The 101,405-nt window shown below is 72.9% G+C and carries 88 protein-coding genes, 1 rRNA gene and 2 pseudogenes (1 of these 91 cut by a window edge); 57 read left to right on the top strand and 34 right to left on the bottom strand.

Annotated features, from left to right (window positions below):
• Positions 1 to 158: 158 nt before the first annotated feature.
• The 3 genes from rrf to AB0G74_RS01255 all read left to right on the top strand — a co-directional run bounded on the left by rrf (position 159) and on the right by AB0G74_RS01255 (position 2,485).
• Positions 159 to 275 (top strand): 5S ribosomal RNA (rrf, locus tag AB0G74_RS01265).
• 453 nt (positions 276 to 728) lie between these two features.
• Positions 729 to 1,778, top strand: a complete 1,050-nt coding sequence (locus AB0G74_RS01260) for a hypothetical protein (RefSeq protein ID WP_361138926.1) — start codon at positions 729 to 731, stop codon at positions 1,776 to 1,778.
• Positions 1,745 to 2,485 (top strand): hypothetical protein, encoded by a 741-nt coding sequence (locus AB0G74_RS01255; protein ID WP_361138923.1) that lies wholly within the window; start codon positions 1,745 to 1,747, stop codon positions 2,483 to 2,485. Before AB0G74_RS01260 ends, AB0G74_RS01255 begins: the two co-directional genes overlap by 34 nt.
• Before the next feature lie 72 nt (positions 2,486 to 2,557).
• On the opposite strand, the gene AB0G74_RS01250 is transcribed toward AB0G74_RS01255, so the two are convergent.
• Positions 2,558 to 3,844, bottom strand: coding sequence for a DUF1015 domain-containing protein (locus AB0G74_RS01250; RefSeq protein WP_361138920.1), 1,287 nt, complete (start codon positions 3,842 to 3,844; stop codon positions 2,558 to 2,560).
• Between the two features lie 72 nt (positions 3,845 to 3,916).
• Here AB0G74_RS01250 and AB0G74_RS01245 point away from each other — a divergent pair, with 72 nt between their 5' ends.
• Both AB0G74_RS01245 and AB0G74_RS01240 read left to right on the top strand, forming a co-directional pair.
• The gene (locus AB0G74_RS01245) at positions 3,917 to 5,008 is read left to right on the top strand and encodes an HAD hydrolase-like protein (protein WP_361138917.1); all 1,092 of its coding nucleotides are present in this window, start codon (positions 3,917 to 3,919) and stop codon (positions 5,006 to 5,008) included.
• A 150-nt stretch (positions 5,009 to 5,158) separates the two neighbouring features.
• The gene (locus AB0G74_RS01240) at positions 5,159 to 6,019 is read left to right on the top strand and encodes an ABC transporter ATP-binding protein (RefSeq protein WP_361138915.1); all 861 of its coding nucleotides are present in this window, start codon (positions 5,159 to 5,161) and stop codon (positions 6,017 to 6,019) included.
• A gap of 91 nt (positions 6,020 to 6,110) precedes the next feature.
• On the opposite strand, the gene AB0G74_RS01235 is transcribed toward AB0G74_RS01240, so the two are convergent.
• Positions 6,111 to 6,458: an SCP2 sterol-binding domain-containing protein gene (locus AB0G74_RS01235; protein WP_361138912.1), complete on the bottom strand. Its 348-nt coding sequence runs from the start codon at positions 6,456 to 6,458 to the stop codon at positions 6,111 to 6,113.
• A gap of 195 nt (positions 6,459 to 6,653) precedes the next feature.
• Between AB0G74_RS01235 and AB0G74_RS01230 the strand changes: the two genes are divergently transcribed.
• From AB0G74_RS01230 to AB0G74_RS01220, 3 genes are read left to right on the top strand one after another with little or no spacing between them, the layout of a single operon-like run.
• The gene (locus AB0G74_RS01230) at positions 6,654 to 6,863 is read left to right on the top strand and encodes a hypothetical protein (protein WP_361138992.1); all 210 of its coding nucleotides are present in this window, start codon (positions 6,654 to 6,656) and stop codon (positions 6,861 to 6,863) included.
• Positions 6,864 to 6,870: 7 nt separating this feature from the next.
• Positions 6,871 to 7,686 (top strand): TlyA family RNA methyltransferase, encoded by an 816-nt coding sequence (locus AB0G74_RS01225; protein ID WP_361138909.1) that lies wholly within the window; start codon positions 6,871 to 6,873, stop codon positions 7,684 to 7,686.
• Positions 7,683 to 8,603: an NAD kinase gene (locus AB0G74_RS01220; RefSeq protein ID WP_361138906.1), complete on the top strand. Its 921-nt coding sequence runs from the start codon at positions 7,683 to 7,685 to the stop codon at positions 8,601 to 8,603. Before AB0G74_RS01225 ends, AB0G74_RS01220 begins: the two co-directional genes overlap by 4 nt.
• Before the next feature lie 53 nt (positions 8,604 to 8,656).
• Here the strand turns inward: AB0G74_RS01220 and AB0G74_RS01215 are convergent, their stop codons facing one another.
• On the bottom strand, positions 8,657 to 9,550 hold the full coding sequence (locus AB0G74_RS01215) for a DUF3592 domain-containing protein (protein WP_361138904.1): 894 nt from the start codon (positions 9,548 to 9,550) through the stop codon (positions 8,657 to 8,659).
• Between the two features lie 95 nt (positions 9,551 to 9,645).
• On the opposite strand from AB0G74_RS01215, the gene recN reads away from it, so the two are divergent.
• Positions 9,646 to 11,388, top strand: a complete 1,743-nt coding sequence (gene recN / locus AB0G74_RS01210) for a DNA repair protein RecN (protein ID WP_361138901.1) — start codon at positions 9,646 to 9,648, stop codon at positions 11,386 to 11,388.
• Between the two features lie 179 nt (positions 11,389 to 11,567).
• Positions 11,568 to 12,671: a glycosyltransferase family 4 protein gene (locus AB0G74_RS01205; RefSeq protein ID WP_361138899.1), complete on the top strand. Its 1,104-nt coding sequence runs from the start codon at positions 11,568 to 11,570 to the stop codon at positions 12,669 to 12,671.
• 684 nt (positions 12,672 to 13,355) lie between these two features.
• Here AB0G74_RS01205 and AB0G74_RS01200 read toward each other — a convergent pair.
• A complete protein-coding gene (locus AB0G74_RS01200; RefSeq protein WP_361138896.1) occupies positions 13,356 to 14,990 on the bottom strand; it encodes a PucR family transcriptional regulator in 1,635 nt (544 codons plus the stop codon).
• A gap of 13 nt (positions 14,991 to 15,003) precedes the next feature.
• Positions 15,004 to 16,812 carry a glycoside hydrolase family 15 protein gene (locus AB0G74_RS01195; protein ID WP_361138989.1) on the bottom strand — a complete coding sequence of 603 codons (1,809 nt, stop codon included), beginning with the start codon at positions 16,810 to 16,812 and terminating at the stop codon, positions 15,004 to 15,006.
• Positions 16,813 to 17,432: 620 nt separating this feature from the next.
• Between AB0G74_RS01195 and AB0G74_RS01190 the strand changes: the two genes are divergently transcribed.
• From AB0G74_RS01190 to AB0G74_RS01125, 14 genes are all read left to right on the top strand, one after another.
• Complete coding sequence (locus AB0G74_RS01190; protein WP_361138986.1) at positions 17,433 to 19,082, top strand: CTP synthase; 1,650 nt, start codon at positions 17,433 to 17,435, stop codon at positions 19,080 to 19,082.
• Positions 19,083 to 19,174: 92 nt separating this feature from the next.
• Positions 19,175 to 19,837 carry an NUDIX hydrolase gene (locus AB0G74_RS01185; protein WP_361138893.1) on the top strand — a complete coding sequence of 221 codons (663 nt, stop codon included), beginning with the start codon at positions 19,175 to 19,177 and terminating at the stop codon, positions 19,835 to 19,837.
• Positions 19,838 to 20,321: 484 nt separating this feature from the next.
• Positions 20,322 to 22,529: a tetratricopeptide repeat protein gene (locus AB0G74_RS01180; protein WP_361138983.1), complete on the top strand. Its 2,208-nt coding sequence runs from the start codon at positions 20,322 to 20,324 to the stop codon at positions 22,527 to 22,529.
• Between the two features lie 203 nt (positions 22,530 to 22,732).
• On the top strand, positions 22,733 to 23,848 hold the full coding sequence (gene ald, locus AB0G74_RS01175) for an alanine dehydrogenase (protein WP_361138980.1): 1,116 nt from the start codon (positions 22,733 to 22,735) through the stop codon (positions 23,846 to 23,848).
• A gap of 469 nt (positions 23,849 to 24,317) precedes the next feature.
• Positions 24,318 to 25,361: a ParA family protein gene (locus tag AB0G74_RS01170; protein WP_358828515.1), complete on the top strand. Its 1,044-nt coding sequence runs from the start codon at positions 24,318 to 24,320 to the stop codon at positions 25,359 to 25,361.
• Positions 25,346 to 25,918 carry a hypothetical protein gene (locus tag AB0G74_RS01165; RefSeq protein WP_361138890.1) on the top strand — a complete coding sequence of 191 codons (573 nt, stop codon included), beginning with the start codon at positions 25,346 to 25,348 and terminating at the stop codon, positions 25,916 to 25,918. The genes AB0G74_RS01170 and AB0G74_RS01165 overlap by 16 nt, the downstream gene beginning before the upstream one ends.
• Before the next feature lie 47 nt (positions 25,919 to 25,965).
• Positions 25,966 to 27,168 (top strand): segregation/condensation protein A, encoded by a 1,203-nt coding sequence (locus AB0G74_RS01160; protein WP_361138887.1) that lies wholly within the window; start codon positions 25,966 to 25,968, stop codon positions 27,166 to 27,168.
• Positions 27,165 to 27,842 carry an SMC-Scp complex subunit ScpB gene (gene scpB, locus AB0G74_RS01155; RefSeq protein WP_361138884.1) on the top strand — a complete coding sequence of 226 codons (678 nt, stop codon included), beginning with the start codon at positions 27,165 to 27,167 and terminating at the stop codon, positions 27,840 to 27,842. The genes AB0G74_RS01160 and scpB overlap by 4 nt, the downstream gene beginning before the upstream one ends.
• Positions 27,842 to 28,948: a pseudouridine synthase gene (locus tag AB0G74_RS01150; RefSeq protein WP_361138881.1), complete on the top strand. Its 1,107-nt coding sequence runs from the start codon at positions 27,842 to 27,844 to the stop codon at positions 28,946 to 28,948. The genes scpB and AB0G74_RS01150 overlap by 1 nt, the downstream gene beginning before the upstream one ends.
• Positions 28,949 to 29,072: 124 nt before the next feature.
• The gene (gene pnuC, locus AB0G74_RS01145; protein ID WP_361138878.1) at positions 29,073 to 29,732 is read left to right on the top strand and encodes a nicotinamide riboside transporter PnuC; all 660 of its coding nucleotides are present in this window, start codon (positions 29,073 to 29,075) and stop codon (positions 29,730 to 29,732) included.
• Entirely contained in the window at positions 29,729 to 30,859 is a 1,131-nt protein-coding gene (locus AB0G74_RS01140; RefSeq protein ID WP_361138875.1) for an AAA family ATPase, read from the top strand. Before pnuC ends, AB0G74_RS01140 begins: the two co-directional genes overlap by 4 nt.
• The gene (locus AB0G74_RS01135) at positions 30,859 to 31,608 is read left to right on the top strand and encodes an NUDIX domain-containing protein (RefSeq protein WP_361138872.1); all 750 of its coding nucleotides are present in this window, start codon (positions 30,859 to 30,861) and stop codon (positions 31,606 to 31,608) included. The genes AB0G74_RS01140 and AB0G74_RS01135 overlap by 1 nt, the downstream gene beginning before the upstream one ends.
• Positions 31,605 to 32,663 (top strand): ADP-ribosylglycohydrolase family protein, encoded by a 1,059-nt coding sequence (locus AB0G74_RS01130; protein WP_361138869.1) that lies wholly within the window; start codon positions 31,605 to 31,607, stop codon positions 32,661 to 32,663. Before AB0G74_RS01135 ends, AB0G74_RS01130 begins: the two co-directional genes overlap by 4 nt.
• 48 nt (positions 32,664 to 32,711) lie before the next feature.
• The gene (locus tag AB0G74_RS01125; protein WP_361138866.1) at positions 32,712 to 33,521 is read left to right on the top strand and encodes a nucleotidyltransferase domain-containing protein; all 810 of its coding nucleotides are present in this window, start codon (positions 32,712 to 32,714) and stop codon (positions 33,519 to 33,521) included.
• On the opposite strand, the gene AB0G74_RS01120 is transcribed toward AB0G74_RS01125, so the two are convergent.
• Positions 33,468 to 34,211 (bottom strand): nucleotidyltransferase domain-containing protein, encoded by a 744-nt coding sequence (locus tag AB0G74_RS01120; RefSeq protein ID WP_361138863.1) that lies wholly within the window; start codon positions 34,209 to 34,211, stop codon positions 33,468 to 33,470. The two genes, AB0G74_RS01125 and AB0G74_RS01120, sit on opposite strands and share 54 nt — an antisense overlap.
• A gap of 225 nt (positions 34,212 to 34,436) precedes the next feature.
• Positions 34,437 to 34,913 carry a Rieske (2Fe-2S) protein gene (locus AB0G74_RS01115; protein ID WP_361138860.1) on the bottom strand — a complete coding sequence of 159 codons (477 nt, stop codon included), beginning with the start codon at positions 34,911 to 34,913 and terminating at the stop codon, positions 34,437 to 34,439.
• 478 nt (positions 34,914 to 35,391) lie between these two features.
• On the opposite strand from AB0G74_RS01115, the gene AB0G74_RS01110 reads away from it, so the two are divergent.
• The 4 genes from AB0G74_RS01110 to der all read left to right on the top strand — a co-directional run bounded on the left by AB0G74_RS01110 (position 35,392) and on the right by der (position 39,515).
• Positions 35,392 to 36,477: a prephenate dehydrogenase gene (locus tag AB0G74_RS01110; RefSeq protein ID WP_361138858.1), complete on the top strand. Its 1,086-nt coding sequence runs from the start codon at positions 35,392 to 35,394 to the stop codon at positions 36,475 to 36,477.
• Between the two features lie 186 nt (positions 36,478 to 36,663).
• On the top strand, positions 36,664 to 37,353 hold the full coding sequence (cmk, locus tag AB0G74_RS01105) for a (d)CMP kinase (protein WP_361138855.1): 690 nt from the start codon (positions 36,664 to 36,666) through the stop codon (positions 37,351 to 37,353).
• 53 nt (positions 37,354 to 37,406) lie between these two features.
• Positions 37,407 to 38,000 (top strand): lysophospholipid acyltransferase family protein, encoded by a 594-nt coding sequence (locus tag AB0G74_RS01100; protein ID WP_361138977.1) that lies wholly within the window; start codon positions 37,407 to 37,409, stop codon positions 37,998 to 38,000.
• Between the two features lie 66 nt (positions 38,001 to 38,066).
• On the top strand, positions 38,067 to 39,515 hold the full coding sequence (gene der / locus AB0G74_RS01095; protein WP_361138852.1) for a ribosome biogenesis GTPase Der: 1,449 nt from the start codon (positions 38,067 to 38,069) through the stop codon (positions 39,513 to 39,515).
• 80 nt (positions 39,516 to 39,595) lie between these two features.
• Here the strand turns inward: der and AB0G74_RS01090 are convergent, their stop codons facing one another.
• Together AB0G74_RS01090 and AB0G74_RS01085 are read right to left on the bottom strand one after the other, a co-directional pair.
• Positions 39,596 to 39,847, bottom strand: coding sequence for a hypothetical protein (locus AB0G74_RS01090; protein WP_361138850.1), 252 nt, complete (start codon positions 39,845 to 39,847; stop codon positions 39,596 to 39,598).
• 167 nt (positions 39,848 to 40,014) lie between these two features.
• Positions 40,015 to 40,803, bottom strand: coding sequence for a hypothetical protein (locus AB0G74_RS01085; RefSeq protein ID WP_361138974.1), 789 nt, complete (start codon positions 40,801 to 40,803; stop codon positions 40,015 to 40,017).
• 210 nt (positions 40,804 to 41,013) lie between these two features.
• Between AB0G74_RS01085 and AB0G74_RS01080 the strand changes: the two genes are divergently transcribed.
• The 3 genes from AB0G74_RS01080 to AB0G74_RS01070 all read left to right on the top strand — a co-directional run bounded on the left by AB0G74_RS01080 (position 41,014) and on the right by AB0G74_RS01070 (position 43,958).
• Positions 41,014 to 42,303 (top strand): glycosyltransferase, encoded by a 1,290-nt coding sequence (locus tag AB0G74_RS01080; protein ID WP_361138847.1) that lies wholly within the window; start codon positions 41,014 to 41,016, stop codon positions 42,301 to 42,303.
• Between the two features lie 89 nt (positions 42,304 to 42,392).
• Positions 42,393 to 43,358 (top strand): YafY family protein, encoded by a 966-nt coding sequence (locus AB0G74_RS01075; RefSeq protein ID WP_361138845.1) that lies wholly within the window; start codon positions 42,393 to 42,395, stop codon positions 43,356 to 43,358.
• A 363-nt stretch (positions 43,359 to 43,721) separates the two neighbouring features.
• Positions 43,722 to 43,958 carry an I78 family peptidase inhibitor gene (locus AB0G74_RS01070; RefSeq protein ID WP_361138843.1) on the top strand — a complete coding sequence of 79 codons (237 nt, stop codon included), beginning with the start codon at positions 43,722 to 43,724 and terminating at the stop codon, positions 43,956 to 43,958.
• 132 nt (positions 43,959 to 44,090) lie between these two features.
• Here AB0G74_RS01070 and AB0G74_RS01065 read toward each other — a convergent pair whose 3' ends face one another.
• On the bottom strand, positions 44,091 to 45,113 hold the full coding sequence (locus AB0G74_RS01065) for a phosphatase PAP2 family protein (RefSeq protein WP_361138840.1): 1,023 nt from the start codon (positions 45,111 to 45,113) through the stop codon (positions 44,091 to 44,093).
• Positions 45,114 to 45,585: 472 nt separating this feature from the next.
• Between AB0G74_RS01065 and AB0G74_RS01060 the strand changes: the two genes are divergently transcribed.
• Together AB0G74_RS01060 and AB0G74_RS01055 are read left to right on the top strand one after the other, a co-directional pair.
• Positions 45,586 to 47,232 (top strand): MFS transporter, encoded by a 1,647-nt coding sequence (locus AB0G74_RS01060; protein ID WP_361138837.1) that lies wholly within the window; start codon positions 45,586 to 45,588, stop codon positions 47,230 to 47,232.
• A 308-nt stretch (positions 47,233 to 47,540) separates the two neighbouring features.
• Complete coding sequence (locus AB0G74_RS01055) at positions 47,541 to 48,731, top strand: acyl-CoA dehydrogenase family protein (RefSeq protein ID WP_361138835.1); 1,191 nt, start codon at positions 47,541 to 47,543, stop codon at positions 48,729 to 48,731.
• Positions 48,732 to 48,810: 79 nt separating this feature from the next.
• Here AB0G74_RS01055 and sepF read toward each other — a convergent pair whose 3' ends face one another.
• Entirely contained in the window at positions 48,811 to 49,257 is a 447-nt protein-coding gene (gene sepF, locus AB0G74_RS01050; RefSeq protein WP_361138832.1) for a cell division protein SepF, read from the bottom strand.
• Between the two features lie 305 nt (positions 49,258 to 49,562).
• Here sepF and AB0G74_RS01045 point away from each other — a divergent pair, with 305 nt between their 5' ends.
• From AB0G74_RS01045 to AB0G74_RS01035, 3 genes are all read left to right on the top strand, one after another.
• A complete protein-coding gene (locus AB0G74_RS01045) occupies positions 49,563 to 50,768 on the top strand; it encodes a DUF5685 family protein (RefSeq protein WP_361138829.1) in 1,206 nt (401 codons plus the stop codon).
• Between the two features lie 537 nt (positions 50,769 to 51,305).
• Positions 51,306 to 52,106 carry a DUF1684 domain-containing protein gene (locus AB0G74_RS01040; RefSeq protein ID WP_361138826.1) on the top strand — a complete coding sequence of 267 codons (801 nt, stop codon included), beginning with the start codon at positions 51,306 to 51,308 and terminating at the stop codon, positions 52,104 to 52,106.
• Between the two features lie 163 nt (positions 52,107 to 52,269).
• Positions 52,270 to 52,746: a hypothetical protein gene (locus AB0G74_RS01035; protein WP_361138823.1), complete on the top strand. Its 477-nt coding sequence runs from the start codon at positions 52,270 to 52,272 to the stop codon at positions 52,744 to 52,746.
• A gap of 46 nt (positions 52,747 to 52,792) precedes the next feature.
• Here AB0G74_RS01035 and AB0G74_RS01030 read toward each other — a convergent pair whose 3' ends face one another.
• Positions 52,793 to 53,722, bottom strand: a complete 930-nt coding sequence (locus AB0G74_RS01030) for a DUF4231 domain-containing protein (protein WP_361138820.1) — start codon at positions 53,720 to 53,722, stop codon at positions 52,793 to 52,795.
• 246 nt (positions 53,723 to 53,968) lie between these two features.
• Between AB0G74_RS01030 and AB0G74_RS01025 the strand changes: the two genes are divergently transcribed.
• From AB0G74_RS01025 to fxsT, 5 genes are all read left to right on the top strand, one after another.
• A complete protein-coding gene (locus tag AB0G74_RS01025) occupies positions 53,969 to 54,109 on the top strand; it encodes a hypothetical protein (RefSeq protein ID WP_361138818.1) in 141 nt (46 codons plus the stop codon).
• A gap of 57 nt (positions 54,110 to 54,166) precedes the next feature.
• On the top strand, positions 54,167 to 56,533 hold the full coding sequence (gene fxsB, locus AB0G74_RS01020) for a radical SAM/SPASM protein FxsB, inactivated metallohydrolase extension form (RefSeq protein ID WP_361138815.1): 2,367 nt from the start codon (positions 54,167 to 54,169) through the stop codon (positions 56,531 to 56,533).
• Positions 56,526 to 57,290, top strand: a complete 765-nt coding sequence (locus tag AB0G74_RS01015; RefSeq protein ID WP_361138813.1) for an AAC(3) family N-acetyltransferase — start codon at positions 56,526 to 56,528, stop codon at positions 57,288 to 57,290. The genes fxsB and AB0G74_RS01015 overlap by 8 nt, the downstream gene beginning before the upstream one ends.
• A gap of 112 nt (positions 57,291 to 57,402) precedes the next feature.
• Entirely contained in the window at positions 57,403 to 58,740 is a 1,338-nt protein-coding gene (locus AB0G74_RS01010) for a TIR-like protein FxsC (RefSeq protein WP_358828446.1), read from the top strand.
• Positions 58,724 to 62,665: an FxSxx-COOH system tetratricopeptide repeat protein gene (fxsT, locus tag AB0G74_RS01005; RefSeq protein ID WP_361138809.1), complete on the top strand. Its 3,942-nt coding sequence runs from the start codon at positions 58,724 to 58,726 to the stop codon at positions 62,663 to 62,665. Before AB0G74_RS01010 ends, fxsT begins: the two co-directional genes overlap by 17 nt.
• A 94-nt stretch (positions 62,666 to 62,759) precedes the next feature.
• Here fxsT and AB0G74_RS01000 read toward each other — a convergent pair whose 3' ends face one another.
• The 3 genes from AB0G74_RS01000 to AB0G74_RS00990 all read right to left on the bottom strand — a co-directional run bounded on the left by AB0G74_RS01000 (position 62,760) and on the right by AB0G74_RS00990 (position 66,199).
• Positions 62,760 to 63,617 carry an alpha/beta hydrolase gene (locus AB0G74_RS01000; protein ID WP_361138806.1) on the bottom strand — a complete coding sequence of 286 codons (858 nt, stop codon included), beginning with the start codon at positions 63,615 to 63,617 and terminating at the stop codon, positions 62,760 to 62,762.
• Positions 63,618 to 63,845: 228 nt separating this feature from the next.
• Positions 63,846 to 64,964, bottom strand: a complete 1,119-nt coding sequence (locus AB0G74_RS00995) for a DUF3533 domain-containing protein (protein ID WP_361138803.1) — start codon at positions 64,962 to 64,964, stop codon at positions 63,846 to 63,848.
• 269 nt (positions 64,965 to 65,233) lie between these two features.
• Positions 65,234 to 66,199, bottom strand: coding sequence for a lytic polysaccharide monooxygenase (locus AB0G74_RS00990; RefSeq protein WP_361138800.1), 966 nt, complete (start codon positions 66,197 to 66,199; stop codon positions 65,234 to 65,236).
• Positions 66,200 to 66,478: 279 nt separating this feature from the next.
• Between AB0G74_RS00990 and AB0G74_RS00985 the strand changes: the two genes are divergently transcribed.
• Positions 66,479 to 66,919 (top strand): pyridoxamine 5'-phosphate oxidase family protein, encoded by a 441-nt coding sequence (locus tag AB0G74_RS00985; RefSeq protein ID WP_361138797.1) that lies wholly within the window; start codon positions 66,479 to 66,481, stop codon positions 66,917 to 66,919.
• A 260-nt stretch (positions 66,920 to 67,179) separates the two neighbouring features.
• Here the strand turns inward: AB0G74_RS00985 and AB0G74_RS00980 are convergent, their stop codons facing one another.
• A complete protein-coding gene (locus tag AB0G74_RS00980) occupies positions 67,180 to 67,869 on the bottom strand; it encodes a response regulator (RefSeq protein WP_361138970.1) in 690 nt (229 codons plus the stop codon).
• Between the two features lie 128 nt (positions 67,870 to 67,997).
• Here AB0G74_RS00980 and AB0G74_RS00975 point away from each other — a divergent pair, with 128 nt between their 5' ends.
• Genes AB0G74_RS00975 through AB0G74_RS00960 form a run of 4 tightly spaced genes read left to right on the top strand, consistent with a single transcriptional unit; the run spans position 67,998 to position 71,544 of the window.
• Positions 67,998 to 68,981, top strand: a complete 984-nt coding sequence (locus tag AB0G74_RS00975) for a tripartite tricarboxylate transporter substrate binding protein (RefSeq protein WP_361138794.1) — start codon at positions 67,998 to 68,000, stop codon at positions 68,979 to 68,981.
• On the top strand, positions 68,978 to 69,538 hold the full coding sequence (locus tag AB0G74_RS00970; RefSeq protein WP_361138791.1) for a tripartite tricarboxylate transporter TctB family protein: 561 nt from the start codon (positions 68,978 to 68,980) through the stop codon (positions 69,536 to 69,538). The genes AB0G74_RS00975 and AB0G74_RS00970 overlap by 4 nt, the downstream gene beginning before the upstream one ends.
• Before the next feature lie 4 nt (positions 69,539 to 69,542).
• Positions 69,543 to 71,042: a tripartite tricarboxylate transporter permease gene (locus tag AB0G74_RS00965; protein ID WP_361138789.1), complete on the top strand. Its 1,500-nt coding sequence runs from the start codon at positions 69,543 to 69,545 to the stop codon at positions 71,040 to 71,042.
• Positions 71,043 to 71,061: 19 nt separating this feature from the next.
• Complete coding sequence (locus AB0G74_RS00960) at positions 71,062 to 71,544, top strand: GNAT family N-acetyltransferase (protein ID WP_361138786.1); 483 nt, start codon at positions 71,062 to 71,064, stop codon at positions 71,542 to 71,544.
• 15 nt (positions 71,545 to 71,559) lie between these two features.
• On the opposite strand, the gene AB0G74_RS00955 is transcribed toward AB0G74_RS00960, so the two are convergent.
• On the bottom strand, positions 71,560 to 72,264 hold the full coding sequence (locus AB0G74_RS00955; protein ID WP_361138783.1) for an NAD(P)H-binding protein: 705 nt from the start codon (positions 72,262 to 72,264) through the stop codon (positions 71,560 to 71,562).
• A 94-nt stretch (positions 72,265 to 72,358) separates the two neighbouring features.
• Between AB0G74_RS00955 and AB0G74_RS00950 the strand changes: the two genes are divergently transcribed.
• Complete coding sequence (locus tag AB0G74_RS00950; RefSeq protein WP_361138781.1) at positions 72,359 to 73,036, top strand: TetR/AcrR family transcriptional regulator; 678 nt, start codon at positions 72,359 to 72,361, stop codon at positions 73,034 to 73,036.
• A gap of 145 nt (positions 73,037 to 73,181) precedes the next feature.
• Here the strand turns inward: AB0G74_RS00950 and AB0G74_RS00945 are convergent.
• A pseudogene (locus AB0G74_RS00945) lies at positions 73,182 to 73,292 on the bottom strand (transposase); the annotation flags it as partial.
• Between the two features lie 77 nt (positions 73,293 to 73,369).
• Here AB0G74_RS00945 and AB0G74_RS00940 point away from each other — a divergent pair.
• A complete protein-coding gene (locus tag AB0G74_RS00940; RefSeq protein WP_361138779.1) occupies positions 73,370 to 74,578 on the top strand; it encodes an RNA-guided endonuclease TnpB family protein in 1,209 nt (402 codons plus the stop codon).
• Positions 74,579 to 74,609: 31 nt separating this feature from the next.
• On the opposite strand, the gene AB0G74_RS00935 is transcribed toward AB0G74_RS00940, so the two are convergent.
• The gene (locus AB0G74_RS00935) at positions 74,610 to 75,098 is read right to left on the bottom strand and encodes a DUF402 domain-containing protein (RefSeq protein ID WP_361138776.1); all 489 of its coding nucleotides are present in this window, start codon (positions 75,096 to 75,098) and stop codon (positions 74,610 to 74,612) included.
• Between the two features lie 53 nt (positions 75,099 to 75,151).
• Here AB0G74_RS00935 and AB0G74_RS00930 point away from each other — a divergent pair, with 53 nt between their 5' ends.
• A complete protein-coding gene (locus tag AB0G74_RS00930) occupies positions 75,152 to 75,532 on the top strand; it encodes a GntR family transcriptional regulator (RefSeq protein ID WP_361138773.1) in 381 nt (126 codons plus the stop codon).
• Positions 75,533 to 75,611: 79 nt separating this feature from the next.
• Here the strand turns inward: AB0G74_RS00930 and AB0G74_RS00925 are convergent, their stop codons facing one another.
• From AB0G74_RS00925 to AB0G74_RS00905, 5 genes are all read right to left on the bottom strand, one after another.
• Complete coding sequence (locus AB0G74_RS00925; protein WP_361138771.1) at positions 75,612 to 76,784, bottom strand: DUF5925 domain-containing protein; 1,173 nt, start codon at positions 76,782 to 76,784, stop codon at positions 75,612 to 75,614.
• Positions 76,785 to 76,968: 184 nt separating this feature from the next.
• Positions 76,969 to 77,781 carry a polysaccharide deacetylase family protein gene (locus AB0G74_RS00920; RefSeq protein ID WP_361138768.1) on the bottom strand — a complete coding sequence of 271 codons (813 nt, stop codon included), beginning with the start codon at positions 77,779 to 77,781 and terminating at the stop codon, positions 76,969 to 76,971.
• On the bottom strand, positions 77,778 to 78,881 hold the full coding sequence (locus tag AB0G74_RS00915) for a glycosyltransferase family 2 protein (RefSeq protein ID WP_361138765.1): 1,104 nt from the start codon (positions 78,879 to 78,881) through the stop codon (positions 77,778 to 77,780). Before AB0G74_RS00915 ends, AB0G74_RS00920 begins: the two co-directional genes overlap by 4 nt.
• Entirely contained in the window at positions 78,878 to 79,777 is a 900-nt protein-coding gene (locus AB0G74_RS00910) for a glycosyltransferase family 2 protein (RefSeq protein WP_361138762.1), read from the bottom strand. The genes AB0G74_RS00915 and AB0G74_RS00910 overlap by 4 nt, the downstream gene beginning before the upstream one ends.
• 415 nt (positions 79,778 to 80,192) lie before the next feature.
• A complete protein-coding gene (locus AB0G74_RS00905; protein ID WP_361138760.1) occupies positions 80,193 to 80,591 on the bottom strand; it encodes a hypothetical protein in 399 nt (132 codons plus the stop codon).
• Between the two features lie 164 nt (positions 80,592 to 80,755).
• Here AB0G74_RS00905 and AB0G74_RS00900 point away from each other — a divergent pair, with 164 nt between their 5' ends.
• Positions 80,756 to 81,565 carry an SGNH/GDSL hydrolase family protein gene (locus AB0G74_RS00900; RefSeq protein WP_361138758.1) on the top strand — a complete coding sequence of 270 codons (810 nt, stop codon included), beginning with the start codon at positions 80,756 to 80,758 and terminating at the stop codon, positions 81,563 to 81,565.
• Positions 81,566 to 81,687: 122 nt separating this feature from the next.
• On the opposite strand, the gene AB0G74_RS00895 is transcribed toward AB0G74_RS00900, so the two are convergent.
• Positions 81,688 to 83,382 carry a protein kinase gene (locus AB0G74_RS00895; RefSeq protein ID WP_361138754.1) on the bottom strand — a complete coding sequence of 565 codons (1,695 nt, stop codon included), beginning with the start codon at positions 83,380 to 83,382 and terminating at the stop codon, positions 81,688 to 81,690.
• Between the two features lie 443 nt (positions 83,383 to 83,825).
• Between AB0G74_RS00895 and AB0G74_RS00890 the strand changes: the two genes are divergently transcribed.
• Positions 83,826 to 84,092 (top strand): hypothetical protein, encoded by a 267-nt coding sequence (locus tag AB0G74_RS00890; RefSeq protein ID WP_358825190.1) that lies wholly within the window; start codon positions 83,826 to 83,828, stop codon positions 84,090 to 84,092.
• Between the two features lie 381 nt (positions 84,093 to 84,473).
• Here the strand turns inward: AB0G74_RS00890 and AB0G74_RS00885 are convergent, their stop codons facing one another.
• From AB0G74_RS00885 to hmgA, 3 genes are all read right to left on the bottom strand, one after another.
• Entirely contained in the window at positions 84,474 to 85,682 is a 1,209-nt protein-coding gene (locus AB0G74_RS00885; protein ID WP_361138752.1) for a type ISP restriction/modification enzyme, read from the bottom strand.
• Between the two features lie 70 nt (positions 85,683 to 85,752).
• Positions 85,753 to 86,505 (bottom strand): GntR family transcriptional regulator, encoded by a 753-nt coding sequence (locus tag AB0G74_RS00880; protein ID WP_361138749.1) that lies wholly within the window; start codon positions 86,503 to 86,505, stop codon positions 85,753 to 85,755.
• Positions 86,506 to 86,553: 48 nt separating this feature from the next.
• Positions 86,554 to 87,912: a homogentisate 1,2-dioxygenase gene (gene hmgA, locus AB0G74_RS00875; protein ID WP_361138746.1), complete on the bottom strand. Its 1,359-nt coding sequence runs from the start codon at positions 87,910 to 87,912 to the stop codon at positions 86,554 to 86,556.
• A 169-nt stretch (positions 87,913 to 88,081) separates the two neighbouring features.
• On the opposite strand from hmgA, the gene AB0G74_RS00870 reads away from it, so the two are divergent.
• From AB0G74_RS00870 to AB0G74_RS00860, 3 genes are all read left to right on the top strand, one after another.
• The gene (locus AB0G74_RS00870; RefSeq protein ID WP_361138967.1) at positions 88,082 to 88,699 is read left to right on the top strand and encodes a TetR/AcrR family transcriptional regulator; all 618 of its coding nucleotides are present in this window, start codon (positions 88,082 to 88,084) and stop codon (positions 88,697 to 88,699) included.
• Between the two features lie 277 nt (positions 88,700 to 88,976).
• Complete coding sequence (locus tag AB0G74_RS00865; protein ID WP_361138743.1) at positions 88,977 to 90,497, top strand: citrate:proton symporter; 1,521 nt, start codon at positions 88,977 to 88,979, stop codon at positions 90,495 to 90,497.
• Between the two features lie 389 nt (positions 90,498 to 90,886).
• Positions 90,887 to 92,293 (top strand): ABC transporter ATP-binding protein, encoded by a 1,407-nt coding sequence (locus AB0G74_RS00860; RefSeq protein ID WP_361138741.1) that lies wholly within the window; start codon positions 90,887 to 90,889, stop codon positions 92,291 to 92,293.
• A gap of 44 nt (positions 92,294 to 92,337) precedes the next feature.
• Here the strand turns inward: AB0G74_RS00860 and AB0G74_RS00855 are convergent, their stop codons facing one another.
• Complete coding sequence (locus tag AB0G74_RS00855; RefSeq protein ID WP_361138739.1) at positions 92,338 to 92,982, bottom strand: TetR/AcrR family transcriptional regulator; 645 nt, start codon at positions 92,980 to 92,982, stop codon at positions 92,338 to 92,340.
• Positions 92,983 to 93,043: 61 nt separating this feature from the next.
• On the opposite strand from AB0G74_RS00855, the gene AB0G74_RS00850 reads away from it, so the two are divergent.
• A complete protein-coding gene (locus AB0G74_RS00850) occupies positions 93,044 to 94,195 on the top strand; it encodes an acyl-CoA dehydrogenase family protein (RefSeq protein WP_361138736.1) in 1,152 nt (383 codons plus the stop codon).
• 196 nt (positions 94,196 to 94,391) lie between these two features.
• Entirely contained in the window at positions 94,392 to 95,096 is a 705-nt protein-coding gene (locus AB0G74_RS00845) for a TetR/AcrR family transcriptional regulator (protein WP_361138733.1), read from the top strand.
• Positions 95,097 to 95,149: 53 nt separating this feature from the next.
• Here AB0G74_RS00845 and AB0G74_RS00840 read toward each other — a convergent pair whose 3' ends face one another.
• A complete protein-coding gene (locus tag AB0G74_RS00840) occupies positions 95,150 to 95,611 on the bottom strand; it encodes a MaoC family dehydratase (RefSeq protein WP_361138731.1) in 462 nt (153 codons plus the stop codon).
• A 124-nt stretch (positions 95,612 to 95,735) separates the two neighbouring features.
• Between AB0G74_RS00840 and soxR the strand changes: the two are divergent.
• Positions 95,736 to 96,182, top strand: a pseudogene (soxR, locus tag AB0G74_RS00835) (redox-sensitive transcriptional activator SoxR); the annotation flags it as partial.
• Between the two features lie 598 nt (positions 96,183 to 96,780).
• Here soxR and AB0G74_RS00830 read toward each other — a convergent pair.
• The 4 genes from AB0G74_RS00830 to AB0G74_RS00815 form a co-directional block, all read right to left on the bottom strand.
• On the bottom strand, positions 96,781 to 97,395 hold the full coding sequence (locus AB0G74_RS00830; RefSeq protein WP_361138964.1) for a hypothetical protein: 615 nt from the start codon (positions 97,393 to 97,395) through the stop codon (positions 96,781 to 96,783).
• Positions 97,396 to 97,701: 306 nt separating this feature from the next.
• On the bottom strand, positions 97,702 to 99,072 hold the full coding sequence (locus tag AB0G74_RS00825) for a serine-threonine protein kinase (protein ID WP_361138728.1): 1,371 nt from the start codon (positions 99,070 to 99,072) through the stop codon (positions 97,702 to 97,704).
• A gap of 99 nt (positions 99,073 to 99,171) precedes the next feature.
• A complete protein-coding gene (locus AB0G74_RS00820) occupies positions 99,172 to 100,572 on the bottom strand; it encodes an erythromycin esterase family protein (RefSeq protein WP_361138725.1) in 1,401 nt (466 codons plus the stop codon).
• 79 nt (positions 100,573 to 100,651) lie between these two features.
• Positions 100,652 to 101,405 carry the 3' portion of a DUF1343 domain-containing protein gene (locus AB0G74_RS00815; protein ID WP_361138722.1) on the bottom strand. Its footprint extends 530 nt past the window's final position, so only the last 754 of its 1,284 coding nucleotides appear in the window; the start codon falls outside the window, past its right edge; it ends in the stop codon at positions 100,652 to 100,654.

The following is a 101,405-nucleotide window of genomic DNA, read 5'->3' as shown; positions in this document are numbered from 1 at the left end:
GAAGCCAGGTAACTGGTGGAGGTGACCGGTACTAATAGGCCGAGGGCTTGTCCATTGATGCTCGCGTCCACTGTGTTAGTTCTGAGGCAACGACCGTTGCCGGTTTTGAGCAGAACATCAATTGAAGAGTGTGCTTGTTCGCTCGAAACCGTTAGGGTTTCGGTGGTCATAGCGTGAGGGAAACGCCCGGTTACATTCCGAACCCGGAAGCTAAGCCTTTCAGCGCCGATGGTACTGCAGGGGGGACCCTGTGGGAGAGTAGGACACCGCCGAACAATCTTTCAGGGCCCTGGGTCCAGCGTTCAACGCTGGGCCCAGGGCCTTTTTTATTTCCGTCGCAGCGCGCCCCATCGCCGGGTGCGCGAGAATGGCCGCAGTACCGAAGACAGGAGTCACGTCGATGTCCACCAACTCTCCCGACGACCGTCCGGAGCGCGAACCGCGCCGTCGAGACGGTGGTGACCGGGGCGGATTCCGTGGTGGTCGCGACGACCGTGGCCCGCGTCGTGACGGGGACCGCGGAGGTTACCGGGGTGCCCGTGACGACCGTGGTGGCCGCCCCTCGGGCGGAGGCTACGGGCGCCGCGACGACCGGCCGCCGTTCCGTCGCGACGACCGTGACCGTGACCGTGGTGGGTTCCGCGGCAACGACCGTGACCAGGACCGCGGGCCGCGCCGTGACGACCGCCGTGACGACCGTGGTGGTGACCGTCCCGGCGGTGGCTTCCGTGGCGGCGACCGTCCCGGTGGCGGGTTCCGTCGTGACGACCGTTCGCACGACCGTCGTGACGACCGGCCTTCCTTCCGCCGTGACGACCGCCGTGACGACCGTGGCGGCGAGCGCTCCGGCGGCTACGGGCGGCGTGACGACCACCGCCCCGGCGGTGGCTACCGAGGCCCGCGTGACGACCGCAGGGACGACCGGCCGGCCTTCCGCCGTGACGACGACCGGGACCGCGGCGACCGTGGTGGCTACCGTTCGCACGACCGCCGTGACGATCGCCGTGACGACCGCAGGGGCGGCGACCGTCCCGGTGGCGGGTTCCGTCGTGACGACCGTTCTCAGGGACGTCGGGACGACTGGCGGGACGACCGGGGTGGCGAGCGTTCCGGTGGCTTCCGCCGTGATGACCGTTCGCACGACCGTCGTGACGACCGTCCGTCGTTCCGTCGTGACGACCGTGACCGTGACCGTGGTGGGTTCCGCGGCAACGACCGCGGCAACGACCGGGACCGCGGGCCGCGCCGTGACGACCGTGGCAGTGACCGTCCCGGTGGTGGCTTCCGTCGCGACGACCGTTCGCACGACCGTCCCCACGAGCGCCGCGACGACCGGCCTTCCTTCCGCCGTGATGACCGTCGTGACGACCGCGGCGGCGAGCGCTCCGGCGGCTACGGGCGGCGTGACGACCGTTCGCACGACCGGCGCGACGACCGCAGGGACGACCGGCCGTCGTTCCGTCGTGACGACGACCGGGGCGGTTACCGGGGCGGTCGTCCCGGCGGACGGCCCGGCGGCGGGTACGACCGTGACCGTGGTGGCCGCCCCTCGGGCGGCGGCTACGGGCGCCGCGACGACCGTTCCGGCGGCGGTTTCCGCCGTGACGACCGGGACCGCGACCGCGACCGGCCGGAGCGCGAGCCCGTCAAGCGGCTGCCCATCCCGGACGACGTCACCGGCGAGGAGATCGACCAGGACGTCCGGCAGGAGCTGCAGAGCCTGCCGAAGGGCCTCGCCGACGACGTGTCGCGCAACCTCGTCATGGTCGCGCGGCTGATCGACGAGGAGCCCGAGGAGGCGTACGGCTACTCCCGCGTCGCGCTGCGGCTGGCCTCCAGGGTCGCCGCGGTCCGCGAGGCCGCCGGGTTCGCCGCGTACGCCACTCAGCGGTACTCCGAGGCGCTGGCCGAGTTCCGGGCCTCGCGGCGGATGACCGGCGGGGTCGAGCTGTGGCCCGTCATGGCGGACTGCGAGCGCGGCCTCGGACGGCCCGAGCGGGCGCTGGCGATGGCCGGTGAGCCCGAGACACAGAAGCTGGACAAGGCCGGGCAGGTCGAGATGCGGCTCGTCGCGGCCGGTGCCCGGCGGGACATGGGGCAGCTGGACGCCGCCATCGTGACCCTGCAGAGCCCCGAGCTGGCGTCCAGCTCCGTACAGCCGTGGACCGCGCGGCTGCGGTACGCGTACGCCGACGCCCTGCTGGCGGCCGGGCGTGAGGCCGAGGCCCGGGAGTGGTTCGGCAAGGCGCTGGAGGCCGACAAGGACGGGGCGACCGACGCCTCCGACCGGCTGGCGGAGATCGACGGCGTCGAGTTCGTGGACGCGATGGACGCCGAGGAGCCGGCGGACGCGACGGACACGACCGATGTGACGGACACGGACGGTGCCCCCGGCGACGCCGACGGCTCCGCCGCCGCGTCCGAGGGCGACGCCGGTAACGCCGCGGCGGCCGGCGAGGGCGACGCGGAGGACCGCGACGCCTGAGCGGTGACGGGCTGAGACGAGAGGAGGGGCGGTCCCGTTCGGGGCCGCCCCTCCTCTCGTTCGTACGCCCGGCTATTCCAGGGCGAGGCTGCGCAGGACGAGTCCGGTGGCCGGCTTCGGGCCGAAGGACGTCGACTTGCGGGGCATGGTGACACCCTGGCGGGCCAGGTCGCGGACGATCTCCTCCCGTACGGGATGGAGCAGTACGGCCGTACCGCCGTGCCGTTCGGCGTGTTCCACGGCCGCCACCGCGTCGTGGATGTAGCCGATCTCGTCCGGGCTGTCCGGGATCCGCCACAGCCGCTCCAGGACGGTCGCGTGCAGCACGGTCGCGTCCAGGGACCGCCATGCCTCGGGCCGGTCGGCGCGTACGGTCCGGGACAGCAGCTCCGGGTCGGGGCGGTCGGCGAGCCGGAAGGAGCCGTCCCCGGCGAGCAGGAAGGCGTTGCCTTCGGCGGCGGCCTCGGCGAGCGCGTCCAGCGCCCGGGGCAGCGGCCCGTCCACCCGGCGTACCCGGAACGCGTCCCCGGCGGTCAGGGCCGCCAGGGCGGCCGGGACGGGCAGCCGCCGGACCACCCGGTGGATCGCCCGCACTCGCAGCGGATAGCGGGCGGTGTCGACCAGCAGGACCAGGCCGTAGCTCCACGGGCCCGGATCCGGCCGCTCCGCGCGCAGCCGCAGATAGGTCGCCCAGCGGTGGTGGCCGTCGGCGATCAGCGCCTGGCGGCCGGCGAGGTCCTTGCCGACCGCGGCCAGCTCCAGCGGGTCGGTCAGGGCCCACAGCCGGTGGCTGAAGCCGTCCTCGGTGGTGGTGGCCAGCAGCGGGGGCCGCCGTACGGCGTCCTCGACGACGGCGGTCGCGCCGGTGGCGTCGCCGTCGCCGCGGTAGGTGAAGAGCAGCGGCTCCAGATTGGCGTCCGTGGTCCGCATCAGATCGGCCCGGTCGGCGACGATGTCGGGCATGACGTCCTCGTGCGGCAGGACGACGCCCTCGGCGGGCTCCGAGAGCGCGAGGGCGCCGATGAGCCCCCGCTGGAGCAGATCGCCGTGGCGCTGCTCGTAGACGTAGAGCGCCGGTTCCGGATCGGCGGCGAGCACGCCTTCGGCGAGCCAGCGGGTGAGGGTGTCGGCGGCCCGGCGGTGCCTGGCCTCGGCGGTCCCGGCCTGCGGCAGGATCAGCCGGACGATGTTGTGCGGATCCGCCGACTCCAGGTGGGCGAGCCCGTCGGGGCGGACGACGACGTCGTACGGGGGCGAGGTGACGGCGGCCAGGGAGCCGACGCGTTCGGGGACGTAGCGCAGTCCGCGGAAGGGGAGGAGGCGCAGGCCGTCGGTGGCCGCGGGACCTTCGCTGTTCATCCGAGCATCGTAAGCGCGCCCCGGGATGAGCGATGATCGGGGCAGTGACCGCGGTACGAGGAGTGTTGACGGATGAGTCGGCGGCAGATCAGGAACCGTCCGGACGGGAGCGCGGAGGCGCTGAGCACGGCGTACGACACCGCCCTGCTCGACCTCGACGGGGTGGTGTACGCGGGCGGGCACGCCATCGGGCACGCCGTGGAGTCGCTGCGGGCCGCCCGGGAGGCGGGGATGCGGCTGGCGTACGTCACCAACAACGCGCTGCGCCCGCCGGACGCGGTGGCGCGGCATCTGACCGAGCTGGGTGTGCCCGCCGAGGCGGACGAGGTGATCACCTCGGCGCAGGCGGTGGCCCGGCTGATCGCGGAACGGTTCCCGGCGGGAGCCCGGGTGCTGGTGATCGGCGGTGAGGGGCTGCGGGTCGCGCTGCGGGAACGCGGGCTCGTACCCGTCGATTCGGCGGACGACGATCCGGCGGCCGTCGTCCAGGGCTACGGCGGGCCCGAACTGCCCTGGGGGCGGTTCGCGGAGGCGAGTTACGCGATCAGGCGCGGTGTGCCGTGGTTCGCGTCCAACACGGATCTGACCATTCCGGGCGCCCGGGGGATCGCGCCGGGCAACGGCGCCGCCGTGGAGGTGGTCCGGATCGCCACCGGCGCCGAGCCGGAGGTGGCGGGGAAGCCGCTGCCGCCGATGCACCGCGAAACGATCCTGCGGACCGGGGCCCGGACGCCGCTGGTGGTGGGGGACCGGCTGGACACCGATATCGAGGGCGCGTTCCACGGGGACGTGGATTCCCTGCTGGTGCTGACCGGGGTGACCGACCCGGCGCGGCTGCTGGCGGCGGAGCCCCGGCACCGGCCGACGTATGTGGACGAGGATCTGCGGGGACTGCTGACCGGGCAGCCCGATGTGTCAGAGGTGTCAGAGGTGTCAGGGGCGTCGGGGCTGTCCGCGGGTTCCGGGGACGGGGCCGGGGACGCGGCGGCCGGATTCGGCTGCGGTGGCTGGACGGCGGCGGTACGGGACGGGGCGCTGGTCCTCGACGGCGCGGGGACGCCCCTGGACGGGCTGCGGGCGCTGTGCGCCGCCGCCTGGACGGCCGCCGGTCCCGGCGCGTACGGCGGGGACGCGGGCAAGGCGCTGTCCCGGCTGGGGTGGTGAGCCGCCGCCCCGCGGCTCCCGGGCCCGGCCGGTGACCGGTGCGGGAGGGTAGGCTTACCTAACTTCCCCCTGGTGTGGTGGTTCGTACCGGTCCGTGGCCCGGGGCGGACCGCCGGACCGCGGGCCGTCGAACCAGGAGTTACCACCCCCATGCAGCGACTCACCGCGGAATCGGTCACCCTCGGCTACGACCGCCGGGTCATCGCCGAGGATCTGACGGTCGCGATCCCCGACCACTCCTTCACGGTCATCGTGGGCCCCAACGCCTGCGGGAAGTCGACCCTGCTGCGGGCCCTGTCGCGGATGCTGAAGCCGACCGATGGCCGGGTGCTGCTGGACGGGCAGACCATTCACTCCCTGCCCGCGAAGAAGGTCGCCAGGATCCTCGGGCTGCTGCCGCAGACCTCCGTGGCGCCCGACGGGATCACCGTCGCCGACCTGGTCGCCCGGGGCCGCTACCCCCATCAGGGGCTGCTGCGGCAGTGGTCGCCGGAGGACGAGCGGATCGTCCGCGAGTCGATGGCGTCGACCGGGGTCGCCGATCTCGCCGAGCGCTATGTGGACGAGCTGTCCGGCGGGCAGCGCCAGCGGGTGTGGATCGCCATGGCACTGGCCCAGCAGACCCCGTTGCTGCTGCTCGACGAGCCCACCACCTTCCTCGACATCCAGCACCAGCTGGAGGTCCTCGACCTCTGCGCCGAACTCCACGAGAGCCAGGGCCGGACCCTGGTCGCCGTGCTCCACGATCTCAACCAGGCCGCGCGGTACGCCACACACCTGGTCGCCCTCCGGGACGGCCGGGTGGTCGCCGAGGGCACACCGTCGGAAGTCGTCACGGCGGAGCTGGTGGAGGAGGTCTTCGGGGTACGGAGCCGGGTCATCGAGGACCCCGAGTCCGGTACGCCGCTGGTGGTGCCGGTGGCCCGGCGACGCGGGGCCGTCGTACCCCCGGCCGCCACGGGCTCCCCGAAGACCGCGCCCGAGCGGGCGGCGGCCGTCGAAAAGCGGTAGTACCCGCCGTACGGTGATACGTGTCATGGGGCGACGTATCACCCGGTGAGAACGGCCGCCCGGGAAACGGGTGCCTATCGGGGCGGACGGGTCAGAGCAGGGACCTGAGCCGCATCAGATCGCGGAAACCGGCCTCCAGCCGGACCCGGCCCGACGCCCACGCCCGGCCGAAGTTCAGCCGGCCGTCGACCATCGCGACCAGGTCGTCGCCCGTCATCGCCAGCCGGATCGCGGCCTTCTCGCGCGGCGGGCCCGCGTGGTCGTCCGCCACCTCGATCGCACCGCCGCGCAGCCGCCCGGTGAACGTGACGTCCAGATCCGTGATGTGGCAGCTCAACGAGCGGTCGAGCGCCGTCGCGGCGCGGACGTCGCCGTCCGCGCGGGTGAGATTGTCACTGAGTCTGCCGAGCGCCTCACGGCACTCTTCCTTCGTCGCCATCGTGATCGACCGTACCCCAGACCTTCGGGGTAGCGTCGGGGCATGAACGACGTGACGCCCGCAGGGCCGGGCCCGGGCCCCGAACACGACGGCGACCGCGACCCCGTGGAGCGGACGGACCGGGGCGAGCGGCACGGCGGCGCCGACGGGGACGTACCGGCCGTCGCTCCGTACGAACCGGCCGCGCCCGCGCCGCTGGGCGTGGTCCGCGCCCCGACCGGGAACACCGGGGTCGACACCGTACTGGAGCGTCTCGCCGACGCCGACCACCTCCCGGCCGACGGACACCTGGCGGTGTACGAGGATGTACACGGGGGGCTGCGCGACGTCCTGGCCGGGCTCGACGCGCCCGAACCCGCCGCGCACCACCCCGCGCACCCCGTACCGCACGACCACAGGAGCTGAACCGAACGTGGCAGGAGTCGCCCGCCGTCGCCTCGACGCCGAGCTGGTACGCCGCAGACTCGCGCGCTCGCGCGAGCAGGCGAGCCAGCTGATCGCCGCCGGGCGGGTCACCGTCGGCGGCACCACCGCGACCAAGGCCGCCACCCAGGTCGAGACCAGTGCCGCGATCGTGGTCGCCGCCGACGGTTCCGACCCCGACTACGTCTCCCGGGGCGGCCACAAACTCGCGGGCGCGCTGGCAGCCTTCACCCCACTCGGGCTGGCCGTCGAAGGGCGGGTCGCGCTCGACGCCGGGGCCTCCACCGGCGGCTTCACCGATGTACTGCTGCGCGCGGGCGCCGCCCGGGTCTTCGCCGTCGACGTCGGCTACGGACAGCTCGCCTGGTCGCTCCAGAGCGACGACCGGGTCACCGTCAAGGACCGGACCAATGTCCGCGAACTCACCCCGGAGGCCCTGGACGGCGCCCTGGCCGACCTGGTCGTTGGGGATCTCTCCTTCATCCCGCTCGGACTGGTGCTGCCCGCCCTGGTCCGCTGCTCGGCGCCCGGCGCCGATCTGGTGCTGATGGTCAAACCGCAGTTCGAGGTGGGCCGGGAACGGCTCGGCAGCGGCGGCGTCGTCCGCAGCACCGAACTGCGCAAGGAGGCCGTACGGACCGTGGCGGACCAGGCCGCGGCCCTCGGACTGGGCGTTCTGGGCGTCACCGCCAGCCCGCTGCCCGGACCGTCCGGCAATGTGGAGTACTTCCTCTGGCTCCGGGCCGGGGCGCCCGGGCTGGACCAGGCGGACCTCGATCGAGCAGTGGCGGAGGGACCTCGTTGACCACACCAGCGGCGACCAGCGAACGGACCGTCTTCCTCCTCGCGCACACCGGCCGCAAGGCGGCCGTCCGCAGCGCCGAACTCGTCGTGGAGGGGCTGCTCCGCAGCGGACTCGGGGTCCGGGTCCTCGAAGCGGAGGCGGCGGACCTGCCGCTGCCCCCGGCGGTCGCGACCGTACCCGAGGCCACCCCCGACGCCCTCGACGGCTGTGAACTCCTCATCGTGCTCGGCGGTGACGGCACCCTGCTGCGCGGCGCCGAGTTCGCCCGCGCCTCGGGGGTGCCGATGCTGGGGGTCAACCTCGGCCGGGTCGGCTTTCTCGCCGAGGCCGAACGCGACGACCTCGACCGGGTCGTCAACCGGGTGGTCGACCGCGCCTACGAGGTCGAGGAGCGGATGACCCTCGATGTGGTGGTCTGCCACAACGGTGACACGGTCCACCAGGACTGGGCGCTGAACGAGGCGGCCGTACAGAAGGTCTCCCCGGACCGGATGCTGGAGGTCGTACTGGAGATCGACGGCCGCCCGGTGACCGCGTTCGGCTGCGACGGCATCGTCTGCGCCACCCCCACCGGCTCCACGGCCTACGCCTTCTCGGCGGGCGGCCCCGTCGTCTGGCCCGAGGTGGAGGCGCTGCTGATGGTCCCGATCAGCGCGCACGCCCTCTTCGCCAAGCCGCTGGTGACCGCGCCCACCTCGGTCCTCGCGGTGGAGGTCCAGGAACACACCCCGCACGGGGTGCTCTGGTGCGACGGCCGCCGGACCGTCGAACTGCCCCCCGGGGCTCGGGTGGAGGTCCGCAGGGGAGCCGTACCCGTACGGCTGGCCCGGCTGCACCACGCGTCGTTCACGGACCGGCTGGTGGCGAAGTTCGCCCTGCCTATCGCGGGCTGGCGGGGGGCGCCGCCCGTCCAGTGACGGGACCGGGGCCGGACCCGTCGGCCCGGTTCGGGTCGGCCGGTTCGGCGGCCTCAGCCGCCGACGGCCCGGCCGCCGACCAGCATCAGCCCGGCCGTCGCCAGGACGAGCACACCGAGGACGAGGGGGAAGAGGACGGAGTACGCGCGCGGGCCCGAGCGCGTGACCAGGGTGGGGTCCTCGGGGTCGTAGACGACGTCGACGGCCGTGCCCCGCTCGTCGTCGGAGAACACCGTCCGCAGCGACACCACGTCCCGCAACTCCCGCCCCTCGGCCGTGGTGAAGGCGAACAGGGGGAAGTACTGGTAGTCGCCGCGGACCGGACGGTAGCGCGTGATCCGGCCCCGGACGGTGATACCGCGGCGGCGCAGCCGTCGCCGGGCGAAGGTCCGCCGGGGGCGGCTGCGGGCCGGTACGCCCCCGGCGGCGATCCGGCATCCCACCGGCGCCATCCACAGGGCCTGGAAGGTGAGGAAGGCCGCGAAGACCGGTTCGTCCGTGGCCAGGGTCACCTTCAGGACCACCGCGAACCAGCCGAGCCGGACCGCCCCGGACAGGATCCGCCGTCCGTTGGCGCCGACACGGAGCCGCCGCAGCGCGGAAGGGCCGGTGACGACCGAGACCCGGACCTCCGCCGCGTCCACCGGCGGGGCGTCGGCCACCGCCCGCGCCAGCCGGGCCCGGAACGCCTCCGCCGCGTGCGCGTGCTCCGCGGGGAGGAACAGGAAGGGCACGGGGCCGGTGCCCTCCGGCAGCACCACACCGGGCCGGAACCGGACCGTGACGCCCGCGCGCGGACCGGGACCGCCCGTCTCCACGGCCCGGACCGCCGCCACCGGTATCTCCCACGCCGTCCGGCCGTGGGTGAACATCAGTCGGGAACCGTCGAAACGCGCGGACGCGCGCCCGGAGGCGATCACCAGTTCTGGTGAAGTGTTTTCCGGCATCGGCGGAGCATAGAGCCACGGCTGTCCGGTCGTACCAGGTGATGACGGGGATATCGGCACGGGGTCGGCGTCGCGCGCCGGCCGGGAAACCTCGTATGGTCGTGTCCGTGTTGGAGGAGATGAGGATACGGTCGCTCGGGGTCATCGACGACGCCGTCGTCGAGCTGTCCCCCGGTTTCACCGCGGTGACCGGCGAGACCGGCGCGGGCAAGACCATGGTCGTCACCAGTCTGGGGCTGCTGCTCGGCGGGCGCGCCGACCCCGCCCTGGTGCGGATCGGCGCGAAGTCCGCCGTCGTCGAGGGACGGATCGCGGTCCCGTCCGGCGCGTCCGCCGCCGTACGAGCCGAGGAGGCGGGGGCCGAGCTGGACGACGGCACCCTGCTGATCAGCCGGACCGTTTCGGCGGAGGGCCGCTCCCGGGCCCACGTCGGCGGCAGGTCCGTACCCGTGGGGCTGCTCTCGGAGCTGGCCGACGACCTCGTCGCCGTACACGGCCAGACCGATCAGCAGGGGCTGCTGCGGCCCGCCCGGCAGCGGGCCGCGCTGGACCGGTACGCGGGCGCCGCGGTCTCCCGGCCGCTCGCCGAGTACACCACCGCCTACCGGCGGCTGCGGGCCCTCACCGCCGAACTGGACGAGCTGACCACCCGGGCCCGGGAACGGGCCCAGGAGGCCGATCTGCTGCGGTTCGGACTCGACGAGATCGCGGGCGCCGAACCCCGGGCGGGCGAGGACGCCGAACTCGCCGCCGAGGCGGAGCGCCTGGGCCACGCCGAAGCCCTCGCCTCCGCCGCGTCGGCCGCGCACGCCGCGCTCGCGGGCGACCCCGAGGACCCCGAGGGCGTCGACGCGACCACCCTCGTCGCTGGCGCGGGCCGGGCGCTGGACGCCGTCCGCTCCCACGATCCGGCGCTGGCCGCCCTCGCCGACCGGATGGGGGAGATCTCCATCCTCCTCGCCGACGTCTCCGGTGAACTCGCCGGATACGCCGACCGGCTGGAGGCCGACCCCCGGCGGCTCGCCGCCGTCGAGGAGCGCCGGGCCGCCCTCACCGCCCTCACCCGCAAGTACGGTCAGGACATCGCCGCCGTCGTCGCCTGGGCCGAGGAGGGCGCCGCCCGGCTCGCCGAACTCGACGGCGACGACGACCGGATCGGCGGACTCACCGCCGAACGGGACACCGTCCGGGCCGAACTGGCGGGTCTCGCCCGGCGGCTCACCGACGCCAGGACCGAGGCCGCCGACCGGTTCGCCGCCGCCGTCACCGAAGAGCTGGCGTCCCTGGCGATGCCGCACGCCCGGGTCTCCTTCGCGCTCCGGCAGCAGGACGACCCGGACGGCGTCGACCTCGACGGCCGGACCGTGGCCTACGGGCCCCACGGCGTCGACGAGGTCGAACTGCTGCTCGCCCCGCACCCCGGGGCGCCGCCCCGGCCCATCGCCAAGGGCGCGTCCGGAGGCGAACTCTCCCGGGTGATGCTCGCCGTCGAGGTCGTCTTCGCCGGGACCGACCCCGTGCCCACCTATCTCTTCGACGAGGTCGACGCGGGCGTCGGCGGCAAGGCCGCGGTCGAGATCGGCCGGCGGCTGGCGAAACTCGCCCGCTCGGCACAGGTCGTGGTGGTGACACATCTGCCGCAGGTGGCCGCCTTCGCCGACCGTCAGCTCCTGGTCGAGAAGACCAACGACGGCTCCGTCACCCGCAGCGGCGTGACCGTGCTCGAAGGCGAGGACCGGGTCCGCGAACTCTCCCGGATGCTCGCAGGCCAGGAGGACTCGGAGACCGCCCGCGCCCACGCGGAGGAGCTGCTGGCGAGCGCGCGGAGCGACGGATGACGGCCCGGGTTCCGGCGGTGCCGGAGATACCGGGGGCCTGACGGCGCGGCGCCGCGGCCGGGCCCGGCCCGGTCCCGCCGTGGCGGCCGTACGCCGTGTGGGTGAATCGGGTGTACGGGGATATGGGCCCCGTACACCCACATTGCCGCAACGGCCCGGCGGGCTGGCATCCTTGACGGGTGACACAGCTGCGTACGGTCCAGGTACTGGGCGGCGGCAGCGCGGGGAGCAGCGCGCACGTCCGGTCACTGGCCTCGGGGCTGGTGGCCCGCGGCGTGCGGGTGACCGTCTGCGCGCCGGCCGGACTCGAACACGACTACGACTTCCCCGGTACGGGTGCCGACTTCACCCCCGTACCGCGGCGCGGCGACCCCCTCTCGATCGGCGCCCTCCGGGCCGCGTTCCGCGGCGCGCACCTGGTCCACGCACACGGTCTGCACGCCGGGGCACGGGCCGCCGTGGCGCTCCGCGGACTCGCCGTGCCGCTCGTCGTCACCTGGCACACCCGCGCCCGGGCCGACGGCGCCCGAGGCCACGCCCTGCGGCTGCTGGAGCGGCGGGTCGCCCGGGCGTCCGAAGTCGTCCTCGGCACCTGCTCCGAACTCGTCGACCGGGCCCGCCGCCGGGGCGCCAGGGACGCCCGGCTCGCGCCCGTCGCCGTACCGCCGCCGGTGGCCCCCGGCGACGGCCTCCCGCCCGACAAGACACGGGCCGAACTCGGGGCCGTCGGACGGCCGCTCGTCCTGGCCGTCGGCAGCCTCGCACCCCACCGGGGGTACGACGTCCTCCTCGACGCCGCCGCCCGGCTCCGGGACCTCGGCGCCGACCCCGCGCCGCTCGTCCTCGTCGCCGGAGAGGGCCGGGACCGGGCCGCGCTGCGGCGGCGCGTCGACACGGAGGACCTGCCGGTACGGCTCCTCGGGCGGCGCGACGACATCACCGACCTGCTGGCGGCGGCCGACGTCGCCGTACTGCCCAGCCGGTGGGAGGCGCGTTCCGTCCTCGCGCAGGAAGCCCTCCGGCTCGGGGTGCCGCTCGTCGCGACCGCCGTCGGCGGGGTGCCGGAACTGGTCGGCGACGCGGCGGAACTCGTCCCGTACGGCGACCCCGACGCGCTGGCCCTCGCCCTCTCGGCCCTGCTGGCCGACCCCGCCCGCCGGGCGGCGCTGGCCCGCGCGGGACGGGCGCAGGCGGCGACCTGGCAGACGGAGGACGAGACGGTCGCGCACGTCCTGAGCGTCTACGACGAACTGGTCCCCCGAGCCGGGGGCGCCTTCCGCTGAGGAGCCCCTCCCCCGGGCCGCGCGCTGTCCGCCGTCCGCGGCGCCCTGTGCCTTGTGGCGACGGGGGACCCCCAGCGCCTTGGCCCTTCGGGTTGCCGCCCGTGCCATCTGCCCTGCCGGGCCGCTGTTTCAGTCGCGCCTGCGGCCCGTCTGTGGCTGTTCGCGCAGTTCCGCCCCCTATGCCTCCGGCAATGGGGGACCCCCAGCGCCTCGGCCCTCCACGACGTCGCCGAAAGACGCGGGTCCCGCCCGGCGACTTGGTGTTGTTCGCGGTCTGCGGCCCGCCTGTGGCTTGTCGCGCAGTTCCCCGCGCCCCTGGGTTGCCCTCCTCGTCGCCCTCGTGGCGAGACGGGCCCCCTTTTCAAGGGCGAGGAGCGGGAGAGCATTTAGGGGCGCGGGGAACTGCGCGACCAGCCAGCACGGTCCGCAGACCGCGAACTACACCAGGCTGCCGGGCGCGGCCCGGGTTGTGGGCCTCACCCGGAGGGCCAAGGCGCTGGGGGTCCCCCCATTGCCGGAGGCATAGGGGGCGGAACTGCGCGACAAGCCACAGGCGGTCTGCGGGCCGCCGAGAACGCCAGGTCGCCGGGCGCGGCCCGGGTAGTGAGGCGGTGATCCGGAGGGGCGAGGCACCGGCGAGCCGCAGGACGGGAACGGGTGGGCTCGGGCCGTGGGCGGGTGGCCCTAGCCGGAGGCGAGGTGGCGGCGGGCGCGGAGCGCGAGGTTGAGGGTGAGGATCGAATCCGGGTCGTCCAGGTCCGTCGCCAGGAGTTCCGAGATCCGGGCCAGGCGGTTGTAGAGCGTCTGGCGGTTGAGGTGCAGTTCGCGGGCCGTCTCCGCCTTGCGGCCCGTGTGGGAGAGATAGGTCTCCAGGGTCGGGAGCAGCGGCGGGCGGGCCGTCGCGTCGTGGTCCCGGAGGGGGCCCAGCGCGCGGTCGACGAACGCCGCGAGGTCGGGGTCGCCCCGGAGTCGCCAGAGGAGGAGTTCGATGTCGAGGCGCCGGGCGTCGTACCAGGCGCGGCCGGTGAGGCCCTGTGCGGCCGTCGCGGTTTCGGCGGTGTGCCGCAGGATGGCGGGGACGGTGTCCCAGTCGCCCGGTCCGCCGACCACGACGACGGGCGGCCCGGCTCCGGCCCGGTCGAGCCCGGCGCGTTCGACTCCGGTCCGCAGTGCCGCCGCGACCCGGTCGGCCACCGGGTCCCGGTCGGCGGCGGAGCGCAGCCCCACCAGCAGCGGGACGCGGCCCTCCACGGGACGTACGCCCAGCAGGACGGGGACACCGACGGCGGACAGCTCTTCGAGGACGGTACGGGCCAGGGCCGCCCAGGTGCCGTCGGCGGGGGAGAACCGCATCACGACCGGCAGCAGGAGGCCCGTACCGGCGGGGCGGAAGCCGAGCAGCCCGGCCTGGGCGGGGGCGTCGCCGGGGGCGATCCGGCCTTCGGCGAGGTCGGTGAGGAAGTCGCCCCGGCCGCGCGCGGCCAGCTCCTCTTCCTGCCGGGCCTGCATCAGGACGACGGCGAGCAGTCCGGCGGCCCGTTCGGCGGCCATCCGGTGGACGGGGTGCGGGGGTGTGTCGACCGCGGGCAGTACGAGCCGGGCCCGGGGGGCGCCCTGGCCGCCGCCGGGGACGTCGACGAGGACGGTCCCGGCGGGTGGCGTGAGCCGGGCCCCGGGGCGGCCCCGCAGTCCCTCCCAGACCTGGAGCGGCTCGGCCGCCTGTTGGCCGCCGGGCCCGGCCGCGTACAGCAGCTCGCCGTCGGCGGTCTCCAGGAAGACCGGGTTTCCGGCGAACTCGGCCAGGATGCTCAGTACCCGGGGTACGCCGCCTCCGCCGAGGAGGACCTCGGTACAGCGCCGGTGGACCTCGTCGGCGCGGCGGAGCAGGGTGTAGTGCCCGTTGACGATCTCGGTGTGGATCTCCTCGGTCACCGTGACGAAGGGGACCTCGCGGTGGAGCTGGACCAGCGGCAGGCCGCCGGCCCGTGCGGTGTCCACGATCGCCGACGGCAGCCGGGTGAACCGGTGGCCGAGTTCGACGACCAGCGCCGCGATGCCCCGTTCGATCAGCCGCCGGACGAAGACGCGCTGATCGGCGGGTCTGGTGCCGAGGCCCAGACCCGTCGTCAGCAGCAGTTCGCCGCCCTTGAGGAGGGAGGCGATATTGGGGACCTCGCCCGCGTGGACCCAGCGCACCGAGCGGTCGAGCCGTTCGGCGCCGACGACGACCTCCGGGAGCCCGGACCGCAGTCCCGGCAGTTCGAGCGCCCGGCGGACGGTGATACCGCCCCGGTGTGCGTCGGGGGTCGGGGTCTCCACGGGTGTGCTGTTCCTATCCGCCGTAGGCGCCGGACGCGGTGAGCCGGAGCGCCGTGTCGATCAGCGGGACGTGGCTGAACGCCTGCGGGAAATTCCCCACCTGGCGGCCGTTCTTCGAGTCCCACTCCTCGGCGAGCAGCCCGAGGTCGTTGCGGAGCGCGAGCAGCTTCTCGAAGAGCTTGCGGGCCTCGTCGACCCGGCCGATCATCGCCAGGTCGTCGGCGAGCCAGAACGAGCAGGCGAGGAACGCGCCCTCGTCGCCCTCCAGGCCGTCGACCCCGGCGTCGTCACCGGCGGTGGGGTAGCGCAGGATGAAGCCGTCCTCGGTCGACAGCTCGCGCTGGATCGCCTCGATGGTGCCGATGACGCGCTTGTCGTCGGGCGGCAGAAAGCCCATCTGGGGGATGAGGAGGAGGGACGCGTCCAGCTCTTTGGAGCCGTACGACTGGGTGAAGGTGTTCCGCTCCCGGTCGTAGCCCTTCTCGCAGACGTCACGGTGCATGTCGTCGCGGAGCTGCCGCCAGCGCTCCAGCGGTCCGTCGACGTCCCCGGCCTCGATGAGTTTGATGGTCCGGTCGACGGCGACCCAGGCCATCACCTTGGAGTGGACGAAGTGGCGGCGGGGGCCGCGGACCTCCCAGATGCCCTCGTCGGGCTCCATCCAGTGCTTCTCCAGGTACTCGATCAGCTTGAGCTGGAGCAGCGACGCGTAGTCGTTCCGGGCCAGGCCGGTCATATGGGCCAGATGGAGGGCCTCGGTGACCTCGCCGTAGACATCGAGCTGGAGCTGGTGGGCGGCGCCGTTGCCGACCCGTACGGGGGTGGAGTTCTCGTACCCCGGCAGCCAGTCCAGCTCCGCCTCGCCCAGCTCCCGCTCGCCCGCGATGCCGTACATGATCTGGAGGTTCTCCGGGTCGCCCGCGACGGCCCGGAGCAGCCACTCGCGCCAGGCGCGGGCCTCGTCGCGGTAACCGGTGCGCAGCAGCGACGAGAGGGTGATCGCGGCGTCGCGGAGCCAGGTGTAGCGGTAGTCCCAGTTCCGTACGCCGCCGATGTCCTCGGGGAGGGAGGTGGTCGGGGCGGCGACGATACCGCCGGTGGGGGCGTAGGTGAGGGCCTTGAGGGTGATCAGGGAGCGGATCACGGCCTCGCGGTAGGGGCCGTGGTACGTACAGTGCTCCACCCATTCGCGCCAGAACTCCTCGGTGGCCTCCAGGGACGCCTCGGGCTCGGGGAGGGCGGGCGGCCGGTGGTGGGAGGGCTGCCAGGAGATGGTGAAGGCGATCCGCTCGCCGGGGGCGACGGTGAAGTCGGAGTAGGTGGTCAGGTCCTTGCCGTAGGTGTCGGCGGGGGAGTCGAACCACACCGAGTCGGGTCCGGCGACGGCGACCGTACGGCCGTCGACCTTGTGGACCCACGGCACGACCCGTCCGTAGGAGAACCGCATCCGCAGGGCGGAGCGCATCGGCACCCGTCCGCTGACGCCCTCCACGATCCTGATCAGCTGGGGCGCGCCGTCGCGCGGCGGCATGAAGTCCGTCACCCGGACGGTGCCGCGCGGGGTGTCCCACTCGGATTCCAGGATGAGGGAGTCGCCCCGGTAGCGGCGCCGGTCGGCGGCGGGGGGCTCGGCTTCGTCGGAATGGGCGGGTCCCAGTCTCCAGAAGCCGTGCTCCTCGGTGCCGAGCAGTCCCGCGAAGACGGCATGCGAGTCGAAGCGCGGCAGGCACAGCCAGTCGGCTGTGCCGTCCCGGCAGACCAGCGCCGCGGTCTGCATGTCTCCGATGAGTGCGTAATCCTCGATGCGCCCGGCCACGTGCATCTCCAGTCGAACGGCCACGTCCGCCCCGTAGGGCGCTTGCTGTGGTCGGGGCCGCTTCCGTCGCGAGCACGGGGTCCGGGTTGACGTGCGGGAACGCGGTTCCGAGCCGCCCCGTCCGCCGTCCATCACCACCCTGCTCTGATGCGCTTAGCGCGCCCCTCGGCATCGCTCAGCAGAGCGAGTGTCCGAGCAGGATACGACGCGGTACGGGCATCCGCGTGGCGGTCTCGGCAACGTGAGTGATCCGAACGAGTGAGCCATGGGTGAAGTGCTGGTGGGAGCGGGTGTAAGGCAGATGTAAGCCGAATCTCAGGGGGGCGCGGCAGGGGTGGGCAGGGGGTACGGACAGGGGCGGGCGGCGCGCGGAACCTGATCTTCCGGGGGGTGGTGCCACAGGGTGGCGCACGGGGGGAGCGGGGGCGCACCGGAGGCATCGGCGGGTGTGGGCGGAAGCGGTCTCCCCTCGTCGCTGATACCCTGGTACCCCGTGGACGGTGGCCCGCCTGTGCCGAACAGCAGCCCCGGAACCGCAGCTACGGCATCCCCCCGACCCCCTCCGGGTCTTCGCCGGGGAAGCCGGTACGCACCTCACCTCGCGACCACGGGAGCCCCTCTTGGCGATGCCGCCCAACACCATGACGACCAAGCACATCTTCGTCACCGGGGGCGTCGCCTCCTCCCTCGGGAAGGGCCTGACGGCCTCCAGCCTGGGTGCGCTGCTCAAGGCCCGCGGGCTGCGGGTGACGATGCAGAAGCTCGACCCCTATCTGAACGTCGACCCCGGCACGATGAACCCGTTCCAGCACGGCGAGGTGTTCGTCACCAACGACGGCGCCGAGACCGACCTGGACATCGGCCACTACGAGCGCTTCCTCGACGTCGACCTCGACGGCTCGGCGAACGTCACCACCGGCCAGGTCTACTCGCAGGTGATCGCCAAGGAGCGGCGCGGCGAGTACCTGGGCGACACCGTGCAGGTCATCCCGCATATCACCAATGAGATCAAGAGCCGGATCCGCCGGATGGCGACCGACGACGTCGATGTGGTGATCACCGAGGTCGGCGGCACGGTCGGCGACATCGAGTCGCTGCCGTTCCTGGAGACCGTCCGCCAGGTGCGGCACGAGGTCGGCCGGGACAATGTCTTCGTCGTCCATATCTCCCTGCTGCCGTACATCGGCCCGTCGGGCGAGCTGAAGACCAAGCCGACCCAGCACTCGGTGGCCGCGCTGCGCAATATCGGCATCCAGCCGGACGCGATCGTGCTCCGGGCCGACCGCGAGGTGCCGACCGCGATCAAGCGGAAGATCTCCCTGATGTGCGATGTCGACGAGGCCGCGGTGGTCGCCGCCATCGACGCCAAGTCGATCTACGACATCCCGAAGGTGCTGCACACCGAGGGCCTGGACGCCTATGTCGTGCGCAAGCTCGACCTGCCGTTCCGCGATGTCGACTGGACCGTCTGGGAGGACCTGCTGGACCGGGTCCACAACCCCGACCACGAGGTCACCGTCGCGCTCGTCGGCAAGTACATCGATCTGCCCGACGCCTATCTGTCGGTGACCGAGGCGCTGCGGGCCGGCGGCTTCGCGAACCGGGCCCGGGTCAAGGTCAAGTGGGTCACCTCCGACGACTGCAAGACCCCTGCCGGGGCGAAGCAGCAGCTGGAGGACGTGGACGCGATCTGCATCCCCGGCGGCTTCGGCGACCGCGGTGTCAGCGGCAAGGTCGGCGCGATCCAGTACGCCCGGGAGAACCGGGTCCCGCTGCTGGGGCTCTGCCTGGGTCTCCAGTGCATCGTGATCGAGGCTGCCCGCAATCTCGCCGGGATCGCCGAGGCGAACTCGACCGAGTTCGACGCCGCCACCGCCCATCCGGTGATCTCCACCATGGAGGAGCAGCTGGCCTACGTCGAGGGCGCGGGCGACCTCGGCGGTACCATGCGGCTCGGTCTCTACCCGGCCAAGCTGGCCGAGGGCTCGATCGTGCGCGAGGTCTACGACGACCAGCCGTACGTCGAGGAGCGCCACCGGCACCGCTACGAGGTGAACAACGCCTACCGCGCGGAGCTGGAGCGGAAGGCGGGCATCCTCTTCTCGGGCACCAGCCCGGACAACAAGCTGGTCGAGTACGTGGAGTACCCGCGCGAGGTGCACCCGTACCTGGTCGCCACCCAGGCCCACCCGGAGCTGCGGTCGCGGCCGACCCGCCCGCACCCCCTCTTCGCCGGTCTGGTGAAGGCCGCCGTGGAGCGGAAGTCCGGCGCCTGAGGTCGGGCGCCCGGTGATCAGGGCGCTACGGTAATCCGGGGTACGGGCCCACAGGCGGCCCGTACCCCGATCTACTGTGCGGGAGGGCCGGGATGGCGAACGAGACGACCGGGGCGGCGGCTGAGGCCGGAGCCGTCGTGGACACACCGGAGGAGTGGCGGGTCACCGCGACCACCGTCCAGTTCCGGGGCAACAAGACCAGCGTCCGCACGGACGACGTGGTGATGCCCGACGGCTCGGTGGCCCGCCGGGACTACCAGGTCCACCCCGGGTCGGTGGCGGTACTCGCCCTCGACGACGAGGACCGGGTCGTCCTGGTGCGCCAGTACCGGCACCCCGTACGGCAGCGGCTGTGGGAGATCCCGGCCGGGCTGCTGGACGTGCCCGGGGAGAACCCGCTGCACGCCGCGGAGCGCGAGCTGTACGAGGAGGCACACGTCAAGGCCGAGGACTGGCGGGTGCTCACGGATGTGTACACCACGCCCGGCGGCTGCGACGAGGCCGTACGGATCTTCCTCGCCCGCGATCTGTCACCGGTCGAGGGCGAGCGGTTCGACGTCTCCGAGGAGGAGGCGGACATGGAGCTGGCCCGGGTACCGCTGACCGAGCTGGCCCGTGGCGTGCTCGCCGGGGAGCTGCACAACAACTGCCTGGTGGTGGGGGTGACGTCGGCGATCGCGGCCCGCGCGGGCGACGGTTTCGACGCGCTCCGCCCGGCCGGGGCCCCCTGGCCCGCCCGCCCCTTCGACGCCTGAGTTGGCTGAGTCGTCTGTCTGAGTCGTGCCGGTCCGCCGCCGGGTCGGCGGGCGGGGTTCCGGGGCGTGACCGCACGGTCCCGCCCGGCACCCGGCCCGCGCACTCACCGCCGGAGCCCTTCAGGCACGGGAGACGTGCCCGGCGCCCCGGTGCCGCCTAAGGATTCCCCCCCCGTGCGGTCCCGTACGGCCTCGTACGGCGGAATCCGCCGCGCGGTGGCCGTCCGCCGCCGGTGCCCCGTCGCGGTCCGCCCGTCACGTTCCCCCGCCGGAGGGACACCCCACCGGAGTCATTGGTCATCCAGTCAGATGATCTTCTGATCCCACTGATCCGATCAGGTGAAGTGCCGGGGCTGCGGACACCGAATCGTCGCAGAGAGTGAACTACGCTCGGAACGCCCGTGCGGATTCCCGCCGGGCTCGGCGAGAGTGCACGGACTGAACGGGAGCGTGGCCCGTGACGGATCAGGCGACGGATCAGGCGGTGGACGCGGTCGGTCGAACCGGTGCGTCCTTCGGATCCCCGGGGCCGTTCTTCGGCCGGCAGCGGGAGCTGGCCTCCCTGCTGGCCGATGTGGAACGGGCCGGACTCGACACCATCGCGGGCCGCAAGGCCCCCCGGGCCCGCGTGCTGCTGATCGCCGGACGGCCCGGCTCCGGCCGGACCGCGCTGGCCCGGCGGCTGGTCTCCCGGCTGGCCGGGCGCTACCCCGGCGGAGTGCTGCGGGCCGGGCTCACCGAACCCGGCGGCCGGGCCGTCCCCACCGACGAGACCGCCCGGGAACTGCTCGGCACCCTGGGCGTCGCGGCCCCGCCGGGCGCGGGCGAGGACGAACTGTCGCAGCTGGTCCGGGAGAGCCTGGCCGGGCGCGGGATCCTGCTGCTGCTCGACGACGCGGCCGACGCCGAACAGGTCGACGCGCTGCTCCCCGACGACCCGGACTGTCTGCTGGTGGTGGTCGGCTCCGGACCGCTGACCGGGATCCCCGGGGTCCGCCCGTGCACCGTCGCCGGGCTCGACCCGAAGGCCGCCATCGAGCTGCTGACCACCTTCACCGGCTCCGTGCGGATCACCGTCGACCCCCAGGCCGCGGAATCCGTCGCCGAGGAGTGCGCGGGCCAGCCCGCGGCCCTGGTCATGGTCGGCGGCTGGCTCGCGGCCCGCCCCCAGGTGTCGGTGGCCGACGCCACCCGCCAGCTGCGGGCGCTGCCCGAGGACGACGAGGTGCCCCAGTCCGCGCGGCCCGTCTCCCGGGCGTTCCGGCTGGTGCACGACTCCCTGCCGTCCGCCGCCGCCCGGCTGCTGCGGCTGCTCGCGCTGGCCCCCGCCGGGATCGTGGACGCCCAGATCGCGTCGGCCGTCGGCGGCTGCTCCCCGGACGAGGCGCACCGGGCCCTGGAGGGCTTCGTGGCGCTCGGCGTACTGCACCGCGAGGGCCCGCTGTACGGGGTGCCGGGGGTACTGGTCCCGCTGATGCGGGCCCTGAGCGAGACCCACGACAAACCCGGTGAGGTGCAACTGGCGTGGGCCAGGACCCTGGAGCGCGCGGTCCGCCAGCTCCAGTCGTGCCGGGCCGCCACCGAACCCGAGGGGTCGCCCGCCAGGACGGCGGTCGAGTCGCTGCCCCGGCCGTTGCGCTTCCCCGACGCCCCGGCCGCCGCCGCGTGGCTGGAACTGCGCCGCCCCGGGCTGCTGGCCGCCGCCCGGCTGGCGGTCGAGGACGGCGAGCTGGACACCCTGGCGAGACGGCTGGTCGCGGCCCTGGTCAGAGCGCTGGCCGCGCACCGGGGCACCGACGCCGCCGCCGGGGACCTCTATCCGCTGCATCAGCTGGTCCTCGATGTGGCCGAGCGCCGTGAGCTGCCCCGGGAGGCCGCCGCCGCCCTGCTGAACCTGGGCGACCTCGACGCCCGCACCGGCCGGAACGACGACGCGCTGGCCCGCTACCGGGCGGCGCTGGACGCCGGGCGCCGGGCCGGTGACCCGTACGCGGTCTGCCGGGCGATGGAATCCGTCGGCGGCGCCTGGCAGGAGCTGGGCGACTGGCAGCGGGCCGCCGACTGGTACGGCCGGGCGCTGGCCCAGCGGCAGACCCGGGGCGAGCGGGCCGACGAGGCCCGGCTCCACGGGCGGCTCGGCACCGCGCACACCTATGCCGGGCGGTACGGGGAGGCGCTGCGCTGCTGGCGGGCCGCGGTCGCCGGATACCGGCGGACCGGGGATCTGCCGTCGCAGGCCAGGGCGTTGAGCGAGGCGGCCAGGGTGCAGGAGTACGCGGGCCGGCCCGAGGAGTCCCTGCGGACCTGCCGGGAGGCGGTGGAGTGGGCCAGGCAGGCGGGGGACGTACGGCTCCAGGCGGCGCTCCGGCTCCGGCTGGCCGACACCCTCGACCGGCTGGGCGACCCGGCTTCGGCCCGGCTCCAGCGCTCCGGGGCCGAGCGGCTGCTGGAGACCGCGGACGGATCCGCGGAAGGAGCGGGGGACGGGGCCGGCGGCGAGCCGGTACCGGAAGGCGCGCGGGCGGCGGGACCGGAGTCCGGTCCGGCGGCCGAGGCCGCCCCGGCCCCGGGGTCCGGCGTCCCGGCGGGGGAGCGGCGGGCCCGGGGTTCCGGGCGCCGTGCCCCGGGTGGCGGCGGTACCGGTACGGACGGGGCCGGAGTGGCACGGGGTGCCATCGGTCACGGTGTGTGAACGAAGGCGGTTTCGCCGATGTGCCTACGAAATCCGTAGTGGCCTCAGAGGGAAATAAAGGTTTGCAAGGCTAGACAGCGGGAAACCCTTCATTAATACTGGCTCCATCGCGTTATCTCGCGGTGTGTACCCGTGCGCCCTGTGTGTACGGGTTCGTCTGACAAATACCCTCCTTATCCCCTGAGCCAAGGACCGTGATCGACGTGAAGGTCGGCATCCCCCGCGAGGTCAAGAACAACGAGTTCCGGGTGGCGATCACCCCCGCCGGCGTGCACGAGCTGGCGCGCCACGGTCATCAGGTGTTCATCGAGGCCGGCGCCGGTCTCGGCTCCTCCATCACCGACACCGAGTTCGCCGCCGCCGGGGCCGTGATCCTGCCGACCGCCGACGAGGTCTGGGCCACGGCCGATCTGCTGCTCAAGGTCAAGGAGCCGATCGCGGAGGAGTACCACCGGCTCCGCAAGGACCAGACCCTCTTCACCTATCTCCACCTCGCCGCCTCCCGTGAGTGCACCGACGCGCTGCTGGAGTCCGGCACCACCGCGATCGCCTACGAGACCGTCGAGACCGCGGGCCGCCAGCTGCCGCTGCTCGCCCCGATGTCCGAGGTCGCCGGGCGGCTGGCCCCGCAGGTCGGCGCGTACCACCTGATGCGCTCCGCCGGTGGCCGCGGAGTGCTCCCGGGCGGCGTCCCCGGCACCCACGCGGGCCGCGCCGTCGTCATCGGCGGCGGTGTCTCCGGCTGGAACGCCACCCAGATCGCCGTCGGTATGGGCTTCCACGTCACCCTGCTCGACCGGGACATCAACAAGCTGCGCGAGGCCGACAAGATCTTCGGCACCAAGGTGCAGACCGTCGTCTCCAACGCCTACGAGCTGGAGAAGGCCGTCGTCGCGGCCGATCTGGTGATCGGCGCCGTACTGATCCCGGGCGCCAAGGCCCCGAAGCTGGTCACCAACGAGCTGGTCGCCAAGATGAAGCCCGGAAGTGTCCTTGTCGACATCGCCATCGACCAGGGCGGCTGCTTCGAGGACTCCCGTCCGACCACCCACGCGGAGCCGACCTTCGCGGTCCACGACTCCGTCTTCTACTGCGTCGCCAACATGCCGGGCGCGGTGCCGCACACCTCCACCTACGCGCTCACCAACGCGACGCTGCCCTACATCGTCGAACTGGCCAACCGCGGCTGGGTCGAGGCGCTCCGCCGCGACCCCGCCCTGGCCCTCGGCCTCAACACCCATGACGGCCAGGTCGTCTACGGCCCCGTCGCCGAGGCCCACGGACTGCCGCGGACCGAACTGGGCGCGCTGATCGGCTGATCCGCCGCGTCGCTCCCGGTGCCTCCGCGGGCCGGTGTTCCCGGGCCCCGGCGGGCCCGCCGAACGCCGGTCCGCCCGGTCCGCCCGAGCCGACCGGTACGACGTCAACTCCACGCCCCCGGCCGGACCTTGCCCCGCGAGGTCCGGCCGGGGGCGTTCCCGCGGGCGGCGGTTCGTCCGGCCCGCCGCGAACACTTCGCGCCGCCGGACCCGTTCCGCCGGGGCCAGTGGGGAGGATCACACCCCCGTGGCCGTGCGCTCTTGACACCGGGGCGTTCCGTCGCCGACACATCGGGCCGGGTCCGGTGGATTGTGTTGCTGCGGAGCGGTGACACGCCATAGAGTCGCCAACCGTCGGCATGATGCCACGCTGACCTATCGATAAAGCCAGATGAAGCCAGACCGCACCGAGGGGGTAAGGCGACTTATGAATGAGTCGACAATTTCTCCCGGAGGCGTCCGGACGCACATGACGACAGCCCACACGATGACGATGACGGACGGCCTACACGTGAACGCCACGGCAGGCGACAAGAGTGGCCGAGAGTCCACGCACTTCGCCGCCTACGAGGAACTCCCCGAGGGGCACTTCTACGACCCCGACGCCGAATACGAGCCCGACCCGGAGTACGCGGCCACCCTCGCGCCCGACGCGGCGCGCCAGCGTCGTGAGCGGATCGGCCCCACCGGCCGTCCGCTGCCGTACTTCCCGATCCCGGGCCCGCTGACCGAGCACGGCCCCGCGAAGATCATCGCGATGTGCAACCAGAAGGGCGGCGTCGGCAAGACCACGTCGACCATCAATCTCGGCGCCGCGCTCGCCGAGTACGGACGGCGCGTGCTGCTCGTCGACTTCGACCCGCAGGGCGCCCTCTCGGTCGGCCTCGGCGTCAACCCGATGGAGCTGGACCTGACGGTCTACAACCTGCTCATGGAGCGGGGCATGTCGGCCGACGAGGTGCTGCTGAAGACCGCCGTACCCAATATGGATCTGCTGCCGAGCAATATCGACCTCTCGGCGGCCGAGGTGCAGTTGGTGAGCGAGGTCGCCCGGGAGTCCACGCTCCAGCGGGCGCTGAAGCCGCTGATGTCCGACTACGACTACATCGTGATCGACTGTCAGCCGTCGCTCGGCCTGCTCACCGTCAACGCGCTCACCGCCGCGCACAAGGTGATCGTCCCGCTGGAGTGCGAGTTCTTCGCGCTGCGCGGGGTGGCGCTGCTCACCGAGACCATCGAGAAGGTCCAGGAGCGGCTCAACCCCGAACTGGAGCTGGACGGCATCCTCGCCACGATGTACGACTCGCGGACCGTCCACAGCCGTGAGGTGCTGGCCCGGGTGGTCGAGGCGTTCGACGATCACGTGTACCACACCGTGATCGGGCGGACCGTGCGCTTCCCGGAGACCACGGTCGCCGGTGAGCCCATCACCACCTACGCGTCGAACTCGGTCGGCGCCGCCGCGTACCGCCAGCTGGCCAGGGAGGTGCTCGCCCGGTGTCACGCCGAGTGAGTCTGCCCGGAGCCGACGAACTGTTCCGTACCACCGGGGGCACGGCGCTCCAGCCGTCGTCGCCGCGGCGCGCGGCCAACGGCGAGCCGAGGGTGCCCGCCCCCGCCGGGGAGAGCGATCCGCTGGACTCGGCCGCGCTGTCCCCGCCCCAGGAGCACACGGCGGCGGAAGCCGACCAGAACACGGCCGCCGAGGGGCGCAGCCGGGCCGAGGAGCCCGATACTCCGGTTCCCGGGGTGTCGGGGCGGGCCAGGCGCTCCCAGGCCGCTCAGGAGGCCGCCGGGGCCGTCGGCGGCGGTACGGCGGCGCCGCGCCGCCGGGGCCGGGCCGCGAATCGCCGGCCGAGCGGGCGCGAACGCCACGACGAGAAGATCACGGTCTATGTCTCGGCCGAGGAACTGATGGACCTGGAGCACGCGCGGCTGGTGCTGCGCGGGGAGCACGGGCTGGCCGTCGACCGGGGCCGGATCGTCCGGGAGGCGGTCGCGGTGGTCCTCGCCGACCTCGAACAGCGCGGCGACGCGAGCATTCTCGTCCGCCGTCTGCGGGGCCGCTGAGGGTAGCCTCGCGCTGCCCGCCCCACCCCCGTACTTCTGGACCGCCCATGTCTCCGCCGCTCCGTCCGTCCCGCCGCCCGCTGGGCCGGGGTCCGGCCGTGCCCCCGCCTCCGGCGCGGCCCGCGGACCAGGAAGCCGCGGCAGCCCCGACGGGCCCGGCGGACCCGACCGGCCCGGACGCCGCCGGACCGGAACCCCGGGAGGCTCCGGCACCGGGTGCCACCCCGGAGGTCCGGGCGCCCGACGGCGTACCGCCGCCGCCCGAAGAGCCGGCTGTACGGCCCCGATCGCCCGGCGCTCCGGCTTCCGGGCCGGTATCCGCCGGGGAGACCGGGCCGGAGCCCGCCGTACCCCTGCCGGATGGGACGGCGGCGGAACTCGCGGGGCCCGATACCGGCCCCCCGGCCGCGCCGGAGACGGACGGGCGGTTCACCGTACGGCTGGCGAACTTCGAGGGCCCCTTCGATCTGCTGCTCCAGCTGATCGCCAAGCACAAGCTCGATGTGACCGAGGTCGCGCTGTCGAAGGTCACCGACGAGTTCATGGCCCATATCCGGGGCATGGGCGACGACTGGGACCTCGACCAGACGACGGAGTTCCTGGTCGTCGCCGCGACCCTGCTGGATCTGAAGGCGGCCCGGCTGCTGCCCGCCGCCGAGGTGGAGGACGAGGCGGACCTGGCCCTGCTGGAGGCCCGGGACCTGCTCTTCGCCCGGCTGCTCCAGTACCGGGCGTACAAGCGGATCGCGGAGATCTTCAGCGACCGGCTGGCGGCGGAGGGCCGCCGCTACCCCCGGACCGTGGGCCTGGAGGACCACCACGCCGAGCTGCTGCCCGATGTGGTGATCCGGATCGGCGCCGAGGGCTTCGCCCGGCTCGCCGTGAAGGCGACCCGCCCCCGGCCGAAGCCCGAGGTGTACGTGGACCACATCCACGCGCCCCTGGTCAGCGTGCGGGAGCAGGGCGAGATCGTGGTGGCGCTGCTGCGCGACCGGGGCCGGGCCAGCTTCCGGGAGCTGACCGCGGACACCGAGGACACCCTGACCGTCGTCGCCCGCTTCCTCGCCCTGCTGGAGCTGTACCGCGACCGGGCGGTCGCCCTGGAGCAGGAGGAGGCCCTCGGGGAGCTGCTGGTGCTCTGGACCGGCGGCGACGCGGCGGCCGGGGTCACCGACGAGTTCGACCGCCCGCCCGAGACCCCGGAGGACCGGGGCCGGGCGGGCCAGGAGAAGGCGGAGAACAGGGCGTGAGCACCACCGAACCGGGCCGGGACCGTACCCCCGGCCCCACCGGCGCCGCCGGTCTCGAACTGAAGCCCGCCCTGGAGGCCGTACTCATGGTGGTCGACGAACCGGCCACCGAGGAGCATCTGGCGAAGGTGCTGGAGCGGCCCCGCCGGGCCGTCGCCGACGCGCTGCGGGAGCTGGCCGACGAGTACACCGCCCAGGGCCGGGGCTTCGAGCTGCGGGCCGTCGCGGGCGGCTGGCGGTTCTTCACCCGGGCCGAGTACGCCCCGGCCGTGGAGGGCTTCGTCCTCGACGGCCAGCAGGCCCGGCTGACCCAGGCGGCCCTGGAGACCCTGGCGGTGGTCGCGTACCGCCAGCCGGTCAGCCGGTCCCGGGTCTCCGCGGTGCGCGGGGTGAACTGCGACGGTGTGATGCGCACCCTGCTCCAGCGGGGGCTGGTCGAGGAGGCGGGCGCGGAACCCGAAACAGGTGCGATCCTGTACAGGACGACGAACTACTTCCTGGAGCGGATGGGCCTGCGCGGCCTGGACGAGCTGCCGGAGCTGGCGCCCTTCCTCCCCGAGGCGGAGGCGATCGAGGCCGAGACGCAGGAGGGCGTGCCGTCGTTCGACCCGGACGCTCCGGAACCCGATACAGACTCTGTACCGGACGAAGAAGACAAGACGACGGAAACGTGATGCGAAGCAGCGGCAGCGGCAGGAACAGCGGCGGTAACAGCGGCGGACGCGGCAACCCCCGCGGCGCGGGCAACAACCGCGACGACAGGCAGAAGCGCGCGGGCAAGCCCGGCAAGCCCCGTCCCGAGGAGCGCCGCTACGACGTCGGCGGTTCCGGTACGGGCGCCGGGGCCGGTGGCGACGCCAGGAAGGGCCGCGGCGGCGCGGCGCGCGGCGGGGCCAAGGGCGGCCCGCGCCAGTCCGCCAAGCCGCCGACGGGCCGCGGCGGCCGCGGCACGCCCGCCAGGTCCCGGGAGTACGACGCCCGGACAGAGGAGCGCAACCGCGAGCGGTACGCGAACAAGCCCGAGATCAAGACGCCCAAGACCTTCCCCGGCGCCGAGCAGGAGGGCGAGCGGCTGCAGAAGGTGCTGGCCCGGGCCGGAATGGGCTCGCGGCGGGCCTGCGAGGAGCTGATCGACCAGGCCAGGGTCGAGGTCAACGGGCGGATCGTCACCGAGCAGGGGCTGCGGGTCGACCCGCAGAAGGACGAGATCAAGGTCGACGGGCTGACCGTGGCCACCCAGACGTACCTCTTCTTCGCCCTGAACAAGCCCGCGGGCGTGGTCTCCACGATGGAAGACCCCGACGGCCGCCAGTGCCTCGGCGACTACGTCACCAACCGGGAGACCCGGCTCTTCCACGTCGGGCGGCTGGACACCGAGACCGAGGGCATCATCCTGCTCACCAACCACGGTGAGCTGGCCCACCGGCTGACGCACCCCCGATACGGCGTCCGCAAGACCTATCTGGCCGCCGTCCAGGGCCCGCTCCCGCGCGACCTGGGGAAGCAGCTGAAGGACGGGATCCGGCTGGAGGACGGCTACGCCAGGGCTGACCACTTCCGCGTGGTGGAGAACACCGGCAAGAACTACCTGGTCGAGGTCACCCTGCACGAGGGCCGCAAGCACATCGTGCGCCGGATGCTCGCCGAGGCCGGCTTCCCCGTGGACAAGCTGGTCCGGACGTCCTTCGGGCCGATCGCGCTCGGCGACCAGAAGTCGGGCTGGCTGCGCAGGCTGACCAATACCGAGGTCGGCATGCTAATGAACGAGGTCGGTCTGTAGGACCAGCATCCCTTCAGGGGGAGGGCCCGCGGCGCACTCGCGCCGCGGGCCCTCCTCTTTTCCCTTGTGCCGCCGGGCCCGGCCTGTTTATAGTCATGATGACTATTAAAGAAAGGGGGCGGGTGTGGCACTCGCCGATGTCGTGGAGGCCCTGCAACGGCCGCTGTTCACCCTGCTCGGCACCCCGGTCAGCTGGACCGAGGTCCTCGGCTTCGGCAGCGGCGCGCTCTGCGTCTGGCTGGTCACCCGCCAGCACCTCGCCAACTGGCCCGTCGGCATCGCCAACAACCTCTTCTTCGTCCTCCTCTTCACCCAGGCCGGGCTCTACGCCGACGCCGGTCTCCAGATCGTCTTCATCACCCTCGCCGCCTACGGCTGGTGGTCCTGGACCCACGGGGGTGGACCAGGATCGAAAGGCCCCCTGGAGGTACGCCGCACCGGCCGGACCGAATGGATCCTGCTGCTCGCGGCGGGCGCGGCGGGGACGATCCTGATCACGCTCCTCCTCGACCGCGCCACCGACTCCACCGTCCCCTTCTGGGACGCGCTCACCACGTCCCTGTCGCTGATGGCGACCTACGGACAGTGCCGGAAGCGGCTGGAGTCCTGGTGGCTGTGGATCGCCGCCGACGTGATCTACATCCCGCTCTACGCGCACAAGGACCTCTATCTGACCTCCGTGCTCTACGCGGGATTCCTGCTGCTCTGTCTTTCGGGGCTGCGGAACTGGTCGCGCGCGCTCACCGCGCCGCCCCGGCCGCGACCCGTGGAGGTGACCGCGTGAGGCGCTACCGGCACGGACTGGTCCTCGGCAAGTTCTATCCACCGCACGCCGGGCACCACCATCTCGTCTCCACCGCCGCCGACCGCTGCGATCTGCTGACCGTCCTGGTCTGCGCCGCCACGGTCGAGTCCGTACCGCTCGCCGACCGGGTGGCCTGGCTGCGGGAGGTCCACCAGGACCCCGGGATCCGGATCGTCGGCACCGTCGACGACGTCCCCATGGACGTCCGCGACCCGGCGATCTGGGACGCCCATATGGCGGTCTTCCGGGCCGCCGTGCCCGAACCCGTCGACGCGGTCTTCACCTCGGAGGCGTACGGCGGCGAACTCGGCCGCAGATTCGGCGCCGACGCCGTCTGCGTCGACCCGGCCCGCAGCCTCTTCCCGGTCTCCGGGACGGCCGTACGCGCCGACCCGGTGGCCCACTGGGACTTCCTGCGGCCCCCGGTCCGGGCCGCGCTCACCCGCCGGATCGTCGTCCTGGGCGCCGAGTCCACCGGCACCACGACCCTCGCCCGCGACCTCGCCGACCACTACCGGGCCCGCGGCGGCGTCTGGGGCCGGACCCGCTGGGTCCCCGAGTACGGACGGGAGTACAGCGAGCGGAAACTGGCCCGGCTGCGGCGGGAGCGGCCCGGCGCCGACTGGTCCGACGTCGCCTTCGGCTCGGAGGAGTTCCCGGTGATCGCCCGGCGGCAGGCCGAACGGGAGACGGAGGCCGCCCGGCTCAGCTCACCCGTCCTCTTCTGCGACACCGACGCCTTCGCCACCACCGTCTGGCACGAGCGCTATCTCGGCGCGCCCAGCCCCGCCGTCCAGGAGATCGCCGACCGTACCCGGTGCCAGCGGCTGTGGCTGCTCACCGACCACACGGACGTCCCGTTCGAGGACGACGGACTCCGCGACGGCGAGGAGCTGCGCCCCTGGATGACCGGCCGGTTCGCCGCGGAACTGGCCCGCACCGGGCGGCGTACGGTACGCGTCACCGGGCCCCCGGCCCGGCGGCTCGCCACCGCCGTCGCCGCCGTCGACGAACTGCTCGGCGAGGGCTGGGACTTCGCCGCGCCGCTGGTCGTCCCCGGCGGCCAGGCGCCCGCCCCCGTCCCCGACCTCACGGAGCACCGCTGATGCCGACCGCCCCCGGCCGGGACGAGAGCGTTCCGGGCTACGACCCGCGCGCCTTCCCGCCCTTCGGCGTCACCGTCGACCTCGCCGTCTTCACCGTGCGCGACGGGCGCCTGAACGTCCTGCTCGTCGAGCGCGGAGAGGCGCCCTACCGGGGCGCGTGGGCCCTGCCCGGCGGCTTCGTACGGCCCGAGGAGTCCGCCGGGCGGGCCGCCCGGCGGGAACTGGCCGAGGAGACCGGGCTCTCCGCCGACACCGTCCACGACCTCCACCTCGAACAGCTCCGCACCTACAGCGAACCGGACCGCGACCCGAGGATGCGGGTGGTCTCCGTCGCCTATGCCGCACTCCTGCCCGACCTGCCCGAACCGCGCGGCGGCGGCGACGCGGCCAACGCCCGCTGGACCGACCGCTCCGACGCCCGGGGCCTCGCCTTCGACCACGACCGGATCGTGGCCGACGCCTACGACCGGATCTGCGCCAAGCTCGAATACACCGGCCTCGCCACCGGCTTCTGCCCGCCCGAGTTCACCCTCGGCGAGTTGCAGCAGATCTACGAAACCGTCTGGGGCGTCCCCCTCGACCGGCCCAACTTCCGGCGCAAGGTCCTCGCCACCCCCGGCTTCGTCGAACCGGTCGAAGGCCCCCCGCGCCGCACCGGCGGCCGGGGCAAACCCGCCGCCCTCTACCGGGCCGGCACCGCCGCGACCCTGCACCCACCCCTCCTGCGCCCGGAAGGACGCCAGCCATGACCGTGACCGGCAGCACCACCAGCGGAGCGACCAAACCCTTCGGGACCACCGACAAGCGGGCGGCCACCGGGTCCCTGATCGGACTCGCCCTCGGGGACGCCCTCGGCTTCCCCACCGAGTTCAGCGACGTACCGCGGATCCTCGCCGAGCGCGGCCCCTGGCGGGAGACGCTGCTGCCGCGCCCTGCGTACATCACCGACGACACCCAGATGACCCTCGCCGTCGGCCGGGCCCTGCGCACCGCCATGGACCGGGGCCCGCTGGACGAGGCCCGGTTCGCCGCGCCGCTGCGGGCCGAGTTCACCGCCTGGTACCACTCCCCGGAGAACAACCGCGCCCCCGGCACCACCTGCCTCGACGCCTGCCGCCGCCTCGACGACCCCCGGCTGCCCTGGCAGCGGGCCGGAGTCGTCGGCTCCAAGGGCTGCGGGGCCAATATGCGGGTCGCGCCCGTCGGGCTCGTCCCCGGCCTCAGCGCCGGACAGCGCGCGGGCGCCGCCCAGCTCCAGGCCGCCCTCACCCACGCCCACCCCACCGCCCTCGCCGCCGCCGACCTCACCGCCCACGCCGTCCACCTCCTCGCCCGCGGCGCCGAACCCATGGGCCTGGTCGGACTGCTCCGCTCGTACGCCTACGACAACCGGTCCCGCTACCACGACCGCTGGCTCGGCGACCTGTGGACCCGGGCCGGTGACCCCACACCCCAGGCGTACATCGCCCGCGGCTGGGACGAGTGCCAGGACGCCCTGCGGCGGCTCGCCGAGGCCCTGCCCACCGCCGACCCCGAGTGCGACCCGTGCCTGACCACCGGCGACGGCTGGATCGCCGAGGAAGCCCTCACCACCGCACTCCAGTGCTTCCTGCTCTTCCCCGGGGAACCCCTCACCGTCCTGCGCCGCGCCGCCTGCACCCGGGGCGACTCCGACTCGATCGCGGCCCTCGCGGGCGCCTTCGCCGGAGCCCATCTGGGCGCCGCAGCCTGGCCCGGCCGCTGGGCCGACGAGGTCGAACACCGCAGCGACCTGATGACCCTGGGAGCCCTCTGGGACGCCTGACACACCCCGGTGCCCCGCCCCGGGGCACCGGGGTGCCATCCTCACCCGATGAATTCCGTGCACCCCGCCGCCTCCGACAGCCGCGACGCCCTCGGAGCCCTCGGAGCCTTGGGTCTCGACACCCTCGACCTCGGCTCCGTCGTCGCCGATCAGCCCGATCCGCTGATCTTCGCCACCGTCTCCGGCGCCCATCTCTACGGCTTCCCGTCCCGCGACTCGGACGTGGACCTGCGCGGGGTACACCTGCTGCCGGTGGCGGAACTGATCGGCCTCGACGCCCCCGACGAGACCCGCGGCCGGATCTGGGACCGCGACGGCGTCGAGACCGACCTCGTCACCCATGACCTGCGGAAGTTCGCCGGTCTCATGCTCCGCCCCAACGGCTACGTCCTGGAACAGCTGCTCTCACCCCTGGTCGTCCACACCACGGACACCCATACCGAACTCACCGCCCTCGCGCCCGGCGTCCTCACCCGCAACCACGCCCACCACTACCGGGGGTTCGCCAACACCCAGTGGCGGCTCCACGAGAAGACCGGCGAGCTGAAGCCGCTGCTCTACACCTTCCGCGCGCTGCTCACCGGCGTCCATCTGATGCGGAGCGGCCGGGTGCTGGCGTCCCTGCCGGAACTTCTGGGGGAGGTCACGGCGCCCTCGTACCTGCCCGAGCTGATCGCCGCCAAGGCCGAGGCCGAGCACCGTACGGGCACCGGGCTCGTCCCGGAATCCGCCGCCGCCGACATCGCCGCCCTGCACGAAGTCCTGGACTCCGCCCAGCGGGACACCGGACTGCCGGAGCACCCCTCAGTCCGCGACGCCCTCGGCGATCTGGTGGTACGGGCCCGGCTGGAGCGCTGACGCCCGGCGGGTCCGGACCAGGAAGTCCGCCACCCGGGCCCGGTCCGGCGCGTCGGGCAGCGGAGAACCGGGCAGGGCGGCGTCCGCCTCCGCCACCAGCCGGTCCGCCCAGGACTCGACCCGGCTCAGCTCCGTCTCCCCGCGCCGGACCGCGAGCAGTGCCTCCCGCTCGGCGCCCACATCGAGTACCAGCTCACCCGTCCGCAGCAGATCACGGCAGGTCAGCAGGAGCCGCAGCAGATGCGACAGCGGCTTCCAGCGCGGCTCGCGCCCGGCCCGCAGATCCGCCGTGAGCCGCTTGTGCTGGCCCGCCGCGTAGTGGACGAAGGTCCGGTGGACCTCCCGGGAGAGAAAGGCGCCGCGCAGCGCCAGCAGCTCCCGGCCGGTGTCGTCGATCCGCTCCACCAGCGGGGAGTGCAGTACCTCCAGAATGTTGGGATTGGCCCGCAGCCCCAGCACGCAGAAGCGTTCCAGCTCCCAGGAGAACTGCTCGGGCAGCGGCCCGTCCACATGGGTCGGCGGCTTGTCGAACCGCCAGAACAGCGGGGTGGGCGCGAGAAACACACCCCGCCGGTCGGTATCGCTCTCCTCGGTCGCGAGTCCGAAGGCCCGCGAACCCATGACACAGGAGTAGACCGTGTGGTCGCGGACGAGATCTTGGGGCGCGGGTGCCGGTTCGCCGTCGTACATGCGGATCAGGCTAAGGGCTGTCCCGTAGTCCCCGGTGGATAGCGCACGGCGTCAGATGCGGTGTATCGCAAGGCGGAGGGGTGCTCGCATACTGGATGTATTCGGGTACTCCGACAACGCGGCGTGGGGGTACCTCCCGGGCCGCCAGGCCCAGGGGGAGTGCCGTAGCTGTCGTCGTGCGCCCACCGGGGATTACGGGACAGCCCTTAGGCCGCCTCTTTCGGATCAGGCCAGCAGGACCGCGTCCCCGGTGACCGTGATCGCAGCGGGCGGCAGCGGACGCGTCGAAGGGCCCTTCTCGACCGAGCCGTCCGTGATCCGGAACCGGCTGTCGTGGCAGGGGCAGTCGATGGTGCCGTCCGCGACCCGGTCCACCAGACAGCCCTGATGCGGGCAGACCGCCGAGAACGCCTTGAACTGTCCGGCCGTCGGCTGGACCACCACCACCTTCTCGGCCTTGAAGACCGTTCCGCCGCCGACCGGGACGGCGGAGCGCTTCGTCAGCTCCCGGCCCATCGACGCGGTCGGCGAGGCGCCGGGGGCCGTCGTGCCGGGGGAAGCGGTGTCCTCCCAGGCGCCGGGCGGGGTCGTCCCCGGCTCGGCCGCCCCACCGCCGTCGCCTCCGCCGTCCGAACAGCCGGTGGCCAGGGCGGCCGTCGCCGCCGCCCCCGCCGCCAGCACCGTCCGCCGCGCTGCGTCCATCGCCGTACTCCCTCGGTCGTGCGGTACCCGGTCGGCGTGCATTGTGCCACCGTGCCCGCCGCCGCCCCGGCAACCCGGGGTGCGCCGCACGAGCCGGGCCGCCCGTGCCGCCGTCCGCCCGGCCCGGCTGACCAGGGCGTCCCGGGAATCCGCGCCCGCCCGCGACCCCCCGCCACGCCCACCCGCCCCGGCAGCCCTTGAAGCACGGGGGCGCTCCCCGGTGTCGTGGCACCGTCCGCGTACGCCCGTTCCGGGGGAAACCGCCCCCGGGCGGCGCCGGGGGATCCCGCCGCCGATCGCGCGCACCGGCCGCCGGGTGCCCCGCCCCACGGGCGGACGGCGCTGTCCGCCGGACACGGCCTAGGCTGGGTGTCCGGAGTACGCCCGGCCGGACGTGACCGGTCCGGCGCCGTACCACCTCGTACTCGTCATACTCGTACCTCCGTGCCGCCGCCGCCCCGCGCAAGGACAACGCCCAGTGAGAACCGCCGCCGTCATCGGAACCGGACTGATCGGCACCTCCGCCGCCCTCGCCCTCACCGGCCGCGGGATCGGCGTCCATCTCGTCGACCCCGACGCCGAACGGGTCCGGACCGCCGCCGCCCTCGGCGCCGGTACCGAGACGCCCCCCGAGGGCCCCGTCGACCTGGCGATCGTCGCCGTGCCCCCCGCCGGGGTGGCCGGGGCGCTCGCCGAGGCGATGAAGAGCGGCCTGGCCCGCGGCTATCTCGATGTCGCCAGCGTCAAGGGCGGCCCCCGCCGGGAGCTGGAGGCCCTCGGCGTCGACCTCTCCGCGTACATCGGTACGCATCCGATGGCGGGCAAGGAACGCTCCGGGCCGCTGGCCGCCAGCGCCGATCTCTTCGAGGGCCGCCCCTGGGTGCTCACGCCCACTCCGGCGACCGATACCGAGGTCCTCAACCTGGCCCTCGAACTCGTCGCCCTCTGCCGTGCCGTCCCCGTCGTGATGGACGCCGACGCCCACGACCGGGCCGTCGCCCTGGTCTCCCACACCCCGCAGCTGATCTCCTCGATGGTCGCCGCCCGGCTCCGGGAGGCCGACGAGACCGCCGTACGCCTCTGCGGGCAGGGCATCCGCGACGTCACCCGGATCGCCGCGTCCGACCCCCGGATGTGGGTCGACATCCTCTCCGCCAACCCCGGCCCGGTCGCCGAGGTCCTGGCCGGGGTCGCCGCCGACCTGGACGAGACCGTCCGGGCGCTCCGGGCGCTGGAGTCCGCCGACGCCGCCGCGCGGGCCGACGGCGTCAGCGGTATCGAGGACGTACTGCGGCGCGGGAACGCCGGGCGGGCCCGGGTCCCCGGCAAGCACGGCGCGGCTCCGGCGGCGTACGAGGTCGTCGCCGTACTGATCAGCGACAGCCCCGGCGAGCTGGCCCGGATCTTCGCCGACGCGGGCCGGGCCGGGGTGAACATCGAGGACGTCCGGATCGAGCACGCCACCGGACAGCAGGCGGGTCTGGTGCAGCTGATGGTGGAGCCCGCCGCCGCGACCGTGCTCTCGGCGGCCCTGCGGGAGCGCGGCTGGTCCATCCGCCGGTAGACCCGGTACGGCCCCGGACCGGGCAGGCCCCCGGTCCGGCCCGGCCGCCGGGCGGGCGCGCGGTTCACGGGCAGGCTTCGGCAGTCGGTAACCTTGTCCGGGGCCCGTGGCGCCCGCGACCACCGGAAACCCCCGGTACGGCCGGGTCCGGCCGCCCCCTCCGCTCCGCAGAAATCCGAAGGAAAGGTGTCGTACACCGTGGAATCCGCCGTGATCGTTGCCATCGACGGCCCCGCCGGCACCGGAAAGTCGAGCACCAGCAAGGCGGTCGCCGCCGCCCTGGGCCTGAGCTACCTCGACACCGGCGCGCAGTACCGGGCGATCACCTGGTGGATGATCTCCAACGGCGTGGACACCGCCGACCCCGCCGCGATCGCCGCGGCCGCCGGCAAGGCCCTGATCGTCTCCGGGACCGATCCCGCCGCCCCGACGATCACCGTCGACGGCACCGATGTCGCCGCGGCCGTCCGGAGCCAGGAGGTTTCCGCTCAGGTCAGCGCCGTGAGCGCGGTACCGGAGGTACGGACGCGGATCACCGAACTCCAGCGGACCATCGCCGCCGGCGCGGCCCGCGGCATCGTGGTCGAGGGCCGCGACATCGGCACCACCGTCCTCCCCGACGCACATCTCAAGATCTTCCTCACCGCCTCCCCGGAGGCCCGGGCCGCCCGCCGGTCCGCCGAGATCAAGGGCTCCGACGTGGAGGCGACCCGGCAGGCCCTGGTCCGCCGGGACGCGGCCGACTCCGGCCGGGCGACGTCCCCGCTGGCCAAGGCGGACGACGCGGTCGAGGTCGACACCACCGAACTGACCCTCCAGCAGGTCGTCGACCGGGTGATCGGCCTGGTCGAGGAGCGCCGGACGGCGGCCCGGTGACCCGGCCCTCCGCGCAGGGCGCGGCCGTCGGCCGGTATATCGGCATCGGGCTGATGTACGGACTGTGGAAGCCCAGGGTGCTCGGCGCCTGGCGGGTGCCGTCCGCCGGACCCGTGATCCTCGCCGTCAACCACTCCCACGCCCTCGACGGCCCCATGCTGATGGGCACCGCGCCCCGGCCCGTGCACTTCCTGATCAAGAAGGAGGCGTTCGTCGGCCCGCTCGATCCCTTCCTGCTGGGCATCGGCCAGCTGAAGGTCGACCGGTCGGGCACCGACCGCTCGGCGGTGACCAACGCGCTGGGGATCCTGGAGCGCGGCGACGTCCTCGGGATCTTCCCCGAGGGCACCAGGGGCGAGGGCGACTTCGCGTCCCTCCGGGCCGGGCTGGCGTACTTCGCGGTCCGTACCGGCGCCCCGGTCGTCCCGGTGGCCGTCCTCGGCAGCACCGAACGCCGCAGCCGTCTGATCGGCGCCGTACCGCCGCTGCGCGGCCGGGTGGACGTGGTCTTCGGTGACGCCTTCGACGCGGGCGACGGCTCGGGCCGCCGGACCCGTACGGCGCTGGACCAGGCCACGGTACGGATCCAGGACCGGCTGACCGCCCATCTGGAAAACGCCAGGCGCCTCACCGGGCGCCCCGGGTAAGACTTGACCATACGGACCCCCCGACCCCGGGAGCCGGTCCGGTCGACATAACGAGGAACGGACTTCATGAACGACCAGCACGACCACGGAGCACTCGGCGACGCCGAGTACGCGGAGTTCATGGAGCTCGCCGCGGTGGAGGGCTTCGACGCGGACGAGGTCGAGGAGGCCATCGACGAGGCCGGTCACGGCCCGCTGCCCGTCCTCGCCGTCGTCGGCCGCCCCAATGTCGGCAAGTCGACCCTGGTGAACCGGATCATCGGCCGCCGTGAGGCCGTCGTCGAGGACCGGCCCGGCGTCACCCGCGACCGGGTCACCTACGAGGCCGAATGGGCGGGCCGCCGCTTCAAGCTCGTCGACACCGGCGGCTGGGAGCAGGACGTCCTCGGGATCGACGCCTCCGTCGCCGCCCAGGCCGAGTACGCCATCGAGGCCGCCGACGCCGTCGTCTTCGTGGTCGACGCCACCGTCGGCCCCACCGACACCGACGAGGCCGTCGTCAAGCTGCTGCGCCGGTCCGGGAAGCCCGTGGTGCTCTGCGCCAACAAGGTCGACGGCCCCAGCGGCGAGGCGGACGCCACCGCCCTGTGGTCGCTCGGCCTCGGCGAACCGCACCCCGTCTCCGCGCTCCACGGCCGCGGCACCGGCGACATGCTCGACGCCGTGCTGGAGGTGCTGCCCGACGCCCCGGCCCAGACCTTCGGCACCGCCGTCGGCGGCCCCCGCAGGATCGCCCTGATCGGCCGCCCCAATGTCGGCAAGTCGTCCCTGCTGAACAAGGTCGCGGGCGAGGAGCGGGTGGTCGTCAACGAGCTGGCGGGCACCACCCGCGACCCGGTCGACGAGCTGATCGAGCTGGGCGGAGTGACCTGGAAGTTCGTCGACACCGCCGGTATCCGCCGCCGGGTCCACCTCCAGGAGGGCGCGGACTACTACGCCTCCCTGCGCACCGCCGCCGCCGTGGAGAAGGCGGAGGTCGCGGTGATCCTGATCGACGCCAGCGACTCCATCAGCGTCCAGGACCAGCGGATCATCACCATGGCCGTGGAAGCGGGCCGGGCGATGGTGATCGCGTACAACAAGTGGGACACCCTCGACGAGGAGCGCCGCTACTACCTGGAGCGGGAGATCGAGACCGAGCTGGCCCAGATCTCCTGGGCGCCCCGGGTCAATGTCTCCGCCCGGACCGGCCGCCACATGGAGAAGCTGGTCCCGGCGATCGAGACCGCCCTGGCCGGCTGGGAGACCCGGATCCCCACCGGACGGCTCAACGCCTTCCTCGGCGAGATCGTCTCCGCCCATCCGCACCCCATCCGGGGCGGCAAGCAGCCCAGGATCCTCTTCGGGACCCAGGCGGGCACCAAGCCGCCGAGGTTCGTCCTCTTCGCCTCCGGCTTCCTGGAGCACGGCTACCGCCGCTTCGTGGAGCGCAGGCTGCGCGAGGAGTTCGGCTTCGAGGGGACCCCGCTGCACATCTCGGTCCGGGTCCGCGAGAAGCGCGGCAAGAAGAAGTAACACCCGCCGCTACGCCGACGAGGGGCGGCACCCCGGTCCGGGGTGCCGCCCCTCGTCGTACCACCGGCCCCGGCTGTGGGTCAGTGGCCGCGGCGGGGCGCCGGGGGCAGCGCCGGATAGTGCCGTACGGGATACGGCTGCCACCCCGCGCCCGCGTACGGGAGCCTGCCCCCGGCCCGGCCCGTGGCCTGGGTGGAGAAGGCGGGGAAGGCCAGATGCTCCTCGCCCGTCCGGTCCCCGGGCAGCGCCCGGAACGACCTGCGGTACTCGGCGTACAGCGCGTCGAAGATGGGCGTCGGGGAGAACTCCTCCGCCTCATGCGCGGGGCGCATGCCCGGGATCGGACTCGGATACGGCTGGCGGATGGGGTCGTAGGTCTGCACGTACCTGCAACGACCCATGCCCCCGGCCCGTCACTGCCGCGGCGGCGGAACCACCCGGCCGCGCCCCGCCGCCCCCGGCCGCGCCCCGGGCGGGGGCGCGGCACCGGGGCAGCGGGTCACGTACCCGCCAGCGGCATCGAGGCGGCGACCAGCCGCCCGCCCGCCGCCGCCTTCTCCAGGGCGTCCCGCAGCAGGTCCTCGCGCGGCTGCTGGCCGATCGAGCCCACCGGCGCGCAGAACACCAGCACCTTGTGGGACTTGTTCACCGCCGTCCGCCAGCCGTCGGTGACCTGGAGCGGCTGATGGGCCTTCCACCAGGCCACCGCGCCCGGCTGGAGGATCGCGTGCAGCCGGCCCACGGCCAGCAGTACGGACCAGCCGTCGAGGGCGCCGGGGACCTCGTTGACATCGTGTACCGGGGCGAAGCCCTGCTCGATCAGGAGCGGCAGGAACTCGTCCCCGTTCTCGCCCGTGGTGCCGGGGCGGGCGATAGGCGCGGTCGGCTCCACCACCAGCGCCGGGTGCAGATCCCCGTCCACCAGGATCAGGCCGCTGGTGACCCCGAGCACGGCCTGGCCGGGCGCGGTGTCGAGGGACGTGGGGTCGGTGGTCATGGGCACAGGGGGCTCCTCGGTACTACCGGTGATGGATTCCGCGGCTCCCCGGAGTTGCTCCTCGGCGAGCCGGACGACCTGCGAGGGCACGCAGGTCGCATGGGCGAAGGCGAGAACGGCCGTCTCCTCGCCGACGAACAGCACAGTGCTGGTCCGCTCCCGCTCGGGGTTGCCCGGGGTGCGGCAGGAAGTACAGGCGTAGACGGCCGGGGTCTCGGAATCACCGGCGACCAGCCGGTCGGCTTCCTCGTCGCCGAGCTCGGCGCGTACGGCCGCGCTGACATCGAGCATGCGGGGCACGGATGGCTCCTCGAACGTGATGGTGCTTTCGATGCGTATCGCACAGGGCCGGGAGGCTCCCCGGCTCACACCGGTTCAACGGGCGACCGTTGTCGGGGTCACGCATGGCCGGAACCCGGTCCGGCGGACCACCCCGCGACAAGTAGAGTCGGGGTCCGACCACTTGAGGCACAGACGTGCGACACGGAGACTCCGACGCGAATGCGTATTTCGTTCCTGCTCCACAACGCGTACGGCATCGGGGGCACGATCCGTACGACCTTCACCCTCGCGCAGGCGCTCGCCGAACGGCACGAGGTCGAGATCGTCTCGGTCTTCCGGCACCGCGAGACGCCCTATATGGGCGCGCCGGAGGGAGTCGCCCTGCGCGCTCTGGTGGATCTCCGCAAGGAGAGCCCGCGGTACGCGGGCGACCATCCCGACCACGCCCGCCCCGCCCGGATCTTCCCGCGCGGCGACGGCCGGCACCGGCAGTACAGCCGGCTCACCGATGAACTGATCGGGGCTCATCTGCGGTCCCTGGACGCCGATGTGGTGGTCGGCACCCGGCCCGGACTCAATGTGCACATCGCCCGGCAGGCCCGCCCCGGCACCGTCCGGATCGGCCAGGAACACCTCACCCTCGACGGTCACGGCTACCGGCTCCGCCGGGCGCTCGGCTACCGCTACGGACGGCTGCACGCCGTCACCACCGTCACCGAGGCCGACGCCCGCGCCTACCGGACCCGGCTCCGGCTCCCCGGCGTCCGGGTCGACGCCGTGCCCAACGGGGTCCCCGAACCGGCCGTGGCCCCCGCCGACGGCACCGGCAAGTTCGTGGTCGCCGCCGGGCGGCTCACCCGGGTCAAGCGGTACGACGTCCTGGTCGACGCGTTCGCCAAGGTCGTCGCAGAACGGCCCGACTGGCGGCTGCGGATCTACGGCAGCGGCGACGCCACCGGCGACGAGAACGCGGCGCTCACCGCCCGGATCGACCGGCACGGACTGGGCGAACACGTCTTCCTGATGGGCAATGTCCATCCGCTGGACCCCGAGTGGGTCAAGGGCTCCATCGCGGCCGTCACCTCCAGCAAGGAGTCCTTCGGGATGACCATCGTGGAGGCCATGCGCTGCGGACTGCCGGTGGTCTCCACCGACTGCCCGCACGGCCCGCGCGAGATCATCGAGGACGGCGTGGACGGCCGGCTGGTACCGGTCGGCGACAGCGACGCCGTCGCCTCGGCCCTGCTGGAGCTGATCGGCGACGACGACCGGCGCCGCCGGGCCGGAGCCGCCGCCCTGGCCTCCTCCGCCCGGTTCGACGCGGTCGCCGTCGCCGGACGCCACGAGGCCGTCTTCACCGAGCTGATCGCCCGCGACCGGGCCGCCCGGGGCCCGCTGCGGGCCGTCCGCGAGCCCGGCCGCCGGGCGCTCTGCCTCCTGTACGCCGCCGTCCACGATCTGCGGTCCCTCACCGCCGCCGTACTGCGCCGACTCCGCCGGGGCCGCTGAACCGACCGGGCCGGAATCCGCGGGCCGCACCGCCGGGGACGGTGGATCGAGGACCGAAATGGTCCGCGATCCTTGGCAGACTGCCGGTCATGTTGGAGACCTCCGCACGACTGCTGCGCCTGCTCTCACTCCTCCAGGCCCACCGCGAGTGGACCGGACCGGAGCTGGCCCGCCGCCTCGGCGTCACCCCGCGCACCGTACGCCGGGACGTCGACCGGCTGCGCGAGCTGGGCTACCCCGTCGACGCCAGCCCCGGCACCGGCGGCGGCTACCAGCTCGGCGCCGGTGCCGAACTGCCCCCGCTGCTCCTCGACGACGACGAGGCCGTGGCGGTGGCCGTGGGCCTGCGCACCGCCGCGGGCCAGGGCATCGAGGGCATCGCCGACAGCTCCGTACGCGCCCTGGCCAAACTGGAGCAGGTCCTGCCGTCCAGGCTGCGCCGCCGGGTCGGCGCCCTGAACGCCTTCACCGTGCCCCTGCTGCGGACCCCCGCCGCCCGGATCGACGCCGCCGTCCTCACCGAGCTGGCCAACGCCTGCCGGGACTGCGAGCGGCTGCGCTTCGCCTACGAGGACCACGGCGGGGCCACCACCCGGCGGACCGTGGAGCCCCACCGGCTGGTCTGCACCGAACGCCGCTGGTACCTCGTCGCCTGGGACGTCGACCGGGCGGACTGGCGCACCTTCCGAGCCGACCGGATCCGGCCCACCCCGCCGCACGGGCCCCGGTTCGCCCCGCGCACCCCGCCCGCCGAGGATCTGGCGGCCTATGTCTCCCGGGGGGTGTCGACCCGGGCCTACGGCACCCGGGCGGTGATCCGGCTCCATATGTCCGCCGAAGAGGCCCGCGAGACGCTCTCCCCGGCCGACGGGACGGTGGAACCGGTCGATGAGGGGCACTGCCTGTTGCGGACGGGAGCGGGGAGTCCGGAGGTGATGGTGATCCATGTGATGTTGATGGGGGTGGAATTCGACATCGTCGAACCGGTCGAACTGATCGAGCAGTTCCGGGTGGTCCGCGACCGGTTCACCCGGACGATCGACCGGGCCGGATGACCGCCCCGCCGGAGGCGGTACGAGGCCCGGGCCGGGGCGCCCGTGGACGCGTTCGTACGGCCGGTGGCAATTCGTCCCGGATACCGCTCGGTAATTCGATGCCGGAATTCTCCGTGATCGACCGCTCCGGTGGAATTACCGCCCCGCGCGGCGTCGAACCAGCCGTTCGACAAGCCCCGGTTTCCGCTCGAACGGCCGTCGTACGGCCCGGTCGGCGACCGCGCCCGCAAGGCCCCCGGGAAGGGCTCGGCGGGCCGCCGCTAACCGTACGGAAGGGGCCCGGGAACGCGGCCGGGAACCGGTGTCGCGACGGGCCCGGGGCCGGGCTTTCGTCACCGTCCGCTGCCGCCTACGGTGGAGGGCATGGCACCTCGACCGCAACCGCCCGCCGCCCCCGACGACAACGGCGCCGAGGGCGCCGACGCCACGGAGGCATATGTCGGCCTCGCCGCCGACGCCGCCGAGCGACGGGCGAGCGCCCGTGGCTGGACAACTGTACGAACGCTGCCGCCCGGGGCGATCATCACTCTGGAATATCTGCGCGGCCGGATCAACTTCGAGGTCGAACACGGCACCGTGATCCGCTGCTGGCGCGGCTGAACCACCGCGGCCCCGGGAAGCCGGAGCCGCCGGAGCGAAGAAGAAAATGGGGGCGGGTCGCGGCGTACGGCCGAAAACCCACCCCCGGGATGTCCTCGGATTACCCAGACGGCTCAGCCAGGCTCAGCCGGCTCAGCCCCCGGTCATCGTGCGGGAGCCGGGGGAGCGCCCGCCGCCCGACGGGGTGACCGGCTCCCGGCCCCCGGTACGGACCGCTCCGGTACGGCTGCCTCCGGTACCGCCCGGCGACGAACCGGACGCCGCGCGCCGACGGGCCGGGGAGGCCGGTGCGGGCAGGGTGGCCCCCAGCCGCACCACGGCACCACGGGCGCCGGACGGCACACCGCGGGGCTCCGGCTCGGCCTGCGGCACCTGACGCGGCCGGGGCCCGCCGGCCGCCACCGGCAGCGACGGCAGGGACCTGCGCCGGGCACGCCGGCGGTCGCGGAGCTCCAGCAGCCGGCTCTCGGCGCGGGCGATCAACGGCTCGCACCAGGGCAGGGCGAGCAGGATCAGCAGCCCCGCCGCCCAGCCGAGGAGGACATCGCTCAGCCAGTGCGTACCGAGATAGACGGTGGTGAGCCCGACGCCCAGGGAGACCGTCGCGGAGAGCGCGGACAGATGGCGGCGGGTCCGGGGCGTGGTCGCCATATAGGCCAGGATTCCCCAGGTCACCACCGCGTTGGCGGTATGTCCGGAAGGAAATATATCGCCGCCCGCGAACATCTCGGCCGAGCCGATCTGTGTCGCGTAGTGGGGGCCGAGTCGGCCCAGGCCCAGCTTCACCGAGCCGACCGTCACATTGAGCAGCAACAGGGCGACGCCGAGCGCCAGTATCGGCCGCAGGGTGTGCATGCGCCAGGAACGCCAGCCGAGCCAGGCCGCCACCATCACGGCCGTGGGGCCGCGCTGGCCCAGGACGACGAAGTAGTCGAGCAGGGCGTGCAGCTCCGGCCACTGCTGATAGGGCCGGAACAGCATCACCTTCCAGTCGACGAGCACAAGCCAGGTGGACGCCCATACGGCGACCACGATGGCCACATAGAACACGGCCGTCCCGCCGAAGAGGGCGAGACGGGTGCGGCTCATCCGCGGGATCTCTATCTTCGGCGGTTCCGGCTCCCGGTCCAGTCGGGCGAAGAGGTCGGTACGCACTCCATCGACGTTACAGGGAGTGAGTGTGCGACCCGGCCGATCCGGCCGCTTCGTGATGACCATGTGATGTGGAGTATGTCTCCTGACGCGGAATTTAAGACGGCCATTCGGGAAATCCCGGAGCAGCCGTGGCGTAATGCCCGGAGAGCGCCCGCCGTTTAGCCGCCGGACGCCCCGGTTATGCCGGGCCGTACCGGATGGAAAACCCTTTCGGTGCCGGTCCGGGACGCCCCAATTGCCGCTCATCGCATGGCCGTATGAATTTTTTCTCATACGGGAACCGGAGGCCGGGGTGGCGCACGCCACACTCCGGCGCGCCGGGCGGTGAGAGCTGGACCACCCAAGGGGCCGCTGAACTCGCGTACGCTTGCGGCTCACTCGTACACCGATGCCGGAACGCCGCTGGGATCGTCCCCGTCCCACCTGTCGGCCGGGTCCGCCGGGTGCGAGGGAATCAGTGGAGGTAACAGGCATGGCAGGGACGACCGGTGCCGTGGCGCGGTCGCGCGCCGCGGACGGCGGCGCCAACCGCTGGGTCGTCCTCCTGGTCCTCTGCGTCAGTCTGCTGCTGGTCGCCCTGGACGCCACCGTGCTCCATGTCGCCGTCCCCGCCGTCACCGAGGATCTGCGGCCCAGCGGGGTCGAGCTGCTGTGGATCGTCGACGCCTATCCGCTGATCTGCGCCGCCCTGCTGATCCTCTTCGGCACCCTCGGCGACCGGATCGGCCGCCGCCGGGTGCTGCTGCTCGGCTACGGGATCTTCGGCGCGGCCTCCGCGCTGGCCGCCTTCGCCGACTCGCCCGCGATACTGATCGCGGCCCGGGCCCTGCTCGGGGTCGGCGGCGCGATGATCATGCCCGCCACCCTGTCGATACTCCGCTCCGTCTTCCCCGACCGCCGGGAGCGGGCCACCGCCATCGGTATCTGGACCGCGGTCGCCGCGGTGGGCGCGGCGACCGGACCCGTACTCGGCGGCTTCCTCGTCGAGCACTTCTGGTGGGGCTCCGTCTTCCTGATCAACATCCCGCTGATGGCGGTGATCCTGCCGCTGGGCGCCCGGCTGCTGCCGGAGTCCCGGGGCGGCCTCGACGGGCCGTGGGACGTCTGGGGCGCGCTGATGGCCGCGGCCGGGGTACTCGGTCTGGTCCTCGGGGTGAAGCGGCTCGGCGTCGGCCACGGCGTCCTCGACCTCGCCACCGCCGTACCCCTGCTGATCGGACTGGCCCTGCCGGTCCTCTTCGTCCGCCGCCAGCGCCGCCGCAGCCATCCGCTGATCGACGTCCGGATGTTCGGCGCCGCCGCCTTCTCGACCTCCGTCGGCTGTGTGGTCCTCTGCATGCTGGCCCTGGTCGGGCTGCAACTGATCGCCGTCCAGTACCTCCAGCTGGTGCTCGGACTCGGCCCCATGGAGACCGGGCTGCGGCTGCTGCCGCTGACCTTCGCCGCGATGGCCGCCGGGGCCACCGGCTCGTACACCCTGAGCCGGATCGGCCCCCGGCGGATGGCGGCCGGCGGTTTCCTGCTCACCTCCGGTGCCGTACTGCTGCTGACCGCGATGGGCCCCTACGACCGGCCCGCCCTGCTCACCACCGGTTTCGTCCTGCTCGGCTTCGGGCTCCAGACGACGCTCTTCGCCTCCTACGAGTCGATGCTGAGCGAGGCGCCGCAGGAGTATGCGGGCGGGGCGGCGGCGATCGGGGAGACCTCGTACCAACTGGGCGCCGGAATGGGCATCGCCCTGCTGGGCAGTGTGATGAACGCCGCCTACGCCCCCGGAGTCGCCGGGGTGCCCGGGGTGCCCCGGGAGGCGAGCGCCGCCGCGGCGCACTCCCTCGGCGAGGCGTACCAGGTCGCGGACGGGCTCGGCGGGGCCGCCGGTGCCGTACTGCGGCTCGCGGCCCGGGACTCCTTCGTCCACGGCCTGCGGGTGACCCTGCTGGTCAGCGCCGCGCTGCTGCTGGTCGGCGCGGTGGCGGCGCTCCGGCTGCCGAGGACCATGGGCACCGACGAAGCGCCCGGCGGCGGCTGCCTCCCGGCCGCCCGGACCCCGGAGCCCCGCAGACTCACCGCACCCGTACCGCCCGCCCGGGGCGCGGGGCACGAGGTGGCCCGGCCGTAGGAGGCGGGGTCGCGGGCCGTCGTCGGAGGATCGTGCCGGGCCCTGCCCCGTACGGTCGAATCGTCGCTCCGGTGTTCGACGGTGGTCGCTCCCGCCGTGCCCCTCTTCGCGCCGCGCGCGCCCCGGGCGTGCACGGCTCCCGTCGCGTACAGCCGGACACCCGACCGGGCGAACCCCGCGCCGCCGGTCCGGCCGTGGCGCGGCTCTCACCCGAACGGGGCGGCGCCACGGTGACTATCGCTGCTAGTTTCCCGGTGGCGGTCGCCGCCCGGCCACCGCCCGTGCCGACGAGCACCGGAGGCCCCGCCGTGACCCAGCCCGTGAAGCCGCCGCCCTTCGACCCCGACGACCCGCTCGGTCTCGACGACCTCCTCGACGACGAGGAGCGCGCCGTCCGGACGACGGTCCGAGACTGGGCCGCCGAACGGGTGCTGCCGCATATCGCCGGGTGGTACGAGTCCGGGGAGGTGCCGGTGATCCGGGAGCTGGCCCGGGAACTGGGCGCGCTCGGCGCCCTCGGGATGACCCTGACCGGCTACGGCTGTACGGGCGCGAGCGCCGTCCAGTACGGGCTCGCCTGTCTGGAGCTGGAGGCCGCCGACTCCGGCATCCGCTCCCTCGTCTCCGTCCAGGGGTCGCTGGCGATGTACGCGATCCACCGCTACGGCTCCGACGAGCAGCGGGCCCGCTGGCTGCCCGGGATGGCCGCGGGCGAGATCATCGGCTGCTTCGGGCTCACCGAACCCGACCACGGCTCCGACCCGGCCGGAATGCGGACCCGGGCCCGCCGGGACGGCACGGACTGGGTGCTCGACGGCCGCAAGGCATGGATCACCAACGGTTCCGTCGCCGGGGTCGCCGTGGTCTGGGCCGGAACCGACGAAGGGGTACGGGGCTTCCTCGTGCCCGCCGGGACGCCCGGCTTCGAGGCGCCCGAGATCCGGCACAAGTGGTCCCTGCGGGCCAGTGTCACCAGTGAGCTGGTGCTCGACTCGGTCCGGCTGCCCGCGGACGCCGTCCTGCCCGGGGTCACCGGGCTGCGGGGGCCGCTGAGCTGCCTCGACCACGCCCGGTACGGCATCGTCTGGGGCGCCATGGGCGCCGCGCGGGCCTGCTTCGCCTCGGCGCTGGAGTACGCCGGGACCCGGGAGCAGTTCGGCCGCCCCATCGGCGGCTTCCAGCTCACCCAGGCCAAACTCGCCGACATGGCGGTCGAACTGCACAAGGGAATCCTGCTCGCCCACCATCTGGGCCGCCGGATGGACGCCGGGACGCTCCGCCCCGAGCAGGTCAGCTTCGGCAAGCTCAACAATGTGCGCGAGGCCATCGCGATCTGCCGGACGGCCCGGACCGTGCTCGGCGCGAACGGCATCTCACTGGAGTACCCGGTGATGCGGCACGCGACCAATCTGGAGTCCGTACTCACCTACGAGGGCACCGTGGAGATGCACCAACTGGTCCTCGGCAAGGCGCTCACCGGCCAGGACGCCTTCCGCTGACCAGGCGGGAAGGCCCGGGGGCAGGGAGCAGGGGCCGAGGCCGGGCGACGGGCGGCCGGGGGAACCGGACGCCCGCCGCTCAGCTCTGGTTGAAGAACCCGTCCCGGGGGTGACCGGGGCCCTCGCCGTTGACGATCCGGGTGTCGGCGGGGCTCAGCAGGAAGACCCGGGTCGCCACCCGGTCGATGGAGCCGCGCAGTCCGAACGTCAGCCCGGCGGCGAAGTCCACCACGCGCTTGGCGTCGGCGGGCTCCAGCGCCGTCAGATTGACGATCACGGGCACGCCCTCGCGGAACAGCTCCCCGATGTTCCGGGCGTCCCGGAAGCAGGTGGGGGAGACCGTCGCGATCCGGCGGTTGTCCTCCTGCGGGGAGGCGGAGGTGGCCGCGGCCCGGACGTCGGTGACCCAGGGGTCGCCGGATTCGGCGCCCTCGGCGTACTCGCCGTCGTAGCCGTCGGCGTAGTAGCGGTCGTCGCTGTCCTCGACGAGCCCCAGCCAGGCACTCGCCTTGCGCACAGATCCCATCGACGCCTCCTCTCTCCGTGGTCCGCCGTCCGGCGGTCTGTTGTCTTCCCTGTCCCTATCGTCGTCCATCATGCGGATCGCGTGCCACGTGGATAGCCGACGTGCGGGGTATTCGTGACGCTACTGGTGCAGAACTTGTGGCGGTTCGTCAGGTTCTTTCCCGAATAAAACGCATTATCTGCCCAGCTGATAAAAGTCGAGCCGGACGGGTGACGGCGGAGCCGTGCAACAGGCGTACGCCGGTGTGGTTACGATGCGGCCGAAACGCGGCGACGCGCCGTTAAAGCGCTGCACGGGGGGATGTTGTGTTCGGAATCGTCAGGCCATGTGCGCATCGGCTGACCGAGGGTCTCAGGACCGATTGGATGGCGCATCTGTGCGGCCTCTGTCTGGCGCTCCGCGCCGACCACGGCCAGTTCGCGCGGGTCGCCACCAACTACGACGGGCTGGTCGTCTCCGTTCTGACGGAGGCTCAGTCGGAACGGCTCCCCGAGTCCCGGCGCACCGCCGGACCCTGCCCGCTGCGCGGGATGCGGACCGCGCCCGTCGCCCTGGGCGAGGGCGCCCGGCTGGCGGCGGCGGTCTCCCTGGTGCTCGCCTCGGCGAAGGTCCGCGACCACGTGGCCGACCGGGACGGGATGCTCGCCCGGCGCCCGCTCGCCGCCGCGGCCCGCAAGGTCGCCGCGGGCTGGGACCGCGCGGGCGCCCGTACCGGCTCCGACCTCGGCTTCGACACCGCCGTCCTGCTCGAAGCGGTCGACCGGCAGCCCGGGATCGAAGCCCTCGCCGGACCCGGTACGCCCCTGCTCACGGTCACCGAACCCACCGAGACCGCCACGGCGGCGGCCTTCGCGCACACCGCCGTCCTCGCCCGGCGCCCCGGCAACGCCGCGCCGCTCGCCGAAGCCGGACGCCTCTTCGGACGCCTCGCGCATCTGCTGGACGCCGTCGAGGACCAGAGCGCCGACGCGGCATCGGGCGCCTGGAACCCGCTCACCGCGACCGGCGCCACCCGCGAGGAGGCCCGCCGCCTCGCCGACGACGCGGTCCGCGGCGTGAAGCTAGCCCTCGGCGATGTCACCTTTACGGACGACCGGCTGGTCCACGTCCTGCTCACCCATGAGCTGGAACGGGCGGTCGACCGCGCCTTCGGACCCCACGAGGGCCGGGCCTCCGCCGCGGGCCACGGCGGCGGCAATCCGTACGGCGGCGGGAACCCCTTCGCCGGGGGCGGCAACCCCTACGGCGGCGACGCGGGCGCTGGTGCGGCGGGCCACGGCGGTGGCGCCGGCTCCGGCCCGAACCCCGGCGACGGAGCCCCCGACCCGGACGCCCCCCGCCCCCGCGGCTTCCTCGCGGGCTGCGCGGCGGCACTCTGGGTCGGCTGCACCTGCCAGCCCTGCTGCCGCAGCCGCTGGGAGGGCCCCTGGTCCCGCAAGCGCCGCCGCGGCGCGAAGGGCGAATGCTGCGACGCCTGTGAATGCTGCGAGTGCTGCGCCTGCGACTGCTGACGGGGCGCCTGCCGCTGGGCTCTGGGGTTTCGGCGGTGCGCCGTTGCCGGTGACGGTCGTCGGCCGCCGTCCCGCCGGTGGGTGGCTGCTCGCGGGCCCGGGCCGCGCCCGGCGGCCCGGTGTCGTCGGCGGTCCGCGCCACCGTCGTGGTTGTTCGCGCAGTTCCTCCCCCTATGCCTTCGGCGCTGGGGGGACCCCCAGCGCCTTGGCCCTCCGGGTGAGGCCCACAAACCGGGTCTCGCCCGGCTGCCTGCTGTTGTTCGCGGTCCGCACCACCGTCGTGGCCGTTCGCGCAGTTCCCCGCGCCCTTAAATGCTCTCCAGCTCCTCGCCCCTGGGAAAGGGGCCCGTCTCCCCACGAGGGCGGCGAGGAGAGCAACCCAGGGGCTCGGGGAACTGCGAGACCAGCCACCCACCGGGCCGTGGGGGCGGGATACGACGGTAGGGAGCACGGCAGGGTCGCCGACCGACGGGAGCGTTCCGGGGCGAGGGCTCCGGTAGTGGGGCCCGGCCCGGGGGGTGTGGGATCGTGGGGCGTATGGAGACTGCGCCGCCCCGGGACCCCGCCGCCCGCTGGAGGGCCTGGCACACACGGCGGGTCGAGAGCGTCGGCGGGCCGTACGGGCCCCTGTCGCTCACCGGGACCCACTGGCTCGGTGACCATCCCGACGGGCGGATCCCCGGCCTGCCGGGGCGCTGGGCCGACGAGGGGGACGCGGTCGGGCTGACGGCCGGACCGGAGGACGGGCTCGTCCTCGACGGCGAACCCTTCACCGGCCGGGTGCGGCTGGCCGCCGACCACGGGCCGATCGGCGAGTCCCGGGTGTCGTACGGCGCGCGCCGACTGGTGGTGCTGGTCAGGGAGGGGCTGCCCGCCGTCCGTGACTTCGACCCCGACGCGCCCGCCCGCCGCGCCTTCGCCGGGATCGAGGCGACCCCCTACGACCCCCGCTGGGTGCTGCCGGGCCGCTTCCGTCCGTACCCCGAGCGGACCGGGGTCCGGGTGGAGAACGCCGACGGGCGGGCCCGCGGACTCGGTCTCGACGGCGAGATCGTCTTCGAGCTGGCCGGTGCCGAACACGCCCTGCGCGCCGCCGTCGAGGCCGACGGCTCCCTGTGGGCGGTGTTCTCCGACACCACCGCCGGGGACACCAGCTACCGTTTCCGCTTTCTGCGTCCGAGACCGCCCGCGGCGGACGGCTCGGTGACCGTCGATCTGAACCGGGCGCTGCTGCCGCCGTGTGCCTTCGCCGACCACTTCATCTGCCCCTTCCCGCCCCCGGGCAACACTCTTCCGGTGGCGGTCGCGGCGGGGGAGCGGAGCGTGTTGACGCACTGAGGGGGCGCATATCCGGGCCCCGTCCGCGCCGTGCGCTCGACCGGCGGTACCGTGCGCCCGTCCTCCATTCGGACGCGGGGTCCACGGCCCGCGGTGTTCTGGGACCATGGCCACGAGGTCGGAGCGCGCGGGAGTCTCGCGGGACACGGGGGGTCGCACGGCGGTGAAGCGGATCGGTATCACGGGCCACCGGATCATCCCCCCGGAGGGCTATCCGGACATCCGGGCGGCCATCCGGGCCGTCCTGGGGCGCCACGAGGGGAGTCTGGAGGCGTTCTCCAGTCTGGCGATCGGTGCGGACCAGCTCTTCGCCGATATCGCGCTGGAGTGCGGCGCGACCCTGACCGCGGTCATTCCCAGCGACGACTACGAGGACGCCTTCGCCCCGGGTGAGCTGGTCAGCTACCGGGACTACCGGCGCCGGGCCAGCCGTGAGGTACGGCTCGGCTTCCGGCACTCCACGGACGAGGCGTACTACGCGGCCGGGGCGTATATCGCCGACAACTGCGACCGGCTGCTGGCGGTCTGGGACGGCGGCCCCTCCCGGGGGCTCGGGGGGACCGCCGATATCGTCCACTACGCCCGTGACCTGGGGAAGCCCGTCACCGTCATCTGGCGGGACGGAATGAGCCGCCCCTGACGGGCGGCCGCGGCGCCCCCGGGCCGGGTGGCCGGTAGCCCGGGCCTCAACTGCGGTGCCGGACCAGCCAGTCCGTGTGCTGCGGCGAGACGATGCGCTCGGTCTCGTAGACCGCCGACGGCCACTGCCCCTCCGTCACCGAGGTCTCCATCGCCGAGTGCATCGCCGCCAGATCTTCCTCGACGAGGGAGTGCGCGGCGATCAGCGGCCGCCGGCGGCGGATCTCGCTCCAGGCGAGACAGGCCGCGGCGGCGGCCGAGAGCGCCCCCACCGGATCGAGGGAATCCGCCACCGAGAATGTGTGCAGCAGCGAAAGGGCGAGGGCGAGCAGGGTGAGGAGCCCGATCGTCGCCGACCACACCCGGGTCGCCCGGCGGGAGGTCTCCGCACTGCGGTGGTACCAGTTCCGCTGTTCGATGAGCCGGTCGCGGATATAGGTCTCCTTCCGCGGCCCGAACGGCAGCCCCCGCAGCCGCCGCATCGCCGGAGTAATCAGTTCCCCGGATGCCACCTCGGGGACGCTCGTCCGGGGGTCCTGCCAGCCCACTTTGGTGAGCTCCCGGAGTCCTTCCTCCAGACGGTGGACGAACAATTCGTCGGGATCGTCGGCGGCCGGGTCGAAGGGTGTTCCATGCACGGAATAGCGCCAGCACATCGACTTGATGTACTCGGCGGCCGAGCGGTTCAGTTGCCAGTGCGACTTCGCCCCGCTGCGGGACGCCCGGGCGCCGATCACGAGCACCCCGGCGTACGCCAACGCGCTGAGCGCACCGGCCAGTTGTAAGCCGTCGACCGGCTGCCAGCCCGGCAGGGCCGCGGCTGCCGCGCCCACCACCAGCAGGAGCAGTTGACGCCGGGTGGAGCCCACGGCCTCCCGCTGGCGGCGGATGGCCACGGCGTCCGTGTGATGGAAAAGCGCAGGTAGATCGGTATTTCGGAAGACCGTGCCATCGGGCGGGCCGGGATTGCCGGACATGCCTCCCCCTCTGCGGAAATGCCGTCACCCTGCGGTCACCCAAGAGATGGAATCGCTTCCTCCGTGCACTCCTGACAGAATATGAAGCAACTCTAACTGTTAGGGGTTCACGTGCTGAGTTGCTCAGGGTGAACTTGAGAGTAGAGTCGTGCCGCCGGGCGCCGCAATGGTGCCTGGTTATCCGTGCTGTACAACCAGATCGCGCGCGATCACGTGTACACAGAACGAAAAAGGACGGCCCCCCTCATGACGATCTCCGCATCCTTCGCCGCGGCGAAGCGCAACCGAGTCTCCCTGCCGCAGTCCGGCACGGCGAAGAAGGCGGCCGGGGCCGCTCCGGCCGCCGAACGCCCCGTCCGCACCGCCACGTTCAACTCGTCGCTCTAGTTCGCCTTGGTTCGCGTTTCGGCCACTTTGCCGGGACCGGGCCATTAGACTGGTGGAATGACAGGACCGCTGGTCCCATTCCGCGAGATCGTCCTCAAGGTCCACAGTCGGTGCGATCTCGCCTGCGACCACTGCTATATCTACGAACACGCTGATCAGAGCTGGCGTACCCGCCCGAAGGCAATCTCTGACGAAGCGATTTCCTGGACAGCTCTGCGACTGGCCGAGCATGCCAAAAATCATGCCCTGCCCTCCGTGTCGGTGATCCTGCACGGAGGGGAGCCACTGCTGGCGGGGCCCGCGCGATTGCGTCGCGTCTGCGAGGAACTGACCCGCGCGCTGGACGGTATCGCCGAACTCGATCTCCGTATCCACACCAACGGCTTACAGCTGAGCCCCCGGTATCTGGATCTCTTCGCCGAGTTCGAACTGAAGGTCGGCATCTCCCTCGACGGCGACCGTACGGCCAATGACCGGCATCGCCGCTTCGCCGACGGCCGGACCAGCCATCCGCTCGTCCTGCGCGCCGTCGAACTCCTCCGCCAAGAGCGCTACCGCCATCTCTACCTCGGTCTGCTCTGCACCGTGGACGTGGCCAACGACCCCGTCGCCGTCTACGACGCCCTGGCCGAACTCGACCCGCCGCGGATCGACTTCCTGCTGCCGCACGCGACCTGGGACCAGCCGCCCGCCCGCCCGGACGGATCGCCCACGGCCTACGCCGACTGGCTGCTGACGATCTTCGACCGCTGGGACTCCCGCGGCCGTCCCGTCCCCGTCCGGCTCTTCGAGTCCCTCTTCTCCACCCTCTCCGGCGGCCCCAGCCTCACCGAGTCCCTCGGGCTCGCCCCCACCGACCTGGTCGTGGTGGAGACCGACGGCGCCCTCGAACAGGTCGACTCGCTCAAGAGCGCCTACGAGGGCGCCGCGGCCACCGGATTCGACGTACTGCGGCACTCCTTCGACGAGGTCGCCGCCCATCCCGGGGTACGGGCCAGACAACTCGGCCTGGCTTCCGTCGGCGAGACCTGCCGGAGCTGCCCGGTGGTCCGCTCCTGCGGCGGCGGGCTCTACACCCACCGCTACCGCTCACCGGACGGATTCGACCAGACCTCCGTCTACTGTGCCGACCTCGAAGCCCTCGTCCGCGGGGTCGAACGGCGGATCGGCGCCGAACTGGTGCCCCTCGCCGTCGTCGAGCCCGGCGCGCTGCTCGCCGACGACCAGGACGTGACCCGGATGCTCAGCGGCACCCTCACCGGCGAACTCGCCGACGGGGGCGGCCCCCACTGGGAGGACAACTGGCCGCTGCTGCTCGCCCTCGACGAGAGCGGCGACGTACTCGACCGGCTCTGGGGTCATCCGTACACCCGGGTCTGGCTGACCGACGCGCTCACCGCCGTCCGCGAGGAACGGCCGGACGCCCCCGCGCTGCTCCGGCGGCTCCCGGCCAGGCTCGCCGCCGCCCTGGTCCTGGACGGCTCGGGACCGGAGCTGAGGGTCCCCCACGACGAGGACGGGGTGCTCCGGCTGCCCGCCGTCGGCGAACTGCGCCCCGGCGCCGGTGACGGTGCCGCCCCGGGCGACACCGTCGTACGGCCCGACGGAGACGGCTTCCTCGTCACCCTCCCCGGCCGGCCCGTCCTGCGGATCCCGCTGGATCCCGCGGCGGGCGCCCGGGTGCCCGGCTGGCGGTCCGTACGGCGGATCGGCGGCCGGGACGGGGTACCCGTACTGCGGCTGGACGACCTCGACCCCTACCGCGACTGCTACCGGACCCCCGCCGCCGAACGCCTCACCGACGAGGCCGTCGCCGAGTGGGACCGGCTGCTCGCCGACGCCTGGCCGCTGCTGCTGGGCGCCGCGCCCCGGCAGGCCGCCGAAGCCGCGGGCTGCCTCAGTACCCTCACCCCGCTGGCCGGGCCCCCGGTCGGCCGGATCCCGAGTCCGGACCGGGCCGAGTCCACCGGGCCCGGGACGGAACCCGGCTACGGCGGAATCGGCCTGGTCCGGCCGTCGTCGCCCGGGGAGTTCGCGGCCGGACTGCTCCGCGGACTGCGCCGGAGCAAGCTGACCGCTCTCACCCGGGTCGGCGGGCTGTACGCCCAGGACGGGGAATGGCGCCACTCCTCGCCCTGGCATCCGGAACCGGTGCCGTTCTCCGTCCTGCTCACGGAGGCGTACGTCCGGATCGGGCTCGCCGCCCTCGAACCGGACGGCGCCCTCGGGGCCGGGGCGGCGCTGGCCGCCCTCGACCGGGCGCCCGAACCCACCGCGGCCGGGCACCGGCTGCTCGCCGACCTCAGGGCCGAACTCGACGCCCTCCGACCGGACCCGGCAGCACCGGCGGACCTCGCGGCCCCGGCGGCCCGGACCGGGTCGGGGCGACCTGAACCGGCCGACCCGGAGCCGTCCCGTGGCTGACCCCGGGGTCGGCGCCCAACTGGCCGCCCTGGGCGTCGCCCCCGGGCCGCCGCTGCTCGTCCACGCGTCCCTGCGCGGCACCGGTCTCGACGCCGACGCCCTGCGGGACGCCCTGCTGGCCGCCCTCGGCCCCGGAGGCACCCTGGTCGCCCCCGCCTTCACCCCGGCGAACTCCCGTACGTCCCAGGCGCATCTCGACCTGATCCGGGGGATGACCCCCGACCGGGTCCGGGACTTCCGGGCCGCGATGCCCGCCTTCGACCCGGCGGTCACCCCGAGCCAGGGCATGGGCAGACTGGCCGAGTCCGTACGCACCGCCGACGGCGCCGTGCGCAGCGCCCATCCGCAGACGTCCTTCGCCGCCGTGGGCGCCCGGGCCGCCGAACTGCTCGCCGGACATCCGCTCACCTCGCACCTGGGCTGGGATTCCCCGCTCGGCGCCCTGCACCGCGCCGATGCCCGGGTGTTGATGATCAATGTCGATTTCTCGGTGTGCACCGCGTTCCATCTCGCCGAGTACCACCCCGGCGCTCCCCGCAGAACCTACTCCTGTGTGGTTCGGCGGCCCGATGGGGGTAAGAAATGGACAACGTACGAAGATGTCGTCCTCGACGACCGAGAATTTGACACCATCGGTGCCGATTTCCCTGCCGGGCTGGTACGAATGGGGCAGCTGGGAGGGGGGCGGGCCCGGCTTTTCCCGATCAAGGCGGCGATCCGGCATGCGGGTCGCTGGATGTCTGAAAAGCGGCGTTGATTTGACTGAACCTCGGGGGGATGGAGTGCGCGGGCTCCGGAATGATTAATTCGCTCGCGACTCCCTTCGGTGCCGAGGGCGAGGGCGGGCGTTCACACAGGACGGGGGTCGTGTGTCGGAAACAGCGCAACGTGCGGCGGACCATCGGCCGTACTTCTTCTTGAGTTACGCGCACACACCGCGGTACGGGGCGGGGGGCCCCGATCCGGACATGTGGGTGGAGCGGCTCTTCCGCGATCTCTGCGGTCATGTGATGGCCATGACCGACCTGCCCGCCGGAGCCCCGGCGGGCTTCATGGACCGGGAGATACGTTCGGGCGAGGGCTGGTCGGAGCGGCTGGGCGATGTACTCGCCAACTGCCGGGTCTTCGTCCCGCTCTTCTCGCCCCGCTATTTCGCCAGTGAGATGTGCGGAAAGGAGTGGTACGCATTCGCCCAGCGGGCGATCTACCACCAGGCCAAGAGCAACCGCCCGGCCGAGGCCATCGTGCCCGCGCTCTGGGTTCCGATGCCACCCGAACAACTGCCGGGACCGGCCGAACGACTCCAGTTCAACCACCGCGCCTTCGGCGACCGCTATGTCACCGACGGCCTCTACGGGCTGATCAAACTCCGGATATTCGCCGAGGAGTACGAGGCCGCGGTCTACGAACTGGCGAAACGCATCGTCGCCGTCGCCGACACCACCCGGGTCACCCCCGGCAGCCCGGTCGACTACCGTCACGCGCCCAGCGCCTTCGGCCGGTCGGCCGGACCCCGGCCGATGCATCTCACCATCGCCGCGCCCACCCACCACGATCTGCCCGAGGGCCGGGCCCCCGACTACTACGGAAAACAGTCCCAGGAATGGAATCCCTACCATCCGGACTCCGCGCGCCCGCTCGCCTATGTGGCCAGGGACCTGGTCGGCTCGCTCGACTACCAGCCGACGATCTCCTCCTTCGACCACGAGACCATGCCCGACCCCGGGCTGCCGCCCACCCGGCCGGAGATCCTGATCATCGACCGCTGGGCCCTGGTGGACGACCGGCGCTGCGCCCGGCTGGCCGCCTTCGACGCCCATCCCCGTCCCTGGGTCACCGTCGTGGTGCCGTGGAACCGGGACGACCCGCAGAGCCGGCATTCCGAGGCGGAGCTGGCCGAACGGCTGGAGCGGACCATGCCCCACCAGATGAACCACGGCCGGCCCGCCTGCCGGGCCGCCGCCCGGGGGGTGTTCAGCATCGAGGCGTTCGGCCAGATCCTGCCCCAGGTCGTGGAGGCGTCCGCCCAGGAGTATCTGCGGCACGCCGAGGTCTATCCACCCGCGCCACCCCCGGGCGCCGCGTCCCGCGGCGAACGGCCCAGACTCCGCGGCCCGATGGCCGACTACGGCACCACCCAGTACGTCCCGGACACATTGCGCGGACTCGCTCCCGATGCGGAGGACACGGATGACAGCCAGTCGTGACGGACGCATCGTCACGTTCTACTCGTACAAGGGCGGCACCGGCCGCACCATGGCCCTGGCCAACACGGCCTGGATCCTGGCCGCCAACGGCAAACGGGTCCTGGCCGTCGACTGGGACCTCGAAGCGCCCGGCCTGCACCGTTTCTTCCACCCCTTCCTCGATCCGTCGACCCTGGGCGCCACCACCGGGGTGATCGACCTGATCACCGAGTACGCCTGGGCCGCGATCACGCCCGACACCGCCCGCCGGGACGACTGGCACATCGACTACGCCCGCATCCAGCCCCACGCGGTCTCCCTCACCCCCGAGATCCTCGGCTGGGAGTTCCCCGACGGCGGAACGCTCGACTTCGTCTCCGCGGGCAAGCAGAACCGGGAGTACTCCGCGACCGTCTCCACCTTCGACTGGGACAACTTCTACGACCGGCTGGGCGGCGGTCTCTTCTTCGACGCGCTCCGCGACGACATGAAGGCCAACTACGACTACGTCCTGATCGACAGCCGGACCGGGCTCTCCGACATCGCCGACATCTGCACCGTCCACCTCCCCGACATCCTGGTGGACTGCTTCACCCTCAGCGACCAGTCCATCGACGGCGCGGCCTCGGTCGCCCGCCAGATCGACGAGCGCTACGGCGGCCGGAACATCAAGATCTATCCGGTGCCGATGCGGATCGACGAGGGCGAGAAGGAGAAGGCGGACGCGGGCCGGGCCCTGGCCCGGGTCAAGTTCGACCGGCTGCCCAGCGGGTTCGCCGGGGACGAGCTGACCACCTACTGGGGCGCCGTCGAGATTCCGTACCGCCCCTACTACGCCTACGAGGAGACCCTGGCCACCTTCGGCGACGAGGCCGGACTGACCAACTCCCTGCTCTCCGCCTTCGAACGGCTCACGTCGGTGATCACCGAGCAGGACGTCGTCGCCATGCCGAATGTCGGCGAGGAGATCCGGCTGCGGATCAAGGACGCCTTCACCCGCCGCCGCCCGGCCCTTCCGGCCGATCTCTTCCTCAGCTATGTGGCGGAGAACCGGATGTGGGCCGACTGGATCGAGGCCCTGCTGACCCGGGCCGGTTTCCGGGTCGTACCCCGGGACGTTTCGGTGGAACGGGACCCGGGGGAGAGCCCGATCACGCCCGAGACCGCGGCCCGTACCGTGGTGCTGCTGTCGTCCGCGTATCTGAAGTCGGCCCGCGCGGTGGAGGTCTGGTCCCGGGCGGCGGCCGACGACCCCGGCGGGGGCAGGCAGCATCTGCTGCCGATCCGGGTCGGCGACGTCCGGCTCACCACCCCCTATATCGACCGCAACCCGGTCGACCTGTTCCGGCTCGACGAGGTACAGGCCACCAGCTCCCTGCTGCGGGCCCTGGACCGGCCGGTCCAGCTGCCCGACAGCTCGGCCCCCGGCCCCCGGTTCCCCGGTACCGTGCCCAAGATCTGGAACGCGCCGCCGCGCAACCCCGGCTTCACCGGCCGGGCCGTCGTCCTGGAGCGGATGCGGGACCAGCTCGGCGGCGGGATGTCGGTCGCCGCCGTACTGCCGCAGCCGCAGACCATCTACGGCCTCGGCGGGGTCGGCAAGACCCAGGTCGCCATCGAGTACGTGCACCGCTTCATGGCCGACTACGACCTGGTGTGGTGGGTCTCCGCCGAGCAGATCGACGATGTGGTCGCCAGCCTCGCCGAACTCGCCGTACGGCTCGGGGCCCAGGCGGGCGAGGACATGTCCGCCGCCTCCCGGGAGGCGATCGACCTGCTCCGCCGGGGGGTGCCGTCGACCCGCTGGCTGCTGGTCTTCGACAACGCGGACGACCCGGAGCAGCTCAAGCGGTTCTTCCCGCCCCAGGGCCCGGGGCACATCCTGGTCACCTCCCGCAACCAGACCTGGTCGCAGTACGGCGACGCGCTGCCGATCGACGTCTTCACCCGTGAGGAGTCCATCGAGCACCTCCAGCGGCGGGCCCGCGGACTGAGCGACGACGACGCCGACCAGGTCGCGATGGCCGTCGGCGATCTCCCGCTCGCCGTCGAGCAGGCCGCCGCGTGGATCGCCGAGACCGCGACACCGGTCGCCGAGTATCTGGACCAGCTCAAGGAGCAGACCACCAGCGTGCTGGCGCTCAACCAGCCGCCGGGGTATCCGGAGCCGGTCGCCGCGACCTGGAACGTCTCCATCGAGCGGCTCAAGGAGCGGTCCCCGGCCGCGGTCCGGCTGCTCCAGCTCTGCGCCTTCTTCGCGCCCGAGCCGATCTCCGCGAATCTGCTCTACAGCAAGGAGATGATCGACGCCCTGAAGCCGTACGACGCCTCCCTCCAGGAGAAGCTGGTCCTGGGGCGGGTGATCCGGGAGATCGGCCGGTTCGCCCTGGCCAAGGTCGACCAGGTCAACAACAGCATCCAGGTGCACCGGCTGGTGCAGGCCGTGATCCGGGCCCAGCTCAGCGACGAGGAGCAGCAGAAGGCGCGGCACGCGGTCCACCAGGTACTGGCCGGGGCCAGGCCCGATGACGACGAGCCCATCGACAACCCCTCCACCTGGCCGCAGTTCGCCACGATCTGGCCGCATCTGACCACCTCGGAGGCGCGCAACTGCCGCGAGCCGGAGACCCGCAGGCTGCTGATCGACCGGGTGCGCTATCTCTGGAAGCGGGGCGACTGGGACTCGGCCGCCGCCACCGGGAACGAGGTCCGCGAGACCTGGCGCGAGATGCTGGGCAACAACGACTACCAGTATCTGTATCTGCGCTTCCACCTCTCCAACATCATGCGCTCCCAGGGGCGTTATGTGGAGGCGAAGGAGCTGGACGAGGTCACCCTGGAGCGGCAGCGGGAGGTCCTGGGCCCGACGCATCCGCATACGTACATGACCACCAGCGGACTGGCGATGGACCTGGGCACCCTGGGGCAGTACGGCAAGGCGATGGAGCTGGCGACCGAGGCGCACGAGGGCTTCAGCCAGATCTTCCACGAGTCCCATCCCAGGACCCTGGCGGCGGCGAACAACCTGGCGCTGAATCTGCGGATGGTCGGCCAGTACGCCCGCGCCCGCGAGCTGGACCAGGACGTCTTCGACCGGCGGACCGAGGTCCTGGGCCCGCTGCATCCGTACACCCTCTCCTCCGCCACGTCGCTCGCCCGCGATCTGCGGGAGGTCGGCCGGTACGAGGACTCGGTGGTACTGCTGGCCCGTACCTACGATCTGCTGAAGCAGCAACTCGGGCGGACGTTCCCGGGGACGCTGGCGGCGGCCAAGTCCCTCGCGGTCTCGCTGCGCCGGGCGGGTCAGCTGGAGGACGCCCGGCGGCTCACCACGGCCACCCGCAACCGCTACCGGGCGCAGTACACCTCGGCCAACCCGGACTCGCTGGCCTGCGATCTCAATCTGGCGGCGGACCTCTTCGCGGCCGGGGAGCCGGTCGCGGCCCGGGATCTCGCCCAGGAGGTGGTGGACCAGTACATGGTGGTCCCGGGCGAGAAGCATCCGTACACCCTCGCCGCGATGAACAACCTGGGCATCTTCCACTGGGGCTGCGGCGATCCGGAGACCTCGGAGCAACTGCTGGTGCAGGTGGTACGGCGGATGAGCGCGGTCCTGGGCGACAGCCATCCGCATGCCCTCTTCAGCACCATCAACCTCGCCAATGCCCTGGCCGACCTCGGCAATCTGGAGGAGACCCTGCAGATCGAGCAGCGGACGGTCAGCAGGCTGCGGGAGGTGCTGGGGCCGCACCATCCCGAGGTGCTGGCGGTCGCCTCCAATCTGGCGGTCACCCTCGGGATGCTGGGCCGCAAGGACGAGTCGGCGGCGCTGCGGAACGAGACCGTGGAGGAGCTGACCCGGCAGCTCGGCGACGAGCACGCGCTGACCCGGATCGCCCGGGACGAGCGCCGGGTGCACCGTGATCTGGAGCCGCTGGCGGTGTGAGCCGACGGCAGCGGGGGAGGGGCCGGGACGCCTCGGACGGCGTCCCGGCCCCTCTTCCGTACGGTGGCCGGGTCCGGGCGGTCCTGCCCGGCCGTTACAGATCCTCGATCAGCCAGTTCAGCACCCCCGGCAGGGCGTGCAGGGCGTCGAAGTGCGCGGCGGTCGGCTCCAGGACGGCGGTCGCCCCGGGGATCCGTTCGGCCAGCCAGCGGGAGTGGCCGACGGGCGAGAACACGTCCTTCTCGCCGTGCCAGAGCATCACCGGACCGGTGATGTCGGCCGGGTCGAAGCCCCAGGGGCCGCAGAAGGCCATGGCGTCGTCGATCCAGCCCCAGGCCGAGGTCCGCAGCGCCTCCTGGTAGTTGCGGAGCAGCATGGACCGTACGCCCGCGTCGGCGACGACGGCCCGGTCGGAGTCGGGCAGCTCGTGCCGGAGATCGTTGAGGAGCTTGATCGGGTCCTTGCGGATCTCGTCGGAGCGCAGGGTGAAGAGTTCGGTGAAGGCGCCGGGGTCGTCCAGCGCCGAGGTGTAGGCGTCCACATTGGAGGCGGCCATGCCGTCGAACCAGTCGAGCCCGACCGCGTCCCGGGGGGCCAGGGTCACCAGCGCCGCGGTCCGGTCGACCCGGTCCGGCATCAGGGCGGCGCAGGCCAGGGCGTGCGGCGCGCCGCCGGAGCGGCCGACGACCGAGAACCGCTCCAGCTCCAGTTCGTCGGCGATCGCCCGGACGTCCTGGGCGACATCGGCGACGCTGCGGCCCGCGAGCCGGTCGGAGCCGCCGTAGCCGGGCCGGTCGTAGGCGATCAGCTGCATGCCCCGCTGGTAGAGCACCATGCCGCGGGGGGCCGGGCCCAGTCTGCTGCCGGGGGTGCCGTGGAGCAGGAAGACCGGCTTGCCCTGTGGATCCCCCAGCCGTTCCGTGATCAGATGCCGCCCGTCGTCCGTGCGCACCCGACGTCGCACTCCTGTCCCCCTTTTCGCCCCGATCGCCCTGGGTCGTGCCGGTGGTGTCCGTCGGCCACGAGAAAGTCCCCAGGTGCGGGCCGGCCGCCGAATACACGCGTTCCCGGCCCTTTGATGATTACCCATGGAGGGGCCGGGGATCAGCAGGTTTTGTCATCACTTGGCGGCGGATTCGAGAGCCGGTGGCCGGATTGGTCCTCCGGGCGTACGCCGGTGCTACGCCGGGGTGGTTCCGCCGGGCCCGTGAGCCGCCGGAGCCGCCGCTTCGGCGCGCTCTCCGGCGCGGCGGCGCAGTACGGCGCAGACCATGGTGACCAGGGCGCCGCCGACCGCCCAGGCGGAGATCACCAGCATCGGCCCGAGGGCGCCGTTGCCGCGGAAGTAGCTGATGGACCGGGCGGCGTAGGTCCCGGCGCCCGGGGGCAGGGCGGGGCCGACCGCCTGCCAGAACGGTGGCAGCAGCGGATACGGGTAGGCGCCGCCCGCACTGGGGTTGCCGAGGACCACCACGATCAGGATGGCGAGGCCGATCCCGATGATCCCGGCCAGCCCCTGGAGGGCGAGGGTGAGCGCGCCGACCGCGAAGACCAGCAGGGCGCCCAGCCCCCAGAGGGCGGGCACGCTGCCGGGCAGGGCGTCGAGTACCGGTCCGGCGATCACCGTACCGAGCAGTCCGGCGACGACGGAGTAGATCAGCAGCACCCCCAGCCTGATCAGTGCCCGATGGGGGTTGGCGGGCCGGGCGCCGGCGCTGACGGCGAGTACGGCGGCACACAGATAGCCGCCCACGCACCAGCCGATGACCAGGTAGAACGAGGTCAGACCGCGGGCGTCGCCGGGGGCGTCGGGGACCACGTCGAGGACGTCGACGGTACGGCCCCGGGCCTTCTCGGCCCGGGTCACGACGGCGGTCAGGGCGTCGGAGAGCGAGGCGCCGGACGCGCTGGCCACCAGCAGCCGGTCCGGCCCGGCGGGGGAGAGCAGCAGGGCTCCGTCGACCTCACGGTTCCCGATCTGGCGGCGGGCGGTCGCCTCGTCGGCCACGACGCGCGGGTCGAGCGGGTCGCCGGGGAGCGCCGCGAGATCCCGTACGGTCCGTTCGGCGGCGGCCTGTGTGGGCGCGGCGACGGCGAGCGGAATGTCCGTCGGCTTCGGATGGTGGAAGGCGCCGATGTAGGAGGTGATGAAGCCCAGCTGGAGGGCGAGCACCCCGATGATCAGCAGCGCCGCCCGGAGCGTGACCGCGTCCCTGACCTCGTCGAGGAAGCCCGGACGCGGGGGGATCCGGCCCGGGGGCTGGGGGGTGGGCCGGTCGCCGTCCGTAGTCCGCGTCATGGCCCCACGGTCGGGGTACGGCGCCGGGCCCGCAGGCGGGACGGGGCCGAATGGGGGCATCCGGGGGTGCGGGGAGGGTGACCGCGGTGGTCCGGGCGGGCCGGTGCGGTCGGGCGCGTTCCGGGGCGGCCCGGGGCTGGAGAGACGGGCCGCGGTACGCGCTCCGGATCCGGCGAGCGTACGGGGCCCGGAAAACGGACCGCGCGTCCGTCGGCAGACGGACGCGCGGTCGTTGTGCCGCCGTGGCGGCGGGAGGCCGTGACCCGGGGTCAGCGGCCGACGGACGTCGACCGGCGACGCGCCGACAGGAAGACCACACCGGTACCGATGGCGAGGACCAGCCCGCCACCCGCGGCGATGTACGGCGTGTTGCTGTCACCGCCGGTCTCGGCGAGGGCCTTGGACTCGCCCTGCGCGGCGTGGCCGCCGTGCGCGCCGGAGCCGTGGTCGGACTTCTGCCCGGCCGCGTACTTCGCGTTGGCCTTGGTCTCGGCGTGCGAGTCGCCACCGTGTCCGCCGTGGTCGACGGTGGACTTGGCGGCGGTCTGCTCCAGCTGCTTCTCGGTCGGGGCCTGGGCCCGGGGGGCCCCGGCCGTGCCGCCGCCGAAGACCACGTCCGAGCAGGTGTAGAACGCCTCGGGCGAGTCGGAGCGCTGCAGCACCGAGTAGATCAGGTGGCGGCCCTGCCGCTGCGGGACATTGCCCTCGAACACGAACGAGCCGTTGACCAGCTTCGGGTTGGTGACCGAGACGAACGGCTGGCTCTCCAGGTCGGACCACTTCAGCGGCTTGGTGGGGTCGTAGCCGTCCTTGGTGATGTACAGGTCCATCGTGCCCACGTGGGGGGCGGTGGCCCGCCACTGGAAGGTCTTCGAGCCCGCGGACATCGGGGAGGACGGCCAGTCGGTGCGCGGCGCGTCCAGGCCCTTGTACTTGTCCCGGCCGACGCTGCACAGCTTGCCGTCCGGGATCTGCGAGCGATGAGCCCCGGCCACGGCGGGCAGGTTGACCTCGTTCCAGTCGTACAGCGGCTGGGTGCCGCCGGCGGCGACGAGCGCCTTACAGGCGGCGGAGTCGGGGCTCTCCGGCCCTTCCGCGTGGCACGCGGCGATTCGGCTGACCGGGTCCGTCATGGAACCGTGGGCGGCGGCGGGGGTGGCCGACAGCCCGGCCAGCGCCAGCGGCGCGAGGCCGAGTGCGGCGGCGGCCATGGTGACCTTGCGGCGAGCGGTCATCGTGACGTTCTCCTCAACATTGGGGGGAGCCGGAGCGGTCCGAAGGGGATGCGCAGCCCGTCGTTCACCTCTTGCGCATTGGTCCGGACCAATCTCCGGCGTCAGTCAAGCTAACCCGCCGGAGCCCCCGAAGTCCCCCACCCGGAAGGGAATATGACGATCCTTATCCTTGTTTTAAGGAGGCGCTAAGCGCGGGCTGAGGATCACCGGATCCTGGCGGAGTCCCGGTCCGCGCCGGCTGCGGCAGATCCCGCCGATACAACCGGAGGAAGATCGTCCATGGCAGAGAGCCCCACCGTCCTGTCCCCTGAAGAGCGTGACCAGTTCCTCGTCGAACCGCATATCGGAGCGCTCTCGGTGGACTCCGGGGAGGAGGGACGTGCCCCGCTGACGGTACCCATCTGGTACCAGTACGAACCCGGCGGCGACCTGTGGGTGACGACCTCCGCCGACTCGCGCAAGGCCCGGCTGCTCACCCGGGCGGGACGCTTCTCCCTGATGGTGGACCGGTCGGAACCCACCTGGCGGTACGTCTCCGTGGAGGGCCCGATCGTGGCCACCGAGCCCTGTACCCCCGAACTGCTGCGGGAGATGGCGGCCCGCTATCTCCCGCCCGAGCGGGTGGACGGCTATGTCGAGTTCTCCCGGGAGAAGTTCGGCGAGGCGCTGGTCTTCCGGATGCGTCCGCAGCGCTGGCTCAGCGCCGATCTGGGGAAATGATCCGTCCCGGGCGGGCCCGTCGGCCGGTGCGAGCCCCCTGACATCGGGCACCACCGGTGCCGTCCGTGCCGGGTTCCCCGGGGCCGGCACGGACCACGGCCCGGCGGGGAGGCGCGGCCCCCGGGTGAAGGAATGCCGACGGAGGTGGCACGGGGTGCCATAACAGTCGTACGGCCGGTACGCGCCCGGCACCACCGGCGCCCCGCGACGGTGCCGGACCCCGGCCCGCCCCGGCCCTCGCCGCGCCCCGGCTCCCGGTCTCAGCGCCGCCCGGCGATCCGGTAGCGCCGCTCCGGCCGGCCGGTCCCGCCGTACCGCAGGGTCACCTCCACCCGCCCCGTCTCCACGAAGTACTCCAGATAGCGCCGGGCGCTGACCCGCGACAGGGAACCCGCCTCCGCGCACTCCGACGCCGACAGATCCCCCGGATGCTCCCGCAGGATCCGCTCCACCAACTCGGCCGTATGCGGCGCCAGCCCCTTGGGCAGCCCCCGCGCCCCGGGCGGCCGGGTCCCGAAGATCTGGTCGACGTCCTCCTGGCGGGCCTGGCCCAGCCGGTCGAACCGGGACCGCAGGGACGCCACGTGCCGCAGCTGCTCCTGAAGCGCCGACTGGCTGAAGGGCTTGATCAGATAGTGCAGGGCGCCCGCCCGCAGCGCGGCCCGCACCAGCTCCGCGTCCCGCGCGGCCGTGATGAACAAAGCGTCCACGGTGGCCCTCGACGGGTCCCGTTCCTCGGCGGCCCGTAGCTCCCGAAGCACCCCCAGACCGTCCATATCGGGCAGATAGATATCCAGCAGTACGAGGTCGGGCCGCAGCCGCTCGGCAGCCCGCAGCGCCTCCGCGCCGCTGTGGGCCACCCCAGCCACTCGGAAGCCGTCCGTCGCCGACACATAGCGGCTGTGGAGCTTGGCGACCATGAAGTCGTCGTCCACCACCAGCACATTCATCACGCGCTCACGCTAAGCCGGGACCACAATGACCACAACGTCCGTTGATTCCGGAAGAGAGACACTTTCTTAACGCGACGGCAACATGTGGGCCACCTCACAGAAACTCCTACCGAGAGGCGGCTCACGTGCGATTGCGCACTCCCCTCGCCCTGCTCGGGGCGGCGTTGCTGGTGCTCGTGGGGCCGCCCCTGCTCAGCACGGGCGACACCTCCGAGACCGGCACGAAGATCCCCGGGCTGCGGTTCATGGTCCCCAACACCCCGGGCGGGGGCTACGACATCACCGCGCGCACCGCGGCGAAGAACGCCGAAGACGCCAACCTGACCCACGACATCGAGGTCTTCAACCTCCCCGGTGCCGGTGGCACGGTCGGCCTCGCCCGCCTCGTCTCCGAGCGCGGCAACGGCAAGCTCGCGATGTCCATGGGTCTCGGTGTCGTCGGCGCGGTCCACGCCAACAAGACCCCCAAGACCCTCGCGGACACCACGCCGATCGCCCGGCTCACCGAAGAGCAGGACATCGTCGTCGTCTCCAAGGACTCGCCCTACAAGACGATCCAGGACCTGCTGAAGGCGTGGAAGGAGAACCCGCGGAAGCTGGCCGTCGGCGGCGGCTCCTCCCCGGGCGGCCCCGACCACCTCGCCCCGATGCTGATGGCGCAGGCGGCGGGCATCGCCCCGAAGTCGGTCAACTACATCCCCTTCGACGGCGGCGGCGAACTCCTCGCCTCCATCCTGGGCAACAAGGTCGCCTTCGGTGTCTCCGGCGTCGGCGAGTACCTGGACCAGATCAAATCCGGTGAGCTGCGGCTGCTGGCCGTGACCGGCCCCAAGCGGGTGCCCGGGCTCGACGCCCCCACCCTGCGCGAGGCCGGACTCGACACCGAGTTCACCAACTGGCGCGGCATCGTGGCTCCCCCCGGCCTCTCGGAGAAGGAGCAGGAGAAGCTCGTCAATCTGATCACGAAGCTCCATGCGTCCCCCGAGTGGAAGGAGTCGCTGAAGAAGCACGGCTGGGACGACGCCTTCCTCCCCGGTGAGGAGTTCGGCGAGTTCCTCGACGAGCAGAACAAGCGCGTTGACCAGGTGCTGAAGGAGCTGGGGCTGTGAACACTTCCGAGACTCCCGCCGCCGGCCCCGCCCAGGGCTCGGGCCCGGCCGCCCCCGAGGGCCGCCGTTCCTGGCTGCGCGACCACTCCGAGCTGGGCGTCAGCGTGCTGCTGTTCGCCATCGGGGTACTCGTCCTCACCGACGCCCTCACCATGGACGTCTCCATCACCGAGCGCGGCCCGGTCGGCCCCAAGACCGTCCCGATCGTGGTCGGTATCGGACTCCTGGTGGTCGCCGTCCTGCTCGCCGTCGACGTCATGCGCGGCGGCCGGGGAGAGGCGGAGGGCGGCGAGGACATCGACCTCAGCGAGCCCAGCGACTGGCAGACCGTTCTGCTGCTCACCGGTGTCTTCCTCGGCTTCGCCGTCCTGATCGGCCCGATCGGCTTCCCCATCGCCGGAACCCTGCTCTTCTGGGGTGCCGCGTTCGCCCTCGGCAGTCGGCACTATCACCGCGATCCACTGATCGCCGCGGTGATCGCGCTCAGCACGTACTACATCTTCAACAACCTGCTCGGCGTCCCGTTGCCGGGTGGCCCGCTCATGGGGGTGCTGTAGCCCGATGGATTCGATCAACTCTCTGATAGACGGCTTCGGCACAGCGCTGACGCCGATGAACCTCCTCTGGGCGGCGATCGGCGTCCTGCTGGGCACCGCGATCGGTGTCCTCCCCGGCATCGGCCCGGCCATGGCCGTGGCCCTGCTGCTCCCCGTCACGTACGGACTCGAACCGACCGGCGCGTTTATCATGTTCGCCGGTATCTACTACGGAGCCATGTTCGGCGGCTCCACCACCTCGATCCTGCTCAATACGCCCGGTGAGAGCGCGGCGGTGGTCGCCGCGATCGAGGGCAATCCGATGGCGAAATCGGGGCGCGGCGCCCAAGCCCTGGCCGCCGCCGCGATCGGTCACTTCGCGGGCGGCATGATCGGCACGATGCTGCTGGTCATGCTGGCGCCCAAGGTCGCCGAGCTGGCCGTGGACATCGGCGCCCCCGACTACTTCGCGATCATGGTCCTGGCGTTCATCGCCGTCACCTCGGTCCTCGGCTCCTCCCGGATCCGCGGTCTGGCCTCCCTGCTGATCGGTCTCACCATCGGTCTCGTCGGTCTGGACTCCATGACCGGCCAGCAGCGGCTCACCTTCGGCTCGCTCCACCTCGCCGACGGTGTCGACGTGGTCATCGTCGCGGTCGGTCTCTTCGCCATCGGCGAGGCCCTCTGGGTCGCCGCCCACCTGCGCCGCGGCGGCGCGCCGCCCATCCCGGTCGGCCGCCCCTGGCTCGGCAAGGACGACGTCAAGCGGACCTGGAAGCCGTGGCTGCGCGGTCCGTTCATCGGCTTCCCGTTCGGCGCGATCCCGGCCGGTGGCGCGGAGATCCCCACCTTCCTCTCCTACGTCACCGAGAAGCGGCTCTCCAAGAACAAGAACGAGTTCGGCAAGGGCGCCATCGAGGGCGTCGCGGGTCCCGAGTCGGCGGCGTCCGCCTCGGCGGCCGGCACCCTGGTCTCGATGCTCACCCTCGGTCTGCCCACGACGGCCGTGGCCGCCGTGATGCTGGCCGCGTTCCAGCAGTACGGCATCCAGCCCGGCCCGCTGCTCTTCGAGCGGGAGCCCGACCTGGTGTGGGGCCTGATCGCCTCCCTCTTCGTCGGAATGGTGCTGCTGCTGGCGCTGAACCTGCCGCTCGCCCCGGTCTGGGCGAAGCTGCTGCGGATCCCGCGGCCGTACCTCTACGCGGGCATCCTCTTCTTCGCCGGAGTGGGCGCCTACGCGGTCGGCGGCGAGGCCCTCGACCTGGTCATCCTGCTGATCATCGGTCTGATCGGATTCGGGATGCGCCGCTACGGGCTGCCGATCCTGCCCGCGGTCATCGGTGTCATCCTCGGCCCGAACGCCGAGATGCAGCTCCGCCGGGCGCTCCAGCTCAGCGACGGCAGCGTCAGCGGCCTGGTCAACACCGGCTTCTCGATCACGGTCTATGTCATCATCGCGATCCTGCTGGCCTGGCCGCTGCTGAAGAAGCTCTTCCTCCGGCGCCGCGAGAGCGTCTCGTCCTGAACCGGGATGTGAGCTGACCATGGACACCCGCCCAGCCGTCACCGCCGATGTACCGCTGGTGAAAGCCGTGACCGACGCGGCCTACCACCACTACATCGACCGGATCGGAATCGTGCCCGCCCCCATGAAGGCGGACCACGCGGCCGATGTGGCGGCGGGGCGGGTGTTCGTCATCGGCGAACCCGTCCTGGGGGTGATCGTCCTCGTCCCCCGGGAGGACCATCTCTTCCTGGAGTCGGTCGCCGTCCACCCCGACGCCCGGGGATCCGGCCTCGGCCGGGCCCTGCTCCGGCTGGCGGAGACCCGGGCGCGGGAGCTGGGCCTGCCGGAGATCCGGCTCTACACCAACGCCCTGATGTGGGAGAACCAGAACCTCTACGCGCGCTACGGCTACGAGATCACCGAGCGCCGGGTCGACGGCCCCTACGACCGGATCCACTACCGCAAGCCGCTGCGGCCCGAGGCGGTCGCCGCCCGGGGGATCCCCCTCCGGGAGATCTGAGCCGGGCCCTCCCGGCTACTTCGTGCCGCCGTGCGCCAGCGCGCTCGGCGTGAGCCTCCCGACGATCGCCGGGGCCTCCCGTACCAGCGTCTCGTCTGCCAGCGCCGTCACCATGAAGAGGGCGAAATCGGTCCGCCGGGTCCGGTCGCTGGCCAGTACCGGATCGCCCACATGCCGGCTCCAGACCGGCAGTCCCTGGCTCTCGCCCTCCTCCAGCGTGCTGCCGCGCACCACGGTCCACCGGGTGTCGCTGGCGAAGATCCGCCGGCAGGCCTCCACCTGGTCGTCGATCTCGACCGCGCGGACGAGCCTGCCGATGACGGCGGCGATCCGGACGCCCCAGAGGAAGAGCCGCGAGTACCGGTCGCGGCCGTCGCGGGAGATGTGCCAGCCGCAGGAGAAGACCAGCCGGGCCCCCGGCCGCGCGTGGTCGAGCACCGCCTGGGCCGTCCCCGACGAGTACTGCCGCACCCCCCACGGCACCAGGACCGTGAGCACCCCGTCGCATCCCTCCACCGCCCGGCGGATCACCTCCGGGTCGTTCGTGGGCCCGGGGACCACGGTGATCCGGTCCTGGAAATCGGCCAGCTTCGGCACACTCGCCTCCCGGCAGACCCCGACGACCTCGTAACCCCGGTCCAGGGCGTGCCGGACCATGTACCGGCCCAGCTTTCCCGATGCCCCGATGACGCAGACCTTCCCCATGTGCTCCGTACCCATGGCGCGACCCCTTCGCCGACCGTTCACCTTATGCTGTAAGGCAAGCTAACCTTATGCCGTAAGGCGGTCAAGGGGACGGAACGGAGGAAGGCCGATGGCCAAGGGGGGCAGGGGCGGACCCGGAGCGGCGGCGCGTACCCCGCTGAGCCGGGAGCGGGTGATCCGTACGGCGGTGGCGGTGGCCGACGAGAAGGGCGTGGCGGCCCTCACCATGCGGGCGGTCGCCGCCCCGCTGGGCGTCGAGGCGATGTCCCTCTACCACCATGTCGCGGGCCGGGACGACATCCTCGACGGCATGGTCGACGCGGTCTTCGGCGAGATCGAACTACCGCCGCGCGACACCGACTGGCAGAGCGCCGTACGGCACCGGGCGCACTCCGCCCGGACCGTACTCGGGCGCCACCCGTGGGCCGTCCCCCTGCTGGACTCCCGCACCCGGCCGGGCCCCGCGACCCTGCGCCACCACGACGCCGTCCTCGGGGCACTGCGTGGCGGGGGGTTCTCGGTCCGGATGGCCGCCCATGCCGTCTCGCTGATCGACAGCTATCTCTACGGCTTCGTCGTCCAGGAGCTGAGCCTGCCCTTCCGGAGCACGGCCGAACACGACGAGGTGGCGGGCGCCGTCCTGGCGGAGCTGCCCGCCGACACCTACCCCCATCTCGCCGAACTCGTCACCGAGCACATCCGGGGGCCCGGCTGGGACCCGGCGGCCGAATTCGCCTTCGGCCTCGGTCTCGTCCTCGACGCGCTCCACCCGGACGAGCGGCCCTGATCCGTGGGCCGGTAGGGGTACGAACCCCCGGGCCCCGACCCGTAACGGCTACCGGATCTATTGGCGGTGCACCGGGTTTGAGCCCGGTGGTGAAGCGAATCTGGGAGCTGCTCTGTCCTCAGATGTGGGCACGGATCTGCACTGTTCACCTCAGCCCGGGTCGGAGCGGCTGGTTCTGCTGCTCGATGTACTGCTTCACGATGCTGAGCGGCGCGCCGCCGGCGGACCCGGCGAAGTAGGAGCCGGACCACAGCATGCATGCGGAAGACACGGTGACGGCCTGTACGAATGTTCTCATCGATACCCATAAACCAACTGCGTAGCATGATCTTCATGCAGCTTCGGTACAGCTTCCGCGTGTACCCGAGCACCGGACAGCGCATCGCGCTGGGGAGGGCGTTCGGGTGTGCGCGGGTGGTCTACAACGACGCGCTTCGCGCCCGGGAGATTGCCCGCAGCGAAGGCATGCCGTTCCCGAAGTCCGGCGATCTGTCGAAGACGCTGATCACGGAGGCGAAGAACACGCCGGAACGGGCGTGGCTCGGCGAGGTCTCGGCGGTCGTCCTCCAGCAGTCCCTGCGCGACCTGGACACCGCGTACCGCAACTTCTTCGACGGCCTGAAAGGCGAGCGCCCGCGCGTGGGCGCACCGCGCTTCAAGTCCAGGCGGGACACCCGGCAGTCCGTCCGCTTCACCGCGAACGCCCGCTGGTCCATCACTTCGGGGCGGAAGCTGCGCCTGCCGAAGATCGGCGACCTGAAGGTGAAGTGGTCGCGCTCCCTGCCGTCCGTGCCGTCCACGGTGACGGTGGTCAAGGACAGCGCGGGCCGGTACTTCGCGTCGTTCGTCGTGGAAACCGGCCCGGAGGAAGTACTGCCGGAGGTCGCGCCCGAGGTGGGCATCGATCTCGGGCTCGGGCACTTCGCGGTCCTCTCCGACGGGACGAAGACCGGCTCCCCGCGCTTCCTGCGCCGGGCGGAGAAGCGCCTGAGGAAGGCCCAGCGTGTTCTCTCCCGCAAGGAGAGGGGCTCCAGCAACCGGAACAAGGCCCGGATCAAGGTCGCCCGCGCTCACGCGCGGGTGGCCGACGCGCGCCGCGAGTTCCACCACCGGCTGTCCACGAAGCTGATCCGCGAGAACCAAGCGGTCGCCGTGGAGGACCTGGCGGTGAAGGGACTCGCCCGCACGCGCCTGGCCAAGTCCGTCCACGACGCCGGATGGTCCGCGTTCGTGAACATGCTGGAGTACAAGGCCGCCCGGTACGGGCGCACCTTCGTGAAGACCGGCCGGTTCGAGCCGACCAGCCAGGTGTGCTCGCTGTGCGGTGTCAAGGACGGCCCCAAGCCCCTCAACGTCCGCGTTTGGACATGCGGGGCGTGCGGAGCGGTCCTCGACCGGGACATCAACGCGGCGGTCAACGTCGCCAAGGCCGCCGGACTGGCGGTGTCAGCCTGTGGAGCGCAGGTAAGACCGGGACTCGTCCCGGCACCGCGCAGCGAAGCAGGAACCCACCCGACACCACAGCCTTCAACGGCACGGTAGGCGGGAATCCCCCCTCAGGGGGGAGAGGATGTCAAGCCAGCAGCGCCGAACCGCCGTCCGGGCCCGCGGCCAGGGCCGCCAGCGAGTCCAGGGTCCGCAGCGCCGAGGCCGCCGCCTCCGGGTCGCGACCGGCGAGACCGCTCTCCGCGAACTCGTCCTCGTCGAGCCGGAGCGGCGCCCCGCCGTCCGGGGGCACCCACAGATCGAGGTCCAGGTCCTCCACCGTCAGTACGTCCCCCGCCACCCGTACCGGCCGGGTGATGTCGCAGTACCAGCCCTTCAGCCCCCCGCCCGGCCCCCGGACCTCCTTCACCGCGTACCAGCGGTCCCGCCAGTAGTACTCGGTGAAGACATCGCCCGGCTCGAAGCGGACGAAGCCGAAGTCCCGTACGCCCGGCGCCGCCCAGGGCGCCTTCACCACCAGCCGGACCCCGTCGTCGGCGATCAGCTCCGCCGGATAGACGATCTTCGTACGGCCCGCCTTCGTCAGCCGTACCTCGACGGCCGTGCCGTCCGCCATTCCGCTCTCCTCCCCGTCGCCCCCACGGCCCTTCCGTGGGGCAGAATCTGCCCGTGACCCTCTCGATCGACATCGACGACGCGTCCGGCGTCGCCCCCTTCGAACAACTCCGCGCCCGAGTCGCCGAGCTGGCCAGGTCCGGTGCCCTGCCCGTCGGCTACCGGCTGCCCACCGTGCGCGGTCTCGCCGACGACCTCGGCCTCGCCCCCAACACCGTCGCCAAGGCGTACCGCGCGCTGGAGGCGGACGGGGTGATCGAGACCCGGGGCCGCAACGGGACCTTCGTCGCCGCCGCCGCGGACGCCGCCGCCCGGGAACTGGCCCGCGCGGCCGCCGCCTTCGCCGAGCGCGCCCACCGCCTCGGGGCCGACCCCGAGGCGGCCGGAGCCGCGGTCCGCGACGCGCTGCGCGCCGTCCACGGCACCGGCTCCTGACCGGCCGCAGGTACGGCCGCCCGGGGCATCCACCCGTAAGCCGCCGGTACCGCCCGCGCGGACCGTTCGCGCTCCCGGATCAGAGGTAGAGCCCCGCCGAGTGTGCCGTCGACTGGCCCGGGACCGAGGCCGGGGTGCCGCCCCGGCGCAGCGCGTACAGCTCCGCCAGGGTCGAACCCTCCCGGCCCACGCCCTCGTCGGTGCCCAGCCAGGCCACCGACTCTGCGCGGGTGAGCGGACCGACCTCGATCCTGGCCAGACAGCGCCCGGGGCGGACCACCGCCGGATGCAGCCGCTCCAGATCCTCGTTGGTGGTGACACCGACCAGTACGTTGCGGCCCTGGCCGAGCAGACCGTCGGTCAGATTCAGCAGCCGGGAGAGCGCCTGTCCGGTGGCGTGCTTCGCCTCGCCGCGGATCAGTTCGTCGCAGTCCTCCAGCAGCAGCAGCCGCCAGCGCTTGCCGCCGGGCGCGCCGTCGCCGCCCCCGTCGGCACCCTCGGAGCCGTCGGCGCCGTTGTCGTAATCTTCTTCTTCGTCGTCGCGGCCGATGGCGATGTCCATCAGATAGCCGACATCGTTGAAGAGGCGCTCAGGGTCGAGGACGCAGTCGACCTGGCACCAGTCGCGCCAGGAACGGGCCAGGGTCCGCAGCGCCGACGTCTTCCCGGTCCCGGGCGGTCCGTGCAGCAGCAGCAGCCGTCCGGTGATGTCGTCGGGGGTGGTCTTCATCAGCTCGTCGAACGCGGAGCCGACCGGGGCCGTGTAGTTGCCGCGGACGTCCTGCCAGGAAGCCGCGGTGATCTGCCGGGTCGTCCGGCGCGGTCCACGCCCGGGGGAGAAGTACCAGAACCCCATGGTGACGTTCTCGGGGGTGGGCTCCGGCCGGTCCGCCGCGTCCCGGACGGCCAGCTCCAGCACCTCACGGGCGAGTTCGTCCGAGGTCGCGGTGACGGTGACGTCGAGCGTCTGCTGCCAGCGGGCGGCGAGCAGGGTCCAGCCCTCGCCTTCGGCCAGTACCGCGGTCCGGCCGTTGCCGCCGGACGACCGGCGCAGGACGGTCGCGCCGGGCGGCAGCAGCGGGGCGTCCCGTTTGGCGGGGTCGATATTGGCGGTCTGGGCGTAGGGCTGCTCACCACTGGCGAACCGGCTGATGAACAGGGCGTCGATCACACTCGTCGGCGTGTCGTCGTCGTCGAGGGTGAGCCGGATCGGTACGGCGTCCTGAGGTCGCGGGACTGGCATGCCGCCCATGATCCGTCACCGGTGCGGGTGACGCACCGGCTTTTGCGACCGCGTGGCGCGCGTCCCGCCGGGCCGGGCGCCGACGGGGCCCGTACGGCGGTACGGCACCGGGCGCACCGGCCGCCCGCACGGCCCGCCCGGCCGGTGCGGGACCTTCGGGGCGGGCCGTACGGGACGCGCGGTGCGGGGTGGTTCAGCCGCGGGGGCCGACGGTCTCCCGCAGCACGGCCGCCGCCCGGCGGGTGCGGCGCACCGCCGCGTACCCCTTGGTCAGGACCCGGTCCCCGGCGAAGGTCCGGCCGATGGCCCGGCCCTCCACGATCCGGGTGAACTCCTCGATCCCGGTCCGGCGGCGGACCGTCAGCCGTTCGATGGCGTACGGGCCCTGGGCGGGCCTGGCCAGCCCGTTGCCGACGGCGAAGGACTGGGCGAAGCCCGCCGCGCGGACCGTCTCGCGGACCCGGCGGCTGGAGTAGCCGTAGGGATAGGCGAAGGAGACCGGCACCTCGCCGAGTTCGCCCGCGACGACGTCCCGGCAGTGCTCGGTCTCGAACCGCAGCCCGGCGTCGTCGATCTGGTCCATCTGCGGATGGCTGTGGGTGTGGCCGCCGATCTCGGTACCGGCCGAGGCCAGCTCCCGTACCTGGTCCCAGTCGAGCATGGTGTCGAGGGCGCCGCCCTCGTCGTGCGCGCCGCGCAGCCAGCCGGTGGAGACGAAGAGGGTCGAGGGGAAGCCGTGGGCGGCGAGTACGGGCAGGGCGTGCCGGTGCACACCCTCGTAGCCGTCGTCGAAGGTGATCAGGACCGGCCGGTCCGGCAGCGGCCGCCGGCCGCCGGACCGCCAGGAGGCGCCCAGTTCGGCGGTGGTGACGGGGGTGAGCCCGCGTTCGGCGATCACCGCCATCTGTTCCGCGAAGGCCGCGGGCGAGACGGAGAGCCCGTACGTCTCCTTCGCCGGGGCGTCGGCCACGGCGTGGTACATCAGTACGGGTACGGGGGTGTTCATCGGGCGGCGCTCTCCCCGGGGGCGTCGGTACGGTCGGATCCGGCCGGGGGCAGCGGCTCGATCGGCCCGGAGGCGAAGGTCACTCCGCCCCGGCGGGCCCGCAGGGTGCCCAGGGCGTAGCCGCCCGCGGCGGCGGCGACCCCGGTCACGATCGCCCCGGCGCGGCCCGCGCCGCCCCGGCGGCCCCGGGCCGCGTCCCGCAGCCCGCGGAGCACTCCGGCCGGGAGTACCCGGGTGGTGTAGCGGCGTTCGGACTCCAGGCCCTTGCCCGCCCCGACGCTCTTGGCGACCAGGGCCTTGGAGAGACCCTCGGCGTAGGTACGGGTACGGAAGTAGCCGAACCGCTCCCGGGCGGCGGGCACCTTGTGGTGGATCACCGCCCGGTCGTCGATCAGAAGGACCGCGTCCGGCAGCGCGTTCGACAGCCGGATGCAGAGTTCGGTCTCCTCGCAGCCCAGCGGGCGCTTGTCGCCGTCGCGGCCGATACCTGTGGCGAAGCCGCCCGCCGCGTCGAAGGCCGAGCGGCGGAAGGAGGCGTTGCCGCCGAGGACGTTGCGGACCTCGACCTTCCCCGGGGGCAGACCGCGGTAGGTGCAGCCCACGACCCAGTCGAATTCCTCGGGGAACCAGGCGGGCCGGTGCCCGGAGGCCCAGGCCGGCTCGGTCCGGCCGCCGACGGCGACCACCGCCGGGTCGTCGTAGCCACCGGCGAAGACCCGCAGCCACTCCGGGTCGGCGACGGCGTCGTCGTCGAGGAAGGCGACGAACTCGCCGCGGGCGGCGGCGATCCCGGTATTGCGTCCGGCGGAGAGCCCGCGGGGGCCCGCGTTGGCCATCACCCGTACCCCGGCACCGGCCGGAAGGGCGGCGGACCCGGGGGCGTACTCCTCGAACTCCCGGGCGAGCCGGTCCAGCAGGGCCGGATTGTGGTCCACCACCAGGACCGTCTCCAGGGCGGGCAGCGACTGGGCCCGGACCGAGGCGACGGCGGCGAGGATGTCGTCCCAGCGGTCGTCGGTATAGGCGCAGATCACCACGGTGAAGCGGGGGGCCGCCGGATCCGGCGGCCCGTCGGCAGGGCCGGGTTCCTTCGCCGTCACGACGATTCCCCGGGGGCGGCGGCCGGAGCCCCGAAGCCGCCCGGGGCGCGGCGGCGGGCCGCGCGGGCGACACCCTTCTCCTTCAGGATCACCCGCAGTACCCGCAGTCCGTCGCGGACGGCGCTGAGATTGCTGACGCCGTGGATCCGGACGTACTCGTGGCTGGGCACCTCCTGGACCCGCAGACCGGCCTTGACCACGCGGATGTTCATCAGCGTCTCGATCTCGAAGCCGGTGCAGTCGAGGGTGATCTCGTCCAGGCAGTGCTTCCAGAAGGCGTTGTAGCCGTAGCAGAGGTCGGTGTAGCGGGCGCCGAACTTGGCGTTGACGGTGGCGCAGAGGACCCGGTTGCCCAGCTTGCGGATGAAGGTCATGTCGTCGGTGCCGCCGCCGTTGGCGAACCGCGACCCCTTGGCGAAGTCGGCGCCCGAGACCAGGGCGGAGACATAGGAGACGATCTCCTTGCCGTCGGCCGAGCCGTCGGCGTCGACCATGACGATGATGTCACCGGAGCAGGCGGCGAATCCGCTGATCAGCGCGTCGCCCTTGCCCTTGCCCGCCTGGGTGACGACCTTGACGTCGGGCCGCAGGCTCCGGGCGACCTCGACGGTGTCGTCGGTGGAGTTGCCGTCGACCAGGACGACCTCGTGGATCCACTCCGGCAGGGTCCGGAAGACATGCGGGAGGTTCTGCGCCTCGTTCATGGCGGGGATCACGACGCTCACCGGCGGGGCTATCGCGAGATGCGAGGAGACCGGGCGGTAGCGTCTCGCGGGGTCGGAACCGGTGTCCGGCTCCCGCTCCGCGCGCGGGTCGGCGGCCTCGGGGCCGTCGTGGCCGGAAACGGCCGTCAGCGAATCGTGCCCCGGGTCGGCCGGGCGCAGCACAGAACTCATGGATTGTTTCCCTCTCCACCGGTGGACCGTCCGCGGCCGGACGGTCCGGACGCTTGTCCGGTTTAAAGGGGGGTCTTGCCTCACCCGGCCATGCCCGAGCAATGCTCCGGCACAACGGGCGAACTGCAGAAACGGCCGCGCGGACGGCTCCGGTACGCGCTCGGCGCCGAGCGGCGACGACGAACACATGCGACCGGACCGGGCACGCGGCACCCCCCTACCGCGCCCACCCGCTCACAGGACACCGCGGCACGCGAGCCCTCCCCTTGAGCCGCTTCGTGGTGTCGCAAAAGCGTGTGGATGTATGACGGTATTGATATTGGTGACTGTATGACAAGCCCGGGAACGCGGGCCTCTTGTTTCACTGTTTTCGCAGGTTTTTCCTCCGCCGGTCTCCCGGCGTTCGGCCGGGCGTTCAAAGACGCGCCGGATCCGCCCCGGACCGTTCGTTCCTCCGGTCCGCCGCCGTCCACAGGAACAGCAGTGCGGTGACAGCAACGATAGCCGCCGTCGCCGGGCCCGCCGTCAGCGCCTCCAGCCGGGAGAGCCCGGCGGCGAGCACGAGATCCACCGCGGCGGCGCCCGCGACGGCCGTCGCGACCCGGGCACCGGGCTCCAACCGCCGGAGTACCGCGTACAGTCCGGCGGCCGGACCGAGCAGCAGGAAGAAGAGGGCGAAGGGCGCGCGAAGGGGTGAATCGCTGCCCGAAAGGGCGAGTACGGCACCGATTCCGGCCACGGCGGTCGCCGCTCCGGCGACGATCGGCGGAAGATCCCTACCGATCCGTGGCGAAGTGTCTGTCTGGTCCCGCATGTCGGGGTGTGCTCCCGGGCAGCCTGATCTGGAGTCCTCCATGCTCATCCGCCCTTGACTTCGCGTCAAGAAGAGTGACCTGCGTCACTTGTCATGTCCATTCTCAATCAACCCTACCGACTGGTACCACGGTTGACGCAGCGATTCTGCTCAGGGGAGGTTCCATGAAGCTGTCCCGCGTTCTGACGTACTCGTCCGCGCTTCTGATCGGTGCCGTGCTCGCCCTCACCGGGGCCGGTCCGGCCCAGGCGGCGCCCACGGCCGCCGCCGTCGACTATGTGGCGCTCGGCGACTCCTACTCCTCCGGGGTGGGGGCCGGGAACTACGAGAGCTCCAGCGGCTCCTGCAAGCGCAGTACCCGTGCGTACCCCCGGCTCTGGGCGAATGCCAACGCGCCCTCCTCGTTCGCCTTCACCGCCTGCTCCGGCGCGGTGACGAGCGATGTCACGGCCGGCCAGCTCGGCCCCGTCAACGCCGGAACGGATCTGGTCTCCCTCACCGTGGGCGGCAACGACGCCGGATTCGCCGATGTGATGACGACCTGTGTCCTCCAGTCCGAGTCCGCCTGCGTCAACCGGGTCAACCAGGCGAAGGCATATGTCGACAACACCCTGCCCGGACGGCTCGACAGCGTGTACCGGGCGATCCGCGCCAAGGCCCCGTCCGCCCGGGTCGTCGTCATCGGCTATCCCCGCTTCTACCAACTCGGCGGCGGCTGTCTCGCCGGACTGAGCGAGACCGAGCGGGCCGCCATCAACGGCGCGTCCGACCATCTGAACACCGCGATCGCCAAGCGCGCCGCCGACCACGGCTACGCCTTCACCGGAGTGGTGTCCGCCTTCACCGGACACGAGATCTGCTCCCCGGCGCCCTGGCTGCACAGCGTCAACTGGCTCAACATCGGCGAGTCCTATCACCCGACCGCCGCCGGACAGTCCGGCGGCTATCTGCCGGTCTTCCGGGCCGCCGCGTAACCGCGGGGGACGGCGCCGCCGGTGCCGGGGGAAGCCCCGGCACCGGCCCGTACGCCCACCGGCCCGTACGCCCCGCCCTCTTGGTGCCGGTCCGTACGGGCCGCGGGGCCGGTCCGCGCGGTTCAGGGCGTGGCGGTCGCTCCCTCGGCGGCGGCCGACGGCGAGCCGGACGACTCCGACGGCGCCGGGTCGCACTCCACCGAGTACGCCAGCCACTCCGAACGCGTCGCGACCGGGCCCAGGACCTCCAGTCCGATCCGGTCGCGGAGCACCTCGCCGTCGCGGTACGCCGCCACGGTGTGCTCCACCGTCCGCGTCCGCCCGTAGCCCCCGCCGAACGAGACCGTCCGCCGGTCCGAGACCGCCGTACCGCTCTCCGTCGTCCAGCGGTACGTCACCTCCGCCGGAGTCCGGCCCACCTCGATCCGGCCCCGGAAGAGGGGAGCCTCCGCGCCCGGCGGGGGGCAGTCGCCGGTATAGCGGTCCCGTACGGCCTCGATCCGGACCGTCACGGTCTGCCGGGCCCCGGGCTGCGGCGAGCCGCGGTCCTTCGCGGCGCCGCTTCCGTCGTTGCCCGCCGGACGGTCCGCGACACCGGTGGCCCCGGGCGAGGTGCCCGCCTGCGCCGGCCGGGACACCCCGGGGGCCGGGGTGCCGGACGGGCCGCCGCCGTCCCGCGCGCCGTCGACCAGCGCCCAGGCCAGCCCGGCGGCGGCGATCACCAGAACCGCGGCGCCCGCCGCCAGGGCCGCCGCGGGCCGCTTCGGCCCCCCCAGGGGATCGGGCGGTGGTACCGGCGACGGTGTCGTCACCGCCTCGGACCCGGGAGCCGGACCGGCCCCGGAGCCGTACCCCGGACCGGATCCCGGGCCGGAGCCCGCGATCGGGCCGGGGTCCGGGACCGGGCCCGCCGAGGTGACCGTCGGGCTGTACGGCCCCGGTGACGGCGTGCCCCCGGCGGCCACCAGCCGCAGCCGCCGGGCGGTGTCGGCCGCCGACGGCCGCTCCGCCGGATCCTTGCGGAGCAGTCCGGCGATCACCCCGGCCAGCTCCCCGGCCCGCCGGGGCGGCGGGAGTTCGTCCTCCACCACGGCCCGCAAGGTGGACAGCGGGGTGTGCTGACGGAACGGGGGGACGCCCTCCACCGCCGCGTACAGCAGCGCCCCCAGCGACCAGAGATCCGACGCGGGCCCCGGAGTGCGCCCCAGGGCCCGCTCGGGGGCGAGGAACTCCGGCGAGCCGATCAGCTCGCCCGTCATGGTGAGCTGATCGGTGCCCTCCAGGGACGCGATGCCGAAGTCCGAGAGCACGATCCGGCCGTCGTTGCCGATCAGGACGTTGCCCGGCTTCACATCGCGATGCAGTACGCCCGCGTCATGGGCCGCCGTCAGGGCGGCCAGCACCTCGGCGCCGATACGCGCCGCGCGCCTCGGGGCCAGCGGGCCCTCGGCGGCCAGGACATCGGCCAGGGAGAGCCCCCGGATCAGCTCCATCACGATCCACGGCCGCCGCCCGTCGGCGGACCCGCCGGACCCGCCGGAACCGCCACGGGACCCGCCGCCGTGGTCGAACACCACGTCGTACACCGTCACCACATTGCGGTGCGCGATCCGCCCGGCGGCCCGGGCCTCGCGCTCCAGCCGTGCGTAGAGCCGCCGTACCTGGTCGTCGGAGAGCCCGGCCGGGGCGCGGACCTCCTTGACGGCCACCTCGCGGCCGAGCACCTCGTCCCGGGCACGCCAGACCACGCCCATTCCGCCTTCGCCCAGGGCGCCGTCCAACCGGTACCGGTCGGCGACGAGTCGGTCTCCGTGCATGGTGCCCCCATCCGTGACAGCGGTGGTCGGCGGCGCAGAGCGTCCCGGAATCCCGGGGGAAACCCTTCCAAGTTAGCCGGAATCCGGCCTTCTGCCGCCCCTCGCGACGCCACTTCGTCCGTCCGGGCCCGGCAAACCCTCCGGCTGCTGTGAGAGCGATCACTCCTCGGTGCGGATCCGGTCCGGTGGGACGACGGAGCGGGCGGGGGCGGCTGGGGCGACTGGGATGTGAGAGGCTCCGGAGAAAGCCGTGGTCAGAGCGAGACGCCTCGACGGAATGTCCAACCAGCCCTGAAATGGGGCGAATTGAATGATGGCGAAAGGGGCGCGTCAACTCGCGTACGGGGCGCGGGGAATCGCGCAGGCGGGATACACGAGTGTCACCTGGGGACGATAGGGTTAACCTGCCCGGGCCGGGTGCGTCATTACGGGTGGGGAGTGTCATGGAACAGATAACAGTGCGGAGCAGGCCGCGAGTGCCTGCCATCACCTGCGGGAGCAGCGCGACCAGCTCGCGTCTGGACCGGCATCTCTCGGTGCTGGGCGGCCCCGCCGTCCCGCAGCGCGAGACGGTCGAGGCGACGTCCCTGATGCTGGAGCTGACCTCGCGCGACCTCAGGCACGAGCGGGACCGGGGCCGTCGTGGACGGGTTTCCCTCTTCGCGCCGCTGCGTCGACTCCGCCGTACGCTCCTCGGCAGCCGCCACTGACCTTCGGCTGCCGGGCGACCGCCGTCCGGATCGTCCACGCTCACCCCGCGTCACGTGTCACCGCCTGAGCGGCCCCGCGCTCAGGCGTCGGCTCTCCTTCCTTTCCGGCCCGGTCGCCGCCCTCCCCGCGGCGGACCGGGCCGTTCGCGCTCTCGGGCCCGTGGCGCCCGTGACAGTTCGCGCCCGCCGTGCCCGTCGCTCGCCGTGCCGCCTCCGGCGACGAGGCCCGGTGACCCCCGGTCCTTCCGAAGGCCCGCGCGGTCCCGCGTGGCCAGGACACCCGCCCGGTGCCCTTTCCGCCCTCCGTACGCCCCCGCGACCGGGCCGCCCGGCCGTCCCGGGCTCGTCCGGCGGCCCCGGGCCGTTCCCCCGGCCGTGCCGTCAGCCCAGAGGCAGGACGAACTGCCCCTCCGGGCCCTCCTCGTGGTGGTCCAGGACCGATGCCGGGCGCCGGGTCCACTCCGGTGCGGGCAGCACTCCCGGCAGCTCCGAACGCGCCGAAAGCTCGGTGAAGGCGTCCGGTGCGGTCAGGGCCGCCCGCCGGGCGAGCCGTTCGCCGAGCAGCGCCAGCACGGTGATCAGCTCCAGCAGGTCCGAGGTCCACTCCCGGGGCCATCCGGTGGGCCCGATCCCCGCCAGCGGCTCCGGACCCGCCGGTCCCGTCCGGGCCGTGAACCAGTGCTCCAGGACCCGTACCCCGCCGCTGTGCAGCTCCCAGGCCGCCGCCGGGACCGGGGCGATCCGGCCCGTGTCCAGCAGCAGGGTCTCCGTCGCCGGGTCGTAGTCGATCGTGCCGGGCCGGGGCGGCGGCGCCGTGCGGACGTACGGCCGGCGCCCGCCGGGCAGCCGGGGCCGCTCACCGCCGTGCGCGCCCCTGAGCTGGATCTCCAGCAACTCCCCGCCCAGCGCCACGCCCTCGGCCCAGACGGCGGACCCGGCGGGCAGCGGGACCTCGCAACCGGCGGGGGTGGGGCGGGCCGCCGCCAGGATCCAGCACAGCACGTCCCGGGCGGTGACCTCCCGGCCGTACGCCGCGGTCAGTGCCCCGGTCAGCCCCGGGGCGAGATTGGGCTCCCGCCCGCCGGGCCTGCGGAACAGGGGCCGGATCAGGCCCGGCCGCCCCGCCGGTGAGCTGCCGTCGGGCAGCCAGGGCGATGCGATGACCGGCGGCCCGGCGAGCCCGGCGATCCCGGCCGAAGGCCCCGTGGCCGTACCCGGCTCCACCAGGAAGATCTGGTCCGGGCCCGCCACCCGCCACAGCTCGGGCCGGGCCTCGTCGATCAGCCGGTGGTCGGGCAGCAGCCACTGCCGGTCGAAGGGGCCGTGGAGGATCGGTACGGGGTCCGGGCAGCGGCCGGTCTCCCGGGCGAACCGGCCCGTACCGCCGCGCTGTCCCGGCAGCTGCGCCACGGCGGACCGGGGCGTTCTGCCGCGGCTGGGTACGAAGAGCGCGGCCCGCTCGGCCTCCGGGGCCCGTACCACCGCGTTCCATCGCTCCGTCAGCGTTCCCGGGTCCGGGGCCAGGATCCAGGAGCGGCCCGTCCGCAGCGGGCGGACGCCCCAGGGCAGCAGCGCGTCGAGCATCGGCATGGGCTCATTCTTTCCGATCCCGCCCGGTCCACGCCGCCGCCCGTGACGCCCGCGAACCGGGCGGCCCGGCCTACGGGGCGTCGACCGTGACGGAGAACGAGAAGCGGTCGCCCCGGTAGCGGATCCGGGCCACGTCGACCACCCGGCCCGCCGTGTCATGGGTGACCCCGGTGTAGTGCAGGATCGGGCTGAGCAGCGGCACCTGGAGGAGTTCCGCCGTCGGTGGGTCCGCCAGCCGGGCCTCGACCGTGTCCGTGATCCGGCCGATCCGGACGCCCACCGCGTCCCGCAGCACCTTCGTCATCGGCCACCGCTCCAGATCGGTGACGTCGATCAGGGCCGCGAGTTCGGGTCTGACCGCGTTCTCCGCCCAGTTGGTCGGCTCACCGGTCTCCCCGTCCCGGCGCAGCCTGCGGTACGTCATCACCTCGGCCAGGTCCGGGAAGTGCTCGGCCAGCTCCCCGGGGACCGGTTCGGGGCCGTGGCCGAGGACGGTCGTCCGCTCGCCCGACTGCTGGGCCACGATGGCGTCGATCGAGCCCAGCAGCCGCCGGGGGGCGCCCCGGCGGGCCCCCGGCTCGATGAACGTGCCGCGCCGCCGGTGCCTGCTGATCAGGCCCTCCTCCTCCAGCTCCTTCAGCGCTTGGCGCATGGTGAGCACACTGACGCCGTAGTGCGCGGCGAGCTGCTCCTCGGTCGGCAGCCGCAGGGACGCCTCGGGCGCCCGGCCCAGTATGGAGGCGCGCAACGACTGCGAGACCTGGTACCACAGCGGCAGCTTGCGGTTCAGGACGAGCGAGTCGGGGGCGAAGGAGGGGGTCACGGCGGCTCCGTTCTCCGGGTCGGGGGAGTGCCGGGTCCGGAAGGAGTGTCAGGAGGGGAAATGACGTTCCAGACCCTGCCATACGCCGTCGTACCCCTTCTGGCGGTGTCCGGCCTCGGCGGCCTGCCGGGTGGCGAGTACGGGCCAACGGGTCTCGAACATGAACGCGAGTCCGTCGTCGAGTTTCTGCGGGCGCAGCTCGGCGGCGCTGGCCCGCTCGAAGGTCTCCCGGTCCGGGCCGTGCGCCGACATCATCGGATGGAGGGAGCCGCCGCCGGGGACGAAGCCGCCCTTGCCCGCGGTCTTGGCGTCGTAGGCGCCCTCGATCAGGCCCATGTACTCGCTCATCACATTGCGGTGGAAGTACGGCGGCCGGAAGGTGTCCTCGCCGACCAGCCAGCGCGGCGCGAAGACCACGAAGTCCACGGCGGCCAGGCCCGGGGTGTCGGTGGGGGCGGTGAGCACGGTGAAGATCGAAGGGTCCGGGTGGTCGTACGAGATGGTGCCGATGACATTGAACCGGCGCAGGTCGTAGACGTACGGGGTGTGGGTGCCGTGCCAGGCGACCACATCGAGCGGCGAGTGGTCGTAGGTCGCGGACCAGAGGTTCCCGCAGTACTTGGTGACCACCTCCACCGGGCGTTCGACGTCCTCGTAGGCGGCGGTGGGGGCGCGGAAGTCCCGGGGGTTGGCCAGCCCGTTGGCGCCGATCGGCCCCAGGTCCGGGAGGCGGAACGGGCGGCCGTGGTTCTCGCAGACGTACCCCCTGGCCCGCTCGTCCAGCAGCTCGACCCGGAACCGGACCCCGCGCGGGATCAGGGCGATCTCGCCCGGGCGGGCCGCCAGCACGCCCAGCTCGGTCACCAGCAGCAGCCCGCCCAGCTCCGGGACGATCAGCAGCTCGCCGTCGGCGTCGCCGAAGACCCGGTCGGTCATGGAGGCGTTCGCGTGGTACAGGTGGATGGCCATACCGGTCCGCCGGGCCGGGTCGCCGTTGCCGCCGAGGGTCCACAGACCGGCCAGCCAGTCGGTGTCCGGGGCGGGCTCGGGCAGCGGATCCCACCGCAGCCGGTTGGGGTCCGGGACCGTCTCGGTGAAGGGCGCGCCGCGCAGGGTGCCGCCGTCGGCCCTGCGGAGCGGCGGATGGGCGGCCGACGGGCGGATCCGGTAGAGCCAGGAGCGGCGGTTCTCGGACCGGGGCTCGGTGAACGCGGAGCCGCTGAGCTGTTCCGCGTAGAGCCCGTGCGGGGCGCGCTGGGGGGAGTTGCGGCCGACGGGGAGCGCCCCGGGCAGCGCCTCCGACGCGTGCTCGTTGCCGAACCCGGCGGAGTACTCCAGGGCCGCGGCCCGCCGCGCCCGTCCGGCCGCCGTCCCGCCCGTGTCCGTCGTCTGCCCGTGTCCGCTCATGGCCGCTCCCGGTGCCGGAGGAATGCCCCTCGTGACGATCCTCGTGACTGTTCGGTCCGGAGCCCGGGGTGCCCGGGAATCCATTCCTATGCTCAACCGTAGGATTGCCGGACGGTCCCGTCAACGGCACGGGCCCGGCCGGTCCCGCCGACGGCACCGGCCGGGCATGATGGGCGGCGTGGCCCACCCCCATCTACGGCGGGAACCCGTCCAGCGGCGGAGCGCGGAGCGGCTGGCGCGGATCCTCGACGCCTGTGCCGAACTCCTCGACGAGACCGGGTACGAAGCGCTCTCCACCCGGGCGGTCGCCGCCAGGGCCGGGGTGCCGATCGGCTCCGTCTACCGTTTCTTCGGCAACAAGCGGGCCCTCGCCGACGCGCTGGCCGCCCGGAATCTGGACCGGTTCGCCCGGCGGGTCGCCGAGCGCACCGCCGCCCTGCCGCCGGGGGAGTGGCGCGGACTGCTCGACGCCGTACTGGACGAGTACCTGGCGATGCGCCGGACGGTGCCCGGCTTCTCCCTGGTGGACTTCGGTCACCGGATCCCCGCCGACGGCCCCCCGGCCGGAACCGGCCACGCCCTCGCCGACCGGCTGCTGCCCGTCGTCGCCGCACAGCTCGGCCGCCCCGCCGACGCCGCGCTCCGGCGGACCGTCCTGGTCGCGGTGGAGGCCGCGGACGCGGTGCTCCGGCTGGCCTTCCGGGTGGACGGGTCGGGCGATCCGGCGATCGTCGCCGAGACCCGGGAACTGCTGCGCGGCTATCTCTCCCGCACGCTCGACGGCTGATACCCCTGATACCCCGGCCCGCCGTGACCGGCGCCTCCCCCTCCGAACGGCCGTACCCGACGGCTTCCCGGTCCGGCCGGAACCCGTCCGGCCCGGGGTTTCGTAACACTCCGGGAAGCCCGATTTCCCGGGCCTCCCGTGCCTGTTCCCGGTTCACCTGGGGTTTTGCTCGTATTGCTCGCACGTCAACATCTTGTTAACGCCATTTGACGCGACCTAACGTCTTGCGGACCGCCGCTCCGGTGGGAGTTCAAGGATGAACGTTAGGTAGCCCCCCATGCTGACAATCCTCGGCTTCGCCATGATTGCGACCTTCCTGGTCCTGATCATGATGAAGAAGATGTCGCCCATCGCGGCGCTGGTCCTGATCCCCGCACTCTTCTGCGTCATCGTCGGAGACGGCGCGAAGCTCGGCGACTACGTCATCGAGGGCGTGGGCAATCTCGCCCCCACCGCGGCGATGCTGATGTTCGCCATCGTCTATTTCGGTGTCATGATCGACGTCGGTCTCTTCGACCCGATCGTCCGAGGCATCCTGCGGTTCTGCAAGGCCGACCCGATGCGGGTCGTGGTCGGTACGGCGCTGCTCGCCGCGATCGTCTCCCTCGACGGCGACGGCTCCACCACCTTCATGATCACCGTCTCGGCGATGTATCCGCTGTACAAGCGGCTGAAGATGAGCCTGGTCGTGATGACCGGTATCGCCGCCACCGCCAACGGTGTGATGAACACCCTGCCCTGGGGCGGTCCCACCGCCCGGGCCGCCACCGCCCTCAAGCTCGACGCCGCCGACATCTTCGTCCCGATGATCCCGGCGCTCCTGGTGGGCCTCCTCTGCGTCTTCATCCTCGCCTACGTCCTCGGTCTGCGGGAGCGCAAGCGGCTCGGCTACCTGTCGCTGGACGACGCCCTGAGCCGGGGCACCGCCAAGGACCTCACCGAGGAGTCCGAGAGCACCGAGACCGTCCTGGTGAAGTCCGGTTCCGGCGGCGAGGCCGGGTCCGAGGGCGGCCGGAACAAGGGCAAGACCTCCGGTTCCGGCTCCGGCACCGCCACGGGCTCCGGCTCCGGCTCGGGTTCCGGTTCCTCCGACGAGACCAGCGGCCCCGGCAGTGACGCCTCCGCCTCCGGCGCGGACGACGAGCCCGAGGGCGGCTTCCAGGGCCTCGACCCCAACCGGCCCACCCTGCGCCCCAAGCTCTACTGGTTCAACGCCGGTCTGACCATCGCCCTGCTCACCGCGATGATCATGGAGCTGCTGCCCATCCCGGTGCTGTTCCTGCTCGGTGCCGCCCTCGCGCTCACCGTCAACTACCCCAACATGGCCGAGCAGAAGGCCCGGATCGGCGCCCACGCCGAGAACGTGCTGAACGTCTCCGGCATGGTCTTCGCCGCCGCCGTCTTCACCGGAGTCCTCACCGGCACCGGCATGGTCCAGAGCATGGCCGACTGGCTGGTCGACACGGTCCCCGAGGGCATGGGCCCGCACATGGCCATCGTCACCGGTCTGCTGAGCCTGCCCCTCACCTACTTCATGTCCAACGACGGCTTCTACTTCGGCGTCCTGCCCGTCCTCGCCGAGGCGGGCGCCGCCCACGGGGTGTCGCCGCTGGAGATCGCCCGCGCCTCCCTCGTCGGCCAGGCGCTGCACATGTCCAGCCCGCTGGTCCCCGCCGTCTACGTCCTGGTCGGCATGGCGAAGGTCGAGTTCGGCGACCACACCCGGTTCACCGTCAAGTGGGCCGCGCTGACCTCGCTCGTGGTGCTCGCCGCCGGAGTCCTCTTCGGCATCATCTGAACCCCGCCGTACGGAGCCCGGTCACCCTCGCCGGAGCCGTACGGGATCCCCCGGAGCGGTGCGGCGGCCTTCCTCCGCCGCGCCCCCCGCGCCCCGGTCGCCCGTCAAGGGCCGCCGGGGCGCGGTCGTGCCCGCGGCGGTACAGGCCCGCGGGGTGGTTCGGGCCCTCGGCGGTACGCGCGTGCCGCGGTTCGTGCGTGCCGCGGTGAATTCCCGGCCGGAACGGGTGAATTGACCGGCACGCCCGAGCATCTGCACGTGCATACGGCGGACGGGCGTCAAGGATCGGAAAAGCAATGCCGGAACGGCCGTCCGACGCATTCCCCGAAAAGGGGGTCGTGGGCTAGTTTTCCGGTCCATCGCCCACCCCCACCCGACGGCGGTACCCCATGACGCGCGCCATCTCGCTCCAGCACGTCTCCAAGCGCTACGGCCGACGCGGACCGTTCGCCGTCCACCGAATCAGCCTCGACATCCGCCCGGCGGAATTCCTGGTCCTCCTCGGACCGTCCGGCTGCGGTAAATCGACGGTGCTCCGGATGATCGCCGGACTGGAGGACATCACCGACGGCCGACTGCTGCTCGACGGCGAATCGGCCGCCCATCTCCCGCCCCGCGAACGGGACATGGCGATGGTCTTCCAGAACTTCGCCCTCTATCCGACCATGACCAACCGGGACAACATCGGCTTCCCGCTCCGGCCGACCAGCCCGCGCGGAGAGCGGCGGTCCCGGGTCGAGGCCACCGCCAGGGCGCTCGGTATCGAGGACGTCCTCGACCGCTACCCCGCTCAGCTCTCCGGCGGGGAGCGCCAGCGGGTCGCCATGGGCCGGGCCATCTCCCGGCGCCCGTCCGCCTTCCTGATGGACGAACCCCTCGCCCATCTCGACGTCAAGCTCCGCGACTATCTGCGGGCCGAGCTGTCGAGGCTGACCCGCGCCACCGGCGCCACCACCGTCTACGTCACCCACGACCAGGCCGAGGCGATGTCCCTGGGCGACCGGATCGCCGTACTGCGCGACGGGGTCCTCCAGCAGACCGGCACCCCGCGCGAGATCTACACCCGGCCCCGGAACCTCTTCGTCGCGGCCTTCCTCGGCACGCCCCGGATCAATCTGCTCCAGGCCGTCGTCCACGCCCCGCTCGCCGACGGGATGGCGTTCGAGCTGGGCAGCCAGCGGCTGGAGCTGCCCGAACCGCTCGGCCCCGACCACCACGCCCTCCGGGCGTACCAGGGCCGCCGGGTGATCCTCGGACTGCGGGCCGGTGCCGTACGGATCGCCGCACCGGGCCTGGCCCGCCCGGGGGAGGCGCTGCTCTCCGGGACCGTCAGCTATGTGGAGTACCAGGGGCACGAGGCGCTGGTCCATTTGAACACCGGCTCGCGGCCCGCCGTGGTGCCCGAACTCGAATCGGCCCGCGCCCCCGCCCCGCCCGGCACCCGGGCCGCTGGCCGCCGCCGTCCGGGCCCGGCCGGGGGCGCCGGGGTCCGGCCCCGGGTACTGGCCCGGCTGCGGGAGCGGGCGGCCTCCGGGGCGGTCCCGGCGGGGGCCGGGGGCACGGGGGGCGCCGGTCCGGTCCCGTACGGGGCGTACGGACCCTACGACCCCGAGAGCCCGCCGCTGCCCGACTGCGATCTGGTGGTCAGGACCGGGCCCGACACCTGGCTGCGGCCGGGGGCGCAGGTGCCCCTGCTGGTCGACGTCGCCCAGAGCTATGTCTTCGACCACCGGGGCGACCGGCTCTGTCCGGCGCCGCCCGGCCCGCCGGGGGTACCGGGCAGCCGGTTCGGCTGACCGTACGGCGGATCCGGCGCCCCGGCTCCGGGCCGACCGGCGCCTCAGCCCCTGGCCAGGGCCGCGTACTGGGTCGAGAGGCCGTCCACGATCGCCCGCAGCCCGGTCTCGAACGCGCCCTCGTCCACCCGCTCCTGGTGCTCGGCCAGCAGATGCGCCCGGCCCAGATGGGGGTAGTCGGCCGCGTCGTACGCCGCCGCGTCGTCCACGAAGCCGCGGGCGAAGGAGCCCAGCGCCGAGCCGGTGACGAAGTACCGCATCAGCGCGCCGATCCGGGTGGCCTGGGCCGGGGGCCAGCCCGCGCGCACCATCGCGCCGAAGACCGCGTCGGCGACCCGCAGCCCGGCGGGGCGGCGGCCGGGCCCCCTGGCGAGTACCGGGACGATGTTCGGATGCGCCCGCAGCGCCGCGCGGTACGAGTGCGCCCAGTCGTAGAGCGCCGTCGGCCACTCCCGGCCGTCCCCGGGGTCGAACATCGACAGATCGACCTGCGCGCTCACCGCGTCCGCGACGGCCTCCAGTATCTCGTCCTTGGTCCGGAAGTGGTTGTAGAGCGACGGCCCGCTGACGCCGAGTTCGGCGGCGAGCCTCCGGGTGGAGACCGCTTCGAGCCCCTCGGCGTCCACGAGCGCGCCCGCCGCGGCGATGATCCGGTCCCGGCTGAGCAGGGGCTTGCGGGGTCTGGCCATGGGGCACATAGTAGAGCCGCCATATAAAACTAGCAGTGGTAGTTAAAGAGGGGCGGGAACGATGGATCTGGCCTTGAGCGACGAGCAGTCGGCGGTACGGCGGCTCGCCGAGGACTTCGTACGGCGCGAGGTCGCCCCGTACGCCGCCGAGTGGGACCGGGCCGAGAGCGTCGACCGGGGGATCGTCCGGCTCCTGGGCGAGCTGGGCTTCCTCGGGCTCACCGTCGACGAGGCGTACGGCGGCTCGGGCGGCGACCATCTGACGTACTGCCTGGTCACCGAGGAGCTGGGGCGCGGCGACTCCTCCGTGCGAGGCATCGTCTCGGTCTCCCTCGGGCTGGTCGCCAAGACCATCGCGGCCTGGGGCGACGAGGACCAGAAGCGCGCCTGGCTGCCCGGCCTCACCTCGGGCGGACTGCTGGGCTGCTTCGGGCTCACCGAGCCCGGCAGCGGCTCCGACGCCGGGAATCTGGCCACCCGGGCGGTCCGGGACGGCGGCGACTATCTGCTCACCGGAACCAAGATGTTCATCACCAACGGCACCTGGGCCGATCTGGCGCTGATCTTCGCCAGGACCGGTGACGTACCGGGGTACCGGGGCGTCTCGGCCTTCCTGGTGCCCACCGACAGTCCCGGGCTGACCAGGACGCCGGTCCACGGCAAGCTCGGACTGCGCGGCCAGGCCACCGCCGAGCTGGCGCTCGACCGGGTGCGGGTGCCCGCGTCCGCCCTGCTCGGACCGGAGGGCAAGGGGTTCTCGGTGGCCATGTCGGCCCTCACCAAGGGGCGGATGTCGGTCGCCGCGGGGTGTGTCGGGATCGCCCGGGCGGCGCTGGACGCGGCCGTCGGCTACGCCGGGGAGCGCGAGCAGTTCGGCCGCCCCATCGCCGGTCATCAGCTGGTGCAGGAGCTGATCAGCGATATCTCCGTGGACGTCGCCGCGGCCCGGTTGCTGACCTGGCGGGTGGCGGATCTGATCGACCGGGGCGCCGACTTCGCCACGGCCGCATCCCAGGCCAAGCTCTACGCCTCCGAGGCCGCCGTCCGGGCGGCCAACAACGCGCTCCAGGTCTACGGTGGCTATGGCTATATCGACGAGTACCCGGTCGGAAAGCTGGTCCGGGACGCCCGGGTGATGACACTCTACAAAGGCACCAGCCAGATCCAGAAGCTGATCATCGGCCGGGCGCTGACCGGGGTCTCGGCCTTCTGACGGCCTCCGGAGGCGGCCCGGTCCCGGTCCTGGCCCTGTGGCGAGTCGGCGCGGGTTCCGATACCGGCCCCGGCCCCGAATCTCGACCCTCGACCCCGGCCCGTGTGTCCGGCGCCGTCCGGCGGAGACGGGCTAAGCGCTTGCTCACCCCTCGGGGTATGGTGATTCCCCCCCACAGAGCCGAAGGAGAGAGCCGATGAGCGCGGCCGACGACACGACGCCCGACCGCGGGACCGAGGAGACCGTCCCAGGCCGCGGTGCCGAGGGCGTCCCCGGCCGCGCGGCCGGGGACACCGAAGGGCCCGGGGACGCCCCCTGGGGCGAGGTGGCCCCCGAGGCGGCCCGCAGACTGCTCGTCGCCGCGGTCGAGGCATTCGCCGAGCGCGGCTACCACGCCACCACCACCCGCGATATCGCGAGCCGGGCCGGGATGAGCCCGGCCGCGCTCTATATCCACTACAAGACCAAAGAAGAGCTGCTGCACCGGATCAGCAGCCTCGGGCACACCCGGGCCCTCCAGGTGCTCTCCGCCGCCGCCGAACGGGACGGCACCCCGGGCGAGCGGCTCGCCGACGCCGTCGCGTCGTTCGTCCGCTGGCACGCGGGACGGCACGACACCGCCCGGGTCGTGCAGTACGAACTCGACGCGCTCGCCCCCGAGCACCGGACCGAGATCGTGGCGCTGCGCCGCCGCAGCGACGCCGTGGTGCGCGGGATCATCCACGACGGGGTGGAGTCGGGCGAGTTCGACGTGCCGGACGTGCCCGGGACGACCCTGGCCGTGCTCTCCCTCTGTATCGACGTCGCCCGCTGGTTCAATGTCAACGGCCGCCGCACCCCCGACGAGGTCGGCGCGCTCTACGCGGACCTGGTGCTGCGGATGGTCTCCGCGAAGCGCTGAACCGCCGCCGCGACCGGACCCGGGCCGGTACCCGCCGTACCCGTGCGGGCGGCTCAGAAGAAGTAGCGGGAGACCGACTCGGCCACGCAGACCGGCTTCTCCCGGCCCTCGCGCTCCACCGTCACCGCGGCGACCACCTGGACCCCGCCGCCCGCCTCCGTGACCTCCCGCAGGGTGACGGCGGCCCGGACCCGGGAGCCGACCGGGACCGGGGCGGGGAAGCGGACCTTGTTCGTCCCGTAGTTGAGACCCATCCGCACCCCCTCCACCCTCAGTACCTGCGGAACCAGCAGCGGCAGCAGTGAGAGGGTCAGATAGCCGTGGGCGATGGTGCCTTCGAACGGCCCCAGGGCGGCCCGCTCCGGATCGACATGGATCCACTGGTGGTCGCCGGTGGCCTCGGCGAAGAGATCGATCCGCCGCTGGTCGACCTCCAGCCAGTCGCTGTGGCCCAGCGGCTCGCCGACGGCGGCGCGCAGTTCGTCGGCTGAGGTGAAGATCCTGGGCGCTGCCATGCGGCGGTCCTGACTCTCGGGCGGCGGTACGGCGCGGTACGGCCCGTGCCGCTGATCTGAGCGCTTGCTCAGCATGCTCGGGCCGGAGTCCCGTGTCAACGGACCACCCAGTAGGGTTCGCGGGGTGGCCCCAACAACCGACACCAGTCAGGAACTCACGGTCGGCCAGCTCTCGCAGCGCAGCGGAGCCGCCGTATCGGCCCTGCACTTCTACGAGTCCAAGGGGCTGATTCACAGCCGCCGTACCAGCGGCAATCAGCGCCGCTACACCAGGGACACGCTGCGCCGGGTGGCGTTCGTCCGGGCGGCGCAGCGGGTCGGGATCCCGCTCGCCACCATCCGCGACGCGCTGATGGAGCTGCCCGAGGGACGGACCCCGGACCGGGACGACTGGGCGCGGCTCTCCCACACCTGGCGCCGGGAACTGGACGAGCGGATCAAGCAGCTGGGACGGCTGCGGGACACCCTCACCGAGTGCATCGGCTGCGGCTGTCTCTCCATGGAGACCTGTGCGCTCTCCAACCCCGAGGACGCATTCGGCCGCCGCAGGCCCGGCTCCCGGCTGATGCCGGGCCCGCTGTGGGAGGCCGGACCGGGCCCCGGTGCGGAGCGGGCGGACGGTACGAAGCCCGCGGCAGCCGGGAAGCAGGCGGAATCGGCGGAACCGGGGGAATCAGCGGAATCGGGGAAACCCGAGAAGCCGGGGAAGTCGGGGAAGCCCGTACGCCGGTCCGGCCGGGACGAGGCCCCGGAGTTCGGCTGCGAAGGCCCCGGCGGCTGCTGACCGCGATCGCGGGGCGGCCCGCGCGTTCCGAGGCGGGCCCGCACCCCCGTGTCAGGCCCGCCCCCGCGTCCGCGCCGTCCATCGGCGGCACGGCGCGTGATGCCAACTCTCCGCCGGACAAATGGGTGGGGCCAACGGTTTTCCCTCTGATACGTCCCGGCAGGCGCCCGGGTCTCCGGCACCCGGTCGGGCAGGGACGGATCGCTCCCGGGGGACCGGCCCGGGACGCACCGGACGGCTCCCGCGGTTCGGCACCGTGGTTCGGGTCGGTTCAGGTCGGGCCGGGTCGGTTCAGGTCGGGCCGGGTCGGTTCGGGTCGGGGTGGTTCGGGATCCGGAACGCCCGGCCGCCGCGCGTGCGCACCGAGGCGCACGCGCACCGGGGTTCAGGCCACGGAGGCCAGTACCTCGCGCCGGGCCGCCCGCTGGGCAGCCGCGACCACATCGTCCGTGAGCACCGGGCGGGGCACGACTATCCCGCAGTCCGTGCAGACGGGTCCGGTCCACGGATCGTTCGTCAGGTCGTGCCGCCATACGATCGCCGTCGTACCGCAGACCGGGCAGTCGGCGCCGGGTTCGCCCGCCAGCGCCGCCACCAGCCGCCGCAGCACCTCGTCCAGCGGTACCGAGGGGTGTGCCCGGGGGCTGTCGCAGCGGGCCACCCCGTTGCCGCCCCACACATGCCGGTGCCATTCGTCGGAGGAGGCCAGCCGGCGCAGCCCGTCGTGCTTCTCGCGCTTGCGGCGGTCGGCGAAGTCCTCCTCGTAGGCGAGCCATACGGCCCGCGCACGTTCCAACTCGTCCAGCGCGGCCACCAGCCGCGCCGGGTCGGGCGACCTGTCCTCGGGACCGAAGCCGTGCCGGGCGCACAGATGGTCCCAGGTCGCGCGGTGCCCGTACGGGGCGAACCGCTCAAGGCACTTGCGCAGGGAGTAGCGCCGCAGTGCCAAGTCGCACCGCGGATCGCGCACCTGTCTCGCAAGACTCCGGAAACCGGCCATCGTCACCGCCACCTCCGTCACTGCTGCTTCGGCGTCGAGGAATGGACGTACGAGCGCCCGATCCGGCTCCATCGGAAATCCGATCGAAGCCATCAGCGGATCTCCCGGACATACCGGGAACCGGCTCCGAGCACGGTCACCGCCTCCTCGTACACTCCGCCTGCCCCGAAAGTCCCACGCCGAACGGCCCTCTCACGAACGAACGATCGCCTTCCGCACTTGGTTCCTGACGGCTCCGCCCGGGACACCCCCGCGACCGCCTCCGCCGAAGCCCATCAACCGCCCAGCCGCCCGCCCGCCCGGAGTTCACTCGCCCAGGCCGCCCGCCGCCACGATCAGCCGGGCCAGTTCCTCGTGGCAGATGTCACCGTGCGCGCCGGACGGCGGCGCCCCGCTCCGTACCACCGACGAGGCGTCGACGCTCACACACCCCTTCCGGGGCAGCGACTCCCGGAGCGCGTCGTCGAGGGTGAGCCGGACCGCCGAGCCCACCCCGTGGATCCCGCTGTGGCCCAGGGCCCACCAGCGCCGGTCGCCGACCGCGTCCGGGCCGGGGTCCCGGTCGTCGTGCGCGGGTGCCGACGCGACCGGGTACAGGGTGCCGAGCGCGCCGTCGTGGCGGGAGTGGCAGGCCACCACCGGACCGTCGACCCGCTGCTCCATCGCCCCCAGCGCCCCCGCCCGGCCGGGCGCGTGCGGCAGCCGGGAGGCGAAGGCGTAGTGCGAGAACGCGCCCTGGAGCAGGGTCACCGACTTCACCGTCCGGACCTCGTCGGGGAGTCCGCGCAGGGCGAAGGCGACCAGCCGGGCCCCCTGGCCGTGCCCCACCAGATGGACCCGGAGCGCCGGACGGCTCCGGGCCAACTGGCCCAGCAGCGGGCCGAGCCCCAGTTCCCCGACGGCACCCGCGCGGCGCTTCAGCGCGTAGTACGTGGTCTGCCGCAGCAGTTCGCGGGCCCCGCGCCAGACCCGCCCCGGCCCGTCGTAGGACCCGCCCGACCGGTACGACCGGTACGGACCGGAGGCCCCCGGCCCGTCGTACGGACCCGGTCCGCCGTACGACCCCGGCCCCTCGTACCGGCCGGAGCCGTCCACCGCCTCCAGCGCCCCGGCGAACCTCCGGCAGAGCGACAGCGGGTCCTCGTACAGCACGGCGGGCGGCCCCTGCTCGTCGCCGGGCAGGTCGTCGGTGAACCGGTGCGACTCCAGACCGCCCGCCGGGACCCGGGCCAGCCGCCGCGCGAGCCGCCCGAAGTCGCCGACGGCCGCGGCCGAGTCGGGCCGCTCCACCAGCAGCGCCGCCAGCCGGGCCACGGTCTCCCCGTGCCCGGGGAAGAGCGTGAGCAGCGCCTGGTACGTGTCGCCGTCGAGCCCCCCGCCCCCGGGCGGGCCGGACACCGGGCCGGGGGCCGGGATCTCGTCGGGGAAGGTCATCGACGGCCACCCCACCCCCGCGTACCCCAGCCGGACGCCCCGTCCCGTCAGCGCCGGAAAGGCCGAGAAGAAGTCCGCGTACAGCTCGTACGCCGCGGCCGGCGACTGGTTCCGGCCATGGGCGAACATCACCAGATCGGTGACCTCCAGTCCGAGCAGCCGGTGCCGCTGCTCCGGGTCGACATCGCCGTCCCGGTCGAAACCGATGTCCTGATACGGCCCCGGGCCGCCGATTCGCGCCATGACCGTTCCCCTCCCCCCGGTGATCCCGCCCCGTACGCGGGACCCCTCAGCAGGATCCTGCGCAAGGGGGAGTCCGGCCACACCTCGGAAGGGACCGGATCAGATCCGGTCGGCCGCGGTGATCCGGGGGAGGTGGATCAGTACGTCATAGGTGGGCAGCAGCTGGGCCGTGACCGGCGATTCGGGCCAGGAGTTGCCGATGCTGCGGACGGGGCACGCGAGATCCAGCCGGTCCCGGGCGGCCGGAGCCGCCGTACGCATATCGAGGTAGTAGTCGGTCTCCGAGACCCGTTCCAGGACCTCCTCGTGGGAGCCGGGACCGGGCGGGCCCACCGAGAAGCGGCGCACCGGCTCGCCCGGAGTGGTCAGGTCGAGCGCGTTGAACGATCCCCGGCCGAAGGTGAATCCGGCGCTGACGTAGCCGTCGCCGACCATGTCCCGGATGAAGCCGCCCTGGACGCGGGGGTAGAGATCCGGCCGCAGCGGCTCGTAACCCACATGTTCGTTATGGGCCGACAGGAGCACCTTGTGTCCGGTCGTCCGATGCCACCACACGGTGTTCCGGGCCATGATCCGGTCTCGGTAGCGCATCATCTCCCGGGACTGCGCCGCGTTGAAATAATCGTATGAATGCATGCGTCCGACCTGGGCGATGGCGTGCGCGTGCTGGAGCATCCAGGCGCGTTCCCCGGCGGACTCCCGGGGTCCGGCCGGGGCGGCCCGCAGCAGCTCCAGCGCCCTCCGTACGTCCTTCGCCAGCGCCCGGCGCTCCTCGATCGGCCGGACGAGGTATCCGTCGATGGTCTCGGCCACGGATCCGGCCGGCCGGGACGCGGCGTAGAGCGCCCGGATCCGGGGCGACAGGGCCGGATGCCGGACCGCGACCCACTCCATGACCCGGTCGAAGAGTTCCGGGCCCGCGTAGGCGCAGTCGTTGCCGAGGAACCGCACGGGCCGGTCCGGATGCCGGATGTTGTGCTCCCGCATCCAGCGGAAGAGATCCAGGAACTCCCGGGTGCGCCAGAGGAAGTAGGTGCTCTGGAGTTCCTCGCGCATGATCCGCTCGATATCGCCCTCGCCCCGCAGGACCCAGGAGTCGAGCCGCAGCCCCGTACTCCAGGGCGCCTCCAGGGCGAAGGCGGTGAACCCCCGCCGCTCCACCAGCCGCTGGAAGATCCGGTTCTTGGTCCGGAAGAACTCACTTGAGTTGTGGGTGGCCTCGCCGATCCCGACGATCGAGGCCCGGCCGGTCATCCGCTCCAGCGGGCCGAGATCGGTGAGGGGGCGGGCGGCGGCCCGCAGGGCGGGCAGCGGGTCGGCGGGTGCGCGGCGGGCGGCCGGGAGCGGTCCGGACGAGGGGGACGCGGCGGCCGGGGCCGTACCCGCGAGAAGGGTGCCGAGCGCCGTGGCGGTGGCCGCGCCCAGGACGGCGCGCCGGGGAGGGCCGGACTGCGGCCTGTTCGGAGTGATTGTACCGCCACCCTGCGGTCCGACGATCATGACGGGCCAGCCGGTGGTCCCCCGGCCCGGTGGTGGGGCTGTCCACCGCCACCGGGGCCGGGTAGCCGTAAAGGGCGGCTCAGTACCGCAGATAACGCCGCCGTACGGAGCGGAACGCGGTCAGGCCCTCCTGCCACGCGCCGGTGATCTCGTCCGTCCCGGCGCCCGCGTCCACCATCGTGCGGACCAGCGGCGAACCCGTCAGGGTGTCGAGCCAGGTCGGATTGGACCGCAGCCAGGCGAAGTCGCGCCAGGCGCGCCGGGCGGTGACCAGCAGTCCCACCCCGGTCCGGACCGGATCGAAGGCGGCCCGGTCGTGGACGTGGAGCTGGACCCCGCCGACCGTCTTCCCCTGGTGCTTGCCGAACGTGGGGGCGAAGTACGCCTCCCGGAACCGGACCCCGGGCAGTTCGAGGGCGTTGGCCGCCTCCGCCCACCGGCCGTCGATCCCCGGGGCGCCCAGCAGCTCGAACGGGCGGGTGGTGCCCCGGCCCTCGGACAGCTCCGTGCCCTCGAAGAGACAGGTCCCGCCGTAGACCAGGGCCGTTTCGGGTGTGGGCATATTGGGGCTGGGCGGCACCCACGGCAGCCCGGTGGCGTCGAAGAAGTCGGAGCGCCGCCAGCCCGACATCCGTACCGTCGCCAGCTCGGCCGGACGGTCCCTCAGGAACTCCCCGTTGAACAGGAGCGCCAGCTCGGCGACGGTCATCCCATGGGTCTGGGGGATCGGACGGCGGCCCACGAAGGAGGAGTACCGCATGTCCAGCACCGGGCCGAGCGCCGCCCGGCCCGTCACCGGATTGGGCCGGTCCAGTACGACGAATCGTTTCCCC

The sequence above is a fragment of the Streptomyces sp. NPDC020875 genome (genome assembly GCF_040641415.1).
Lineage (GTDB): Bacteria > Actinomycetota > Actinomycetes > Streptomycetales > Streptomycetaceae > Streptomyces.
Note: the sequence above shows the minus strand (reverse complement) of the source record. Positions and strands in the feature narration are given on the sequence as shown.

Excerpts from the sequence above, each read along its gene's own strand:
- AB0G74_RS01250 (WP_361138920.1), bottom strand. The coding sequence starts at position 3,844 with ATGAACAGCGAAGGTCCCGCGGCCACCGACGGCCTGCGCCTCCTCCCC.
- AB0G74_RS01245 (WP_361138917.1), top strand. The coding sequence starts at position 3,917 with ATGAGTCGGCGGCAGATCAGGAACCGTCCGGACGGGAGCGCGGAGGCG.
- AB0G74_RS01240 (WP_361138915.1), top strand. The coding sequence starts at position 5,159 with ATGCAGCGACTCACCGCGGAATCGGTCACCCTCGGCTACGACCGCCGG.
- AB0G74_RS01235 (WP_361138912.1), bottom strand. The coding sequence starts at position 6,458 with ATGGCGACGAAGGAAGAGTGCCGTGAGGCGCTCGGCAGACTCAGTGAC.
- AB0G74_RS01215 (WP_361138904.1), bottom strand. The coding sequence starts at position 9,550 with ATGCCGGAAAACACTTCACCAGAACTGGTGATCGCCTCCGGGCGCGCG.
- recN (WP_361138901.1), top strand. The coding sequence starts at position 9,646 with ATGGTCGTGTCCGTGTTGGAGGAGATGAGGATACGGTCGCTCGGGGTC.
- AB0G74_RS01195 (WP_361138989.1), bottom strand. The coding sequence starts at position 16,812 with ATGCACGTGGCCGGGCGCATCGAGGATTACGCACTCATCGGAGACATG.
- AB0G74_RS01190 (WP_361138986.1), top strand. The coding sequence starts at position 17,433 with ATGCCGCCCAACACCATGACGACCAAGCACATCTTCGTCACCGGGGGC.
- AB0G74_RS01185 (WP_361138893.1), top strand. The coding sequence starts at position 19,175 with ATGGCGAACGAGACGACCGGGGCGGCGGCTGAGGCCGGAGCCGTCGTG.
- AB0G74_RS01170 (WP_358828515.1), top strand. The coding sequence starts at position 24,318 with ATGACGACAGCCCACACGATGACGATGACGGACGGCCTACACGTGAAC.
- AB0G74_RS01160 (WP_361138887.1), top strand. The coding sequence starts at position 25,966 with ATGTCTCCGCCGCTCCGTCCGTCCCGCCGCCCGCTGGGCCGGGGTCCG.
- AB0G74_RS01150 (WP_361138881.1), top strand. The coding sequence starts at position 27,842 with ATGCGAAGCAGCGGCAGCGGCAGGAACAGCGGCGGTAACAGCGGCGGA.
- AB0G74_RS01135 (WP_361138872.1), top strand. The coding sequence starts at position 30,859 with ATGCCGACCGCCCCCGGCCGGGACGAGAGCGTTCCGGGCTACGACCCG.
- AB0G74_RS01130 (WP_361138869.1), top strand. The coding sequence starts at position 31,605 with ATGACCGTGACCGGCAGCACCACCAGCGGAGCGACCAAACCCTTCGGG.
- AB0G74_RS01125 (WP_361138866.1), top strand. The coding sequence starts at position 32,712 with ATGAATTCCGTGCACCCCGCCGCCTCCGACAGCCGCGACGCCCTCGGA.
- AB0G74_RS01120 (WP_361138863.1), bottom strand. The coding sequence starts at position 34,211 with ATGTACGACGGCGAACCGGCACCCGCGCCCCAAGATCTCGTCCGCGAC.
- AB0G74_RS01115 (WP_361138860.1), bottom strand. The coding sequence starts at position 34,913 with ATGGACGCAGCGCGGCGGACGGTGCTGGCGGCGGGGGCGGCGGCGACG.
- AB0G74_RS01100 (WP_361138977.1), top strand. The coding sequence starts at position 37,407 with ATGTACGGACTGTGGAAGCCCAGGGTGCTCGGCGCCTGGCGGGTGCCG.
- der (WP_361138852.1), top strand. The coding sequence starts at position 38,067 with ATGAACGACCAGCACGACCACGGAGCACTCGGCGACGCCGAGTACGCG.
- AB0G74_RS01090 (WP_361138850.1), bottom strand. The coding sequence starts at position 39,847 with ATGCGCCCCGCGCATGAGGCGGAGGAGTTCTCCCCGACGCCCATCTTC.
- AB0G74_RS01085 (WP_361138974.1), bottom strand. The coding sequence starts at position 40,803 with ATGCTCGATGTCAGCGCGGCCGTACGCGCCGAGCTCGGCGACGAGGAA.
- AB0G74_RS01080 (WP_361138847.1), top strand. The coding sequence starts at position 41,014 with ATGCGTATTTCGTTCCTGCTCCACAACGCGTACGGCATCGGGGGCACG.
- AB0G74_RS01075 (WP_361138845.1), top strand. The coding sequence starts at position 42,393 with ATGTTGGAGACCTCCGCACGACTGCTGCGCCTGCTCTCACTCCTCCAG.
- AB0G74_RS01070 (WP_361138843.1), top strand. The coding sequence starts at position 43,722 with ATGGCACCTCGACCGCAACCGCCCGCCGCCCCCGACGACAACGGCGCC.
- AB0G74_RS01060 (WP_361138837.1), top strand. The coding sequence starts at position 45,586 with ATGGCAGGGACGACCGGTGCCGTGGCGCGGTCGCGCGCCGCGGACGGC.
- sepF (WP_361138832.1), bottom strand. The coding sequence starts at position 49,257 with ATGGGATCTGTGCGCAAGGCGAGTGCCTGGCTGGGGCTCGTCGAGGAC.
- AB0G74_RS01040 (WP_361138826.1), top strand. The coding sequence starts at position 51,306 with ATGGAGACTGCGCCGCCCCGGGACCCCGCCGCCCGCTGGAGGGCCTGG.
- AB0G74_RS01030 (WP_361138820.1), bottom strand. The coding sequence starts at position 53,722 with ATGTCCGGCAATCCCGGCCCGCCCGATGGCACGGTCTTCCGAAATACC.
- AB0G74_RS01025 (WP_361138818.1), top strand. The coding sequence starts at position 53,969 with ATGACGATCTCCGCATCCTTCGCCGCGGCGAAGCGCAACCGAGTCTCC.
- fxsB (WP_361138815.1), top strand. The coding sequence starts at position 54,167 with ATGACAGGACCGCTGGTCCCATTCCGCGAGATCGTCCTCAAGGTCCAC.
- fxsT (WP_361138809.1), top strand. The coding sequence starts at position 58,724 with ATGACAGCCAGTCGTGACGGACGCATCGTCACGTTCTACTCGTACAAG.
- AB0G74_RS00995 (WP_361138803.1), bottom strand. The coding sequence starts at position 64,964 with ATGACGCGGACTACGGACGGCGACCGGCCCACCCCCCAGCCCCCGGGC.
- AB0G74_RS00990 (WP_361138800.1), bottom strand. The coding sequence starts at position 66,199 with ATGACCGCTCGCCGCAAGGTCACCATGGCCGCCGCCGCACTCGGCCTC.
- AB0G74_RS00985 (WP_361138797.1), top strand. The coding sequence starts at position 66,479 with ATGGCAGAGAGCCCCACCGTCCTGTCCCCTGAAGAGCGTGACCAGTTC.
- AB0G74_RS00980 (WP_361138970.1), bottom strand. The coding sequence starts at position 67,869 with ATGAATGTGCTGGTGGTGGACGACGACTTCATGGTCGCCAAGCTCCAC.
- AB0G74_RS00965 (WP_361138789.1), top strand. The coding sequence starts at position 69,543 with ATGGATTCGATCAACTCTCTGATAGACGGCTTCGGCACAGCGCTGACG.
- AB0G74_RS00960 (WP_361138786.1), top strand. The coding sequence starts at position 71,062 with ATGGACACCCGCCCAGCCGTCACCGCCGATGTACCGCTGGTGAAAGCC.
- AB0G74_RS00955 (WP_361138783.1), bottom strand. The coding sequence starts at position 72,264 with ATGGGTACGGAGCACATGGGGAAGGTCTGCGTCATCGGGGCATCGGGA.
- AB0G74_RS00950 (WP_361138781.1), top strand. The coding sequence starts at position 72,359 with ATGGCCAAGGGGGGCAGGGGCGGACCCGGAGCGGCGGCGCGTACCCCG.
- AB0G74_RS00940 (WP_361138779.1), top strand. The coding sequence starts at position 73,370 with ATGCAGCTTCGGTACAGCTTCCGCGTGTACCCGAGCACCGGACAGCGC.
- AB0G74_RS00935 (WP_361138776.1), bottom strand. The coding sequence starts at position 75,098 with ATGGCGGACGGCACGGCCGTCGAGGTACGGCTGACGAAGGCGGGCCGT.
- AB0G74_RS00925 (WP_361138771.1), bottom strand. The coding sequence starts at position 76,784 with ATGGGCGGCATGCCAGTCCCGCGACCTCAGGACGCCGTACCGATCCGG.
- AB0G74_RS00920 (WP_361138768.1), bottom strand. The coding sequence starts at position 77,781 with ATGAACACCCCCGTACCCGTACTGATGTACCACGCCGTGGCCGACGCC.
- AB0G74_RS00910 (WP_361138762.1), bottom strand. The coding sequence starts at position 79,777 with ATGAGTTCTGTGCTGCGCCCGGCCGACCCGGGGCACGATTCGCTGACG.
- AB0G74_RS00905 (WP_361138760.1), bottom strand. The coding sequence starts at position 80,591 with ATGCGGGACCAGACAGACACTTCGCCACGGATCGGTAGGGATCTTCCG.
- AB0G74_RS00900 (WP_361138758.1), top strand. The coding sequence starts at position 80,756 with ATGAAGCTGTCCCGCGTTCTGACGTACTCGTCCGCGCTTCTGATCGGT.
- AB0G74_RS00895 (WP_361138754.1), bottom strand. The coding sequence starts at position 83,382 with ATGCACGGAGACCGACTCGTCGCCGACCGGTACCGGTTGGACGGCGCC.
- AB0G74_RS00890 (WP_358825190.1), top strand. The coding sequence starts at position 83,826 with ATGGAACAGATAACAGTGCGGAGCAGGCCGCGAGTGCCTGCCATCACC.
- AB0G74_RS00885 (WP_361138752.1), bottom strand. The coding sequence starts at position 85,682 with ATGCCGATGCTCGACGCGCTGCTGCCCTGGGGCGTCCGCCCGCTGCGG.
- hmgA (WP_361138746.1), bottom strand. The coding sequence starts at position 87,912 with ATGAGCGGACACGGGCAGACGACGGACACGGGCGGGACGGCGGCCGGA.
- AB0G74_RS00870 (WP_361138967.1), top strand. The coding sequence starts at position 88,082 with ATGGGCGGCGTGGCCCACCCCCATCTACGGCGGGAACCCGTCCAGCGG.
- AB0G74_RS00865 (WP_361138743.1), top strand. The coding sequence starts at position 88,977 with ATGCTGACAATCCTCGGCTTCGCCATGATTGCGACCTTCCTGGTCCTG.
- AB0G74_RS00860 (WP_361138741.1), top strand. The coding sequence starts at position 90,887 with ATGACGCGCGCCATCTCGCTCCAGCACGTCTCCAAGCGCTACGGCCGA.
- AB0G74_RS00855 (WP_361138739.1), bottom strand. The coding sequence starts at position 92,982 with ATGGCCAGACCCCGCAAGCCCCTGCTCAGCCGGGACCGGATCATCGCC.
- AB0G74_RS00850 (WP_361138736.1), top strand. The coding sequence starts at position 93,044 with ATGGATCTGGCCTTGAGCGACGAGCAGTCGGCGGTACGGCGGCTCGCC.
- AB0G74_RS00845 (WP_361138733.1), top strand. The coding sequence starts at position 94,392 with ATGAGCGCGGCCGACGACACGACGCCCGACCGCGGGACCGAGGAGACC.
- AB0G74_RS00840 (WP_361138731.1), bottom strand. The coding sequence starts at position 95,611 with ATGGCAGCGCCCAGGATCTTCACCTCAGCCGACGAACTGCGCGCCGCC.
- AB0G74_RS00830 (WP_361138964.1), bottom strand. The coding sequence starts at position 97,395 with ATGGCCGGTTTCCGGAGTCTTGCGAGACAGGTGCGCGATCCGCGGTGC.
- AB0G74_RS00825 (WP_361138728.1), bottom strand. The coding sequence starts at position 99,072 with ATGGCGCGAATCGGCGGCCCGGGGCCGTATCAGGACATCGGTTTCGAC.
- AB0G74_RS00820 (WP_361138725.1), bottom strand. The coding sequence starts at position 100,572 with ATGATCGTCGGACCGCAGGGTGGCGGTACAATCACTCCGAACAGGCCG.